The organism is Streptomyces sp. NPDC053426, from assembly GCF_055585405.1.
The window spans coordinates 200,736-308,867 of the sequence record NZ_JBVJKE010000012.1; the positions used below are offsets into that span (position 1 = coordinate 200,736).

The 108,132-nt window shown below is 69.6% G+C and carries 91 protein-coding genes and 8 pseudogenes (1 of these 99 cut by a window edge); 52 read left to right on the top strand and 47 right to left on the bottom strand.

Features of this window, described 5'->3' with window-relative positions; all coding sequences use genetic code 11:
- On the top strand, positions 1-2,763 hold the 3' portion of the coding sequence (locus ACZ62B_RS24750) for a DEAD/DEAH box helicase (RefSeq protein WP_467217177.1). 3,975 nt of this gene lie to the left of the window's left edge; the window shows 2,763 of its 6,738 coding nt (coding positions 3,976-6,738); the start codon falls outside the window, past its left edge; its stop codon occupies positions 2,761-2,763.
- On the top strand, positions 2,760-5,078 hold the full coding sequence (locus ACZ62B_RS24755) for a UvrD-helicase domain-containing protein (protein ID WP_467217178.1): 2,319 nt from the start codon (positions 2,760-2,762) through the stop codon (positions 5,076-5,078). The genes ACZ62B_RS24750 and ACZ62B_RS24755 overlap by 4 nt, the downstream gene beginning before the upstream one ends.
- A 57-nt stretch (positions 5,079-5,135) precedes the next feature.
- Here the strand turns inward: ACZ62B_RS24755 and ACZ62B_RS24760 are convergent, their stop codons facing one another.
- Positions 5,136-6,167: a hypothetical protein gene (locus ACZ62B_RS24760; protein ID WP_469692085.1), complete on the bottom strand. Its 1,032-nt coding sequence runs from the start codon at positions 6,165-6,167 to the stop codon at positions 5,136-5,138.
- 39 nt (positions 6,168-6,206) lie between these two features.
- On the opposite strand from ACZ62B_RS24760, the gene ACZ62B_RS24765 reads away from it, so the two are divergent.
- A protein-coding gene (locus ACZ62B_RS24765) for an IS5 family transposase (protein ID WP_469692087.1) occupies positions 6,207-7,015 on the top strand; the annotation gives its coding sequence in 2 pieces (ribosomal slippage) (positions 6,207-6,554 and positions 6,557-7,015; 807 coding nt in all).
- A gap of 457 nt (positions 7,016-7,472) precedes the next feature.
- On the opposite strand, the gene ACZ62B_RS24770 is transcribed toward ACZ62B_RS24765, so the two are convergent.
- Positions 7,473-8,474: a restriction endonuclease gene (locus ACZ62B_RS24770; RefSeq protein ID WP_469692089.1), complete on the bottom strand. Its 1,002-nt coding sequence runs from the start codon at positions 8,472-8,474 to the stop codon at positions 7,473-7,475.
- Positions 8,475-9,886: 1,412 nt separating this feature from the next.
- Between ACZ62B_RS24770 and cutA the strand changes: the two genes are divergently transcribed.
- Positions 9,887-10,207 (top strand): divalent-cation tolerance protein CutA, encoded by a 321-nt coding sequence (gene cutA, locus ACZ62B_RS24775; protein ID WP_467217181.1) that lies wholly within the window; start codon positions 9,887-9,889, stop codon positions 10,205-10,207.
- 74 nt (positions 10,208-10,281) lie between these two features.
- Here the strand turns inward: cutA and ACZ62B_RS24780 are convergent, their stop codons facing one another.
- On the bottom strand, positions 10,282-11,523 hold the full coding sequence (locus ACZ62B_RS24780) for a helix-turn-helix transcriptional regulator (protein ID WP_467217182.1): 1,242 nt from the start codon (positions 11,521-11,523) through the stop codon (positions 10,282-10,284).
- Between the two features lie 131 nt (positions 11,524-11,654).
- Here ACZ62B_RS24780 and ACZ62B_RS24785 point away from each other — a divergent pair, with 131 nt between their 5' ends.
- Positions 11,655-12,164 carry an ATP-binding protein gene (locus tag ACZ62B_RS24785; RefSeq protein WP_467217183.1) on the top strand — a complete coding sequence of 170 codons (510 nt, stop codon included), beginning with the start codon at positions 11,655-11,657 and terminating at the stop codon, positions 12,162-12,164.
- Between the two features lie 62 nt (positions 12,165-12,226).
- Here ACZ62B_RS24785 and ACZ62B_RS24790 read toward each other — a convergent pair whose 3' ends face one another.
- Positions 12,227-12,727 (bottom strand): SAM-dependent methyltransferase, encoded by a 501-nt coding sequence (locus ACZ62B_RS24790; RefSeq protein ID WP_469692092.1) that lies wholly within the window; start codon positions 12,725-12,727, stop codon positions 12,227-12,229.
- A gap of 72 nt (positions 12,728-12,799) precedes the next feature.
- Positions 12,800-14,188 carry a Tat pathway signal protein gene (locus ACZ62B_RS24795; RefSeq protein ID WP_467217270.1) on the bottom strand — a complete coding sequence of 463 codons (1,389 nt, stop codon included), beginning with the start codon at positions 14,186-14,188 and terminating at the stop codon, positions 12,800-12,802.
- 189 nt (positions 14,189-14,377) lie between these two features.
- Between ACZ62B_RS24795 and ACZ62B_RS24800 the strand changes: the two genes are divergently transcribed.
- From ACZ62B_RS24800 to fxlM (ACZ62B_RS24895), 20 genes and pseudogenes are all read left to right on the top strand, one after another.
- Positions 14,378-14,875: a DUF6415 family natural product biosynthesis protein gene (locus ACZ62B_RS24800; protein ID WP_467217185.1), complete on the top strand. Its 498-nt coding sequence runs from the start codon at positions 14,378-14,380 to the stop codon at positions 14,873-14,875.
- A 224-nt stretch (positions 14,876-15,099) separates the two neighbouring features.
- Positions 15,100-17,001 carry a glycoside hydrolase family 15 protein gene (locus ACZ62B_RS24805; protein ID WP_469692180.1) on the top strand — a complete coding sequence of 634 codons (1,902 nt, stop codon included), beginning with the start codon at positions 15,100-15,102 and terminating at the stop codon, positions 16,999-17,001.
- A 27-nt stretch (positions 17,002-17,028) separates the two neighbouring features.
- Positions 17,029-18,552, top strand: a complete 1,524-nt coding sequence (locus tag ACZ62B_RS24810) for an ATP-binding protein (protein ID WP_467217186.1) — start codon at positions 17,029-17,031, stop codon at positions 18,550-18,552.
- A gap of 69 nt (positions 18,553-18,621) precedes the next feature.
- On the top strand, positions 18,622-19,137 hold the full coding sequence (locus ACZ62B_RS24815) for a roadblock/LC7 domain-containing protein (protein ID WP_030862031.1): 516 nt from the start codon (positions 18,622-18,624) through the stop codon (positions 19,135-19,137).
- Positions 19,134-19,541: a DUF742 domain-containing protein gene (locus ACZ62B_RS24820; RefSeq protein WP_469692095.1), complete on the top strand. Its 408-nt coding sequence runs from the start codon at positions 19,134-19,136 to the stop codon at positions 19,539-19,541. Before ACZ62B_RS24815 ends, ACZ62B_RS24820 begins: the two co-directional genes overlap by 4 nt.
- Before the next feature lie 52 nt (positions 19,542-19,593).
- The gene (locus tag ACZ62B_RS24825; RefSeq protein WP_467217188.1) at positions 19,594-20,181 is read left to right on the top strand and encodes a GTP-binding protein; all 588 of its coding nucleotides are present in this window, start codon (positions 19,594-19,596) and stop codon (positions 20,179-20,181) included.
- Positions 20,181-20,819 carry a GAF domain-containing protein gene (locus tag ACZ62B_RS24830; RefSeq protein ID WP_469692097.1) on the top strand — a complete coding sequence of 213 codons (639 nt, stop codon included), beginning with the start codon at positions 20,181-20,183 and terminating at the stop codon, positions 20,817-20,819. Before ACZ62B_RS24825 ends, ACZ62B_RS24830 begins: the two co-directional genes overlap by 1 nt.
- Positions 20,820-20,901: 82 nt before the next feature.
- A complete protein-coding gene (locus tag ACZ62B_RS24835) occupies positions 20,902-22,146 on the top strand; it encodes an acyl-CoA dehydrogenase family protein (RefSeq protein WP_469692099.1) in 1,245 nt (414 codons plus the stop codon).
- Between the two features lie 125 nt (positions 22,147-22,271).
- A complete protein-coding gene (locus ACZ62B_RS24840; protein ID WP_468890360.1) occupies positions 22,272-22,760 on the top strand; it encodes a LuxR C-terminal-related transcriptional regulator in 489 nt (162 codons plus the stop codon).
- A gap of 173 nt (positions 22,761-22,933) precedes the next feature.
- The gene (locus tag ACZ62B_RS24845; RefSeq protein WP_469692101.1) at positions 22,934-23,407 is read left to right on the top strand and encodes a hypothetical protein; all 474 of its coding nucleotides are present in this window, start codon (positions 22,934-22,936) and stop codon (positions 23,405-23,407) included.
- Positions 23,404-23,979: a DUF6624 domain-containing protein gene (locus tag ACZ62B_RS24850; RefSeq protein ID WP_468890356.1), complete on the top strand. Its 576-nt coding sequence runs from the start codon at positions 23,404-23,406 to the stop codon at positions 23,977-23,979. The genes ACZ62B_RS24845 and ACZ62B_RS24850 overlap by 4 nt, the downstream gene beginning before the upstream one ends.
- A 74-nt stretch (positions 23,980-24,053) precedes the next feature.
- Positions 24,054-24,521: a DUF6082 family protein gene (locus tag ACZ62B_RS24855; RefSeq protein WP_468890354.1), complete on the top strand. Its 468-nt coding sequence runs from the start codon at positions 24,054-24,056 to the stop codon at positions 24,519-24,521.
- A gap of 212 nt (positions 24,522-24,733) precedes the next feature.
- The gene (locus tag ACZ62B_RS24860; RefSeq protein WP_469692103.1) at positions 24,734-24,898 is read left to right on the top strand and encodes an FxLD family lanthipeptide; all 165 of its coding nucleotides are present in this window, start codon (positions 24,734-24,736) and stop codon (positions 24,896-24,898) included.
- Between the two features lie 104 nt (positions 24,899-25,002).
- Positions 25,003-25,134 (top strand): FxLD family lanthipeptide, encoded by a 132-nt coding sequence (locus tag ACZ62B_RS24865; RefSeq protein WP_344560296.1) that lies wholly within the window; start codon positions 25,003-25,005, stop codon positions 25,132-25,134.
- Between the two features lie 37 nt (positions 25,135-25,171).
- Positions 25,172-25,351: an FxLD family lanthipeptide gene (locus ACZ62B_RS24870; RefSeq protein WP_344560295.1), complete on the top strand. Its 180-nt coding sequence runs from the start codon at positions 25,172-25,174 to the stop codon at positions 25,349-25,351.
- On the top strand, positions 25,299-28,526 hold the full coding sequence (locus ACZ62B_RS24875; protein WP_469692105.1) for a lantibiotic dehydratase: 3,228 nt from the start codon (positions 25,299-25,301) through the stop codon (positions 28,524-28,526). Before ACZ62B_RS24870 ends, ACZ62B_RS24875 begins: the two co-directional genes overlap by 53 nt.
- Entirely contained in the window at positions 28,523-29,782 is a 1,260-nt protein-coding gene (locus tag ACZ62B_RS24880; protein ID WP_469692107.1) for a lanthionine synthetase C family protein, read from the top strand. Before ACZ62B_RS24875 ends, ACZ62B_RS24880 begins: the two co-directional genes overlap by 4 nt.
- An 18-nt stretch (positions 29,783-29,800) precedes the next feature.
- Positions 29,801-31,891: a methyltransferase, FxLD system gene (fxlM, locus tag ACZ62B_RS24885; RefSeq protein WP_469692109.1), complete on the top strand. Its 2,091-nt coding sequence runs from the start codon at positions 29,801-29,803 to the stop codon at positions 31,889-31,891.
- 1 nt (position 31,892) lies between these two features.
- Positions 31,893-33,038, top strand: a complete 1,146-nt coding sequence (locus ACZ62B_RS24890) for a hypothetical protein (RefSeq protein WP_468890344.1) — start codon at positions 31,893-31,895, stop codon at positions 33,036-33,038.
- A gap of 226 nt (positions 33,039-33,264) precedes the next feature.
- Positions 33,265-34,433, top strand: a pseudogene (fxlM, locus tag ACZ62B_RS24895) (methyltransferase, FxLD system).
- Positions 34,434-35,321: 888 nt separating this feature from the next.
- Here fxlM (ACZ62B_RS24895) and ACZ62B_RS24900 read toward each other — a convergent pair.
- The 14 genes and pseudogenes from ACZ62B_RS24900 to ACZ62B_RS24965 all read right to left on the bottom strand — a co-directional run bounded on the left by ACZ62B_RS24900 (position 35,322) and on the right by ACZ62B_RS24965 (position 47,597).
- Entirely contained in the window at positions 35,322-36,272 is a 951-nt protein-coding gene (locus ACZ62B_RS24900; protein ID WP_469692111.1) for a PfkB family carbohydrate kinase, read from the bottom strand.
- Between the two features lies 1 nt (position 36,273).
- Positions 36,274-37,482, bottom strand: a complete 1,209-nt coding sequence (gene metK, locus ACZ62B_RS24905; RefSeq protein ID WP_469692112.1) for a methionine adenosyltransferase — start codon at positions 37,480-37,482, stop codon at positions 36,274-36,276.
- Positions 37,483-37,497: 15 nt separating this feature from the next.
- The gene (locus ACZ62B_RS24910; protein ID WP_469692114.1) at positions 37,498-39,081 is read right to left on the bottom strand and encodes an acyl-CoA carboxylase subunit beta; all 1,584 of its coding nucleotides are present in this window, start codon (positions 39,079-39,081) and stop codon (positions 37,498-37,500) included.
- 31 nt (positions 39,082-39,112) lie between these two features.
- On the bottom strand, positions 39,113-39,310 hold the full coding sequence (locus tag ACZ62B_RS24915) for a DUF6059 family protein (RefSeq protein WP_365790390.1): 198 nt from the start codon (positions 39,308-39,310) through the stop codon (positions 39,113-39,115).
- Positions 39,307-40,326 carry a methyltransferase gene (locus ACZ62B_RS24920; RefSeq protein WP_469692115.1) on the bottom strand — a complete coding sequence of 340 codons (1,020 nt, stop codon included), beginning with the start codon at positions 40,324-40,326 and terminating at the stop codon, positions 39,307-39,309. Before ACZ62B_RS24920 ends, ACZ62B_RS24915 begins: the two co-directional genes overlap by 4 nt.
- Before the next feature lie 98 nt (positions 40,327-40,424).
- Entirely contained in the window at positions 40,425-41,363 is a 939-nt protein-coding gene (locus ACZ62B_RS24925; protein WP_469692182.1) for a methyltransferase, read from the bottom strand.
- Positions 41,364-41,432: 69 nt separating this feature from the next.
- Positions 41,433-41,909 (bottom strand): annotated as a pseudogene (locus ACZ62B_RS24930) (SRPBCC family protein); the annotation flags it as partial.
- A 1-nt stretch (position 41,910) separates the two neighbouring features.
- A complete protein-coding gene (locus ACZ62B_RS24935) occupies positions 41,911-42,219 on the bottom strand; it encodes an acyl carrier protein (protein ID WP_469692117.1) in 309 nt (102 codons plus the stop codon).
- A gap of 13 nt (positions 42,220-42,232) precedes the next feature.
- Complete coding sequence (locus tag ACZ62B_RS24940; RefSeq protein WP_386741957.1) at positions 42,233-43,462, bottom strand: ketosynthase chain-length factor; 1,230 nt, start codon at positions 43,460-43,462, stop codon at positions 42,233-42,235.
- Positions 43,459-44,739 (bottom strand): tetracenomycin C polyketide synthase ketoacyl synthase alpha subunit TcmK, encoded by a 1,281-nt coding sequence (gene tcmK / locus ACZ62B_RS24945; RefSeq protein WP_386741955.1) that lies wholly within the window; start codon positions 44,737-44,739, stop codon positions 43,459-43,461. The genes ACZ62B_RS24940 and tcmK overlap by 4 nt, the downstream gene beginning before the upstream one ends.
- A 1-nt stretch (position 44,740) precedes the next feature.
- The gene (locus tag ACZ62B_RS24950) at positions 44,741-45,157 is read right to left on the bottom strand and encodes a cupin domain-containing protein (protein WP_386741953.1); all 417 of its coding nucleotides are present in this window, start codon (positions 45,155-45,157) and stop codon (positions 44,741-44,743) included.
- Positions 45,158-45,203: 46 nt separating this feature from the next.
- Positions 45,204-45,533 (bottom strand): TcmI family type II polyketide cyclase, encoded by a 330-nt coding sequence (locus ACZ62B_RS24955; RefSeq protein WP_469692120.1) that lies wholly within the window; start codon positions 45,531-45,533, stop codon positions 45,204-45,206.
- A gap of 2 nt (positions 45,534-45,535) precedes the next feature.
- Positions 45,536-45,874 carry an antibiotic biosynthesis monooxygenase family protein gene (locus tag ACZ62B_RS24960; protein WP_386741950.1) on the bottom strand — a complete coding sequence of 113 codons (339 nt, stop codon included), beginning with the start codon at positions 45,872-45,874 and terminating at the stop codon, positions 45,536-45,538.
- A gap of 4 nt (positions 45,875-45,878) precedes the next feature.
- The gene (locus tag ACZ62B_RS24965; RefSeq protein ID WP_469692122.1) at positions 45,879-47,597 is read right to left on the bottom strand and encodes an FAD-dependent oxidoreductase; all 1,719 of its coding nucleotides are present in this window, start codon (positions 47,595-47,597) and stop codon (positions 45,879-45,881) included.
- Positions 47,598-48,094: 497 nt separating this feature from the next.
- Here ACZ62B_RS24965 and ACZ62B_RS24970 point away from each other — a divergent pair, with 497 nt between their 5' ends.
- Positions 48,095-48,907 carry a class I SAM-dependent methyltransferase gene (locus ACZ62B_RS24970; protein WP_386741946.1) on the top strand — a complete coding sequence of 271 codons (813 nt, stop codon included), beginning with the start codon at positions 48,095-48,097 and terminating at the stop codon, positions 48,905-48,907.
- Positions 48,908-49,019: 112 nt separating this feature from the next.
- Here the strand turns inward: ACZ62B_RS24970 and tcmA are convergent, their stop codons facing one another.
- Entirely contained in the window at positions 49,020-50,624 is a 1,605-nt protein-coding gene (gene tcmA, locus ACZ62B_RS24975; RefSeq protein WP_469692124.1) for a tetracenomycin C efflux MFS transporter, read from the bottom strand.
- A 136-nt stretch (positions 50,625-50,760) separates the two neighbouring features.
- Here tcmA and ACZ62B_RS24980 point away from each other — a divergent pair, with 136 nt between their 5' ends.
- The gene (locus tag ACZ62B_RS24980) at positions 50,761-51,423 is read left to right on the top strand and encodes a TetR/AcrR family transcriptional regulator (protein ID WP_469692126.1); all 663 of its coding nucleotides are present in this window, start codon (positions 50,761-50,763) and stop codon (positions 51,421-51,423) included.
- Positions 51,424-51,446: 23 nt separating this feature from the next.
- Here the strand turns inward: ACZ62B_RS24980 and ACZ62B_RS24985 are convergent, their stop codons facing one another.
- The 5 genes from ACZ62B_RS24985 to ACZ62B_RS25005 form a co-directional block, all read right to left on the bottom strand.
- Positions 51,447-52,598, bottom strand: coding sequence for a methyltransferase (locus ACZ62B_RS24985; protein WP_469692128.1), 1,152 nt, complete (start codon positions 52,596-52,598; stop codon positions 51,447-51,449).
- A gap of 413 nt (positions 52,599-53,011) precedes the next feature.
- Positions 53,012-54,940 carry a TniQ family protein gene (locus tag ACZ62B_RS24990; RefSeq protein WP_469692130.1) on the bottom strand — a complete coding sequence of 643 codons (1,929 nt, stop codon included), beginning with the start codon at positions 54,938-54,940 and terminating at the stop codon, positions 53,012-53,014.
- Positions 54,940-56,211 (bottom strand): AAA family ATPase, encoded by a 1,272-nt coding sequence (locus tag ACZ62B_RS24995; RefSeq protein WP_469692131.1) that lies wholly within the window; start codon positions 56,209-56,211, stop codon positions 54,940-54,942. Before ACZ62B_RS24995 ends, ACZ62B_RS24990 begins: the two co-directional genes overlap by 1 nt.
- A complete protein-coding gene (locus tag ACZ62B_RS25000) occupies positions 56,208-58,250 on the bottom strand; it encodes a transposase (protein ID WP_469692133.1) in 2,043 nt (680 codons plus the stop codon). Before ACZ62B_RS25000 ends, ACZ62B_RS24995 begins: the two co-directional genes overlap by 4 nt.
- 236 nt (positions 58,251-58,486) lie before the next feature.
- A complete protein-coding gene (locus tag ACZ62B_RS25005) occupies positions 58,487-59,365 on the bottom strand; it encodes a TnsA-like heteromeric transposase endonuclease subunit (protein ID WP_469692135.1) in 879 nt (292 codons plus the stop codon).
- Positions 59,366-60,467: 1,102 nt separating this feature from the next.
- Between ACZ62B_RS25005 and ACZ62B_RS25010 the strand changes: the two genes are divergently transcribed.
- The gene (locus tag ACZ62B_RS25010; RefSeq protein WP_468890342.1) at positions 60,468-61,355 is read left to right on the top strand and encodes a universal stress protein; all 888 of its coding nucleotides are present in this window, start codon (positions 60,468-60,470) and stop codon (positions 61,353-61,355) included.
- A 163-nt stretch (positions 61,356-61,518) separates the two neighbouring features.
- The gene (locus ACZ62B_RS25015) at positions 61,519-63,882 is read left to right on the top strand and encodes a heavy metal translocating P-type ATPase (protein WP_469692136.1); all 2,364 of its coding nucleotides are present in this window, start codon (positions 61,519-61,521) and stop codon (positions 63,880-63,882) included.
- Between the two features lie 22 nt (positions 63,883-63,904).
- Here ACZ62B_RS25015 and ACZ62B_RS25020 read toward each other — a convergent pair whose 3' ends face one another.
- The 4 genes and pseudogenes from ACZ62B_RS25020 to ACZ62B_RS25035 all read right to left on the bottom strand — a co-directional run bounded on the left by ACZ62B_RS25020 (position 63,905) and on the right by ACZ62B_RS25035 (position 68,930).
- The gene (locus tag ACZ62B_RS25020; RefSeq protein WP_344560287.1) at positions 63,905-64,402 is read right to left on the bottom strand and encodes a flavodoxin domain-containing protein; all 498 of its coding nucleotides are present in this window, start codon (positions 64,400-64,402) and stop codon (positions 63,905-63,907) included.
- A 112-nt stretch (positions 64,403-64,514) separates the two neighbouring features.
- Positions 64,515-66,914 (bottom strand): glycoside hydrolase family 65 protein, encoded by a 2,400-nt coding sequence (locus ACZ62B_RS25025; RefSeq protein ID WP_469692138.1) that lies wholly within the window; start codon positions 66,912-66,914, stop codon positions 64,515-64,517.
- Between the two features lie 56 nt (positions 66,915-66,970).
- Positions 66,971-67,843 carry a universal stress protein gene (locus ACZ62B_RS25030; RefSeq protein ID WP_469692140.1) on the bottom strand — a complete coding sequence of 291 codons (873 nt, stop codon included), beginning with the start codon at positions 67,841-67,843 and terminating at the stop codon, positions 66,971-66,973.
- 266 nt (positions 67,844-68,109) lie between these two features.
- Positions 68,110-68,930 (bottom strand): annotated as a pseudogene (locus ACZ62B_RS25035) (universal stress protein).
- 345 nt (positions 68,931-69,275) lie between these two features.
- Here ACZ62B_RS25035 and ACZ62B_RS25040 point away from each other — a divergent pair.
- Positions 69,276-69,972: pseudogene (locus ACZ62B_RS25040) on the top strand (DUF4389 domain-containing protein).
- A gap of 90 nt (positions 69,973-70,062) precedes the next feature.
- Positions 70,063-70,575: a flavodoxin domain-containing protein gene (locus ACZ62B_RS25045; protein WP_469692142.1), complete on the top strand. Its 513-nt coding sequence runs from the start codon at positions 70,063-70,065 to the stop codon at positions 70,573-70,575.
- 147 nt (positions 70,576-70,722) lie between these two features.
- Here ACZ62B_RS25045 and ACZ62B_RS25050 read toward each other — a convergent pair whose 3' ends face one another.
- On the bottom strand, positions 70,723-71,379 hold the full coding sequence (locus ACZ62B_RS25050; protein ID WP_344560283.1) for an OsmC family protein: 657 nt from the start codon (positions 71,377-71,379) through the stop codon (positions 70,723-70,725).
- Between the two features lie 198 nt (positions 71,380-71,577).
- On the opposite strand from ACZ62B_RS25050, the gene ACZ62B_RS25055 reads away from it, so the two are divergent.
- The 3 genes and pseudogenes from ACZ62B_RS25055 to ACZ62B_RS25065 all read left to right on the top strand — a co-directional run bounded on the left by ACZ62B_RS25055 (position 71,578) and on the right by ACZ62B_RS25065 (position 72,945).
- Positions 71,578-71,727 carry a hypothetical protein gene (locus ACZ62B_RS25055; protein WP_468890397.1) on the top strand — a complete coding sequence of 50 codons (150 nt, stop codon included), beginning with the start codon at positions 71,578-71,580 and terminating at the stop codon, positions 71,725-71,727.
- A pseudogene (locus tag ACZ62B_RS25060) lies at positions 71,699-72,534 on the top strand (universal stress protein). The gene ACZ62B_RS25055 and the pseudogene ACZ62B_RS25060 overlap by 29 nt, the downstream one beginning before the upstream one ends.
- Positions 72,535-72,690: 156 nt before the next feature.
- Positions 72,691-72,945: a lipopolysaccharide assembly protein LapA domain-containing protein gene (locus ACZ62B_RS25065; RefSeq protein ID WP_344560282.1), complete on the top strand. Its 255-nt coding sequence runs from the start codon at positions 72,691-72,693 to the stop codon at positions 72,943-72,945.
- On the opposite strand, the gene ACZ62B_RS25070 is transcribed toward ACZ62B_RS25065, so the two are convergent.
- The 4 genes from ACZ62B_RS25070 to ACZ62B_RS25085 form a co-directional block, all read right to left on the bottom strand.
- On the bottom strand, positions 72,884-73,288 hold the full coding sequence (locus tag ACZ62B_RS25070) for an HAD-IC family P-type ATPase (RefSeq protein WP_469692144.1): 405 nt from the start codon (positions 73,286-73,288) through the stop codon (positions 72,884-72,886). The genes ACZ62B_RS25065 and ACZ62B_RS25070 overlap by 62 nt on opposite strands.
- A 51-nt stretch (positions 73,289-73,339) precedes the next feature.
- Positions 73,340-73,618, bottom strand: coding sequence for an SHOCT domain-containing protein (locus ACZ62B_RS25075; protein WP_468890328.1), 279 nt, complete (start codon positions 73,616-73,618; stop codon positions 73,340-73,342).
- A 28-nt stretch (positions 73,619-73,646) separates the two neighbouring features.
- Positions 73,647-73,949: a hypothetical protein gene (locus tag ACZ62B_RS25080; protein WP_468890326.1), complete on the bottom strand. Its 303-nt coding sequence runs from the start codon at positions 73,947-73,949 to the stop codon at positions 73,647-73,649.
- 341 nt (positions 73,950-74,290) lie between these two features.
- Entirely contained in the window at positions 74,291-75,172 is an 882-nt protein-coding gene (locus ACZ62B_RS25085) for a universal stress protein (RefSeq protein ID WP_469692146.1), read from the bottom strand.
- A 540-nt stretch (positions 75,173-75,712) separates the two neighbouring features.
- On the opposite strand from ACZ62B_RS25085, the gene ACZ62B_RS25090 reads away from it, so the two are divergent.
- Positions 75,713-76,219 carry an acyl carrier protein gene (locus tag ACZ62B_RS25090; RefSeq protein WP_469692148.1) on the top strand — a complete coding sequence of 169 codons (507 nt, stop codon included), beginning with the start codon at positions 75,713-75,715 and terminating at the stop codon, positions 76,217-76,219.
- Positions 76,220-76,273: 54 nt separating this feature from the next.
- Here ACZ62B_RS25090 and ACZ62B_RS25095 read toward each other — a convergent pair whose 3' ends face one another.
- The 3 genes from ACZ62B_RS25095 to ACZ62B_RS25105 form a co-directional block, all read right to left on the bottom strand.
- Positions 76,274-77,320, bottom strand: coding sequence for an alcohol dehydrogenase catalytic domain-containing protein (locus tag ACZ62B_RS25095; protein WP_469692150.1), 1,047 nt, complete (start codon positions 77,318-77,320; stop codon positions 76,274-76,276).
- Between the two features lie 90 nt (positions 77,321-77,410).
- Entirely contained in the window at positions 77,411-78,892 is a 1,482-nt protein-coding gene (locus ACZ62B_RS25100) for a bifunctional aminoglycoside phosphotransferase/ATP-binding protein (RefSeq protein WP_469692184.1), read from the bottom strand.
- A gap of 103 nt (positions 78,893-78,995) precedes the next feature.
- Positions 78,996-79,871 (bottom strand): universal stress protein, encoded by an 876-nt coding sequence (locus ACZ62B_RS25105; protein WP_469692151.1) that lies wholly within the window; start codon positions 79,869-79,871, stop codon positions 78,996-78,998.
- A 195-nt stretch (positions 79,872-80,066) separates the two neighbouring features.
- Between ACZ62B_RS25105 and ACZ62B_RS25110 the strand changes: the two genes are divergently transcribed.
- The 7 genes from ACZ62B_RS25110 (at position 80,067) to ACZ62B_RS25140 (ending at position 85,970) form a co-directional block, all read left to right on the top strand.
- Entirely contained in the window at positions 80,067-80,879 is an 813-nt protein-coding gene (locus ACZ62B_RS25110) for a universal stress protein (RefSeq protein WP_469692153.1), read from the top strand.
- A gap of 147 nt (positions 80,880-81,026) precedes the next feature.
- A complete protein-coding gene (locus tag ACZ62B_RS25115; RefSeq protein ID WP_469692155.1) occupies positions 81,027-81,632 on the top strand; it encodes an Rv1733c family protein in 606 nt (201 codons plus the stop codon).
- A 38-nt stretch (positions 81,633-81,670) separates the two neighbouring features.
- Positions 81,671-83,062 carry a nicotinate phosphoribosyltransferase gene (locus ACZ62B_RS25120; protein WP_344560272.1) on the top strand — a complete coding sequence of 464 codons (1,392 nt, stop codon included), beginning with the start codon at positions 81,671-81,673 and terminating at the stop codon, positions 83,060-83,062.
- A gap of 11 nt (positions 83,063-83,073) precedes the next feature.
- Positions 83,074-83,358, top strand: coding sequence for a DUF1876 domain-containing protein (locus tag ACZ62B_RS25125; RefSeq protein ID WP_382053407.1), 285 nt, complete (start codon positions 83,074-83,076; stop codon positions 83,356-83,358).
- 127 nt (positions 83,359-83,485) lie between these two features.
- Entirely contained in the window at positions 83,486-83,953 is a 468-nt protein-coding gene (locus ACZ62B_RS25130; protein WP_344560270.1) for an Hsp20/alpha crystallin family protein, read from the top strand.
- Positions 83,954-84,085: 132 nt separating this feature from the next.
- Positions 84,086-84,961, top strand: coding sequence for a pyridoxamine 5'-phosphate oxidase family protein (locus ACZ62B_RS25135; RefSeq protein ID WP_344560269.1), 876 nt, complete (start codon positions 84,086-84,088; stop codon positions 84,959-84,961).
- Between the two features lie 16 nt (positions 84,962-84,977).
- Positions 84,978-85,970 (top strand): Acg family FMN-binding oxidoreductase, encoded by a 993-nt coding sequence (locus tag ACZ62B_RS25140; protein ID WP_468890313.1) that lies wholly within the window; start codon positions 84,978-84,980, stop codon positions 85,968-85,970.
- Between the two features lie 125 nt (positions 85,971-86,095).
- Here ACZ62B_RS25140 and ACZ62B_RS25145 read toward each other — a convergent pair.
- A pseudogene (locus tag ACZ62B_RS25145) lies at positions 86,096-86,645 on the bottom strand (CBS domain-containing protein).
- 898 nt (positions 86,646-87,543) lie between these two features.
- Here ACZ62B_RS25145 and ACZ62B_RS25150 point away from each other — a divergent pair.
- The 3 genes from ACZ62B_RS25150 to ACZ62B_RS25160 all read left to right on the top strand — a co-directional run bounded on the left by ACZ62B_RS25150 (position 87,544) and on the right by ACZ62B_RS25160 (position 91,700).
- Positions 87,544-88,215 (top strand): CBS domain-containing protein, encoded by a 672-nt coding sequence (locus ACZ62B_RS25150; RefSeq protein ID WP_344560266.1) that lies wholly within the window; start codon positions 87,544-87,546, stop codon positions 88,213-88,215.
- A gap of 2 nt (positions 88,216-88,217) precedes the next feature.
- Positions 88,218-89,465, top strand: coding sequence for a SpoIIE family protein phosphatase (locus ACZ62B_RS25155; protein WP_469692185.1), 1,248 nt, complete (start codon positions 88,218-88,220; stop codon positions 89,463-89,465).
- A gap of 282 nt (positions 89,466-89,747) precedes the next feature.
- Positions 89,748-91,700 (top strand): PAS domain S-box protein, encoded by a 1,953-nt coding sequence (locus tag ACZ62B_RS25160; RefSeq protein WP_344560265.1) that lies wholly within the window; start codon positions 89,748-89,750, stop codon positions 91,698-91,700.
- On the opposite strand, the gene ACZ62B_RS25165 is transcribed toward ACZ62B_RS25160, so the two are convergent.
- The 4 genes from ACZ62B_RS25165 to ACZ62B_RS25180 form a co-directional block, all read right to left on the bottom strand.
- Positions 91,684-91,890: a hypothetical protein gene (locus tag ACZ62B_RS25165; protein ID WP_469692158.1), complete on the bottom strand. Its 207-nt coding sequence runs from the start codon at positions 91,888-91,890 to the stop codon at positions 91,684-91,686. The two genes, ACZ62B_RS25160 and ACZ62B_RS25165, sit on opposite strands and share 17 nt — an antisense overlap.
- A complete protein-coding gene (locus ACZ62B_RS25170; RefSeq protein ID WP_469692160.1) occupies positions 91,880-94,609 on the bottom strand; it encodes a cation-translocating P-type ATPase in 2,730 nt (909 codons plus the stop codon). Before ACZ62B_RS25170 ends, ACZ62B_RS25165 begins: the two co-directional genes overlap by 11 nt.
- Before the next feature lie 372 nt (positions 94,610-94,981).
- Positions 94,982-95,959 carry an Acg family FMN-binding oxidoreductase gene (locus tag ACZ62B_RS25175; protein ID WP_469692161.1) on the bottom strand — a complete coding sequence of 326 codons (978 nt, stop codon included), beginning with the start codon at positions 95,957-95,959 and terminating at the stop codon, positions 94,982-94,984.
- Positions 95,960-96,400: 441 nt separating this feature from the next.
- Entirely contained in the window at positions 96,401-97,285 is an 885-nt protein-coding gene (locus ACZ62B_RS25180) for a universal stress protein (RefSeq protein WP_469692162.1), read from the bottom strand.
- 294 nt (positions 97,286-97,579) lie between these two features.
- Here ACZ62B_RS25180 and ACZ62B_RS25185 point away from each other — a divergent pair, with 294 nt between their 5' ends.
- From ACZ62B_RS25185 to ACZ62B_RS25200, 4 genes are all read left to right on the top strand, one after another.
- Positions 97,580-98,323 (top strand): CBS domain-containing protein, encoded by a 744-nt coding sequence (locus tag ACZ62B_RS25185; RefSeq protein ID WP_469692164.1) that lies wholly within the window; start codon positions 97,580-97,582, stop codon positions 98,321-98,323.
- A 41-nt stretch (positions 98,324-98,364) separates the two neighbouring features.
- Entirely contained in the window at positions 98,365-98,850 is a 486-nt protein-coding gene (locus ACZ62B_RS25190; RefSeq protein WP_469692166.1) for a universal stress protein, read from the top strand.
- A gap of 157 nt (positions 98,851-99,007) precedes the next feature.
- The gene (locus ACZ62B_RS25195; protein WP_344560259.1) at positions 99,008-99,520 is read left to right on the top strand and encodes a Crp/Fnr family transcriptional regulator; all 513 of its coding nucleotides are present in this window, start codon (positions 99,008-99,010) and stop codon (positions 99,518-99,520) included.
- Positions 99,465-100,133: a CBS domain-containing protein gene (locus ACZ62B_RS25200; RefSeq protein WP_344560258.1), complete on the top strand. Its 669-nt coding sequence runs from the start codon at positions 99,465-99,467 to the stop codon at positions 100,131-100,133. Before ACZ62B_RS25195 ends, ACZ62B_RS25200 begins: the two co-directional genes overlap by 56 nt.
- A 32-nt stretch (positions 100,134-100,165) precedes the next feature.
- On the opposite strand, the gene ACZ62B_RS25205 is transcribed toward ACZ62B_RS25200, so the two are convergent.
- Positions 100,166-100,843: a CBS domain-containing protein gene (locus ACZ62B_RS25205; RefSeq protein ID WP_469692168.1), complete on the bottom strand. Its 678-nt coding sequence runs from the start codon at positions 100,841-100,843 to the stop codon at positions 100,166-100,168.
- 272 nt (positions 100,844-101,115) lie between these two features.
- Here ACZ62B_RS25205 and ACZ62B_RS25210 point away from each other — a divergent pair, with 272 nt between their 5' ends.
- Both ACZ62B_RS25210 and ACZ62B_RS25215 read left to right on the top strand, forming a co-directional pair.
- Positions 101,116-102,279, top strand: a complete 1,164-nt coding sequence (locus ACZ62B_RS25210) for an MFS transporter (protein WP_344560444.1) — start codon at positions 101,116-101,118, stop codon at positions 102,277-102,279.
- A gap of 748 nt (positions 102,280-103,027) precedes the next feature.
- Positions 103,028-104,767, top strand: coding sequence for a sensor histidine kinase (locus ACZ62B_RS25215; RefSeq protein WP_344560256.1), 1,740 nt, complete (start codon positions 103,028-103,030; stop codon positions 104,765-104,767).
- Between the two features lie 139 nt (positions 104,768-104,906).
- Here the strand turns inward: ACZ62B_RS25215 and ACZ62B_RS25220 are convergent, their stop codons facing one another.
- Positions 104,907-105,488 (bottom strand): phosphotransferase family protein, encoded by a 582-nt coding sequence (locus tag ACZ62B_RS25220; RefSeq protein ID WP_344560255.1) that lies wholly within the window; start codon positions 105,486-105,488, stop codon positions 104,907-104,909.
- 161 nt (positions 105,489-105,649) lie between these two features.
- Between ACZ62B_RS25220 and ACZ62B_RS25225 the strand changes: the two are divergent.
- Positions 105,650-106,033: pseudogene (locus ACZ62B_RS25225) on the top strand (oleate hydratase); the annotation flags it as partial.
- 48 nt (positions 106,034-106,081) lie between these two features.
- Here ACZ62B_RS25225 and narI read toward each other — a convergent pair.
- The 3 genes and pseudogenes from narI to narY form a co-directional block, all read right to left on the bottom strand.
- Positions 106,082-106,849 carry a respiratory nitrate reductase subunit gamma gene (gene narI / locus ACZ62B_RS25230; RefSeq protein WP_344560254.1) on the bottom strand — a complete coding sequence of 256 codons (768 nt, stop codon included), beginning with the start codon at positions 106,847-106,849 and terminating at the stop codon, positions 106,082-106,084.
- On the bottom strand, positions 106,846-107,514 hold the full coding sequence (gene narJ, locus ACZ62B_RS25235) for a nitrate reductase molybdenum cofactor assembly chaperone (RefSeq protein WP_344560253.1): 669 nt from the start codon (positions 107,512-107,514) through the stop codon (positions 106,846-106,848). Before narJ ends, narI begins: the two co-directional genes overlap by 4 nt.
- Positions 107,511-108,132: pseudogene (narY, locus tag ACZ62B_RS25240) on the bottom strand (nitrate reductase subunit beta); the annotation flags it as partial. The gene narJ and the pseudogene narY, both read right to left, overlap by 4 nt.

Below are 108,132 nucleotides of genomic sequence, written 5' to 3' on the forward strand. Positions count from 1 at the left end.
GCCCTCATCGACTCGTCGACGACATTGTCGGCGACCCTGTACGGCGAGGACGGCATCGACCCGAAGACGGGCAAGGTGGTGTACACGTCCGAGACGGTCTCCTATGAGCGGCCCCGCCGCTTCGCGATCCAGGAGCTGGCGCCGGGCAACACCTTCTACGTCAACGGCTACCGGCACGAGATCACCGGCCTGGAGCTGTCGACGGGCGGGCGCCAGGAGTGGCGGACCTGGCGGGTGTGCCCAGGGTGCGGGTACGTACGTACCGAGGACGCCACCGACGATCGCTCTCCGTGCCCCCGGTGCAGGACGAGCCAGATCGCCGACGACGGCTCCTGCTTGTTCCAGGTCGTGGAGCCGGCCACCGTGACGTCGCGGGACAAGCGTGAGGACGCACGGATCCGGGACGACAAGGACGACCGTGATCGCCGCTCTTACTCCGTTGTGGACGCGGTGGACATCCCCGTCGAGAAGATCGAGCGGGGGAAGTCCTGGCGGCACGACCGCGAGACGTTCGGCGTGGACTTCTGCCGCACGGCAATGATCCGCCGGATCAACGTCGGCCCGGTCCGCTACGACGCTCCTGCCCGAGATGACTTCGCCGGCCACCTGGTCCGGCTGAACCCCTTCCACGTGTGCACGGCCTGCGGGGCCGCGAGCGCGGACGGCCGTCCGGTCTTCGACCACGACACCGACGCCCTGGAATCGGCAGCAGCCCGCGCCCCGCAGCTCAAGCACCACCGCCCGTGGTGCCCGCTGCGCCGTGGCAAGAAGGACGGCGTCACGCAGGAGCAGGTGCTGCTGGCCCACCAGCTGCAGACCGAAGCCCTGCGGATCCTCATCCCGGCCGCGACAGCCGACGTCGACGCGCGGGTGCACTCCTTCCGGGCCGCCCTGCGACTCGGTGTCGACCTGCACTTCGGCGGCGACCCGCAGCACCTGGACACCACGGTGGCCTCCATGCCAGACATGGACAGCGGCGAGCGCCGCTGGTTCCTGGTGCTCTTCGACTCACTCCCGGGCGGCACCGGATACCTGGACCGGCTCACCGACCGCCGTGCCTTCCGGGACACCCTCGCTCGGGCGTACGAACAGCTCAAGGCATGTCCGTGCGCCGAGGAGCAGCGGCGTGCCTGCCACCGCTGTCTGCACCGCTACACCCCCGAGCAGTTCCAGGACGTCGTCTCGCGCCAGGCGGCGCTCAGCATGCTGGAGTCGCTGCTGTTCAAGGGGGACGGCGAGGACGGCTGGGACATCAGCGATGTGGAACACACCGGGCTGGTCGGGCTGGACGCTCAGGTCGAATCCGACCTGGAGGCCCGCTTCCTGACCGCGCTGCGGGACTGGGTGAAGGTCACCGACGACGCGGCTTTGGACGAGGAGGGCCACGCCAGCGGGCATCTGCGATTCACCGACGGCTCGGATGTGATGCACTGGAGGCTGACGGCCCAGAGGCAGCTCGAAGGCACGCGAACAGACTTCACCTTCACCCGCGTCGGCGGTCCGGTGCAAAGCGTGCACGTCTATCTGGAAGGTTTCCGGTTCCACGCCAGCCGGGAGCACAACCTCATCGCCAAGAACGCGGCCCAGCGCACCCGGCTCCGTGCCGACGGAAAGATCGTCTTCCAGATCACCTGGGCCGACATCGACCTGTTCGAGCGGCGGCCGGGGCGCACCAAACCGGTCTGGCCGCCGTACCGGGGTACCGCCCAGGAGCAGGCCAAGGCCGCCTACGAGCAGTACGGCGGCAACCGTGCCCACTTCGGCGAAGCCGTCTTCGCCAACCCGATCGACACGCTCATCGCCTATCTGCGGGATCCTGACGCCACCCGTTGGGCCCGTCGGGCCCGCGCCCTGGTCACTGGCCTCACCGCTGTTTCCGGCACGACCGCCGTCGCCGCGACCGGCAAGCGCAGCGAGCTCGTCGCAGCGCTGCGCGAACAGCTAGCCTCCTTCGGAGCCGGCCGACGGCACGGCAAGCCGGTGGCACCCGACGCCGGCAGCCTCGGTCCCGTTCATGTGTTCCGCACCCAGGACGAGTACGGTCTGCCGATCGTGTTCGTGCTGGACGCGGCCGACCCTGACAACCTACGGTGGACCGCCCTGACGGTCCTCGACGACAGCGATGCTGTCCTCGACACCGACGAGCACAAGTTGCGGTGGCGGTCCTGGCTGTACTGGACCAACATCACCCAGTTCCTGTCACTCGTGGGCGGGGACGGTGTCCAGCTCGCCGTCAGCAGCGCTGCGGACTTCGAGGTAGAGGTTCTCACCGTGTGCGGTGGCCTGGGTGAACTCGACTCGCTCGCCGCAGCACTCGCCCCCGCGCCCACCCTCGTGCCCGAGCCCCCAGTCCGGCCCGCCGCCTCGGAGCCGAGTACGGACTCGCCGGCGGAAGCCGCCCTCCGGAAGATCATCCGGGACGCCGTCTGGGACGACGACATCCTGGAGATCCTGCGCGAGGACCCCGACGAGGCACCTGACCTTCTCCGCCTCGCCGAGACGCTTGCCGAGCACGGAAAGCAGGCCCCCGTCTTCGGGTTCGAACTCGGAAGCAGCCGCTGGCAGGCGGACTTCGCCTGGCAGACTCCCGACCTCAAGATCGCCGTTGTGGCCGCCCACCAGAGCGACGAGGACATCGACGCCCAGCGACGCGACGCCGCCTACGCCGAGGACGGCTGGACGGTCCGGACCGCCGCCGCATGGCTCGACCACCTCGACACCCTGCTCGTACAGCTCCCCAATACGGAAGGCACCACCCGATGACCGCCCGGCTCAGCCTGTACCGCAAGGCCGAACAGGAGCTGTACAAGCTCGACCGCTCGGTCAAGGCCCAGTTCTACGATTTCTGCCACGTCTTCCGGAACAACCCCAACCAGCCGGGCCTGAAGCTGAAGAAGCTCAAGGGCGACTCGCGCATCTGGTCCGCGCGAGTCAACGACTCCTACCGCGCGCTGCTGACCCCGACCGGAGTAGACGCGGACGGCACCGAGAGCTGGCTGGTCATCGCCGTCCGCCACCGCAAGGACGTCTACGAAGAGCTCCAGGTCGCGGTCAACCGTGTCACCGGTGAGATCGAGTTCGTCGACCTCTCGGTCGTCGGCGGCAGCGCACTACGCCGCGCCGGGATCACCCTGACCCCGGCCGAACCTGACCGGACCGCGCCGTCGGCCGAGCCCGAACCACAGTCGCAGCCGCAGCCGACGATGGAAACCCCTCCCCTGCTTGCCGCGTACAGCGCCGACCAGCTGCGGGAGCTGGGTGTCGCCGACCAGTTGATCGAGCTGGCCCTCGCCATCACCGACAGCACCGAGCTGGACCAGCTCGTCGAGGGCGCCCCGCTGTTGTCCAAGGACGTCCTCTACGGTCTCGCCGCCGGTATGCCCATCGACGAGGTCCGCAAGGAGATCACCCAGCCCGTCGAGCTCGGTCACGAGCCCGATCTCGGTGACTTCGCCGCGGCCCTGAGCCGTACCAAGGTCACCGCCGTCGACGATGCCGTTCAGGCGGCCATCGACGAAGGAGACTTCCGAGCCTGGAAGGTCTTCCTCCACCCCACCCAGGAACGCATCGTCCACCGCCACTACAACGGACCTGCCCGCGTCTCCGGCGGGCCCGGCACCGGAAAAACCATCGTCGCCCTGCACCGGGTCAAGCACCTGGCCGAGCAACTGCCCCCCGGCAACAACAAGGCGATCCTGCTGACCACGTTCACCAAGAACCTCACCACGGACCTGCGCCTGCGTCTGGCATCCCTCGTCGAGCCCGAACTCCTCGCCCGTGTCGAGATCGCTCACATCGACCAGCTCGCCGCCCGCGTCCTGGGTGAGAACACCGCACCTGGCCGGGGCCGACAGCGTGTCTACGACCACGTGGCGCTGAATGAGATGCGCCAGCTCCTCGCCGAACTTGATGACCGTCGCTGGGAGGCCGAGTTCCTCCTGGAAGAGTGGGAGCAGGTCATCCTCGGCCAGTCCGTCGCCACCCGCTCCGCCTACTTCCAGGCCCGCCGTGCAGGACGGGGCCGTTCCCTGACCCGGCCCGAGCGCAACCACATCTGGAAACTCGTCGAGCAGTTCACCGCCCGCCTGGACAAGCTCGGCGTGGAGACCTGGGGCCAGGCATCCGAGCGCGCTGCCCGCTTCGAAATCGAGCGCGCCGCGAAGATCAGGACCCGGCGGGAGTACAAAGAGGAGGTCGGCGGCAAGGACCTCATCCACCGCGACAACAGCTCCGGCATGCGCTACCTGAACTACCGCTACCGGCACATCGTCGTCGACGAGGCCCAGGACCTCAGCCCCGCGCACTGGAAGATGCTCCGGGCCATGGCCGACCCTGACCTGTCCAACGACATGTTCATCGCTGGCGACACCCACCAGCGCATCTACGACCACCAGGTAGCCCTCGGCAGCCTCGGCATCAACATCCGCGGCCGTTCTTCTCGCCTCACCCTCAGCTACCGCACCACCAAGGAGATCCTCACCGAGGCCCTCCGTGTGGTCGACCCCGTGAAGTCCGGGCAGCAGGTGAACTACGACGATCTGGACGACGGCACCGACAACCTCGCCGGATACCGTTCCGTCCTCCACGGCCCCGCCCCGGCCTTCACGCCGTACGAAACTTGGGAGGACGAGCTCGCCGGCCTTGCCACCACCCTGGCCACGTGGCGTGAGGAGCTTTCCACGGACGAGAACGGCTCACCCATAGACCCGAGCGGTCATATCGCCGTCTGCGTCGCCGACCGCGACATGGTCAGCCAGACCATGTACTACCTGGTCACCAAGGCCGGCATCACCTGCGCGGAACTCACCAAGGACGGTCCCAAGGGCGACGGCGAGGTCCACGTGGGCACGATGCATCGCTTCAAGGGTCTCGAGTACCAACGCCTCGCCATCGTGGGGGCCAGTGACGGCATCATCCCCCGCACGCACGTCATCGACCGCTACCGCACCGAGGATCCGCCCCGCTACGAGCGCGAACAGCGCAAGGCCCGTTCCCTGCTCTTCGTGGCGACCACGCGAGCCCGAGACGCGCTGAACATCAGCTGGCACGGCAAGCACAGCCCCTACCTGCCGGTCTGACACTGACGTGGGCCTCCCCCGCCTCGGGGAGGCCCACACTCTCCTCCTCGCTGGGAATCAGAAGTGCGAGAGGGAACTCGCCTCGTAGCGCAGTTGATACGCCCGCACGCCACCGCCGTTCATCCGGTAGATGGTGATCGCGGAAAGGAACTGCTCCTTGACCTCCAAGGCGCGCCACCGCTCCTTCCCCTCGACGTCACTGATCCAATCCTCCACCTGCTTCGGCAGCTTGAAGGCAAGCTCGTACGCGCCTTCCTCCCCCAGCGGCGACAGCGTCCACTCCGCCGAACCGCCATTGCCACGTCGCCGAATGCGCACCGCATGGTCCGGATGGGTATCCGCGTACGTGGTGAACGCCAGGTGATCGCTGGCGGCCAGCGGCAGGATGAACGGTGCCGACGGGAAACCCAACAGCAACTCGGCACCGCTGTTCTGCTGGAGCGCGGCTGCGAAGCCGGCGATCGCCGCCTCAGCCTCGTCCCGGAATCTGCCGTCCGCCGGCGCCGGGGTCGGCTGCAGCTCCGCAGACGCGGTCCAGGTCCCCAACTCCTTGCGCAGCTCCGTACGCATCCACGTCACCGGGAACGTCCCGGACGCCCCGAGGTGGAACTGCGCCTGCTCCAAAGTCCACGCGGTGGTACCGATCGTCCCGAGCAACCACGCGAACGAGGCGCCCGACAGATCCACCAGCGAAATCTGGTGCGCCAAGGCGTACTTCTGGGCGTCCGACGTGAACCCGCTCGTCGAGAACAGGGCGTACGCGTACTGATACCGCTGCCGCGGCCTTCTACCCGCGTGCATCACGAAGTTCTCGTTCACGTCGTGCAGCACTCCGTGGGCGTTGCGCACGATCTCCAGTCCGCAGCGCTCCTGGTAGAACTTCGCCTCCAGGAACAGCCGTACCGGCATCGAGAACGCCGGTGTGAACGCGAACTCCCCCAGTGCGTCCACCTGATGCAGTGCTCCCCTGCCCCGCACCCAAAGCGTGTTCCCTTCGGTCGCCAGCTCCTCGGGGTCCTGGCTCTCGTGCACCAGCAGGCGGTAGCCGGAGGAGCGCAGAAGCCAGGCAAGCGCCTCCTCCAATAACAAGTCATTTCATTAGGCGTGATCTTGCGCCATGTTGGTGTGATGACGACTTCGCTTGTCCATCGGATGGCGCCAGACGCGCTGTGGGAGCTCTTTCAGCGGGTCGTGCCGCCAGCTCCTGTCCGTCCGCAGGGTGGGGGCCGGAGACGGCACGGGGACCGCGAGGTCTTGGCTGCGATCATCTTCGTGGCCACGTCGGGCTGCACGTGGAACCAGCTGCCGCCAGGGTTCGGGCCGTCTGGTGTGACGGCCTTCCGCCGGTTCACCGAGTGGTCACAGGCGCGGGTCTGGGCGAAGCTGCACCGGTTGGTTCTGGATGAGCTGGGCGCCCGTGGGGACCTGGACTGGTCACGGTGTGCCATCGACTCGGTCAGCGTCCGGGCCCTCAAAGGGGGCAATTGACGGGACCGAATCCGACCGACCGCGGTAAGAACGGATCGAAAATACACCTGATCGTCGATCGCAACGGCCTGCCGCTCTCGATCGGCATCTCAGCCGCCAACCTGCACGACAGCCAGGCTCTGATTTCGTTGGTGAAGGGCATTCCTCCGGTCTGCTCCCACCGTGGCCGCCGCCGGCGGCGCCCCGCGAAGCTGTATGGAGACAAGGGCTACGACTATCGACACCTGCGACGATGGCTGGCCTCACGCGGCATCCGCCACCGCCTGGCACGCAGGGGCGTCGAGTCCTCCGAGTACCTGGGTCGGCACCGATGGGTCGTTGAGCGCACTATCGGCTGGCTGTCCGGCACCCGTCGACTACACCGCCGCTACGAGCGCAAACCCGAGCATTTTCTGGCCTTCACCGGCATCGCGGCAACACTCATCTGCTTCCGGCGGCTCGCTCGCTAGGTGGCCTGAGTCAGAGCCACTGCGGCGGTATGCCGGCCAGCTGCTGCCGCAAGTCCCGCGTGCAGGGCCGAGACTTCGGCCTGTGCCATTGAGCCCCACGGTCGAGCCAGGTTCGACGCAGATGGCGTACCTGGTTCACCTTCTCGTCGCTGTATCCCGACTCCGTTCCGCAACAGTCGCAGATGACATGGAGCGAGCAGCCGACCTCATCGAAGCGCACCTTGCCCACATCCAGTCCGCAGACCCGGCACACAGTCTCAGCCATGAACCCCATGGCTGCAGGCTACCGATGCCACCAAATGCAACGACCTCTAAATACCCCCGCAGTGCGGCGCCCTTGATCATGATCAACCCCCTACTCGCCGAGCAATCTCCCGTTTGATCATCTCACTGGCTCACTTGGTCAAACGGAGGTCCCAGCGGTTCCGCACCCGCCAATCGCGCTCCACCTCGGTCGTCAGGCCGGATACCAGAGGCCGTTGCCCGTAGCCCGCATGTCCTCCAGCCATTGCCATAGAGCAGATCGATTCACCTCAGCGACCCGATAGCTTCTGGTGTGAACGACCTCCCGGGCACCTGGCGACCAATCCGCCGTCGCAACGAGGAGGCCCTGCTGAGCCCCTTCCCAGTCGACGTCCGCAGCCAGGGCCTTGACGACAACCTTATCGATCTCGCGCCGCACACGCTTGCACTGAATGAGCAGCGTAGGAGGCGAGACGTCAGCGACGAGAGATTTCTCCCAGACCCGAATGTCCACTCCGTTGTCATTTCTCCCGGGTCCGATCTCCACCTGAAACCCGGCCCGGTGGAAATACTCGGCAACAAGTCCCTCGAATTTTCTCCAGTGAATCGACCCGATGGCGTCATAATTTGAGGCTAAGTAATTGACGAAACGCTGATCGAAGAACCGGCCATACGAAGCCATCACCGACTCCGACGAGAAGAGTTCAGACAGGGCCAGGACGTCATCCCATCTGCGCTGCACACCCAACACAATGGGACTTCGCGCCGCCCGAAACTGCATCTCATCGACCACAACCGCGACAGCATCCGCGACTCCCTGGCCGTGGAGGCGGAGAGCCTCGGCAACGCACTCCCGCCCGTCAGAATCCTGTATCCCGTACTCAAGCTGCGGGATGTGCACACCAGCCAAGTACCGGCCTTCACGTGCCTGGACGACAAGGTCGGAACCTGCGCCCGGCATTGCGCACTCCTTGGACACCACCCCGGGTCTCACTACACGCTCCATCATGAAGGCGATGGCTCGCGCGGCCAGTTCTTCATCTCCGACCTTTGCGCAGATCCGCGGGATCACCCCACCTCGGGCAGCAATCGCCCCGCGCAACCCGAGACGCTCCAGCGCATACCGCCCGAATACATCATTCACTTGCTTGTAGTCAGAGATCGGGAAGTCCAGCATCGCCTCGTGGACAATGCGACCCAGCTCAACCTCTGTCACGGATAGCCCTATCCGGATGCCAACGAGCTCCGCAAGCCATTCGAGTAGCGACCGGTCGGCAGACCAGTCCTGGGCCGCACACTTGGAACACATTGCCCCACCCCTCCAACACCCGCGCGACAGCGCCGCCACATGCTAGTCCTACGGCGCTGCAATTCACCACCACTGAAGGTGATCCCGTCAGTGATCTTAGAAGATGAAAGCGCAACGAAATTGTGCACCGTAACGAGCTCGTGCATGTTGGCGGTGGCGCGTCGAGACCCTGATCGTTGATCATGGTGTCGGGTCACAATTTCAGTCGCGTCTCGATCGTATTCGGAGGGTCTGACATTGACAGCCGGAACATGGTTCCGGTGGTCATGACTGCGGCCTGCTTCGCACGGATGAGCTGTCTCGCAAGTGATTCATCAGACTGCCGAAGCACACAGCTCACGCCGTCACCTTGATCCGAACCATGCGGCGTCTACCTGTGGCCGCGGGGATCTGCTCCGCGCCTCCTCCTTCCACAACGTTCACCCATCCCTGCTGCCGCCGGTACCACAGCGCCCGCAGGCCCTGGGCATGGATCGACATCCGTCACAGACCACGCACAACCAGTGATAAGCTCCCTACTGCGCTTGGAGGTTGAGAGCTTCAGCGCCAGAGCCCCGGTCGGTCGTGCCGACATGCGACCCTCGCGGAGCCTGAAACGTATGCCGATCTACCTCAGCAACCGCCCCTGCAGGCCGCTTACGACAGTGCGCTCCTGAGGCAAGGGAACCCGAGGAAGATTGCCGAGTTTTGCTGAGTCGGCCAGCAGTGCTCAACCCATCGCCCGTACATGCGAAAAAGGGCGATGCGCAGCCATCCCTAAAAGGGGCGGCTCGGTTGAGCCTGCCCTCCCGCTCTCCCGGCCGCCCTTCCTGAAGTCGGAAGGAAAGTCCGTTGAGCGGCTCGCACGACATGGCCATCTGGATAGTTGTGGCCACTTTGTTCTCTGCACTTGTCGGCATCATCGCGGGGCTGTTTGCTGCGCAGCTCGGGGCAAGCCCCCTCGCCTGTTGGGGTGGAGGAGGCGCTGCTTTCATCTCAATTGCGACGATCTCCTTGACCGTCATCGGACTGTTTGCCGCGTAGCTCCAGCCCTGGCGAACGAACGACAGCGCTCAGCCGGGCAGTTGGGCGCTGTCCACCGAGTAACCATCTCCTTCCGGAGCCACTGGCTCACGGGCATCATGCAGCCGCACAACCTCGTCGATGAGAGGACCTGCCATCACGGTGCCGAAGCGACGCGCCACCTGAGTGAGCCACTGCCGTCTGACTGATCGAGGTCGGTGGTTGGTTCCCACCCGCCGTCACCAGTAGCAACCGGCTTTCGGTCTGCCGTGGACGGCTGGGTAGGGTCGCGGTACCCGAGCTGGAGAGGTAGTTGCATGGCCAACGACATTGTGATCGCGCAGACGACCAGCGATAACGAGGACCAGGCGAAGACGCTGGCCCGTGGCGCGGTGGAGAGCAAGCTGGCAGCAGGCGTTCACATTGATGCGCCGATGACAGCCTTCTACTGGTGGAAGGGGAAGGTCGAGACGGCACAGGAGTGGCGGATCTCGTATATGACTACGACGGACCGTCTCCCGGCACTGGAGGCGTGGCTGCACGAGAAGCACCCGTACGACGTCCCCCAGTGGATCACGCTGCCCGTGACCGGCGGGTCGGAGGCGTACCTGTCCTGGGTTGTCGAAGAGACGGCATAGGTTCTGCGGAGCGCCGGGCCGGCCGTACGACGGCGTACGCGTCCTGGGCTTACCCGCCTACCGCGTGTGGGGACTCAGGATGCGAATTGCCATAGAAAGCGGCCGAGTTCCTGCTCACTGTCTGGGAGCGACGCTGCGATAGTCGATGCGCGCTCCCTGCCCATCGTGTTGGGCTTGGCCTGTGCCGCTGCGGCGAACTGGCGTGACACGTAGACCCCTTGATCGATGTCACCTCCACGCAGCAGGGCCGAAGCCAGATCACCGAGGACCACGACGCCTCCGTCCGGGAGTTCGTCTCCGAGGCGATCGACTGCGGTGTCTGCTGTAGCGGTGAGTTCGGGACGCCCCAACTGCCCGTATACAGATAGGGCCAGCGAGTCCATGCGGTACGGGGTCATGAACCGGACCCACGCCTGCTCGCTGGTGTGATCCGCGAAGTCGTAGGCGAAGCGCGCTCGCTCCAACGCCCGGAGCGCCCCCATCTCGTCGCCGGCCGCCGCAGCTTCCTCCGCGTGCCTGCCGAGGACCCAGGCGGCAGCAGTAGCGTTGCCGTGGCCTCGTACATCGCTGGCAGCTTGGGAAAGGAACTCCAACTTTGCCTTCGGCGTCGAGGCGCTGTAGCTGCTGTAGGTCAGGGCCAGGGCTCGGAGCGGAGGGTGCCCGGCGATTGTCGCGCACTGCGACGTGACCTTGTAGTAGGCGTCGGCTTTGTCGTGCTCGCACAGGTCCCAGGCCACCCAACCGGCAAGGGCGGCGGTTTCTCCGGCGGCGATAGTGAGAGCCCGCTCGTGTTCGCCGGCACGGGGCAGAGCCGCGGTGATCGCGTCAAGATGCGACTCGACCGTGCTTTGTAGCCTCCGGGCGCTGAGGTTGAGTTCCTGGACATGCAGTTCAGCAGCCCGGTCAATGAGCGCGCCTGCGGAGGGCGAATCGATCTTGGACCCCTTACTGAGAGCGATTGCGAGGCGCCCCCAGGGCTCGGCAGCCGCGCTCACGCTGGCAGCGGCGCCACCCAGCAGCGTGCGACGCTTCACGGCGTCCTGGTCCTCCTCTGCATTGGCATGCCCCTTTCTCTTCCGAGCGCGGGCAGCCTTGGCCTCCCGTTGTAGTTCCTCGAAGGGGACACCGGAGGCCACCGCGATGTGGGCGATTGTGTGATTAGTAGGGATGTTCTCGAAGTTCTCATAGCGGCTGATCTCTCGGCGGGTCATGGTGTCCCGGCCGGAGACGGCGTTGATCGCCTCTGCCTGCTCCTCCTGCGTCCGGCCCGCATCCTGCCGAAGCCGCAGGAGCAGGTCGGCGAACGGATCTGGCATGAGTGTGACCTCTGTTGGTGGGCGGAATCCAATCATGGCCTCAATTCCCCCTCCAACTTTCCCCCTTGACGGAATTTTCCCCCTCTGGAATCCCCTGGTCGACAGCGTCGCCATGCGGTGCGATAGCCCCCATGACCAGGCTCCAAGAGGAGACCCCGCCCGACGGGGGCATCCGTAGCTTTGCCGACGTGGCAGACGTGTCATGCGCGAGGTCGGTTCACGAAGACCGGCACAGCACATCCGCGAGGGCAGGCATACCGGCGGCATCCCATGGCTGTCAGGCAGCCTTTCTCCCTGATCTCGCGAAAGTTGGGGAGATGCGGCAGACAGCGGGGGCGTTCCTACGGCAGTGCCGTGTTTCGGAGCCGGTGGCGGGGGTCGTCGTACTGGCCGTCTCGGAGTTGGTCACCAACGCTGTGGTTCACGGTGAGGGAGAAGTCGTGCTCCGGATCACGGTGGCCGTCGACGTGGTGCGCGTCTCGGTCACCGATCACAATCTGGCCCCAGCTGTACTCAAGGAAGCCGGACCCGACGGTGAATCTGGTCGCGGGATCCGGCTTATCGATGCGATCTCAGACGCGTGGGAGAGCAGCGGCAAGGAGACGTGGTGTGAGTTCCGGTACGCGAGGGCTGCGGGTTGAACCAGACTTCCAACGGGTTCCCGGCCATTCGGTTGACGAGTCGGGTAGCTCAGTCACTTTCCCTACAGGGGACGCTCCGAGGGCCGTTCACTTGCCTTCGCCCAGTAGTTCGGTTCAAGCATCTCGCCAGGCCACGCAGGCTGACGGATCGGGCCCTGAGGCCCCATCTGTTCGAAGTACGGTGCCAGGTCGATCACGGGCGTCCCGTCGACGGCGTCGAGATCAGTGACCAGGAGGTCCCTACCTTCGACCTTAAGCAACCGCGGGTAACTGACCGCGAGTTGGTTGGGGCGCCGGTGGTTGCGGTGGACGAACGTACCGGTCGCCGGCCAGTTCTGGTTTCCCCTTGGACTTCGTGCGTGAAGCTGGACGTCTTCGGGCCGGGCCAGATGGAAGCGCCAGGTTACGGTCAGGTGGGAGAAATCCTCGATTCCTTGCAGGGTTTCAAGGGGGTACGCCTCGTCGAGCCGGATGATCGATTCGACCCCGCCTTGATAGTCGTCCTGTACACGGTTGTGGCCGCCGACGACCGTTGCGATCGACTTGACCTCGTAGGTCGGCATCAGCGCTCGTTCCTCTCCCTGGGCGTAGCGTGTGCGGCGGCCTCCGGTCGGCGCCGCGAAACGGGTCTGTGGTCAGCCTATGGCTCGCAACATGCCTCGCGCGCGATGGTCCAGTTCGGCGACGTGGCGACCACCGCGTTGCCGGACGGGCGAGAGGTCGCTCTGCATGCGGACGATGACATCGCGGGCTCGCCCGGACTGAATACCGGCCATGGCGTCGAGTGCTTCGTTCCAGGTTGCGCATGCCTCGTCGAGGCGTCCCTGCTGGACTTGGACGGCGCCGAGGTAGCCGAGCGTCACGCTGTGGGTGCGGGCGAACTGCTGGCGTCGGCGCGTGGCCACGCTGCGCTTGAAGTGGACCTCCGCATCCCGAGGCTGGCCCATGTCGCGCAGAGCGCAGGCCGTCTCGTGGGCGAGGGAGGCTTCCTGGAAGAAGCCGACGCGGGCGGGCGCTTCGTTGGTGTCGGCCCGGGCGAGGTCTTGCTCTGCGCGGCTGATGGCCGCGAGGGTGCCGGCTCGGTCGCCGTCGGCCGCGAGTGCGCGGGCGTGGACGATCGCCAGCAGCGCCTTCTCGCGGTGGCTGGCCTGGCCGTAGCGGTCGCGGGACATCGAGGCGTCCGCCAGGGCGAGCGCCCTGCGCGGGTGCCCGAGGTCGACGGCCTGGTGGGCGAGGGCGCGCAGGATATGGCCGCCGAGCGGTCCGTCTCCGGCTTCCGCCGCGATCTGGGCGGCGATGGTGAGGTAGCGCTGGGCGGTGCGGTGTTCACTGGCGTCGAAGGCCATCCATCCGGCGAGGTACGTCATCTCCGCCACGGAGGAGTACGTGTCGCGGCGGAGCTGATCTGTACGGAATCGGCCGCCGAGCAGCGGTACCGCCTCGTCGAGCAGGTGGCTGGCCAGGGCCTTGCGGCCGGATGCGCCGCCTCGCTGCTGGTCGCGCGCGGAGTAGTAGACCGTGAGGTCGCGGACGTCGTCAACGTCGGCTTGGGTCACCGGGCGCGAGGAGGCCGGTCGGCGGCTCGCCGCTGCGGCGGGGGCGGCTGCCCACCACGAGGTGGTGGGCAGGGCGAGACCGGCTGCGGAGTAGGCGGCGGTAACCAGCAGCTTACGTCGGTGCATGTCGAGATCGTCGCTTCCCAGCTCGGCCAGTGCGGTCAGAGGGTCGACGCTCCAGTCGGATCCGGTGTCGGTCGTGCCTGTCGGCTCTTCTTCCAGCCCGAGGTCGGCCAGGGAGAGGCGGCGGCCGAGTCTGCGGGACAGCGTCTCGCGCAGGATATGCGGCGCTCCGCCACTCGGCTTCGTGCCGAGCACCCACATGGAGATGTGCGAGCGGGAGATCGCCTCGAGCTCACGCACTCCGCACTCCGCGGCCACCCTGGCGACGGCAGCGGCTGCTTGCGGCTGGGACCAGCCTGCTTCACGCATGAGTGCGGCGAGGGCGGCGTTTCGTTCACGGGCCATGGACTGCCCCTCGGTTCCGAAATGATCTTTGGCGCCTTTGGCGGCCTTCCCGTCCGCGTAGGCATACCCCTCGGGCGGGATTCGCGGTTCGCTCAACGTAGCTGCCAGATCACTCACTTCGCACGCCAGCCGTCGGCTCCGACCGATGATCTCGGCTCACTTTGGCTTGATCCGAACAGGAGTTGTGTCATGCGCCTTTCGCTGGACCCTCGCCGAGACGGCAACCAGCCCGCGAGCGTACGCGGGCGGCGAGCACCCGTCACTGAGGCGCCGGCGCCGGAGCACGATCACGTGGTGGCCGCGTCGGAGACGGTGACGCTGGTGCTGGGCGAAGATTCGCCACTACCCGAGAGCGCTGCCGACGTGGAGGACCTCGTTCGTCTTCTGCGTGGCCACATTGCCCAGTTGGGCGTACGGACCGCTCCGGATGTTCCCGCCTTGCTGCGCGCGCAGCAGCTTTGCTCCGACAGCATCCCCGAGGGCTATGTGTCGAGCCGGGTGCACCTGGTCAGGCTCGCCGAGGCTACCCAGGAACTGACGGTTTACGTGGAACGCGGCGGTCCCGGGCCGATCAGTGGGGAAGGCGGGCGGCGTTGGCCGGGGCCGACAGTCAACGTGCTGCGCGGCGCCGTCTTCGCCTTCACCCTGGCTTGCCTGGTCTTCGCCGCTTCGGTGCTGCGGACATGACGGTGACCGGTGCCGTCGTCATCGCTCTGATTCTCAGGCCGACGGCCTGGCTGATGCTTCGCGGCGAGCGGGCGGCCCTGCACGAGCCGCCAGGCACCTGCCGCCGCCCGGCAACGCTCCTCCTCTCCCCTGCGAACACCGACCTGCCTTCCGCCCACCGTTCCTGGCCGCTGCGACGGCCCCAATACGACCCCGGACCTGCGGGGCTCACGGAGATCCACACGATGAATCGGCTTCCGCGCATCGAGCAGTACGGCCTGATCGGCGACACGCAGACCAGCGCCCACGTCTGCGATGACGGTTCGATCGACTGGCTGTGCCTACCCCGCTTCGACTCGCCAGCTGTCTTCGCCGGGCTCCTGGGTACGCAGGAGCACGGCTCCTGGCAGATCGCACCGGCCTCGTCCGCAGGCCGGAGCGGCTCAGAGAAGGTCGCTGAGCGCCAGTACCGCGGTGACTCGCTCATCCTCGAATCGGTGTGGCGCACCCCGGCGGGTTCGGTCCGCGTCCTGGACTTCATGCCGCCGCGCGACGGCACCCCGCAGGTGATCCGGATCGTCGAGGGCCTGAGCGGCGAGGTGGAGATGGTCTCGGCCATGCGTCCTCGGCCGGGGTACGGCAGCGTCAGCCCGTGGATCCATGAGGTCGGTGGGCGCATGGTCGCGGAGGCCGGCGCGGACGCTCTGTGGCTCGACACCTGCGTTCCGCAGGTGGAGAAGGACGGCGTGGTCGTCGGCGCCTTCGACATCGGGGCCGGGCAGAGCGTGACGTTCGTGCTCAGCTGGTGCCCGTCCCACGCCGCCGCACCCAACGTTCTTGATCCGGAGGCCGCGCTCGCCGAGACGCTCGCCTTCTGGCAGGACTGGACACAGGAGTGCACCTACGACGGGCCCTATCGCGAGGCCGTGGTCCGGTCCTTGATCACGTTGAAGGCGATGACGTACGGGGCGAGCGGCGGGATCGTCGCGGCGCCGACCACCTCGCTGCCCGAGGAGATCGGCGGCAACCGGAACTGGGACTACCGCTACACGTGGCTGCGCGACGCCGCCACGACCCTGGCCGCGCTGCTGGGGACCGGATACCGGCGAGAGGCGCAGGCATGGCGGCGCTGGCTGTTGCGGGCCGTGGCCGGCGACCCGGAGAACCTGCAGATTATGTACGGGATCACCGGGGAGCGTGATCTGCGGGAGCGGGAGCTTCCCTGGCTTCCCGGGTACGAGGGCTCGGCCCCGGTCCGGGTCGGAAACGGCGCGGCGGATCAGCTGCAGCTGGACGTGTACGGCGAGGTGATCGACACCCTGTATCTCGCGCATCAGAGCGGCGTCGCCCACTGCGCCGACACCGCAGTCCTGCACCAGCGGCTCGTCGAGCACCTGGCGCAGCGCTGGCAGGAGCCCGACGAGGGAATCTGGGAGATCCGCGGGGCCCGCCAGCACTTCGTCCATTCCAAGGTGATGGCCTGGGCGGCCGTCGACCGCACCATCCGCCTGGCCGAAGCCGGCGCGCTCGACATGGACCTGGCCCCCCTGGTCGAACTGCGGGCGACGATCCACCGGGAGGTCTGTGACAAAGGCTTCGACCCGGTGCGCAACACCTTCACCCAGTCCTACGGCTCGAAGGGACTGGACGCCGCCACGCTGCTCATCCCCCGCACCGGCTTCCTGCCGCCCGACGACCCACGCGTCATCGGCACCGTGGACGCCGTACGTCGTGAACTCTCCACGGACGACGGGCTCGTGCATCGGTATCGGACCCGCGGCAAGCGCACTGGGGTGGACGGTTTGAAGGGCAATGAGGGCACCTTCGTCCTGTGCTCCTTCTGGCTCGTCGATGGCCTGGCCCTGACCGGCCGCCTCGATGAAGCCCGTGCCTTGTTCGAGCGCCTCCTGGCGTTGCGCAGCGACCTCGGGCTCCTGGCGGAAGAGTACGACCCCGTCCGGCAGCGCCAGCTCGGGAACTTCCCGCAGGCGTTCAGCCACATGGGCCTGATCCAGAGCGCCTTGCTCCTTCAGCAGGTGGCGAAGCAGTCGTCCCCCCGCCACGGCGCGGTCGCGGTTCCGGCGCCCCGCTCGACCTCCCGCAGCACGCGCCAGAGCGCCGCAGACCTGACGCCGCAGCACGCATAGCCACCCCACCCCCTGACGAGGATTCCGATGTCTGACAGCACCTTCCCGGCACGGCCTGCCGCTACCGGCCACCGCAGACGGCGGCCCCCGGTCGACGCGAACACGCTGCGCCTCGCCCGCCGCGCGGTAGCACTGCCCCTGATGCTCCTTGCCGTGGTGCTGGTCGCCGCCCTCGCTGTCCGATCGGTGTCCGCAGTAGGCCCCGGCTGGGTTCTGGCCGGCCTCGTCTGCGGACTGGCGGGCGTCGTCACGGTGGCGGCACGCTCAGCGCGCACCGTCGCCAAAGCCGCGCAGTCGGCCGTGGAGGATTCCGAGGCGACAGCACTGAAAGCGGTCGCAGAGGCAGCGGCAGCCGTCGAAAAGTCGGTGCAGTGGTCGGCGGACGAGCTGTGCCGTGGAAAACGCCCACCGTTGCCGAACCCGCAGACGCCACAGTCGCCCACTGCGAACGCCGGGATCGACAACGCGTTGAGTGCTCTCCAGGCGCAGGCCATCGCGTCGCTGATCCGCGTGCATGACGAGTCGCAGTCCGTGGTCCTCCTAGAGGTGCTGCGCCGCCTGGCCATGCGGGAGCATGCCTTGGTCAGCAAGGCACTCCAGGCACTGAGCCGGTTGGAGATGCTGACCGACGACCCGGAGCTGCTGGCCGCGATCTTCGAGATTGATCACCTCGTGACGCGGATGCGCCGCCAGGTGGAGAGCACGGCGGTGCTGGGCGGGCAGTCCCTGCGCAGCGTGCGCCGGCCCGTTCCTGTCACGACGGCCCTGCGCGGTGCCGTCTCCGAGGTCGTGCAGTATCCGCGGGTGGTTGTCGCGGCCGGTTCCGTGGGCGCCGAGCTGGGTCTGCCCGGCCATGTGGGTCCGGACCTGACGCACCTGCTGGCCGAGCTGATCGAGAACGCCTGCGAGTGCTCCGATCCGGCGACGAAGGTGATGGTGCGTGCGCAGCGGGTGGCGAACGGGCTGGCCATCGAGGTCGAGGACCGGGCCATCCCCATGCATCCGCAGACGCGGGCGCAGATGAACCATCTGCTCAAGGCCCCGGACGAGGTCGACGTCAGCAGCCAAGTCCGGGCCGGGCAGCTCGGCTTGCTGGTCGCCGCGTTGATCGCCCGGTCACATGGGCTGTCCGTCCTCCTGCAGGAGAACGTGACGGGGGGCACCACTGCCTTGGTCGTCATACCGGCACGGCTCCTGGTGGCGATTGCCCCGGTCGACGATGCGGGCGCGTTGCCGCTCGAGGAAGTCCGGCCCTCCGGGCGGCAGCCACAGCGGGTTGCCGCGACTCCTGCCGCCCCGAGGGCGGCGGGTCAGGTCGCACGCCCCGGCATCGCAGAGGGGCCGGAAGCCGCAGCGGCTGGCGACTCGGCCGACGCGCCCGCTCTTCCTACGCGCACACGCCGGACGGGATCTTTCCGTCCACCACACGAGCGGGAGCAAGCCCCCGTGGCCGCGGCGACGCCAGGGCTGGCAGCCGCCTTCCGCAACGGCCTTCAGGCCGGCGGGACCGCCGGTTCCCCTACCGCCTCGACAGAGCACCCCAAACCCTGACCCTCGTCCTTCCGCGTTCCCGGTGGCCCGGTACATCCGCTGGTCCTTCCCCCTTCTGGAGCTATCCCTATGAGCACCCACCCCGCGATGAGCAACGTGACCGGCGGCACGCCCGCATCCGCGACGACCACAAGCGGACAGCGGGACAGCATGGTCTGGCTGCTGCGTCAGTTCGCCTCCGAGACGCCGGGCGTCACGCACGCCGTCCTGATCTCGCGCGACGGATTGCGGCTGCTGGACAGCGACGTCGACAAGGACTGGGCGGACGAACTGTCGGCCGCCTTCAGCGGGGTGGCCTCCCTCGCGGCGAACATCACCGGCCCCAGCAGGAAGAAGAGGCCGGCCCGGCAGGTCATCATCGAGCGAGACGACTGCCTGTTCTTCGTCCAGAGCGCCGGACGCAGCGCGGCCTTCGACAACCACCCCGGCAACGAACGCGGTGAGGTGGACACGATTCTCGCCGTCATCGCCGCCAGGGACGCCGACGCGGGCACCGTCGGGTTCGAGATGGGGCGCCTGGTCCAGAAGTTCGCCCCGTACATGCTGATCCCAGTCCGTGTCGGCACGGGCGGAGAGGTCCGGTGACCACGTACGGTCGCGCGGCCGAGGAGTCGGCGTTCGTGCGGACCTACACCCTGACGCGCGGGCGGACCAAGCCGCGGCATCTGCTCGGTCTGGAAACCGTGCTGGAGGCAGGGCCGGGAAGGCCCGGCCCGACGCAGGCCGAGGAGTGCGAGGAAATTCTCGCCCTGTGCCGGGAGCGCCGACGGTCGGTGGTCGAGCTGGCGGGCCGACTCGGCCGGCCCGCCACCGCCGTCAAGGTGCTCGTCTCCGACCTCCTGGACGCCGACGCCCTGGTCGTCCCCCTGACCCAGTCCTATGCCGATACCGGTGCGGGCTCCGGTCCGTCTACCCAACTACTGGCAGCCCTTTCCGCGGGCTTGAAGAGGAAGTGGCCTGATGCCGTCGCCTATCCCCAGGCCGGATGACCCGGCCGCGGTGCTGCGTAGTTCGCCGCTCCCGCGGGCCGGTGCTCCGACTGTGCTGAAGATCGTGATCGCCGGGGGCTTCGGCGCGGGCAAGACCACCGCCGTGGGCGCCGTCAGTGAGATCACGCCGCTGAGCACGGAGGAGTACCTGACCGAGGCGAGCGCGGACGTGGACAGCCTGGCGGGGATCGAGGCGAAGCAGACCACCACGGTCGCCTTCGACTTCGGCCGCCTGAGCCTGCCCGACGCGTCGACGCCCCTAGAGCTGTTCCTGTTCGGCACGCCAGGCCAGGACCGGTTTGTCGACCTCTGGTACGACCTCTCCCGCGGCGCCGTCGGCGCGGTTGTCCTAATCGACACCCGCCGTCTGGGGAGCAGCTTCACCCCCGTCAGCTTCTTCGAGGATATCGGCCTGCCCTTCGTCGTCGCCGTCAACCAGTTCGACGGCGCCCACCGCTACCACCCCGAGCAGGTCCGCACCGCCCTTGAACTGCCCGCCGCCGTACCCGTGGTCACCTGCGACGCCCGCGACCCGAACCACGTCGCCAGCGTCCTGCTGAGCCTCGTCGACCACGCCGTGAACAATGCCGCCACGTGCCGCGCTGGTCACGCCCCTTCCACCACCCTCCAGGACGCCTGATGTCACAGCACCCCACCGACCCCTACCGCACACCGCAGGCCACCTCGCCCGCACGATCCTTGCCGCAACGCGACATGCGGGACGCCACCCGCGCACCGTTCACCCCGCCAAGCGCCGCCCTCACCAACCAGCCGCTCCAACAAGCGGAGCTGGCACAGCGCTACGAGCTGCTCGCACGGCTGGGCGTTCCCACCGTGGCCAACGAGGACTTCGACGACCTGGCCCGCGACATGGCTGAGCGGGCCGGGTTCCTGTACGGGTTCGTCAACCTGTTCCTGGAGGAGCAGACCTTCGTCGGACTGCACCAGCCGCCCGCGGACAGCGGGTACGTCATCGTCGGCCGCACCATGAGCCGCGACCACGGCTGGTGCCCCGAGGTCATGGCCCGCAAGAAGGCTCTTCCGCTGCACGACGTACACGCGTCCCCGCGCTTCAGCGGCAACACGGTGGTCGACGCCGTCGGAATCCGCTCCTACTTCGGCGCACCGCTCATCCACGACAGCGGCACCGTGCTGGGCACGGTGTGCGTCATCGACCCCGAGAAGCGGCCCCTGGCCGAGGCCCGCCGTCTGCGGGACATCGTCATCAACGCCGGCTCCCAGGTGATGGACCACATCACCCGCGCGCCCGTCCGCTAGGCCGTTCCACACCCCCACCCGGGAGCCGTAGGCGATCCCCAGCCGCTCCACGTTGCGACCTTCATCCAGGGAGAGGGAGACCATGTCCACCACACCGCCACCGGCGCTGCGTCCCTACCTCACCGCCCGCCACGACCTGCTGTGGCACGAGGCGGACGCCTTCGCGGCCGAGCACGTCGCGCCGCGCGCCGCGCGGATGGAGGCCGCTCCCGGCAGGGTGGAGCGCAAGGTCGCCGACTCGATGGCCGCACGGGGCTGGTTCGCCGTCACCGTCCCGGCCGCCTTCGGCGGACTGGGCGCCGGACACGTGGCCAAGACGATCCTGATCCACCGCATCGCGCGGGTCTCGGCGGCTGCCGCGGCCATCCTGCAGGCCACCCTCATCCCCGTGGGCGCCCTGCTGCACTTCGCCACCTACGAGCAGAAGGGCCGCTGGCTGCCCCGGGTCGCGGATGGCTCGCTGCTGCTGTCGATCGCCGTGACCGAACCACTCGCCGGCGGACACATCGGCGGCATCGAAACCACCGCCGAACGCACCGGCAACCAGTGGGTGATCACGGGCAGCAAGGTCCATATCGGCAATAGCCACCTCGCCGGAGCCCACCTCGTCATCGCCCGCACCGCCAAGACGGGCGTGAACACCTCCCAGGCGCTGACCGCGTTCATGGTCGAAGCCGACCGCCCCGGGCTCTCCGTCTCCGACCACTGTGCCGGCCTCGGCCTGCACGGCTTCTCCGCCGGCCGCCTCGGCCTCGATCACGTCCGCGTCCCCGACGACAACGTGGTTGGCGAGATCGGCCAGGGACTGTCCGTGGCCCAGAGCAGCAGCATCCTGTACGGCCGACCCAACCTGGCCGCCGTCAGCCTCGGCATCCACGAAGCAGTCGTAGACACCACCACTGCTCGCCTCAAGGCCCGTCCCCGCTACCGGGGCGCCTTGTCCGATCTGCCCGTCCTGCGGGATCGCGTCGGCGGCATGGAGGCTCGCCTGCGCGCCGGCCGGATACTCGCCTACCAGTCCGTGCACCTCCTCGACCAGGGCCTGTCCTGCGACGCCGACCTGATCAACTCGAAATACCTCGGACACCAGTGGGCCATGCAGTCCACTCAGGACGCCATGGAACTGCACGGAGCCCAGGCCCTCGATGGCGACTATGTCCTCCAGCGACTGTGGCGCGACATCCAGCACACCTACCCGCCCGCCGGAACCGGAGAAGTCCAGCGCATACGCCTGGCCGACGCCGCCTTCGACGAGGACCACATCCAGTGGTCCGAACGCCTCGCCGCCGAAGCCGCCTGGGCCCGCCCCGACCCGACGGCCGCATGAGCCCCCGTGCGCGGCACCCCGTGAAACCCCACCGCCACGCACGGGCCCGTGCCGCCGGCCCCGTCCCCCGCGGGGACCGGCGGCACCCTCCCAGTGACCATCCACCCAGCCGAGGAAGAGACACCGTGACCCCGCCCGTGACGACGGCCCACGCACCGATCACACCCCTGACGCCGACCCTTCAGCGCGTCGCCCAGCACCTCGCGAACGGCCTCACGGCCCAAGAGATCGCCACGCAGACCGGATTGTCGCCCGTAACCGTCCGCCAGTACCTCCGCGACATCCGCGAGAGCCTCCACTGCCGGCCCCGCTGCAAGCCCCCGGTGATCGTGCACCGCCTGTTCGCCGTCCAGCAGGTGACCTCGCCCACGGCGGACAGGCCGGCGCCACAGCTCAGCCCGGAGCAACTGCTGCTGCTCCGAGCCGTCGCCGAGCACAGCGATGCCCGCGACATCGCCGTCGCCGCCAAGCTCGCCCCGGCCGACCAGCGCGCCGCACTCGACCAGCTCCTCACCGACACGAACACACGGGACACCACCCACCTGGTGATTCTGGCCCACGGCTGGAAGCTGCTGGGAACCCATCCGGCGGCGCGGAGCGGAGCGAGCCAGTGAGCAGGCCCCTCACTCCCCTGGCCCGCGAAGAGCGTCCAGCTCCGGCGTCGGACGCGTCAGAGCCCCTGGGCGCCGTATACGCGGTGCACACATTACGTACGGACGCCGAGCGTGAGGAAGCCGCTGCTCTCGTTCAGGACCGACAGCGCTGGCTCATCCTGCGCGGTCTCCCCGTGCCCGCTCAAACCGACGTGCCAGCCCTGTTCCGCGACCCGCAGACGAAGTCGGCCGGTCTGATCGAGGACGGAAAGCTGCTGGCCTGCATGGTCCCCGAGCGCGACCCCGGCCTCAGCTGGGGCGAGGGCCCCTGCCTCTTCCTTGGCCGCGTCCACACCCTGCCCGACCAGTCCGACGACATCACCCGGCTGATGACCCTGTGGGCCTCCGACTTCGCCGCCCGGCTCGACGTCCCGCTCGTGCGGGCCGAAATCCTGGCCCGCCACGCCCTCCAAGCCGAGCCCATCGCCGCCCTGCTGCGTCGGCTCACCGACATGGGCTGGAATATACGAGGTTCCGGCCCAGGACGAGACGGTGACCGAGTCGCCCGCCTCGAACTCACCGCCGAGCACCGCCCTGGACTCAGCGCACTGATCAACTGCCAGGCCCACGCTCCTCATCTGGCCGCGGACGATCGGAGCAACGCGTGACAGCCGACGAGCCGCAGCGGCCCGACCTCGCCCGCGAGCTGATCGCCCGCGCCACGGAATCGGCCGCGCACCGGGCCAAGCGCGTGCGCGACCAGCTCGACGCCGTCCAGCTCGGGCAGGGCCGGCACACCGACCACGCCAACACCAACGTGCTGCGTCGTATCTTGGCCGAGCACGACTGGCCCGGCCACCGCCTCGTAGGCCCCCACGCGGCCCGCGCTGCCTGGAGCATCGCTCTGCACAGCGACGACGACCCCGCCTTCCAGCGCGCCGCCACCACCCTGCTGGGACGTGCAGTACAGGCCGGCGACGCCCTGGTCCAGCACTGGGCGCACCTGCACGACCGTGCCCTCATCACCAGCAGGCGCACTCAGGAGTACGGCACCCAGCTCCTGCTGTTCGCCGACGGCATCGAGCTGTGCCCGCTGCGCGCGCCGGAGTCTGTCGACAAGCGGAGGGCCACGGTCGGTCTACCGCCGATCGCTGTCGCGCTCAAGACGGTGCGCCGCCGGTACATGCCCGACGGCTCTGCCGAGGAAGTCCCAAACGTCGTTCTCGCGGAGGTCGCGTGAACAAGCGGAACCCCGTACCCACCACCGGTCGGCCTTCATGCCGCACATTCGCTATGCGAAAGGTCTGTTGACAGATGAAGCTCACTACCGCCGTCCTCGCTGCCGGTGCTGCCCTGTCCCTCACGACCGCCGTGGTCGGAGCCGCCCGGCTCAGGCAGGACGCGCGGCACCAGGCCGAGCGGCACGAGGCGCTCCTCGCGGGCAACCAGCTCGACTGGCTGAACCGGGTGTCCACCAACGGCGACCTCGCCGAGCTGTGGAAGCCCGAGGACATGAAGGCCGGGGAGTACATGCAGCTCATGTCGGCCAACCGACTCATCTGCGCCCTCAGCCTCCGACACTGCCTCGGCCGTGTCCGCGACGGACAGCTGCCGTTCTACGCCGCGATGGTCATGAGCAGCGACGTCTGCCGGCGCTACTGGCAGCGCTTCGGCGACCTCCGTGCCCAGGAGGCCGAGGGTGACGAGCGGGCCAAGCACTTCACCCGGGTGCTCGACCAGGCCGCAAAGAACCACCCGCAGGCACAACCCGCAGCAGCCTGAAGGCATATCCCGGTCCCGTCACCTTTCGGACACCGTGTCCGTCCCCGACTCCTCTACCGGACAGCAGCTTCCGTGTCTGGAGAGGTGGCCGCGGAGGGCCCGACCGGCGCAGGCACACAGCTGCCGCACACCGGGCAGAACCGGCCGCACAGCAACACCCCGAATCGAAGAGTTCCACCACACCGATCAGGAGGATTCCCGTGACTCCCAGGGTGACTGACCAGCGCGCGAGGACCACCTCGGCCTCTGCCGCGCAGGACCCGTTCAACCTCGACATCAGCGTCATCGAATCGGGCGGCACGGTCGGGGCGAGTACCGCCTCCGACGGCGGCTGCGGCTCGACCTGCGGCAACGCCTGCATTTCCAGCGGCTCCTGACGCACCAGACCACCGGCACGACGCCCATGTCCTGCCGGCGCCGCCAACGCGGCACGTCCCCCGCGGCTCAACCGGAGCCGCGCACGACACGGAGGAATCAACACATGCAGAACGACGAATTCGACCTCGACATCAGCGTCCTGGAGTCCGGCGACGGCTCCGCCACGCTGATCAGCCTCACCGACGACGGCTGCGGCAGCACCTGCTCCAGCCCGTGCGCCACCAACGTGGCCTGAGCATCCCCCACCGCACGATGAGTAGGGAGAAACCTGCATGAGCGCGAACACGATCAAGAGCCAGGCGCAGCCCCCGGCCGCCACGGCGGGCGGTGACGCGTTCGACCTGGACATCAGCGTCCTGGAGTCCGGCGACGGCTCCGCCACGGTGATCAACCTCACCGATGACGGCTGCAAGCCGAGCTGCCAGGGGTCCTGCGCCACCAACGTGGCCTGACCCCGGCGCACCGATCTGCCAGCCCGCGCGGCCTTGCGCCGCGCGGGCTGGCACCCCAACACGCCACAACCAGGGAGGGTGCATGGATTCCAGGAAGGACGGCCCGCTGTACCGGTGCGCGGACGTTGCGCTGGTGCGCGCCGCCCGTCACTCGAGGCTGCCGCTTCCCGCGTGGCCGGACCTCACCGACGACACCCCGGACCGTCAGGTTTGGTGGCAGACGTGGCTGCGCGACGTCTGGGCGCTGCCCGAGGCCGCCGAGTCCATCGAGCAGGCCAGCCCTCTACTCGCGCAGCAGGTTGAGACCCTGTGCTCGGCAATCAGCCCTGAGACCCGTCAGCTCCGCCGCGCAGTGGTGTCGGTCATGCGGTACCTGCTGCGTATGAAGGGCCGAGCGACCCCGAACGGTCTGTTCGCCGGCATCGCGCCCGCCTGGTTCGGGAAACGGCCGGGATGGTCCTGGGGTGAGTGGCACCGTGCTGTCATACGTGCCGATGGAGACTGGCTCGCGGACCTGATCGCCCGCCTGGAAGTGAACCCTGAACTCCTGCGGCACCTGCATGTGATGGCCAACAACACCATCTTCGTACGGGGTGATCGGCTGATCGTGCCCTACCCGCCCCGCTCACGCCGCACCGACGGCAACCCGGCGGCCGAAGTGTCACTCCGGTACACCAACGCCGTACGTATCGCCGTCGACACCGCCGCCTCGCCCGTCCCCGTCCATACGCTCGTGGAACTGATGAGGACCGAGTACCCCGACGTTCCCGCTGACCGGATGGAAGGGCTCGTCAGCAGCCTGGTCGAGCGCGGTGTGCTCATCAGCAGCCTGCACGTGCCCTCTGCCACCCTCGATGCCCTGGACCACCTGGTCGAGCAGGCCGAAGCCGCCGGTGCGCCGTCAGCTGCGGACCTCGTGGCCGACCTGCGGGCGGTCCGCGACGCCATCGCCCAGCACAACCAGGTCTTGGCTCCGGCGGACGGCCGGCGCCTGCGTACTGCCTTGCGCCAGAAGATGACCGCCTTGAGCACCGTCAAGGCCCAGCCGCTCACGCTGGACCTGCGTCTGAACTGCTCCCTCACTCTGCCCCCACAGGTTGCCCGCGAGGCCGAGAAGGCCGCCACGGTGCTGGCCCGGCTGACTGCGTATCCCTTCGGCACTCCGGCGTGGAAGGACTTCCACAGCCGGTTCTTCGAGCGGTACGGCATCAACTCGCTCGTCCCGGTCCGGGACCTGGTGGACCCGGACGTCGGCCTCGGCTTCCCAGCCGGATACCGCGACGCAGAACCTGAACAGCGCAAGGCCCTGACCACCCGCCAACAGCGGTTGCTTTCCCTCGCCCAGGCGGCCGTCCTCGACGACCGCGACGAAATCAGCCTGGACGAGGACCTGATCCGCACCCTGACAGTCGGAGACCGATACGCCCCGCAGGTACCGGCCCACACGGAGCTGCGCTTCCAAATCCGCGCCACATCACAAGAGGCCCTAGAAAAGGGAGACTTCGCCCTCCACGGCATCGCCCCCTCCCGCGGGATCGGCACCACGATCGGCCGGAGCCTGGGCTTGCTCACACCAGAAGATCAGGCCCGCGCCGCCGCCATGCTGGAGAAGCTACCGGTCAACGCGCCCGGCTCGGTGCCCACGCAGGTTTCCTTCGCTCCACTCCACCAGGGCGACACCAACGTCACCCGCGTCGCCGAACTCCTGCCGGCCGTCATTAGCCTGGCGGAGCACCGTCCGGTGGACGAGCGCACCGTCACGCTCGACGACCTCGCCGTGGGCTGCGACCGCCGCAGGCTCTACCTCGTCTCCCTCTCCCGCGCGTGCCTGCTGGACCCCATGACCCTGCACGCACTGGACCTACGCGGCCACACGCCGCCGCTCGCACGCTTCCTCACCGAGATCAGCCGCTCCCAGACCGCCGTCCTGAGCATCTTCCCCTGGGCGTCCGCCACCGCCCTGCCGTACCTGCCGCGCGTCCGCTACGGGCGCGCGATCCTCTCGCCGGCGAGGTGGCGACTGAACCGGTCGGACCTGCCCGACCGTCGCGCCTCCTGGAAGGAGTGGCACAAGGCGGCCGACGAGTGGCGCACGCGCCGCCGAGTCCCGGACGAAGTCGCGCTGGCCGAAGGGGACCAGCTCCTGCCGCTGGACCTCTCCGAACGTGCGCACCTCGCGCTGCTGCGCGCCCACCTGGTCACCCACGAATCGGCGATCTTGACGGAAGCGGAATCCGACGCAGGCTGGTTCGACGGACGGGCCCACGAGGTCATCGCCCCGATGACGGCCGTGCGCCCGCCCCAGTGGCCGGCTGTCCCGCCCGTGACCGCCGACCAACTCGTCACGCGCGAGCACGGTCATCTTCCGGGCGCCGCCTTCTGGCTGCTGGTCAAGCTGTACGGGCACGTCGAACGGCAGCCCGAGATCCTTGCCGACCGCCTTCCCGTGCTGCTCGATCAGTGGGACGATCAGCCGGCCTGGTGGTACATGCGCTACCGCGACCCCCTCTGGCACCTGCGCCTGCGCATCGCGGTCCCCAGCGAGCAGGACTTCGCGGTCACCGCGCGGCGCGTGAGTTCGTGGGCGAACGGCTTGCGCCGTGCCGGGCTCCTCACCGACATGCAGTTCGCGACCTCTTACCCGGAGACCGGTCGGTGGGGCGCCGGGCCGCTGATGAGCCTGGCCGAGGACGTCTTCGCCGCCGACTCCCGAGCCCTGGCCGTCCAGTTCGCCCAGAGCACCCGCCCGCACCGACAGGTCCTCGCTGCCGCGAACTTCGTGTCCCTCGCTGCCGCCTTCACCGGCAGCACCGCGGCCGGCATGGACTGGCTGATCACCCACGGCCGGATCATCGACCCGCGTCCCATGAACCGGACCGTGCGTGGTCAGGCGGTACGCCTGGCCGATCCGACCGACGGCTGGGCGGCCCTGCGTGCCGTCCCCGGCGGCGAGGCCATCGCCAGCGCCTGGAGCGGGCGCGACGAGGCCCTGGCTTGCTACCGGCAGAAGCTGGACGCGTCCGGTGGTGGCATCGACCCGGACCTTGTTCTCGACTCGCTGCTGCACGCCCACCACATCCGCGCCGTCGGCATCGACAAGGACGACGAGCGGATGTGCGTACGGCTGGCCCACGCCGCCGCAATGGCCTGGACTCACCGAGGAGATCACCGATGAACCTGCGTGACAGCGCACTGGCCACCGCCGACGTCCTCGCCGAGCGACTCGCCTCACCGCAGGACGTACGGGGGCTGCACCACCGCCAGGGTTGGTGGCCGCAGTCGCTCGCGCACGGCGCGGCCGGTGTCGCGCTGCTGCACATCGAGCGGGCCCGCACCGACCAGGGCCCGTGGCAGCGCGCCCACGACTGGCTCGCCTGCGCCGCAGCCGAACCCGCCGTCGGCGGCCCGGACAGCCACCTCTATTACGGGGCGCCCGCGCTCGCCTTCGCCCTGCACGCCGCCGCCGACCGCCCCGGACGTTACGCCCGCGCCCTGGACACCCTCGACCGGTACGTCACGAAGGCCATCCGGGACCGGCTCGCCCAAGCCCACGCACGCATGGACCGCGGCGAGATGCCCGCGCTGGCCGAGTTCGACGTGATCCGGGGCCTGAGCGGGATGGGCGGGCTCCTGCTGCACCGCGACGTCCACACCGATGTCCTCCGCGAGATCCTGACGTACCTGGTCCGCCTGACCGAGCCGGTCAAGCACGACGGGGAACTCCTGCCCGGCTGGTGGAGCCACCTTGCCCCCTCCGGCACGTCCTCCCCGGACTATCCGGAAGGGCACGCCAACAACGGCGTCGCCCACGGCATCGGCGGCCCCCTCGCCGTGCTCTCCCTGGCGGCTCGCCGCGGCATCGTCGTGGACGGCCACCTCGACGCGATCACCCGCATCCTGACCTGGCTCGACCACTGGCAGCAGGACGGCCCCGCCGGACCGTGGTGGCCGTACTGGATCACCCGCGAGCAGCTACGCTCCGGCACGACCGGCCCCGGCCCCTCCCGGCCGTCCTGGTGCTACGGCACCGCCGGATTCGCCCGCGCACAGCAGCTCGCCGCCCTCGTCCTCGATGACCATGCGCGCCAACAGACTGCCGAATTCGCTCTCCTGCGCGCCATGACCGACCCCGGCCAACTCGGCGCGACCGTGGACGTGTCCCTGTGCCACGGCTTCGCGGGCCTGGCGCACATCACGCGCCTCGCTGCCGACGACGCCCTCACTCCCGGCCTCACCGCATGCCTGCCCCGGCTCCTGGCACCGATCACCGACACCCCGCACGGCACCCTGGCGGACTCCCTGATCAGCCCTCCCGACGGCGGCGACATCGGGCTCCTCGAAGGTGCCGCCGGCACCGCGCTCGCCCTGAACGCTTTCCACACCGGAACGCCGTCCGCGTCCGGGTGGGAGACCTGCTTTCTGACCAACTAGACGAAGAGAAGAGGGAACATGGCTGCGGACGAATGGCCGCAACGCCTCATCCGGTTCACCGACTGGAGCCGCGCGGAGGCGACCGCCGTGGAGCATCTGCTCCCAGTGCTGATCGCCCAGGAGTCGGAACTGGCCCAGTGGTCGTTCCTGCGGAAGTACCCCTGGTGGCGGTTGCGCTATCGCCCCGCGGGTCCGGGCTCCGCGGAGGTCTTGGACGCTGCCCTGCACGAGCTGGTCGGTGCTGGCGTCCTCACCTCCTGGACGCGGGGCATCTACGAACCGGAAGAGACGGCCTTCGGTGGACCGGCCGCCATGAAGATCGCGCACACCCTGTTCCATTACGACAGCCGTCACCTGCTGGACGAGGCGGCCCGCCAGCAGACAGTGAGCGGCTCCCGGCTCGGCCGCCGCGAGCTGGCGGTCCTCCTGCTCAGCGTGGCGATGCGAGCGGCGGGCCTCGACTGGTACGAGCAGGGCGACGTCTGGGCAAAGATCGCGGCCGAACGCCCCGGCGACGAGGTCCGTAGTCCGCAACGGCACCGGGCCGCTGTCCACCGGTTGATGACCGTCGACGTCAGCACCACCAGCCGCAGCGTCACCCAGGGCCGACTCGCGCCGCTGGCCGAATGGATAGCCACCTTCGAGTGGTTCGGCCAGCAGCTCGCCGACCTCAACCGCCAGGGCCGCCTGGAGCGAGGGCTGCGGGCCGTGATCGCCCACCACGGCATCTTCCACTTCAACCGCCTGGGCCTCCCCGCCCAGGACCAGCACACCTTGTCAACACTCGCGAAAGAGGTAGTCATGGGAACGAGCGACAACGCCGCGTCCACCCAAGCTGAGGGGGTGCCGGGCGCTACGGTCAACGGGGTGAACAGTGACACCATCGAAGCCCCTTCCGCCGACCGTCTGCGCGCCCAGTTGATCGACCATCTGGTCGAGACCGGGTGCGTGCGCACGCCCCGGGTGGAGGAGGCCATGCGGACCGTACCCCGCCACCTCTTCGTCCCGAACGCCCCCCTGGAGAAGGCGTACGGCAACGCACCCGTGGACACGAAGTTCGATGGATCCGGACGCTCCATCAGCTGCGCCTCCCAGCCCGACATCGTCGCCATGATGCTGGAACAGCTCGACGTCGAGCCCGGCCAGAAGATCCTGGAGCTGGGGGCCGGCACCGGCTTCAACGCCGGACTCCTCGGCTACCTCGTCGGCGAGACGGGGCACGTCACCACGATCGACGTGGACGAGGACATCGTGGACGGAGCGCGCGGCGGCCTGGCCGCCGCCGACATCCACAACGTGGAAGTGATCCTCGGAGACGGGGCCGTCGGCCATGCCCCCAACGCGCCGTACGATCGCATCGAAGCCACCGTCGGCGCCCACGGCGTCCCGCACGCCTGGCTTGAACAGCTTGCCCCCGGCGGGCGGCTCCTCACCCCGCTGCGCCTGCGCGGCAGCGTCTCCCGCTCGATCGCCTTCGAGAACCAGGACGGAGCCTGGCGCAGCGTCGGCAGCCAGATGAACACGTTCATGCCGCTGCGCCGGGGCATCGCCGACGATCCGCGCGTCTTCGTTCCCCTGGACCCCGACAACATCGTCACCCTCGTCACCAACGGAGACCAGAAGGTCGACGCGGACGCCCTGAGCGACATCTTCCGCCAGCCGCGCGCCGAGGTGTGGACGGACGTCACCTTCCGAGGGCCGGAGTCGGCGGAGTACCTGGAGCTGTGGCTCGCCTGCGCCATGCCCAACGGCCTGAGCCGGATGCCCGCCAAGAACGAGGCCATCGAGAATGGGCTGGTCACCGCGCCCTACCCGTCCTCGACCGCGGTCTTCGAGGACGGCACCCTCACCTACCTCACCCGGCGCCCGTACGCGAAGAAGGCCCCCGACGGCGCCCCCCTGTACGAGTTCGGTGTCATCGGCCACGGCACCGACGCCGAAGCCCTCGCTGGAGACGTCGCGGACCAGATCCGCACCTGGGACCAGGACTTCCGAGCGCTCGACGTCGGGTTCGAGATCCAGCCGCTCGACGCGGCCCCGCTCGCGCCGAAGCCCGGCCGCTTCGCCTTCGACAACCCGCTGAACCGCATCGTCATCGAATGGCAGTGACATGGACGTCAGCCAGATAGCGAAGCGGTTCCCGCTCGTTGCCCGTCCACGTCCAGCGTGCCCGCCCCTCGCTGAACGGGTCCGCGAGATCACCGACCTCGCAGCCGCCGCCGAGCGCGACGGCAACGTGACCTCAGCGACCGTCGCCCTGAACAAGGCGGCGCTGATCGCGAGCGACTGCGGCATGCCGGACCTGGCGCGCACTCTGTGCTGGCGTCACGCCGAGGCCGTCCTGCGTGCCCAACCCCTGGGCGCGCAGGAAGCCCGGTACGCCCTGGAACCCCTGGTCAACCTGGCCCGGTTGCGCATCCGCGACGGCGACGGGCACGGCGCGTACCACCTGCTCGACTCCCTGAACCGAGCAGTCAGAGCGAAGACGGAAGCGGTCATCGACGGCCGCGCCACGTCGTTGCAGCACCTCACGACATCGGCAGCCGACCATGAACAAGTGTGCCAGTGGCTGTGGACCGTCCTTCTCGGCGACGGAACCCGTGCCCTGGTCGCAGCAGGTGAATGGGACCGCGCACGGGCGCACAGCAGGCAGCACAGGGGTGTAGGTCAGCGCCTCTTCGACGGGCGTCAAGTGGAAGTGCTCGTCCGCTGCCTCAGCGAGCAGCCCAGCGATGCGCTGTCGTTCCTGCACACGAGCACCCTGGTGGAGCCATGGGAGCACTCCGTCGCGGCAGCGCTCACCGTCCTTTGCCATAGGGCAGCCGACGAGCACCCGGTCGAGCCGATCAACACGATGATGCAGCACTATTTGGCCCTCGACTCGGCCCCCGAACTTGCCGTCTTCCGCTCCCGTGTAGGACTAGTCCTGCTTGACCTCTCCCCAAAGAACCAACAGGCCGAAGCATTGCGCCGCCTCACCTGCGAAGCGGTGACGCAGGCAGACGGGTACGTCGCACGAGACGTCCTGGCCCACCCTGTGTGCCGCAAAGGGCTGAGCCAGGACGAGCGCAGAACACTCTCCGCCGCCGTTGCCTCTGCCGGCCTCGGACAGGGCACCATCCCCGGACCCCTGGCGCAGGCCCTGCGGGACGCTTCAGCAGTCGCAGCGGATATCTGGGAACGCCACGTCGGCCGCCGAGACAACGCCAAATCGTCGCCATCACCGAGAAACGAAGCATCGAATTCGCCGGGGTAACGCTGACCGGCCGTCCCCAGCTCGCCTTCGCACATTTAGGGCTCGCACGGCTGCAGCGTCGGCTCTTGCCACCGCCGACCACTCAGCAGGATCACTCCCGGACGCCATCGCTCCTCGCGCAACCGCGGGGGCGAGCCGCAGCTTGACCGTGACCTCGCGCCTTGCGCACCAGAAGTGCCCGACGTGCCTGCCCACAGCCCAACGCTGCGGACCCTGGCCTCCTCGAATGGAGACCACCCTGACAGCCAGAACCACCCCCACCAACCCGAACGAGGCTCTGGCCCAGCGGCTCGTCGACAGCGGCCGCCTCCGTAGCCTGGCGGCCATCGATGCCTTCCGGACCACGGACCGGCACGCCTTCCTGCCCGGTGTCGATCTGGAGAGCGCGTACAAGGAGGACACGGTCCCGATCAAGCATGACGAGCACGGGGAGATGATCTCCTGCATCTCTGCGCCGCCCATCGTCGCCACCCAGCTCGAACAGCTCGGCACCCAGCCCGGCCACAAGGTCCTGGAAGCCGGGGCCGCCACCGGCTACAACGCCGCCCTCCTCGGCAAGCTCGTCTCCCCCGGCGGGCAGGTGTGGACCTTCGACGTCAACCAGGACCTCGTCGCCGGCGCCTCGCCGAGGCCGGTGTCGACAACGCCACTGCGGTGATGGCCGACGGCACGGCCGGGATACCCGAACACGCTCCATACGACCGGATCATCTTCACCGTCGGCGCCGGCGATGTCCCCGTGAAGATCCTCGACCAGCTCATTCCCGACGGACGGCTGGTCCTGCCGATACGGATCTGCGGCAGCATCTCCCGGAGCTTCGCCTTCAAGCGTGACGGGCAGACGTGGAAGGCCGTCTCCTGCGAGATGGCCACCTTCATCCCGCTACGCAAGGGCGTCTGCGACGACGTGCAGACCCTGGTGCCGATGGCCGGCGACGGCTACGTGCGCCTGGAGACGTTCAGCGAGCAGGACGTCGACCGCGACGCCCTGCGCACGGTCCTCGACGAGCAGCAGACCAAGATCTACACCGGGGTGAAGTTCCGGCAGGGCTCGGCGTGGGAGTGGCTGTACCTGTATCTGGCCTGCGTGCTGCCCAACGACCCCTCCCGGCTGCTGGACCAGCGCCCCGGGTCCACCCCGCACTTCGGGTGGGGTTCCATGGCCGCCCTCGACGACGGATCGCTCGCGTACCTGACCATCCACGAGGGCGAGCACAACAAGGGCCGGTACTGGGAGGTCGGCGTGATCGGCCACGGCAAGGGCGGCGCCTGCCTCGCCGAGCGCGTCGTGGACGAGAACCGCGCCTGGGACGCCAGCGGCGGCAACGACGCGCGCTTCGTCATCGACAAGCCTTACAGCCGTCTCGTCATCGACTGGCCCGTAGGGGTGAGCTGAGTTGATGGCCTCACGACAGTGCGACTGACGTCCCTAGTTGACACATAACAGCGACAACTGTCACCAAGATCGCCGACGCCGTTCAAGGCCGATCCAGGTCGGCGAGGAACGCGGCGAGTTGGTTGGCGGTGGTACGGTCGATGGCGCGGTAGGTCCAGGTCAACCGAGCGCGTCGTAGGAGGCGCGGTGTGGGACCGGGAAACGGGGCCTGTCCGATCGGGGGCGAGGACCACTAGGTCCTGCGCAAGGAGAAGTGGCAGAGGCGGCTCACCGACGCCGACCGGCGGGCTCTGGACCATGTGAACCCCTACGGCTTCGAGCTACGAGTCCCCGAAAACGCCCTCCGCCCTTGACGAAGACATAGAGGAGCGCCCGCATCGGGGAACCGCGCACGCAGGGACCCAACGCGCCTCTTCGGGCCGGCACTCTCCTGAGTCATGGTCGTCGACCTGGTTCTGGCCGAGCCATCAGCACCTCCGCTTCAGAAGCGCCGAGCGTGCGGCGGACCGGGTAGTGCCCCCACTCGGACCGAGGACCAGATGGGTGGAGCAAGCAAGACGTCCGGGCGAAGTGGGAGAAGGAAGCCGCGGCGTAGGCGCCGCGTGCACGCGCTGGGATTCGGACCAGCACTCCGTCCCTGTCGTTGCCATCAAGGGCAGTCGGCTTGGCGGCCAAGGGAGGGGACTCAGCCTGTGGAGCCTGGCACGCTGGATCGGAGCACTCCCGCGTCCGCGGGCTATTCCGCAGGGACGCAGCACGAGGCCAGCCCTTCTTCGGCCGACCACGACGCGGGGTGCTCCGACCGGCTCCATCACATCGGCGCGGTCCGCTTGTCCACCAGGTGTGATGTACCCGTAACGACTGCAGCCGCAACTGGTGAGGGCGTATCTAAGCGCTGTGTTCGAGGCCCATGGCCTCAGCCAGCACCGTAGGGATCTCTCGCGGAATCTCGTAACTCTGCGCACCCACCTTCGAGACGGCGAGGGCCGCCAATGCCTCTCCCGTCTCTGCGCAGCGCACCGGGTCAATGTTCCTGGCAAGGGCGGCAAGGTAGCCGGCGCGAAATGCGTCCGCGAAGCCTGACGAGTCGGCGACTGTGGTGAGCGGGATGGCGGGGACCTCGGCCGAGGGCTTGTCGGCTCGGTCGATGCGGCAGCCCTCGTCACCGAGGGTCGTCACCCAGGTGCCGACCTTGCAGAGCACCTGAGCAGGGGTCCAGCCAGCTTTTGCGATGAGCAGTTCGCGTTCGGGTTCGCTGGTGAAGAGGTGGTCGGCGTCTTCAACGAGTTCGCGGACGCCAGCGCCGTCGAGCCGGTCCAGTCGGTGGGACGGGGCGGCGAGGAAGCGGATGCCCAGAGAGCGGCAGGCACGGCTGTGGCGCAGCATCGCCGCCGGCTCGTCGGCCCCGATGAGGACCAGGTCGATGCCGCCGTGACGGCGGACGACGTCGACGAGGTCAATGGCGGCGGCCTCGGTCTCCGCGCCGGGGTAGAAGGACATCAACTGGTTGCCGTGCGCGTCGACGGTGCGGAGGATGCGTGCGGTGGGGCGGGAGGTGGACTCCTGGAGGCCCGAGACATCTACTCCCAGTTTCGAGAGCTGTTCGCCGTGGGGCCGGAAATCGGTGCCTACAGCGCCCACCAGCAGCGGGCGGTGCTTCAGGCGGGCCAGGCCGTAGGCGATGTTGGTGGCGGGGCCGCCGTTGCGTATCTCCAGGGTGTCGGCCAGGAAGGACAGGGAGACGTGGTCCAGGTGGTCGGCGAGGAGTTGGTCGGTCATCCGGCCGGGGAAGGTCATCAGGTGGTCGGTTGCAACGGAACCGGTCACGGCGATGCGCATGTCATATCCCGGTTGCGACGCGGAGTGCGTCGACGCGGTCGGTGTGCTCCCAGGTGAAGTCGGGCAGCTCACGGCCGAAGTGGCCGTACGCCGCGGTCTGGGCGTAGATCGGGCGAAGCAGGTCGAGGTCGCGGATGATCGCGGCCGGACGGAGGTCGAAGACCTCGTCGATCGCCTTCTCGATCTTCTCGGGCTCGACCTTGGCGGTGCCGAAGGTCTCCACGAACAGGCCGACCGGCTCGGCCTTGCCGATGGCGTAGGCGACCTGGACCTCGCAGCGGGCGGCGAGGCCGGCGGCCACGACGTTCTTCGCGACCCAGCGCATCGCATACGCCGCGGAGCGGTCGACCTTCGACGGGTCCTTGCCGGAGAAGGCGCCGCCGCCGTGGCGGGCCATGCCGCCGTAGGTGTCGATGATGATCTTGCGGCCGGTCAGACCGGCGTCACCCATCGGACCGCCGATCTCGAAGCGGCCCGTCGGGTTGACCAGGAGACGGTAGTTCTCCGTGTCGATCTTGATGCCGTCCTCGAGGAGCGCCTTCAGCTCCGGCTCGACGACGAACTCCTTGATGTCCGGGGCCAGCAGCGACTCCAGGTCGATGTCGCTCGCGTGCTGCGAGGAGACGACGACGGTGTCCAGCCGGACAGCCTTGTCGCCGTCGTACTCGATGGTGACCTGGGTCTTGCCGTCCGGGCGCAGGTACGGGATGGTGCCGTTCTTGCGGACCTCGGACAGGCGCTTGGACAGGCGGTGCGCCAGGAAGACCGGCAGCGGCATCAGCGTGGGCGTCTCGTCGGAGGCGTAGCCGAACATCAGGCCCTGGTCACCGGCGCCCTGCCGGTCCAGCTCGTCCTCGTCGCCCTCGACCCGGTTCTCGTGCGCCGTGTCGACGCCCTGCGCGATGTCCGGGGACTGGGCGCCGATCGAGACCGAGACACCGCAGGAGGCGCCGTCGAAGCCCTTCTTCGAGGAGTCGTAGCCGATCTCCAGGATCTTGCCGCGGACCAGCGTGGCGATGTCCGCGTACGCCTTGGTCGTGACCTCACCGGCCACGTGCACCAGACCGGTGGTGATCAGCGTTTCGACGGCGACCCGAGAAGTCGGGTCCTCACGCAGAAGCGCATCGAGAATCGTGTCGCTGATCTGGTCAGCGATCTTGTCGGGGTGACCCTCGGTCACGGACTCCGAGGTGAACAGACGACGGGACACGGATTCTTGTTCTCCTTACTGCGGTGGGTTCCCGTGCTTACGCAGGGGCAGGTCGGCATGTTTGGTGCGGAGCATGGACAGCGACTGGATCAGGACCCGGCGAGTCTCCGCCGGGTCGATCACGTCGTCCACCAGGCCACGTTCGGCGGCGAAGTACGGGTGCATCAACTCGGACTGGTACTCCTTGACCATCCGTGCCCGCATGGCGTCCGGGTCGTCCGCGGCGGCGATCTGGCGACGGAAGACGACGTTCGCCGCACCTTCCGCGCCCATGACGGCGATCTCGTTCGTGGGCCAGGCATAGGTGAGGTCGGCGCCGATGGACTGCGAGTCCATCACTATGTACGCGCCGCCGTACGCCTTGCGGAGGACGACCGAAACTCGCGGCACGGTGGCGTTGCAGTACGCGTACAGCAGCTTGGCGCCGTGCCGGATGATGCCGCCGTGTTCCTGGTTCACCCCGGGCAGGAAGCCGGGCACGTCCAGCAGGGTGACCAGGGGGATGTTGAAGGCGTCGCAAGTCTGGACGAACCCGGCTGCCTTCTCGGCCGCTTGGATGTCCAGGGCTCCGGCCAGGGCCGCCGGCTGGTTGGCGACGATGCCCGTCACCTGACCGCCCAGTCTGGTCAGCGCACAGACGATGTTGGGGGCCCAGCGCGCGTGGACCTCCAGGTATTCGCCGTCGTCGACGAGTTGCGCGAGGACGGCCCGCATGTCGTACGACCGGCTGCCGTCCGAGGGGACGAGGTCTATAAGACCGTCGCAGCGCCGGTCGACGGGGTCGGTGCAGTGCGCCTCCGACGGGTGCTCCCGATTGTTCTGCGGCAGAAGCGACAGCAGGTAGCGCACCTCCTCCAGGCAGGTCTCCTCATCGTCATATGCGAAGTGGCACACGCCCGAGGTCTCCGCGTGCACGTCCGCGCCGCCGAGTGCCTCGTGCGTGACCTTCTCACCGGTCACCGCCTGGACGACGTCGGGACCGGTGACGAACATCTGGGACACGCCGCGAGTCATGAACACGAAGTCGGTCAGCGCGGGGCTGTAGGCCGCGCCGCCCGCGCAGGGGCCGAGTACGACGCTGATCTGCGGGATCACGCCGGACGCGCTGGTGTTGCGGCGGAAGATGCCGCCGTATCCGGCCAGTGCAGCAACACCTTCCTGGATGCGGGCGCCCGCCCCGTCGTTCAGTGACACCAGCGGCGCCCCGGCCGCGACCGCCTTGTCCATGATTTTGTGGATCTTCGCCGCGTGCGCTTCGCCCAGCGCACCGCCGAAGATCCGGAAGTCGTGTGCGTAGACGAAAATGGTACGTCCGTGCACGGTGCCCCATCCGGTGATCACTCCATCGGTGTGGGGACGCTTGGCCTCCAGGCCGAATCCGGAGGCGCGGTGTCTGCGCAGCGGCTCCAGCTCGGTGAAAGATCCGTCGTCCAGGAGAAGGTCGACGCGTTCGCGGGCGGTCAGCTTGCCCTTGGTGTGCTGGGTCTCGGTCGCCTTCCGGCCGGGCCCCTGCCGTACCTCCTCCCGAAGTGCGTGAAGTTCGGCGGTCCGGTCCCGCAGGGTGGCTTCGGGGACGTGCTGGGGCACCGGGGCTGTCATGGGTGGACTCCTCGTCGGGCTCTTCGTCGGGTCAGCGGGTCCAGCCCAGCTCGCGCGACAGGATCAGCTCCTGAGGGGTGAGCGCCGTGGGGACGAGCCGTTCCGGATGTCCGGCCGGCGGGACGGGCACGGCCCGCTCCTGCCGGTGAGGGCCGGCGGGCAGGTGCCCGGTCCAGAACGCGCCGAGGCTGAGCAGACCCAGCCAGACGGTCCTGCCGAACCACCTCACTGGGGTTTACGGCCGATGGCGAGGGTGTCGGGTCCGCTCACCGCCGTGGTGCGAATGTCGGTGAATCCGGCGTCGGAGAGCCACTGGACGCACTCGCTGGGGGTGTACTCGCGTCCTTCGTCGGAGGTCAGCAGCATGTTGAGGCTGCCGAGGAGGCTCAGTGCGGCACTGCGCCGGTCGTCGTCGATCATCCGGTCGTAGACGAGGACGACACCGCCCGGGGTGAGCGCCTGGTGGATGCGGGCGATCAGTGCCTCGCGCTGCCGGAGACCGAAGTAGTGGAGGATGTGCCCGACGACGTAGACATCCGCTCGCGGCAGGGCGTCGGTGAAGAAGTCGCCCCCGGCGAAGCGCACGTGGTCCGTCGTCTCCAGGGACTTCATGTGCTCCTGGAAGAAGGGTTCCATCTCGGGCAGGTCGAAACAGGTGGCCTGGAGGTGCGGGTGTGCTCGGTGCAGGTGCGCGGCGAGGTTGCCGCGCGCGCCACCGAGGTCGACGAAGGAGGAGTACTCCGTCCAGTCGAGCGCGCCGGCCAGGCTGTGCCCGACGCCGCCGTTGACGGCGTCCATGGCGCCGAGGAAGCCGCGGGCCGCCTCGGGGTCCGCGTAGCCGCCGAAGAAGCCGCCCTGGCTCGGGACCTGCTTCTCGCCCGTGCGCAGGGCGTCAGTCAGCTGTGCCCAGACGGGGAACAGCTTGGTGTCCGCGAGCCGGGTGTAGCCGCCGACGTATCCGGGCTTGCGCCGGTCCAGGTATCGGTCGGCGGCCGGGCTGTTGCGATACGTCTCCTCGCCCTCCCGCTCCAGGAGTCCAAGCGCCACCAGGGCGTCGAGGAAGTCTCGCGCGCCGCGGGGATGGATGCCCGCCTGGTCGCACAGCTTTCCGAGGGGCAGCGGTTTTTCGGCGAGCAGGGTGAACAGGTCCAGTTCGACCGCGCTGATGAGGGCACGCGATCCGTAGAAGGCCATGGTCAGCTGGAGGATGTCGCCCGGTCCGCGGACTTCCGTGTGCGGTGTCATGGTGTGCTTGCTCTCCTTGAACGTGGGGCTGGCGGTTCCGGCGGGCGGGGTCTGGTGCGTGCCAGACCCCGCGGTTTTCGAATGTCCGGTAGGGAGCCCTAGACGGGGCGGCACTCCAGCGTCGTCCAGGTGTGGGAGGGCGTGTTGACGATGTCGAAGTTCGCCTCGCCCAGCAGCTGCCGCCACTCGGCCAGCACCCGTTCGCGGCCTCCGAAGAGCACCAGCATGTCGATGTCCAGCATCTTGGCGTGGTCCCACTCGTTCTCGGGGGCCATGACCTGGTCGAAGATCAGCAGGCGTGCGTCGTCATCACCGATGGCTTCCCGGACCCGGCGCAGGACAGTCACGGCTCGCTCGTCGGACCAGTTGTGCAGCACGCCCTTGAAGAGGTAGGCGTCGTAGCCGGTGGGGACGGGGTCCGTGAAGAAGTCGCCGGGCAGTACGGTGACGCGGTCGGTGACTCCGGCCTCCTCCAGGACGGGCCCGGCCGACGCGGCCACCCGTGGCAGGTCCATGAGGAGGCCGGTGGCGTGCGGGTGGCGCCTGAGGATCTGGGCGAGGAACCAGCCGTCGCCGCCGCCGAGGTCGGCGATGCGCGAGAAGCGCTCCATGCCCTGGTCGGCGAGTCCGTCGAGGACGAGCCGGCGGCTCCAGTGGGCCATGAACCGCTCGAAGAACTCGCCGGCTTCCGGATTGGCTTCCAGGTGCTCGAAGAACGAGCTTCCGAACACGCGCTGGAAGGCCGGTTCGCCGGTACGCACACTGTGCATGATCTCGTCGTACGGCCGCCTGGTCAGCTCCATGTTGTTGTACTTCACCAGGGGCAGCACACCGTCCGGGTTGCCGGTGCGCAGTCCGTCCGACAGGGGCGTCGGGGAGAAGGTCTTGACGGGCCCCTCGGCGAAGACGCCGGCTGAGGCGGCGCTGCGCAGGATGCGGTAGAGGGAGAGTTCGTGGGTGTCCGTCTCCTTGGCCAGTTCCGCGACATGGCGGGGGCCGTCGGCGAGGAGATCGGCGATCTTCAGCTCGGTCAGCACGTGGACGATCCGGGCAAGGCGTCCGGAAGCTGCCAGCAGGAGCAGTTGCTGGGCGTGGAGTTCGGTGGGGAGGACGGACGCCGCGGTCTCCTGTCCCGCGCGGTGCCTGTCTTCGATGATTTTTTTGATGCGCTCCATGTTCGCCCGGGTCGTCGTGTTGAGGTGAGCGGTCATGTGTGCGTTGTCGAACGGGGCCTCGGGCTTCATGTCGAACTCCTGCACCCACCGCATCTCGGTGCCTCCAGCGACGGCCCGGTAGGTCCAGTGCAGGTTCATGTAGGCGAAGGGCCCGGTCTCGACGCGGTGCGCTCGGACCGTGCGGGATTCCTTGTCGGGCGCACGGTGGGAGACCCACTCCCAGACCTTTCCGCCCGCGTCGGGGCGGGTCTTGAGTCGGAAGTCGAAGCCGTTGTCGTCCTGACGGAGGATCTCCGCCTCGGCGTACTCGGAGAACAGTTCCGGCCATGACTCGATGTCGTTGGTGATGTCCCAGACGAGCTCGAACGGCGCGTTGATGAGGATGGAGTTGTCCGTGCGCGCTGCCATGTCAGGCGACCTCCACGGTCGTCTCGGTGTTGACCAGCTGCAGGGTGTGCCGGGGGGTCTTCAGTTCCTCCTCCGGTATCGACACTCCGAGGTCCTGTTCCAGTTTCGCGGAGATCTCCAGGAGGGCGAGGGAGTCGTATCCGAGGTCCTGGTAGGTGATGTCGAGGATGTCACCGTCCAGGTCTCGTTCGTCGGGGTCTCCTGCGCATTCCCTGATGATCTCGACGAGTCGGGGCAGGCCGATCTGGGGCACGATGAACCTCCGGATGAGTGGTGTGATGCGGTGGTGTGCGCTCAGCGCGGGTGACATGGAGACAGCTTGGTCAGATGCGCCGCTGGACGACCATTGCGGAGTTGAACCCGCCCATACCTCGCGCGACGACCAGGGCGGTGCGCACCTGCAGCTCACGGGGCTGGTGGAGCACCAGGTCGATGTCGAGCCCGGGCGCGGGCACACTGGTGCTGATGGTCGGCGGGATGACGGAGTCCCTGATGGACAGCAGCGCGGTCGCCAGGTCCAGGGCCGCTCCTCCCGCGTAGAGTCGGCCGGTCATCGTCTTGGGTGCGGTGACCGGTACGGCGCCGGGCCCGAAGACGTTGGTGAGGGCTTCCGCCTCCGCCCGGTCGAGGGCCGGCACTCCTGCGGCGTCGGCGTAGACCACGTCGACGTCCTCCGGTGCGACCCGGGCCTCGTCGAGAGCCAGGCGGATGGCCCGGGCCAGCCCGGTGGGCCTGCCTGTGCCGGGGCGGGAGTCGAAGGTGGAAGCGTGCCCGGCGATCGTCCCGTAGACCATGGCGGTGTCTCGCTCGTGTGCGGAGTCCGCCCGCTCGACGACCAGCATGGCTCCGCCCTCGCCGGGCACGTATCCGGCGGCCCGCGCGTCGAATGGCAGATAGGCGTGGTGAGGGTCGGTGGTCTCGCTCAGGAAGCCGCTCGGGATCTGGGCGACCAGGCCCCAGGGGCAGAGGGAGGCTTCGAATCCTCCGGTCAGGGCGGTGTTCAACGTTCCCTTGTGCAGCAGGCGCGCCGCGTGGGCGGCGGCGTCGAGGCCGCCGGCCTGCTCGGTGACGAACACGGAGCTGTGCCCGCGCATGCCGTGGCGGATGGAGATCTGGCCGGTGTTCACCGCGTAGAACCAGGCGAACGACTGGTAGGCGCTGACGCGTTGTGGACCTGTCCCCCAGAGCTTCTGCATCTCGCGCTGGCCGAACTCGAACCCTCCCGCGCCGCCGGCCGTCAGGACGCCGAGGCCGTACTCGTCCTCCTTCTCCGGCTCCAGTCCGGCGTCCGCCAGTGCCCACTCGGCGGCCACCAGGGCGTGTTGGGTCATGCGGTCGGTCTGCGGCAGGAGACGCCCGGGGAGATGGGCGGTGGCGTCGAACGCCAGTACCTCGCCTCCCACTCGGACGGGGTAGCCGTGGGGATCGAATCGCTGGATGACATCGATGCCGCTCTTGCCGGCGAGTGTGGCCGCCCAGTACTCCTCGGTGCCGATGCCGTTGGGTGCCACGATGCCCATGCCGGTGACCACGACGGGGGTCGGCGCGCTCATGAGCTGGTCTCCTTCGGACGGGCGAGCACTGCGGCGCTCTGGAAGCCGCCGAATCCGCTGCCGACGCTGAGCACGGTGTCGACCCGCTGTTCCCTCGCGACGTTCGGCACGTAGTCGAGGTCGCATTCGGGGTCGGGTTCCTCGTAGTTGGCGGTGGGCGGGACCACGCCGTGTTCGATCGCCAGCGCGGAGGCGGCCAGTTCGAGGGATCCGATGGCTCCGAGGGAGTGTCCGATCATGGACTTGATGGAGCTCACGGGCACGTCGTACGCCCGCCGACCGAGGCTGCGTTTGAAGGCGGCCGTCTCGTGCCGGTCATTCTGCCGGGTGCCGGAGCCGTGCGCGTTGATGTAGTGCAGGTCCTCGCCGGTGCGGCGGGCCTGGTTCAGGGCCGCGGTGATGGCTTCCGCCATCTCCCGGCCGTCCGGCTTCAGGCCGGTCATGTGGAAGGCGTTCGACCGCGTGGCGAAGCCGCGGACCTCCGCGTAGGCGTGCGCTCCTCGCCGGCGGGCGGCGCCCAGTTCCTCCAGGACGAAGACCGCCGAGCCCTCCCCGAGCACGAATCCGTCGCGGTTGCGGTCGAAGGGGCGGGAGGCGTGCGCAGGGTCGTCGTTGTTGGCCGATGTCGCCTTGATGGCGTCGAAGCAGGCGACGGTGATGGGCGAGATCGGTGCGTCGGTGGCACCGCAGACGACCACGTCGGCGCGTCCGTCCCGGATGAGCTCCGTGCCGTATCCGACGGCGTCCAGGCCGGAGGTGCACCCGGTCGACACCACCGTCACCGGTCCCTCGGCTCCCACGTCCCAGGCGACCTCTCGGCAGATGGAGGTGGGTATGAAGTAGTCGAAGAGCTGCTCGACGGCGAGCGTGTGGTCGACCAGCCAGTGCGAGCCGCCGTCGCTGACCCGCTCGTACTCGCGGTCGAGGCTGGTGGTGGAGCCGACGGCGGTGCCGATGCTCACCCCGATCCGTTCCGGGTTCACCTCGGCCGGGTCCAGCCCACTGTCCTTCAGTGCGTCACGGGCGCAGACGACGGCGAGCTGCGTGGCCCGGTCGTACGTCGACGCCTGCCGGGGCGACAGCCCCTCGCCGATGGGGTCGAAGTCGATCTCTCCGGCTATCCGGGACCGGAAGGGCGCGGCGTCGAATGTGGAGATGGTCCTGGTGGCGGTGCGTCCGGCGGTCAGCAGGTCCCAGAAGGCCGCGGTTCCGACGCCTCCTGGGGCTCGCACACCGATGCCGGTGATCACCACCCGCTTCTCAGCGTGCTGGTTCATGTCAGCCTCCCACCTTCGGCGGCGCGGAGGCCGGGTGCGGCACGGGCTCGGTGTCGACATGGCCGAGTTCGGGCCTCGGGGCGAGCGGTGAGATCTGGAAGACCACTCGTGCAGATACGTTTCCTCGGTTCTCGATGCGGTGTCGCTGGCCGCGGGTGACGAACAGGGCCTCGTCCTGCTCCAGGCGCACCTCCTCGCCGTTCACCTGGACGACGAGGTTCCCTTCGATCAGGTACAGGTACTTGTCCGAGAACGGGTGATAGTGCTCGGTGATGGACTCCTGGGGTGCCAGCTCGATGTGGCCGAGGAATCCGGAGGTCGTACCCACCGACGACGGCGTCAGCAGGGCGCGGGTGCTCCCCCCTTGCCGGTGACTGGGCGCCACACTGGACATGGCGATCTTGGCGGCGGCTGCCACGGTGTGTTCTCCTTCGTGCTGAGCGATGGTCGCGGATGGCCGGCGGTCAGGAGTCGGGGGCGGTCCAGCTGTAGAACACTTCCGCCTTGGAGTCCTTCAACTCCTTCCAGTCCTGCGCGTACGGGTGGAGGTACTGCCCTACGCGCTCGTTGACCTCCTGGAACAGCGGGTGGCTGCGCGCCTGGTAGAGCCGCTCCATGATGTCGTCGTCGGCTTCGATGAGGTGCATGTACAGATCGTGGAAGCGGAACAGGACCCGTCGCCTGACCCCGATCTCCACCGGCAGTTCCGTCTTGTCGTGCTCGGCAAACGCGGCTGCCACGTGCGATGCGTCCGCCGGGTCCATACGCAGGACCATGAGTGCCCGGTAGGCCATGTTCACGCTCCGTCCGGTGACGCGGCGTCGAAGGAGTGGGTGAGCTCGCAGAAGATCGGCTTCGGCCGGGAGACGGACCGGCAGTAGTCGAAGTGGCTCTGCAGCCGCGGATCGGCGTGCATGGCGCGGAAGTCGGCCTCCGACCGCCACTGGGCGTAGTTGACGACCTGTTCGCCGTCGCGGCTGAGGTGGAAGTTCGCGGAGACGAAACCCGGCATGTGCCGGATCAGGTCCTCGGTCACCTGGACCAGATGGTCGCGCAGTTCCTGCTGCTTCTCTGGGGCGACGGTGAAGACGTTGACGAGGGTGAACAGGTCCGGCGAGAGGGAGATGGTCGCCATGCGGTCAGCCCTCCAGCGCCGTGACGCCGGGCGTGTCGGGGGTTCGCGCCAGGATCCGCTCCACTGCGGACCGCAGCTTCCCGGCGGCGTCCTCCGGCAGGTTTTCGGTCCGCCACGCCACGAAGCCGTCCGGCCGGATCAACAGCGCACCGTTCCGTGTGAGATTCGTGGTGTTGAGGAAGGCCCCGTCGGGATCTGCCAGTTGCCCGTCGCTACCCACAGTGTGGCAGTGCACGGGTACGCCCAGGTCCTGCGTGACCTTGTCGGCCGCGGCCTGCCACTCGCCGCCGCCGGGTCCGGCGAGCAGGACGAACGCGTCCGTGCTGAGGTCGACCGTCGAGATGCGCTCCCCGCCGCGGTTCAGCCAGAGATGGGGCACGCGGTGCCCCGGCCGGCCGGTGAGGTCGTGCTCGGCGGGGATGGGTTCCGGGTAGGCGGCACCGAGAATTGCGTCGGAGGTGTAGCGGTAGCCGGTGGCGACCAGCGTCGACTCGCGCAGCTCGCGGCGCAGTTCCTCGGAGTCGTTGAGCCTCCAGGTGTGGCGGATCCATGCCTGATCGGCGACGGCGGCACCGATCGGCAGGCGCTCCTGCTCATAGGTGTCGAGCAGGGCGTCGCTGGCCGTTCCCTTCAGGACGGCCGCCAGCTTCCATGCCAGGTTGTGGGCGTCCTGGATACCACCGTTCGCTCCGAAGGCACCGGCGGGCGGGTGCACATGAGCGGCGTCCCCGGCCAGGAAGACCCGGCCGCTGCGGTAGGAGCGCGCGCTGTTGTGGGACATCTCCCAGGGCCTGGCCATCTGGACCTCGATCGGAAGGTCCGGGAGCCCGGTTGCGGTCCGGATGATCTGCGCGCAGCGCTCGTCGGTGAACTGCTCGGCCGAGGTCTCCCGGGGGTCGTAGAAGAAGCCGAAGATCCAGCGTTCCTCGTCGAACAGCTGGAGTACGGCCGGCACGTCCGGGAGCTGGAGGACTCCGGGTTCGTCGGGGTTCGGCAGGTAGCAGATGACGAAGCGCCGACCCTTGACCGTGTCCTTCAGGTCTGCCTTGAACAGGACGCTCATGGCGTTGCCGATCGTGCCGTGTCCGGTGCGCGAGATCCCCAGCTTCTCCCGTACGGGGCTGCGCACCCCGTCCGCCGCGATGAGGTATCGGGCGCGGACCGTGCTCTCCTCGCCGGTGGCCTGGTCGACGATCGTGGCCGTGACTCCGCTCTCGTCCGCCGTGAACGCGTCCATACGCGTGTTGAAGTCGATACGGGCCCCACGGCGGACGGCCTCGTCGCGAAGGATCGGCTCCAGCCTGTCTTGCCCGCACCAGTAGGGACGGGTGGGGCTGAGGTGGCCGACGTCGAGCGAAGGCTCCTCGACGGTCACCGCGTTCTCCAGGTCGTGCAGGCCGTTGGCCCGGATGACGACCCAGGGGATCTGGTTCGCCGGCTGACCGAGTTCGCGCCAGCGGGCTCCCTCGATGAGTTTCGGCCCGCGCTCGATCACGGTCTGTTCCAGGCCCACACCACGCAACAGCTCCATCGTGCGGGAGCTGATTCCCGACGCCCGGGTCAGAACCGTGGTTCCCCGGTGCTTCTCCACCAGGCGGCATGAGATCCCGTGCTGACTGAGAAAGAGGGCTGCGGATAGTCCGGTAAGACCTCCGCCGGCTATCAGTACCGGGATTTCTTCAGTGGACAAGGTGCAGCCTTTCAGTCGATCGGATACACGCACACGAGTCGCCCCTGCGTGGGAATCGGTTTCCCCCTCGGGCCGACCAGTGCAGCGCTTCTTGGCTCATCCACATGAACATCTTCCGATCCATCCAGTCAACATCGAACAATCACTCACGATGGGCCGAATAGCTGCAACTGACAACGAGTTAGGCGCCCTGGGAAAAATGAAACGGCATTGATACCCACTAGATTTGTCCGCCAAACGTCAACCTCTCCCCAACGGCTGATAAATTCGAACATGTAATGTGAAACCTTCACCCCTTGGTCCCCCTTTTACCTTGCCAACGAAAGGGTTCAAGCCATCAAAGGCGCTGCACCCCGTAGGCGCATTGATCAGATCGCGCCAAGCGCCGCGCCAATCGCTGTTGCGTTTTGGCGACGAATACCTTGAAGTGTCCCGACTTCTCCCTCCGCAATGTGTCCAGAATCTGCTCCTGTCTGCGCACTCAGGGCGCTCTTGACGCCACGCTGTGTGCACTTGGAGGCTGCTGTTCCATGGGTGAAACGATCCGGCTGGCCGGCGTACACGAGACGCTCCTAGCCACACTTCAGGCCCGCGCTCTGGACAATCAACAACCGGATCCCGTACTGGGAGACGCCACGGCGGAGGAGCTGCTGCGCCGCATCGACTACGACTTCAGCCGCATCAGGACAGCCACCAAGGACGTGCGGATCGTGACGTTCCGTGCCAGCAAGCTCGATGAGTGGGCCAGGGGGTTCCTGACGACCCATCCGAACGCGGTGGTGCTGCATCTCGCGTGCGGCCTGGACAGCCGGCCATTCCGGATGGACCTACCCAACGGTGTCGAGTGGATTGACGTTGATGTATCGGACGTCATCGAGTTGAGAAGCCGGCTCTATCCGGACCGCGACGGTTACCGGATGATCGGAGCATCGGTTACCACGGAGGAGTGGTTGAATTCTGTACCTGGAGACCGGCCGACGCTTGTGGTCGCCGAAGGGCTGACGCCGTATCTCCAGGAAGCCGACGGGGAGGAAATGCTTCGACGGCTCACTCGGCATCTTCCGCAGGGTGCGGTCATGTTTGACGCCGTACTCCCGTGGACTCTCCGATTCGCCAAGTACTCGCAACTCCTGCGGGCCACGGGCGCCACATTTGGCTGGGGTGTCGGAGATCCCCGGTCTCTGGAAAGCAGGATCCCGGGCTTGCGATTCCAGGAGCAGTGGTCGCTGCTCGATTCGCCGCATCTCGCCAGCGCCCGTCCCGTCGAAAGGTTGGTGGGCGCCAGCATGCGCAGCATTCCACAACTCCGCTACGCGCACCGGCTGCTGCGCTACGCCTTCTGATTCAGGGGTTGTTCACCGTTTGGACACCAATGAAACAGCAGTGCCGGCGGGGCCCGTTCGGTCGGACCCCGCCGGCATCACCAACGGGTATTCATGAGGCGTTTCAGGGCTGTCATCCTGTTGAGGCCGGGGCCAGTGCTTTGTCTGGCGCCTTCTCGAGCTTCGCCTTCTTGGTGAGCATGGCGAAGGCGGCTCCCACGAGCGCGACGACGCCAGCCACGGTGAAGGCCAGACCCATTCCCGAGATGAATGAGGAGTGGACGACATCGGAGAGAGTCTCGGCATGCTGGCCGGGCACGGCGTCGGCCGGCGGGGCGACTCCGACCTTGGCCGCGTCTTCCATCGTCGCGGCCTCTTCCGGGCTGAGTCGTGGCAGGTTCGCCTCCGCCCACTTGTCGGGGAAGACGTTGCCGACCCGGGAGGCCATGAGGACGCCGAGTACGGCGGTGCCGAGACTTCCGCCGACCTGCATCGCGGACTGCTGCAGACCGCCGGCCACACCGGCCAGTTCGGCCGGGGCGTTGCTGACGATGACGTCCGTCGTCCCCACCATCACCGGAGCGAGACCAAGGCCCAGCAGCACGAACCAGAGCGAGGTGATCCCCATACCGCTGTCTGCTTCCAGTGTCGACATCCCCCACAAGGAGGCCGCCGTCAGGAGCATGCCCACCACCAGCGGCCCGCGTGGTCCGAACCGACTGATCACGGCACCGGACACTGGAGCACCGACAATCATCATGCCGGTGAGCGGCAGCAGGTGCACACCGCTCTCGACCGGGCTCATGCCATGGACGTTCTGCAGGTAGAACGTAACGAAAAAGAGTCCACCAATGAACGAGAACGCCATCAGCACCATGAGTACGGTTCCCGCAGTCAGCGGCACGGAACGGAACATGGCGAGCGGCATCAGTGGCTCGATGGCCCTGCGCTCACGCAGCGTGAAACCGGCGAAGGCGAGGACGGCGGCGGCCAGGAAGCCCAGCGTCCGCAGATCGCCCCATCCCCAGGCTGGAGCCTTGATCAGGCCCCAGACCAGGCAGAACATGGCTCCGGACAGGAGCACGATGCCGGAGACGTCGAAGGACTTCGGGGCGCGCTCGGCGCGCGCGTCCGTCAGGATGATGAGGCCGACGACGAGCGCGGCGAGGCCGACCGGCACGTTGATGAAGAAGACCGCCTCCCAGCTGACATGCTGGACGAGGAGTCCGCCGACGATCGGCCCGGCAGCAGTCGAGGCGCCGACTACGCCACTCCAGATGCCAATCGCCATGTTGAGCTTGTCGGGCGGGAACGTGACCCGCAGCAGGCCGAGCGCGGACGGCTGCATCAGAGCGCCGAACAGGCCCTGGAGAACGCGGAAGACGACGATCGCCGCGACGCTGTCGGAAAGACCGATGGCCGCCGAAGTGACGGCGAAGCCCGCCACTCCGACCAGGAAGGTCTGGCGGTGTCCGAACCTGTCGCCCAGTTTGCCGGCCGTGATCAGTGAGACCGCGAGTGCCAGCAGATAGCCGTTGGTGATCCATTGCACGTCGGCCAACGAGGCGTGGAGGTCCTGCTGGATGGCGGGGTTGGCGATGGCGACGATGGTGCTGTCCAGAGCCACCATCATCACGCCGACCGCGACCGCAAGAAGCGTCGGCCAGGGACGTCCACGCAGACCGGAAGCAGGAGTTTCCCTGACGCCTGGCGGCTCGTCGTGCGTTGCCGTGCTCATTCAGCGTCCCCCCAACGATTTCCGGCAGGACGGACACGGGTGTGACGAGGAGAACATGACCCGAAGGTAACAGCAGTGAGTGACATTTGACAATGCCAGACAGTTGTCATCGGGTGGCGCGAGGTAGGGTAGCGGGGTGGATACCGCCGAAACCAAGACCTCCAACAGCACCGGCCTGCGGCAACGAAAGCTCCGCCGTACGCGTAATCAGCTGATCCGCGAAGCTCTAGAGCTCTTCCTGGCGCAGGGTTACGAGCACACGACCGTGGAACAGATCACCGAGGCGGTCGAGGTGCATCCGCGTACGTTCTTCCGCCACTTCGCCAGCAAAGAAGAGGTGGCTCTCACACCCATCAGCGCCATCGACGAGGCGTTTCTCGCCGCCCTGGAGGCCCGGCCGGCGGACGAGAATCCGTTGCAGGCCATGAGCGGTGCCTTCCGGGCCGTCCTGGAGCGCGTACGCGACGGTGAACTGGATGGCGGGGACGGTGCGTTGCACATGGCAATGATGCGGCTGGTCGAGCGCACTCCCGAGCTCCTCGCGGAGCATCTGCGCCGCAGCGAGGAGATGGAGGACAAGCTCGCCCGGGTCGTCGCCGCGCGTGAAGGTGTCGATCTAAGCGACGACTTCCGTCCGCGGTTCATCGTGGCAGTGTTCAAGGCATTCGGCCGCGTCGTCACCCGGGACTGGTACCTGCGAGCGGACAGGGATCTGGAAGCCCTGTCTGTGGCGTTCGAGTCCGCTCTGGACTCGCTGCGACCGGAGTTGTTCGGTGACTGGGGTCGCACGGGAGCCTGACGCCCCAGGCTCCCGCTATCACGCTACCGGCGTGTTCCATCGGCGGCGCCTGGACTCACCGCCAGCCTCCACAGCGTGGTCACTTCCGCCTTCCGTGAGGAGTGCAGCGGATCGGCGGGGTCGTGGGCACGGGGGTGCAGCGGCCGGGCGTCAAGGCGCCCCATCACCGTCAGGCCGGCCTGATCGAACAGTTCGGTCAGCTCTGTGCGGGACCGCAGCCCCAGGCGCTCAGCAAGGTCGGAGATGATGAGCCATCCCTCACCGCCGGGTTCCAGATGGGCGGACAGGCCGTCGAGGAAGCCGCGGAGCATCCGGCTTCCCGGGTCGTACACCGCGTGTTCGAGCGGCGTCCGGGCCCGGCCCGGAAGCCACGGAGGGTTGCAGACGATCAGGGATGCCCGGCCGCCGGGGAAAAGATCGGCCTGCTGGATGTCCACGGTGGATGACAGGCCCAGCCGGTCGATGTTCTCTCGCGCGCAGACGAGCGCACGTGTGTCCAGGTCCGTGGCCACCACCCGCCGAACGCCGCGCCGGGCCAAGACTGCGGCGAGAACCCCCGAGCCGGTGCCGATGTCGAATGCCGTGCCCTGTGGCGGCAGCGGTGCCTCGGCCACTAGATCGACGTACTCGCCACGCACCGGGGAGAACACACCGTAGTGCGGCGTGATCGACTCGCCGAGCGCCGGCACGTGGACTCCCTTCTTGCGCCATTCGCCGGCCCCAAGGACACCCTGAAGCTCGCGCAGTGACATGACATAAGGTTCGCGGCACTGCCCGTACGCCTGCTCGCAAGCCAGTCGCACGTCCGGGGCTCGGCGCAGGGGGATCACATGCCCCGCTTCGACCGGCAAGAGCAGCATGCCCAGGATTCGTGCACGTCTCGACTGCGCCTGACGGTACAAATGGAAGCTCTGCTCCGGTGACGCCCCCGGCTTCGGCGGTTTACGGTCGACGCGGCGCGCCATCGCCCCCAGCAGTTGACGGGCGTTGTGGAAGTCACCGCGCCATAACAGCGAGGTTCCCTCGCACGCCAGGCGGAACGCGGTGTCGGCGTTCATCCGGTCATCGGCCACCAGCACCTGTTTTGGTGGCGGCGCGCCGCTCTCCGACCGCCACAGGGCGCACCGCTCCGCTCCCGAACTATCCAACCAGCAAACGGTCTGTTCCTTGTTCACCTCTTCATCATCCCCCGCGCCACTGCTGGCCTTCGACCGGGCCATGGCACCCACCAGCCGACGTCGCGGTGGCGGACGTCCCCCAGGGTCTCCCAGCGAACCGTCTTCCGCCGGTTCGGCCCTTCCTGGTGCCGGTACGCGCTATCGGGGTAAACACCACCGCAGTGGTTCTGGCCGTCCCTTCTCCAGCTCTCGCCCCAGTTAGACGAACTATTGTTCGCTCACGGGTATCGACTTCGGCCACTCCAAGGCGGCCGAACTGCCGCCAGGCATGGCGCCGATCCACTGACCGCACCGTGCTACCGGACGAAGGCGCCGCGGACGGTCGTAGCGGCAGCGCGTCACGGCTCAGCCCGACGTCACCTCGGCCGAGCTCGATCGTCAGCGACCCCCGCGCGGGGTTGGCATCCGTCTCATCTCACCTCGCCTACTGTGCTCCGGTCATCTGAAGCTGTCGAAGGGGCCTGCCCAAAGGTACCGGGGGCCGCGGAGTCGCATTGCACGGCGAGGCGAGCGGCATACAGGACGAGTCGGCGGCGAAGTTCAAGGCGTCCGGCCTTCTGGTTGGCTGGGGTGAGGAACTGGGCAACCTGGTCGACCAGCAGCTTCCTGTCCTGGCTGGAAAGCGCAAGAAGAGGGCAGTTGAGATGCTCGGACTGGGTGACCTCAACCCAGACGAGAACCGTGGCAAAGTCAGGCTCTTGCCGCGCCAGACGGCCGAGCTTGGGTATCCCGCTGCACAGCTTGGGCCAATCGCGCGGCGGCATCCGCCAGGTTGCCATGGCGCGACGCCGTCGTGCGTAGTTGACCCGGTCGGGGCTGCTGTCGAGCTCGGCAGCGATCCCTTCGACGCCGGCTTCGAACTCTTCCCACAGGCTGCTGGGCATCGCCCTGGCGAGTACGGCGAGCGTCCCGTCAGCCGAGCCCCGCGGCATACCCAGCGACTCGGCGCACTCGGCCCACGTGCCGCCCGCGGTCATCTCCATCAGCTTCAAAGACGCCGCTCGCCGCACGTGACGCACAGTTCCGATGTTGACCTGCAGCATGTGGTCGATGAGGTGAGCGAGATGGTCGTCGAACCAGGCTTGCGGCAGCAACTGCGGGACCTCCCCGGGGCTGAAGGCACAGTCCCGTGAGGGAACGCGCAGGCGACCCGGGCCGCGGCTGCTGCCGCCGGCGTGGAAGACCTGACGCCGCCGGACCAGGGAGCGGGCCAGGGACGCGGAAACCTGCGTGCCTCGCAGGATCTGGTAGGCACGCTTCGAATGTCGCTCGTAGGCCGCCTGTACCAGTGGCTGGACACGTTCTCGCAGCAACGACGGCTCGCAATCGCCGAGAAGCGTGTCAGCAGCAAGGAGCAGGGCCCCGCACGTGGCCGGGTCACTCGGGGCCGGCCGCAGGTCCGCCATCCGCAGGTACGTGCTGGTGGTGGCCAAGGGGCCATCCAGGATCGCGGTGATCGGTGCGGCGTGGGCGTCGATGAGAGCGGCTGTCGCGTGTGTGGGCAAAAGATCGGCGCCAGCAGGCCAGCTGAGCTTGATCAACTGGGCGGCGAGGATGAGATCGGGGAAGGGATCACCCGGCTCTCCCGCGGCAGGTTCGGCAGGGTCTGGTGCGAGCCGACGGTCCAGGCGTTCCTGCAAGCCGATCAGGCGCGCTCGCTCCGCCGCGGACAGGTGGCTACCGCTGACCTGAGGAGCCGCGTCCAGCCGGGCCCCGCAGACGTCCCTGCGTTTCCCAGCAGCGCGTTGCTCCGACGTCGGGTTGCGGCACTGCAGAGGGTGGAGGTCATCGCGCTGTGGTTCCCGGACCAGGCTGCCACGATTTTGCGACGCCCCGCCCAGCACATTTCCGCATCTCAGGCAGACCACTTCCAACAGGCGGTGATGCAGGGGGCAGGCGAAGACCACCGGCAGGTGCCAGCTCAGCTTCCAGGGCCCGCCGAAGGCGGACTGGACGGGGCTGCGGTCACCGCTCAGGCACTCGGGGCAGTACCGGCTGCTGGCGTTGAAGGCCCAGTACTCCCGCTGAGCGACCATGTTGATCTTGGAGTGGACCTCGGCGTTCGCCAGCGGCGGGTAGGTGCTCGCGTAGCGGCGGAGGGTGAGGTCATTGGCTTCCGCTCGGGACAGCCGAGTGGCGGCGGCGAACGTGGTAGCGATGTCGTCGGGCAGGCCGATCAGGTGGTAGGCCGGTGGCCGGCGCTCGTACGCGGCCAGCCCGCACAAATGGGCGATCCGGCCGGGGGATCGGCCCAGGCGTCGAGCAAGCCGCAGGAGAAGGCTGGGGAGCGACTCCTCCGGCAATGGCGCGAGACTGCGCGCGAGCGGTGGCGGTGTCATCACGCGCCTCCCGCGATTCCGGCCGTCGGGCCGGCGTCGTCGAAGACGCTGTTGCGGCCCAGCCGCTTCCTCTTCTTCGAGTCGGGCACCTCCGGGATGCGAGGCTGCTCGCCCGATTCGGCGTCCAGGTCGGGCAGGTCGGTGGGGCTGACCGTGCACCGCTGGAGCAGGTCGATCGTCAGCTGCTCCGCCTTGGTCTCGATGGCGTGGCGGCAGCCGGTCTGGATGAGCTTCTCCAGCAAGCCGACCACGCCGTTCGTGCGGCGGAACAGGTACTCCGGCATGTCGCCCGCGGTGAGCATGCCGTCGGTGTCGTTCAACAGCCGAAGACAGCCCTCCAGCCCTCTCAGGTGGGCTGTCCAAGCAGCGATCTGTTCTGGCGTGTCGTATCCGAACGGGTCGAGATCGATCAGCTCGAAGCGCCGTTCATGCTGGGTGGCGGCATGGCCGTTGGGACTCCGGCCCCGATCCCTGACCGGCGGGAAGACCCACTGCTTGGTGACGGGGTCGCGCCGACCATCCCGCAGCAGCCCGGAGGTGGGGATGCCGACGCCGACCAGGATCAAGGTCACCGGCATGCTCATCATCTCGCGGATCAGGTCCAGCACGTCCTGGTCCGCCTCGCGGTGGAGCTTGAGCCGCGTGATGTCGTCGATGACCAGCGCCTTGGTGGCATGGTCGATGATCGCGGCGTTCACCGTGCGGACCAGATCCTCAAGCCGCATCCCCTTGTAGTCCTCGCCGTAGAAGTCCAGGATGCGCTGGCAGGTGGAGATCGGGGTGGCCTTGACCGGGCAGCGTACGTACGCCACCGGGGCGTGGAGGTCGCGTGTGCCGGGCATTGCGTCCGGGTTGATCTGCTGATGCAGCGCCAGCCACTCGTCCTCGAAGGCGGCCACTGCCTCGCAGACGGTCTCCGTCTTTCCTTGGGCGCCGCCGCCGTTGACCATCACCCCGGTACGGGTGCCCGCCTTGTGGCTGAAGGCTCCGTCTTCGATCCGGGTGCGCACCAGCCACGCCACGTCCTCGCTCATCGGAGTGGCCTGGACCGGCAGGCTGCTGTGGGTCGCCAGGCGGTGAAGGTTGTAGATCCGGCGCTGACGCGGGGTCATGCGGGCGTACTCGCCGGCGGACATCACGGGTGCCGGGATAAAGGTGCCGCGGGACGTCCGCCACCGCTGCCAGCTGACGTACCGGGTGCGGTCCAGCGGCGGCCCCGGCAGGAATGAGGCCGCACCCGCCCACGGCGGCGTACTTCCGGTTGCGCTCACAGTCCCCCCTCAATGTCCTCGCGCTCGTCTTCGTCCGACAAAGCCAGAAGGCTGCGTTCACGCAGCCGCTGCCCGAGCGCCGGAGGCGGGGCGGGGCGCTCAGGCACCGCCTTCTCCCTCCGGCGGCGACGCTCGTCGTCCACCGCCGCCTGCCCCTGCTGGGCCCGCTCCCGCCATCGCAGCGGCACGACGTTGTCCCCTTCCTCGGGTTTCACCGACCTGTCGGCGACGGTTTCGGTGGCGCCCGGCGGGCGGTCGGCCGCCGCAGCCGCCACCTGGGCCATCTCGCGTGCATGCTCGATGCGCTGGCTCTTGGTAAGCCGGGTCGGCCACTGCTCGACGGGGACGTTGCCGCCGATCAGCTCCAGCAGCAGCGGCAGCAGTTCCGCGTCCGACTTCGGGGCAAGACCGCGAATCCGGACTTCGCGCATCACCTCGCGCACCCGTGCGTCGCTGAACGCGGGGACCTCACCCTCGCTGGGCAGGCCCGTCCAGCGCAGGGTGTGCCAGTCGTGGGTGCGCGGGTCCTGGAAGAACACGAAGCGCGGGTCGCGGGAATCCCGGTGGAAGACGTACCTGTTCTTGGCTACGCCGCCGCGGCGCGAGGGTGTGAAGCGGTACTCGTCCAGCGCGTCGCCGTTGTACCAGAGGTTCTTGATCTTCACGCCGCGCTTGCCGTGGATCATCACGCGGTGGGCCGGCAGCAGCTGGTAGTACAGCTCAGGGCGAGGGATCTGCAGGGCGAAGCCGCCCTGGGCCATCGACGCCGCGAAGAGGCTGTTCGGGCTGTGGTCACCACCGGGGTCCCAGCTCGGCGCGTACGACCCGAATCGCCTGTTCTGCCACACACGGACGATCCAGGTGGCGATCACGTGCTCCATCTCGGCGACGGTCAGCACCGCATCGCCCTCCGGGTCCACGCCACGGTCGGCGGCGTCCACCCCCTGGTAGCCGGGAAGGATCCGGAACAGCAGGGACTGGATGGCCCCGAAGGCCCGCTCCACGGCCTGCTTGTCGGTCGGGCGGAGAACCCGGGCCGGGCGTATGTTCGCCCCGATCACCCGCTGGACCTCGATCAGGTGATGGTTCTTGTAGACCGATCCGTGGTCGGTGGTGACGGTCTCGGGAGCAAAGAACGGCAGGCCCGCAGTCTTGTGCCCGGCAAAATCGGCCACCAGCGTCGCTGGGACGCCCGGGTAGGCCCACTCCATTGCCTCGCCCCAGTCCGGCCGCATCGGCAGCGGCATCATCACGTCGCGCAGGACCATGGCCACGTCGACCGACGTGTCCGAGACCAGGGTGAGCCGGAACGCCACGATCGAATGCGTGTACACGTCCAGGGCCAACGTCAGATGAACAGACACGGGTTCACCGAAGACGTCCTCGCGGACCTTGACCGGCAGAATCGTGGTGTCGAGCGCCACCACCTGGCCCGGACGGTGCACCACGACGTGCTTGCCGGTGGCCACTTCCTGGGCGCGGGCGGCCGAGCGCGCGTACCGCTGCCGTGCCCCCGTGGAGCCGAACCACTCCTGCCAGACCACCCGCAGCGTCTGGTAGCTGGGCACGGGCTCGTCCGGCCCGAACGTCTCCCGGACGTACTGATGGATCAGGCGCTCGCGGTCCTTCGCGCTGAGCTTGGAGCGGTGCAGCGTCTCCGCGCGGACCGCGAACAGCGCCTCCCGCACGTTCGGTGAGATCCGGCGCCCGGTCGCCTCGCGAAGCCATCGGTCGTCGGCGACGCCCACCGGTCCGAACCGGCGGCGGTCCATGTCCCAGCGGATCAGCGTCCGGTAGCCAACCTGTTTCAGGCCGAGTGCGGCGGCCTCCTCGGGGTTCTCCGCAGCGGCCCGGCGCAGTTCCTCCGCCTTGGCCTGCCTGCGCTGCGTCAACGTCGTGGTGTCCGGGTCGTACTGCTGGCGTGGTTCTCCCGGCGCGGCGAGCAGCGGGTCACCGCTGCGGTAGCCGGTTTCCACCTCGTTCAGGTGTGCCAATCGCAGCAGGGTCAACTGCTGCTTTTCGGGCGGCAGGTCGGTCATCGCCTTCGGCTGCCGCCCTCGGCTCGCGGCTGGCAGGTCCTTACGGGTTCGGGTGGACGGCCGGCAACCGGGGTGGTGCATCAGTTGCCGTACCGAGGTGTGCCACGCAGGGCCCTCGGACGGCACGAGGACCACCTTGCCGACCTGCGGCTCGAACCTCTCCACCGTCCACTCGGCGCCGTCGACGATCAGCTCGTTCCCAGGGGACAGGTTCCAGGCGGTCGCGGTCGGCGTTGTCACGATTCGCCTCCGCGTCGACGGTCGCCCGCTGCGAAGCGGACCAGGCTCGAGTCGGTCAGCGGCGCGGACAGGTCGACGCCCAGCCGGCGGTGCCACAGCAGATGCAGAGCGTGTGCCCGGGCGATCACCGGATAGCTGCACTGCTCAACCAGCTCACCGAACAGGAGAGGGCCCGAGGCCGCTGCCTGCAACATCTCTTCTTGTAGGCCAAGTTGATCTGTCAGCTCCCGTCGGCCTGCCGAGAGACTGTCGACGATGCTCACGATGTGCTTCCGCCAGCCGGTCACCACGCTGTAGTTCCAGCCAGCCACCAGTGCTGCCTCGGCCGACGCGGCGAACTTCACCTCGTCCTCCGGCTTGATGCGTTCCGCCGGTCGGACATCGACCAGCCACGGCCCCGACGCGGTCAGCAGCAGGAAGTCCGGGGTGTGCTTGACCACCCCGTCCGTGGTCAAGAAGTCCAGGCGAAACGGTTGTGCCAGCGCCTCCACGAGGTCAGCCGCAAAGTCGGCCATCAGGAGCAGCAGCTCTTCCTCGAAGCTCTCGAAGCCGTGGTGCCGGTCAGTGCTGACCAGGTACTCCAGGCCCGGCCGATGCCACTGGCCCGTCCGCCAGGTGAAGCGGCGTACCGGCTGGCTCCGGAACACCTCGACCTCAACGAGGTTCCGCACCGAGCAGGTGACCGGCGTCCGGTCCATGCGCCAGGTGGCAGTCCAGCGGTCGCTCCAACCCGCGCCGAGATTCAGGGCCTCGCGGTAGGTCTCCTGTCCCGTGTGCAGGCGCGCGAGGTCACCCAGCCCGCAGGCGTCGGACCATAAGCCGGTCCGCTCAACTCTCCCAGTGGAACTGGGCCCGCCAGATAAAGTCGAGACCACGTCTCCTCGCCCTCCGTCGCGAACTGATCACGTGGGGACGAACATACGTCCAAGATCCACACCGGGATCTCGTTTCCGAAGAATCCAAGGCACCCGCAATGGCCCGGTCGGAGCATCGCTCTTGTACGCAGATGACAACAAGACTCTGCAATCGGGATGCCGTCGCACCGAGCCGGACTGACACAAGGCCAGGTCAGCGGGCGCTCCGAGTGGCAACTTCCGCAGGCGGTCGCAGACAGCCTGTCACCTGCTCCTCCTGGTCCGCCGTATTGAGACGCTCTGCGTTCTCGTCTCAGGATCGCCGGCACCGGGCCCACTTCCTGATCCGATTCAGCCACGGTGCTACGGCCTCACCCCTGACGCTGGCGGTATCGGCGCTTCGGCCATTTCCCCTTCAGGACCTCTCCAGGTCCCGCCCGGGATCGTGGGCTCGCGGGGTCATCTGCCTACCGCCAGTTCCACGACCTGCGCACCCGGGTCGGTGCGGAAGGGATGACCTCGTAGTGCCACGGCCTCGTTCCGGTCCCACCAGCACAGTCCGTTGGCCGTTGGCTGATTCACCGCGTCACTGAGCCGCAAGAGGGCCGCGGACAACTGCCCCACTGCCACAGGACCTTGTTCCTAGGGGGCGTCCGTCCGTCTCTGTAAAGGATTTGCCTACGCTCTGCTGCGCGGCTACGCCGCGACAAGGAGGTGATCGCGGCACTTCGTACGCTGATCACCGATGTGCTCGTCGGCACGGCCGAGGACATGCCGGAGGAGCGCTGTCCGCTTCCCGAGGACCCGGGGGCCACGGTCGCGATCGGCTACGGCGGCCAAGGAGTGCTGCACTCTCTGGTACGGGTCACAGATCCGATACGGTCGGCGTCGAATGGACCATGCGATCACCACCACGGAGGCCGTGTAGCCTCTCCGTCCCAAGGTCTGCAACACCGGTGTCACGTTCCAGCGGCCATCCACCTCCTTTCGGGCACCGGATCGCGCACCCCGGGCCATCCGTGTACCCACATGGCCCTGTGGGCGGGCCGTAAGTCCCATGGCACCAGGACATCACTGGGGTAAGTCTGGAGGGAGTGAGAACGCTCCGGACGCGGGAGGCGCAGTGGGTGGTTTGGTGATCGTCGGCGTGGACGGGTCGGCGTCGAGTCTCGCTGCGGTGGAGGTGGCCGCGCGGGAGGCCCGGCTGCGGACGGCCGCATTGCGGGTGGTGCACGCCTTCCTCTGGCCCGCCATGCATGTTCCCCTGGGCCCGTCGCCCCTGGGGCCGCCGGAGGGCGGGATGCAGAATATGGTCGATCGTCTGGTGGCGGAGGCGGTGGAGCGTGCCAGGGCCGTGGCGCCGGAGGTGGAGGTGTCGCACGCGGTGGTGACGGGAGAGCCGTTGACGGTGCTGGAAGCGCAGTCGCGTGCCGCCGAGCTGGTGGTCGTCGGGTCCCGTGGGATGGGCGGGTTCGTCGGGCTCATGGTGGGTTCGACGGCGGTGCATCTCGCAGCGCACGCGCGCTGCCCCGTGCTCGTCGTGCGCGAGGAGGCCCGCCTCGACGGTCCGGTCGTGGTAGGTGTTGATGGTTCCTCCGCCGGGGACGAGGCGGTGGAATTCGCTTTCCAGGAGGCCGAGCTGCATGGGACTACCCTGGTCGCGTTGCACGCCTGGACCACGTGGAACGCGCCGCTGCCCGCCCCTCAGGATCCATCCGAACCGTACGCGAATCCGTCCGAAGCTCTCGGTCAGGAGGAGGAGCGTCTGCTGTCGGAGGCACTGGCCGGGCACCAGGAGCGGCATCCGGATGTGGTCGTGGAGCACAAGACGGTGCATGGCCTCACCCGCGAGACCCTGATCGAGGCGAGCCGGACCGCCAGGCTGATGGTGGTCGGGGCCCGCGGACGCGGCGGTTTCACCGGGCTGCTGCTGGGATCGGTCAGCCAGGCGCTGCTGCATCACGCGCACTGTCCGGTCGCCGTGGTGCGGGGGGCGGCCGTCCATCACTGAAGGCGGCCGCCCCGACCAGGTGGCGGACTCCTCCTCGTCGCTCTCCCCGCAGTCCGTCCACCCGCCTCGGCAAGGGCGAGGGAATGCCCGAGTAACCGGTCCGGCCGGGCGGGTGGTTGTCCCCGGCTGTCCCGTCGCGAACCGCTGACTGGTGAGGAATGCCATGGTCCACACCAACCCCGCCGACGACAACCGCCGGGCCGGCTCGCAGAAGCCGGTGCCGGACACTGCCGCGGCGCCGGTGGGGCCGTCCTGGCTCGAACCCGTCCTCCTGGCGGTCACGACCTCGTCGCTCACGGCAGGCGGCGTCCTCCGGCTGCTGGGCCACAGCGATGCCGCCGACCTGTGCTGGGCGCTGGGCACGGCCTTCGCCGTCGTGCCCGCGATCGGCTGGGTGGTGGCCGCGCTGCGGCGCGGTCACGCCGGCGTGGACCTCATCGCGGTCCTGGCCCTCGGCGGCACCCTGGCCGTCGGCGAGTATCTCGCCGGGGCCCTGATCGGTCTGATGCTGGCCACCGGGCGTGCGCTGGAGGCCGCCGCGCAGCGACGCGCCTCCCACGACCTGCGTGCGCTGCTCGCGCACACGCCCCGCACCGCCCGTCGGCGCACCGGCACCGAGGTCCGCCCGGTTCCCGTCTCCGAGATCGCCGTGGGGGACCTTCTTGTCGTCGGCGCGGGCGAGGTCGTCCCCGTAGACGGGCAGGTGGCGGGCCCGGCGGCCGTTCTGGACGAGTCGGTGCTCACCGGCGAGTCGGCGCCGGTGGAACGGGAGCCCGGACAGACGGTGCGCAGCGGAGTCGTGAACGCGGGCGGGGCCTTCGATCTGCGGGCCACGGCGACCGAGCAGGACAGCACCTACGCCGGGATCGTGCGCCTCGCCCGGCAGGCGGGCGCGGAAGCAGCCCCCGTCGTCCGCCTGGCCGACCGCTACGCGGCCTGGTTCCTGCCCCTCTCGGTGGCGGTCGCGGGGCTGGCCTGGCTGCTGAGCGGCTCCGCGGTGCGGGCCGTGGCGGTGCTGGTGGTCGCCACCCCCTGCCCGCTGCTGCTCGCCGCCCCGGTGGCGATCGTCTCCGGTCTGTCCCGGGCGTCCCGGCTGGGTGTGGTGGTCCGGGACGGCGGCGCGCTGGAGCGCCTGGGGCGGGCCCGCACGCTGCTGCTCGACAAGACAGGCACCCTCACCGGCGGCCGCCCGTGCGTGGTCGACGTGACCGCGGCCCCCGGCCGGCAACCCGCCGAGGTGCTGCGGCTGGCGGCCACGGTGGACCAGTACTCGCCGCACGTCCTGGCCCACGCCATCGTCGACGCGGCCCGTGAGCGCGGTCTTGAGCCGTCGATGGCGACGGAGGTGTCGGAGGAGGCCGGCCGGGGCGCGTACGGCATGGTCGAGGGCCGCAGGACGACCGTGGGCCGTCTGGAGCCCGCAGTGGTGGTCCCGGACTGGGCGCGGGCCGCGGAGAACCGGGCGCTGCTGGACGGTGCCGCCGTCGCCTGGGTCACCGTCGACGGTGTTCCCACGGGAGCCGTCATGCTGCGTGATCCCCTGCGCCACGACGCGCCACGCGCCCTGAGACGGCTGCGTACGGCCGGCATCGGCCGGATCGTGATGCTCACCGGCGACCGGCCCGAACCCGCCCGCGAGATCGCCGCCGTCCTGGGACTCGACGGCGTACGGGCCGAACTGACCCCGGCCGACAAGGTGGCCGCGGTCCGCGCGGAACGCGGGCGCGCCGTCACCGTCATGGTCGGCGACGGCGTGAACGACGCGCCCGCGCTCGCCGCCGCGGACGTCGGCGTGGCGATGGGGGCGCGGGGTTCCACCGCGTCCTCCGAGGCCGCCGACGTCATCCTCACCACGGACCGGGTGGACCGGCTGGCCGACGCCACGTCGATCGCCGTACGGGCGCGCCGTATCGCCGTGCAGAGCGCTCTCGGGGGCATGCTCCTGTCGCTGGCGGCCATGGGCGCGGCCGCCGTGGGGCTGCTGCCCCCGGCCGTCGGCGCGCTGCTGCAGGAGGGCATCGATGTGGCGGTCATCCTCAACGCGCTGCGCGCCCTGCGCGTGGATCGAGGTGCCCGGCCTGTCCTCGAACCCGCCGCCGAGGCCCTGATCCACCGCTTCGCAGCCGAGCACGAGGACCTGCAGGACGTACTGCAGGCCGTGCGTGACGCCGCGGCCCGGCTCTCGGATCCCGGCGGGGACGGGCAGGCCCTGGAGTCGGTGCGCAAGGTGAACCGGCTGCTCACCGAGCGGCTGCTGCCGCACGAGTACGCGGAGGAGCACCAGCTCTATCCGGCTCTCGAACCGGCACTCGGCGGACCCGAGGCGACGGCGACCATGAGCCGCGCCCACGCCGAGATCGAACGGCTCGCCGGACGGGTGGCCGCCCACCTGGCGCTCGCCGAGCCGCAGGGCGCGCTGGAACCCGGGCAGCTCGAGGACCTGCGTGCCTGCCTCTACGGCCTGCACACCGTGCTGCGGCTGCACTTCACGCAGGAGGAGGAGAACTACTTCTCCCTCGCTCCCTGACCGCCGCTCCCCGATCGCGCCGTCAGCCGCTCGTCAGCTCGCGGCCGATCCCCGCGGCCCACGCCTCGATCCGGCCGAAGTCTCGGAAGTCCCCGCCCTTCCCGTTGCGCAGGATCATCCGGGCGACCCAGCCCTTCGCGCCCTCCCGCAGGCGGCCGCCGAAGGTGACGTGGTCCCGGGCGTCGAGCCGGACCAGGGCCTTCTGCACCCAGGGCACGGGCGGGATGTCCCGCTCCGACGCGGAGGCGTCGAGCGGTCCACTGCTGAAGAGCCACAGCGGACGGGCGGCGAGCTCCTTGCTGTGGCGGCGGACGAAGCGGCGGGCGTCCTTGTGCCAGCGGCCGGCGTACAGTCCGCCGCCGACCACGACCGCGTCGTACGATGCGGCACTCGCGACGGACCCGGCTGCCCGCGCTTCGGCCGTGAGCCCTTCCTCACGCAGGACTCCGGCGATGGCCTCGGCGATCTCCGCGGTCGATCCGTTCGTCGTCCCGTAGGCGACCAGCACGTTCTTCGCCATGACGGTCCACCTCCTTTCACGGCCCGCACGACGCAGCGCCCGTTCGACTGTCATAGCGGCGCTGGCCGGGCCGGCTGAGGACCCGCGGCGACGTTCTCATCATGGCGTGCGGTCAGTTCGTCGGCAGCTGGAGCGTGCAGGTCTCTCCGGGAGCGACGGTGACGGCCCGGTCGGCCAGGACCACGCGGAGCGGCGACTCCTCCGAATCCGGCACCGCGAGTTCCAGCTGCCCGCTGTGGAGCCGCAGGCCGATCCCCCGGTGACCGCGGTGGCTCAGGACGAACCCGTACTCCGACAGGGCCGGCAGCGGTACTGGATCCAGCGACAGGGCGTCCCCGCGGGGTGCCAGCCCCGTCAGGCCCCGCTGGACCAGATCGAGTGTGCCGGCCATGGCCCCCAGATGGATGCCCTCCCCCGTCGTGCCGCCCTGGACATCGGCGATGTCCGCCTCCAGTGCCTCATGGAAGTACTGCCATGCCCCGGTCCGCCTCACCCGTGCGAGGACCCAGCCGTGCACCAGTTCACTGAGGGTGGAGCCGTGGCTGGTGCGGTGCAGGTAGTAGTCGACGGTTCTGCTCCAGGTCTCCTCGTCCAGGTGATGTCCGAGGCGACGGAACAGGCTCTGCAGCTCCGTCGGCGGGAAGAGGTAGCCGAGCATGAGGACATCCGCCTGCTTGGACGCCTTGTAGCGGTTGACCGTGTCGCCCTCGGCCTCCAGGATCCGGTCCAGCCGCCGGATGCTGTCGTAGCGCGCCCGGTAGGCGTCCCAGTCCAGTTCGGCCAGGTCGTCGTACGCCTCGAACTGGCTGATGACACCCTGATGGAACGGCACGTACAGCCGCCGGGAGACCTCCTCCCACTTCGGGAGTTCGTCTCCGTCCAGACGGATGCGCTCGAACAGTTCCTGCCGGCACCGGACGGGAAGGCGGCGCAGCAGGTCCAGGGCGCGGGCGATGACCCATGCGGCGGTGACGTTGGTGTACGTGTTGTCGTCCAGTCCCGGCCGGTCGGCGCCGGGGTAGCCGTCGTGGTACTCGTCGGGGCCGACGACCCCCCGGATGCGGTAGCGGCCCGTCGCGGGATCGAGAACCGAGCTGTCCGTCCAGAACCGGGCGATCTGCACCAGCATCTCCGCGCCCTTGGTGTACAGGAACTCGGTGTCGCCGGTGGCCTCGCAGTACTGCCACACGTTGTAGGCGACCGCCGAGCCGACATGGTGCTGGAGCCGGGAATTGTCCGGCAGCCAGCGGCCCGAGCGGGGGTTGAGATGCAGCTCCTGGGTCTCCTCACGGCCGTCGCTGCCGCTCTGCCACGGGTACATCGCCCCGGCCCGCCCGATGGCGGCGGCGGACCGGCAGGCCCGGTCCAGGCGTCGGTGACGGTAGGTCAGCAGAGCCCGCGACACCTCGGGGAAGTGCAGGTTCAGGTAGGGGAGGACGAAGAGCTCGTCCCAGAACACATGCCCCCGGTACGCCTCGCCGTGGAGCCCCCGGGCCGGCACACCCACGTCGAGGTCCGCCGTGTGCGGGGACAGTGTCTGCAGCACGTGGAAGAGGTGCAGCCGCAGGATACGGCCCGCCCGGCCCGGAATGCGGATGTCCGCGCGCCGCCACATCCGCCGCCAGGCGGCGGTGTGCGCATCCAGCAGGGTGGCGAAGTCCGGGGCCGCGGTCACCCGGTCGACCGCCGCGCCGAGCGGGTCGCCGATCGCGGCGTCGCGGGAGGTGTGCAGCGCCACGGTCTTCTCCACCTCGACGGGCCGGTCCGGAGCGATCGGGATCACCATGCGGTGGACCGCACGACGCCGGTTCGGGCGCAGTTGTGAGAAGGAGGGCGGCGGCCCCACGACGACGGTCCGGGCGGCCATGGCGATCCCGATGCCGGACGTGCTGGTCCGGCAGCACAGCCATGCCGTCCCGGGCTCCCGCGCACCGGTGCGTACGCGTGCCAGGTGGTGGCGGTCGAGGGCCCGGTAGCGGTGGACGTTGGTGTTCATCACCTCGCCGTCCAGGGCGGACTCGACCTCGACGTCCCCCGACCAGTTCTCGGCGGTGAGCACCGTCCGCAGCGCCGCCAGATGCGGGTCCTCCATGTGCGCCGGGCGGATCTGTTCGACCCGGAGCACTCTCGCGGTCCCGTCCCGGTAACGCGACGTACGGGTGAGCAGGGCCCGGCGCAGGTCCAGGACCTGCCGGTGGTCGAGCAGGGTGGTGGAGTCCGGGGTGAGCCACGGGCCCCAGGTCCCGGCCTGCGACCGTACGCGGAATCGCAGCGGCAGCCAGTTCGGAAGGTTGACCATGTCCTCGTTGACGACCCGGCGCCCGGCCACGGTCGACTCGAGGCGGTTGTAGCATCCGGCCCTGTAGGTTCCCGGGCAGTGCACCAGGCCGGCCCTGCACTCGGGGAACGCGCCGCGGGTGGCGAAGCAGCCGTTGCCGAGCGTGCAGAGCGATTCCCGCAGCCGCTCGGCGGCGGGGTCGTACCCTTCGTACTCCCACGTCCACTCCGGCATCGGCCGCCCCTGTCCTTCTCCCCGCCGAACCGTGCGGGTGCGTGACACGCCCGGGTTCAGACCCGTTGCGGAACAACGGCGACCGGGCACTGGGCATGGTGCAGCAAGGTGTGTGCGACCCTGCCGAGCTGGAGGCCGGGGTGGCCGTGCCGCCGCAGGGCTCCGACGACGACCAGGTCGGCATCGGCCGACGCCTCCAGGAGGACCTGACGGGGAGGGCCTTCGACCGGTGTGCGGGTCACGTCGACGTCCGGGTGTTCCTGCACCTCCTGGAGCAACGCCTCGTCGAGGTTGGCCGACGCGCGTTCCTCGTGCACGGACGTGCCGTCGCCCGCGGTCCGGGAGGCCGCGTGCCCGGGGGCCGGGCGGCGCCAGGCACGCACGGCGTGCAGGGGCGAGCCACGCACCCCGGCCTCGCGGAAGGCGAACCGCACGGTCCCCAGGCAGTAGGGCAGGTCACCGACCCCGACCACCACCCGTCCGAAGGCTCCCTGACGGTTCCGCTCCCCGCCACGGACCACGACGACCGGGCATGTCGCGCGGGCGGCCACCCCGAGCCCGACCGACCCCAGCGTCAACCCGGCAAGTTCGCCCCGCCCCCGGGAACCCACGACCAGCGACCACGCCTCGTGCCCGGCCGACAGCAGTGCCGACACCGGGTCCTCGGGGAGTACGTCGCTCGACACCTTGACCTCCGGACGACGCAGCCGGGCACGCTCCGCCGCGGAGGCGGCGATGTGCTGGGCGAGGACGTCACCGGCGGGGCGCTCCCGTGCGAAGGACGGAACTCTGCCTTCGTACCGTTCCCACAGTGAGGCATGGACCAGCCGCAGAGGCAGCCCGTGCCGCGCCGCCTCCTCCACCGCCCAGTCCAGCGCCGCGAGGCCGGGATCCGAGCCGTCGACCCCCACCACCAGCGGAAGTTCCATGGCCGCCACCCGCCTTCCTCTCCTGCCGCTCACGAGACTCTCTGCACATAACCGTCGCACCGCCCACAGCCCGCCGCGACCTCCGCACGGCTCCCGTGGGCCCGCCCGGGCGCACACACCACCGCCACCCGTCTTGGCCTTCGAGGGGCGGGCATGCGGTGGCCGGACCTGTCCGCGGGCGGCCACCAGCGGGTGCTGGTTCTTCCACCATCCGTGCGTCGGGCCCGGGAAGCGGCTCCGGAGCGGTCCATGGTCTCGACACGCGGTCATATCGGGGGGACGACTGCGATCGGACAGGGCGCGTGGTGCAGCATCGCGTGATGGGTCAGACCCAGTCGCAGACCCATGTGTCCCTTTCGTCTGCGCGCGCCGACGACCAGGAGGTCCGCTTCCGACGCCGCCTCCAGCAGTACCTGCCGCACCGGTCCCTCGACCACCCGTCGGCTGACGGATGCCTCGTGGTACGGCTCGGCAGGGCCGCGCAGGGCATCGTCGAGTACCTGTGCCGGCGGACGCCGGCGAGTTTCCAGGTCGCACCACGCCGGGGTCCGGGGCGCCGCAGGAGCACCGGCCGACGTGCTCCAGGCATGTACCGCCACCAGCCGGCAACGCCGGGCCCTGGCTTCGCGGAGCGCGAACCGGAACGCTGTGCCGCTCCCCTCCCCTCCTCGACACCGACGACGATGCTCCCGAACCGGGCGTCCCGGTGTTCCGCCGTGCCGCGCACCACGACCACCGGGCAGTCCGCCCGTGCCGCCACCGCCAGACCGACCGATCCCAGAAACATCCCGGACAGACCCCCGCCCCCTCTTGAACCCACCACCAGTGCGAAGGCGTTGCGCCCCCGGTCGACCAGGGCGAAGGCGGCGTCCTCGTGTTCCACTTCGCTGGACAGCGGCACGGTGGGAGTGGTTTCCCTGGCACGTCCCGCGGCAGCGCCGATGACCTCGGCCGCCTCCTGGTCCCGTCCCGCCGCATACAGCAAATGGAGCGGCACCGTGTGCCGGGTCGCCTCTTGCGCCGCCCAGTCCACCGCTTCCAGGCTCGCCTCGGATCCGTCGATCCCGACCACCAGGGGAATGGTCACCTCCTGCTCCTCCTCTCGTGTCGGGTTCCTGGCCCCCTCCCCGCATGCCGTCACTTCCAGCTTCGTACGGGGCAATGGCCGCCGCCGCCATGCCATGGGAGACGCGGCAGGGCGAGCATGCGGTGGCCGACGTCCTCGCGGAACGATCTGCCCAGTACGATGCACCGCTCATCCCATGCCGCCGTGGGCGGCCGCACCGATACCGGGATCAGGGCATCGGTGGAGTCGTTCCCCGGTCACCGGTCGCCCGGCGCCCGTGCCCCACCCGGTTCACCGGCAGAAATGAGGACGAGCGCCCGCGTCACCGCTCGTGATCGTCACCGGAATCCGAAGGGACCGGTCACCATGAGCACGTATATCGAGCCCCCGGCCGTGCCGCCAGGTGGGGCGGCACAGCCGTGTCACCCCGCGCGGCTGACGGCGGTCCTCGACGCACCGCTGTCCCGCTGGCTGCGGCTGGTCAAATGGCTGCTCGCCCTCCCCCCGCTACGTGGTCCTCGTGTTCCTCCGGGTGGCGTTCGCGGGGGTGAGCGTGGTGGCCTTCTTCGCCATCCTCTTCACCGGACGCTGTCCGCGGCCCCTGTTCGACTTCAGCACCGGTGTGCCGCGGTGGAACTGGCGCGTGGCGTACTACGCCTACGGCGCCCTGGGCACCGATCGCTATCCGCCGTTCACCCTCGCCCATGTCCCCGGCCATCCGGCGCACTTCGAGCTGACGTGTCCGGAGGAGCTCTCCTGCGGCCTCGTTCTGGTGAAGTGGTGGCTCCTCGCCGTCCCGCACTATCTGGTCCTGGGCCTCTTCCTCGGCGGTGCGCGCCTGGCCTGGTTCTCGGGCGGCCTCATCGGGCTGCTCGCGCTGTTCGCGGGCGTGGCGCCGGCCGCGTCCGGACGTTATCCGCGCGACGTCTTCGACCTGGTGACGGGGCTCAACCGCTGGGTGCTGCGGGTGGCCGCCTACGCGGCTCTGCTCACCGACGTGTACCCGCCCTTCCGGCTCGACCAGGGCGGCCGGGAACCGCAGGAACCACCGGTGCCGTCATGACAGCCGCCCGCCGGTGCGGCCGGCGGGCCGGCGGGCGTCCCCGTAGCAAGCCGTCCCGCGGCGGCGGACACGCCCCAAGGAGGTGCCCTCATGGACGTCCTCGTCGGTTACGCGACCGCCCACGGCTCCACCCGGACGATCGCCGAGCGGATGGCCGCCGTATTGAGCCGTGCGGGGCTGACGGCCGAGGTCAGGCCCATGGAGGAAGTCGAGGACGCCGACGCGTACCGCGCGTTCGTCCTCGGCAGCGCCGTGCACGGACAGAGCCGGCTCCCTCCGGCCAGGAAGTTCGTACGGGACAACCTGGATGTGCTCGGCCCTCGGCCCGTGTGGATCTTCAGCGTGGGGATGCCCGCCGCGCTGCGCGGGCCGTGGCGCCGTCTGGCCCCCAAGGAACTGCCGGCCGTCGAGGACGGCCTACCGCCAAATCTGCGGTACCGCGGTCACCACCTGTTCTCCGGAGTCGTCGGGCGCGACCAACTCCCCCGAGCCGGAGGCGTGTTCTTCCGCCTGGTGGGTGGACGCTTCGGCGACTTCCGGGACGGGGAGGCCGTCGACGGCTGGGCGGCCGGTACAGCCAGAGAACTCCGCCCCGGTTCCTGACGTAAGTCCGTACCCCGCTGATGGCAGGTGTGCGCACACACCGACCCGCCGGGCGTGCCGCCATCGGGATCGTCCTGGTGTCCGTCTTCCTTCTCCTCTTGCACCAGGGCCGTGACGGTCAGTGCCCGTCCCGTACAGAGGCCGGCGTCAGGCCTGGGATTTCCTTGAACCCCCGGCCACCGCCTCGTCAGGAGAACACCGGACTTCCAGCTCGACCTCCGGTGCCCGCGCCAGCGTGTTGGTGACCGTGCAGTGGGAGACCACCGCGCGCAGCGCGGCCAGCCGCCGGGGCGGCAGGGAGGGTGCCTGCACCGTCAGGGAGAGGCCCGCGACCCGGGCGGGCCGGTCGTCCGCCATACGGTACTCCGCTCGGACCGACAGTCCGTCGCGTGCCACACCGTGGCGGTCGAGGAAGCGCCCCGCGTAGTGCGCCGCGCAGGAGGCGACCGCTGCCACGAAGAGCTCCACCGGTGTGGGGGCGGTGTCCTTTCCCCCGTCGGACAGCGGCTGGTCGACCGTCAGGACGTGGCCGCGGACCCGTATCCCGAAGGCGTCCCCCGCGATCGGCGTCACCTCGGCCGCTCCTGGCCGGCCCGCGGGTTCCGGATCCACGGCAGCCGCCTGGTACAGCAGCAACCCGGCCAGGCGCCGCGCTTCCTCAGGCGTCAGTGACGCCCACATCTCGCCCTCGTCGTACGGTGCGCAGGAGGTGTCCACGACGACGCGCCCCATGGAAGCCGGGAGTCCCGGCGGTTCGAAACGGGTGACACCGATCGTGCGACCGCAGCGCGTTTCCACTTTCATCTCGGCTCCTTGTGGGGCTCGTTCCACCGCGAAGACCGGACACTTCCCAGTACACCGCCGAGCTGCCGTGAATGCCCGAGTCCATCAGCCCCCATCTCTCCGCAAAGGTCCCTTTCCCTCGTACTTGGGCGGGGACCGTTCGCCCTCGTTTGAGATTCCCTTTACGGCCCACCCTGGCTGAAGCACTCGCGGACACGGGTGAGCGGAACCAATCCGCTGGAGGTGTTCACCATGCCCGTCGACGGACGCAAGCCGATCGTGGTCGGTGTCGATCCCGCCCCGGACAGACTGGCGGCTCTCGCCTGGGCCGCCGTCGAGCCTGGACGCGGTGGAGACCGCTGCCCGTGAGGCCGTGCTCCGGGGCGTGGGGCTGCGGCTGGTGCACGCCTTCGGACGGCCGTCGCCGCATGTTCCGCACCCCGGCCCGCCGTGGAGTCCGGCCGAGGCAGGGGTGCGTGAACTGGTCGACTGCACCCTGGCGGAGGCCGAGCGGCGGGCCCTCTACTCGGTTCCGGGAGTCGAGATCGCCCGGGACGTCGTCCTGGGCGATCCGTCGACGGTACTCGTGATCGCCTCGCGCACGGCCGTGCCGGCGGTGGTCGGCAGCCACGGCCGGGGCGCCGTCGCCGGTCTGCTGCTCGGCTCGACCGCCGGGCATCTCGCGGCCCACGGCCGCTGCCCGGTGCTGGTCGTGCGAGGACGGCGGGCCCGGACGGCCTGGTGCTGCTGGCGGTCGACGACGCGCCCTCGTCGGCACCGGCCGTCCGCTTCGCCTTCGCCGAGGCGCGGCTTCGCGGCGCGGCTCTCACCTCGGCGCACGTGTGCCGTCCCGGAAGCGCGGACGTCTACGACGGACCGGCGGACCCGCCTTTCGTGACGTACGACAGAGGCCACCTGCGTGACCATGCGGAGCACGTGCTCGAGGAGGCGCCGGCCGGGGACGAACAGAACCACCCGGATGTCACGGTCCATCACCGCCCCGTCGTCGGCCGGGTACGCCACACTCTCGTTGAGGCGAGTACGGACGCGGGGCTTCTCGTGGTCGGTGCGCGGGGCAGGGGCGGGTTCATGGGTCTGCCCTTGGGGTCGGTGAGTCAGGCCGTCCTGCGCCATGCGCGGTGTCCCGTCGCGGTTGTCCGGGACGTCCGGGAGTAACTTCCCGCCGCCGGCGTGCGGTTTCGGTGGATGACCGGCGTGCGGCCCTCCGCGGTCGGCACTTGCCGGACCGGGACCCGAGAGTCCTTGAGGGGGTGTTCCCGGACGCGGATTCCTGAGTCGCCGATGCGGACAGGCGGCCCGACAATGGGCTGTATGGCCCGGAACACCGCGCACGCGAACGGTCCGGCGACCGTGACGGTCAAGGGGCGGGACGTCAGACTGCGCACCATCGGCTTCGTGCTGCTCGCCGGCCTGGCCATCTGGTTCATCGCCGCCAACACGGAGTCGGTCACCATCAGACTGTGGGTCCCGACCGTCACGCTCCCGCTGTGGGGCGTCCTCACGGTCACGCTCCTCGTGGGCATGGTCCTCGGCCTGCTCGTCGCCCACCGGCGCGCCCGCCGGTAGCGACCCGGCGAGCGACAGGGGTGACGCCTATCGCCACGCCGATGTGGGCGGCCCGCAGCGCGGCCGCGTCATTGACGCCGTCCCCGGTCATCGCGACGACGTGACCCCGGCTCGACAGAGCCCGCACGATCGCGACCTTGTGCTCGGGCGCAACACGCGCGAAGACACCGATGCCGTCGATCCGCGCCACCAAGTCCCGCTCGGACATCCGGTCCAGCCCGGCACCGGTGACGACCTCACCCCGGATACCCAGTTCCCGCACGATCGCCTCCGCGGTACCCGCATGATCACCGGTGAGGGGTGGGGCTCGTGCACCGACGGCCCGTGCGTCCGCTACGGGCACGAGTCGGTACCCCTCCTTCTCCAGGAGCAGGAGCCGGCCGGTCCGACGGGATCAGGGAGAGTGCCCGCCCGCGTGCGGGGCATCTCCGCGGAGCACGGCCGTCCGGCGCCGGTACTCGTCCTCGTCGATCTCCCCGCGGGCGAACCGCTCGGCGAGGACCTGCTCGGCGGCGGGGCGGTCGGCGGGCGGGGGCGGAGTGCCGGATGCACGGCCGAGGGCCCGGACGATCAGCACCCCGGCGATGATCAGCAGCGCCCAGAACAGGACCGTGCCGAGTGACATGGCGAACCAGCCCCAGCCGTTCATGCCGTGCCCGTTCCAGTACGTCATGACGGACCACTTCCTTCCTGCCGTCCCGTCAGTCGTGCGACACGACCACCACCGGACGACTGGCGCGATGGGTCAGGGCGTGGACGACCGGGCCGGCCGCGGCACGCCTCCTGCGGCGCCCCGCCACCAGCAGGCCCATCCCACGCCAGGCGCGGACCGGGACATGGGCTGTGAGGCCCTCGCGCAGTTCCTCCCTGACGAACACGGGCGGGTATTTCTGGTGCCAGGGCTCCACGAACGCCGGGAACTCCCGCTCCGCCGCCTGCCGAATCCGTACCCGCTCCTCGGCATCGACGACGCCTCGGCTGAGCGGTACGTGCCAGACATGCACCGCGCGCAGTCCGACCGCACCAAGACCCTGGCTGCCGATGACGAGCAGTTCGGCGCGTTCCGCCTCGGCCGGCAGGACCGGGCGCCGCCTTCACCTGTCCGGCGGCGCTGTACAGCCGCGGATACCGTTCGTTGATCCGGTCGAGCACGCGGCGCGGCACCTGGCGTGCGTGGTGCTGAGGCGGGATCGGCTCGGGCGAGCCCTCCCATGCCCGCACCAGCCGCAGCGGCAGTCCTCGGAGCAGGGCCTCCCTGACCATCCAGTGGGTTGCCGTCATGCTTTCGCGCGAGCCGTCGAGGCCGGCCACGACGAATTTCGGCACGGGGATCACCCCCAGTGGTTCAGTAGTGGGGTACGACGGCCACGGGGCAGGCCGCCTGCTGGATCACGGCATGGGTCACCGGGCCGGTACGCGCGATCCTCGGGCGGTCGGTGAGCCGGTGTCCGACGACCAGCAGTTCCGCGTCGGACGCCGCTTTGGTCAAGGCTCCGGAGGGCTTGCCCTCCACCACCGTCTGGAGAACATCGACGTCGGAGTACTTGTCGCCCCACACCTGGAGTACGGCGGCAAGGAACCGCAGCCACTCCTCGGCCCGCTCCGGATCGCTCACCAGACCGATCTCGCCGGGGCCCAGGGTGAACGGGTCGGGAGCACGCCAGGCGTGCAGAACCCTCAGCCGCGCGTGACGCACTCGGGCCGCCTCGAAGGCGAACTCGATCACCTCGTCACACGGTTCCGTGACATCGACACCGAGGACCACGTCCCGTCGGCCGCTGCCGTCCACTTCCTGCGTCTCACCAGCCGTGCCGTCGGCCCGTACGAGGACGACGGGTCTGGTGGCCCTCGCCACGACCTCGAGCGCGACCGACCCCACGAGCAGCCCGGTGATACGGCCCAGCCCACGCGAGCCCAGGACCAGCAGCTCGGCGTCGGCCGACGCCTTTATCAGGGCGGCGGACGCCGGCCCCTCGACCTGCTCGTCGTACACCCGTACGTCGGGGCACGCCGTGCGAACGCGTTCCTCCGCCTGTCGCAGGACACACCGGGCCCGGTGCCGCTCAGCCGCGTGGGCGATCTCTGCCTCCCCCTGACGCGGGTGCCAGTTCCGCACATGCAGCAGCCGCAGCGGCCGTCCCCGGCGGACAGCCTCACGAGCCGCCCACTCGGCGGCGGCGAGGCTCTCGGGGGAACCGTCGACCCCGACGGCAACAGGTGAAAGCATGACGCACACCTCCAGAAGACCTTCCCCTCCTTCGTCAGTGTCACGCGGGGGGCGGTGCCCGGAACAGGGCCCACCGGGTCCACCGGGAGAGCCATCAGGCCCATGTCCCCCATCGGCTGACGGGACAGCCATTCGGGTCGTGCGGTACGACTGCCACCGGGCACTGTGCGTGGTGCGGCAGGGCATGGCTCGTCCGGCCGGGTCGGAGGCTGAAGCAGCCCCGGTGTTGTCGGGCGCCGATGATCACGGGGATCGCCGGCGGCCGACCGGAGCGTGAGCCCTTTGGGAGAGTTCGGGTCTTGTCCGTGCACCGACGGCTCTCCTCCGAAGGGTCTGTCGGCACCGTGGTCGGGGCCGTTCGGCCCTACGGCCGGCGGGCGGGCGGAGGTGTCGTGGAATTGAGCCGAGGGCCAGGAGACACGGAGAAGCGGAGTGAGACCGCGCACCGTGCAATGAGGATCCGCAAGAAGCGGGCGGCCCTCGGTTCCCTCTGTGCCCGACTGCGGCTGCTGCCGGCTCACGGACGTACTCCCGGCCGACGTGCGGCCGGCGCCGTGCTCCGCGAACCTGGAAACCAAGGGCAGCGCCGCGAGGAGCACCCATGGACCGGGAAACGATCCACAAGGACACCGAACCCGTCGTTCCGCCCGTCTCACCGACTACGAAGAGGCCCGGTCGGTATTCACCTGGGACCGGGCGCGCGGCGCGCCGGCCGGGCTGCCCGAGGGCGGGCTGAACATCGCGCACGAGGCGGTGGACCGGCACGCGGCCTCCGAGCGTGCGGACAAGGTCGCGCTGCGGTGCATCGCAAGGGACAACGCCGTCACCGACGTCACGTACGCCGAGTTGGCCCGGCGTACATCCCGCTTCGCGAACGTGGGCCCCGACGACACGTTCCGGGACGCGCTCGAAATGGACTCGCTGGACTTCCTCTCCTGCATCGAGATCCTCGGCGAACGTACCGGCGTGCGTATCGACGACGCGGACGCACCACGGCTCACCACGCTGTCCGGTAGTGCCGACTTCCTCGTCGCCCATGTGCCGTGAGAGGTGTCGCCGCCGCCCCGGCGCGGGGCCGGGTGACCGGCACCGGGCGACCGGCTACGGGGACGGTTCCGGCAGCTCGCGGTGGAGCACGACTTTGAGGGCGCCGGTGTCCGGTCCGTGCGCGAAGACCTCGTAGGCGTCCTCCATGCGCTCAAGGGGGAACCGGTGGGTGACGAGCGGGAAGACCGTGAGGCGTCCGTAGGACAGCAGGTCGAGCAGCCAGGGCGTGGAGGAGGTGTCGACCTGGCCGGTGCTGATCGTGACGTTCTTGCGCCACAGGGCCTCGAGATGGAGGGTGGCGGGTTTGCCGTGCATGCCGATGTTGGCGATGTGCCCTCCGGCTCGCACCACGCGGGTCGCCAGGACGAAGCTGTCCGGATCGCCCGCGGCCTCGATGACGACGTCGGCGCCCGGCCCTTCGGACAGCTCGGCGACCATCCGCCCGGGGAGTTCGGCGGCATGGGCGCCCATACGGGTGGCGGATGCCAGCCGGGACGGCGACAGGTCCACCGCGACGACCCGACGAGGCGAGTACAGGCGGGCCAGGACCACCGCGGCCAGGCCCACAGGACCCGCGCCCACCACGACGACGGTGTCACCCGGGCCCACATGTCCGTTGCGCACCCCGACCTCGTAGGCGGTCGGGAGGAGTTCGGCGAGCAGGACCGCCTCGTCGAGCGGAAGGTACAGGGGCCGGCGGTGTGTGGAGGAGTCGGCGAAGGGAACACGGACGAACTCGGCCTGCGTCCCGTCGATCTCCTGGCCCATGATCCATCCGCCGCCGCCCCGGCACTGCCCGTACAGGGCGTCGTGGCAGGACGGACAGTGCCCGCAGGACGACACCGACGACACGATCACCTGGTGTCCGGCACGTCGGGTGCGCACTCCCCGGCCGACCTCCACCACCTCGCCGACGGCCTCGTGGCCGAGGACCGTCCCCGGCTTCACCTCGGGAAGGTCGCCCCGCCGGATGTGCAGATCGCTCCCGCAGACGGTGGTCGCGTCGACGCGTACGATCGCGTCGGTGCCCTCCTCGATCACGGGATCGGGAACCGTGTCCCACGATGTCCGCCCGGGGCCGTGGTAGACGAGTCCGCGCATGGCCGCTCCCTCGCTCGCCGTCTCCTCTCCACCGTCACCCCCCGGGGGGCTCCTGGGCAACACGGCGGTGCCCGCGCCGCTTCCCGCCCGTCAGTCCGGCCGCATGTAGGGGCGGCGGAAGACCGGCGCCCGGCCCGTGCCCCACGGGTGCACGGCTGCCAGCGCCTGGACGACCGCTGCCTCCAGAGGGCCACCGGTGTCGACCGCGACGGCATCGGGCCACGGCGGCTCCTCGGCCGCCATGGCAGCGGCCACGGTGACGTCGGCATCGGATACCGATGCTCCCGCGGTACGGGAGTCGAGACGCGCCTTCGACACCTCGCCGGGAACCCGGCAGTGCAGGGCCACCAGATCCGCACCGGTGCGTTCGGCCGTGCGCAGGGCCGCTTCGCGCCGCCCTGAATCGGACCAGGTGGCGTCCAGGACGACGGATTCCCCCGAGGACAACAGGGCGGCCGCGCGGTCGAGCAGTTCGGCGTACGTCCTGGCGGTCCACTCCGGGGTGTACAGACCCTCGCCGTAGCCGGCCGCCGCGGACTGCTCCGCCGGGATGCCGGCCAGTTCCTTGCGCAGTCGGTCGCTGCTGAGCAGGGTCACCCCGAGGCGGTCGGCCAGGGCTCCGGCGAGCGTGGACTTCCCGCTCCCCGGCAGCCCGCCCACCAGGGTCAGACCGACGGCGGAGGCGCGCAGGTGCCGCAGCGTCGCCGTGACGAGCCGTCGGGCCGCCGCCCCGGCACCGGGCGCACCCTGGCGTGACTGGATCAGGGAGACCTTGGCGCGGACGAACGCCCGGTAGGCCACGTAGTGGTGCCACAGCGAGGGGGGCGCGGGGTCGCCGGAGTACTCGCTGTACCGGGCGAGGAAGTACGCGGCCGATTCCGGGGCGCCGAGCTGCTCCAGATCCATGGCGAGGAAGGCGGCGTCGTCGAGGCCGTCGACGTGGCGAAGGCGGTCGTCGAACTCCAGGCAGTCCAGGATGCGGGGGTCGTCGTCGAGACAGAACACGTCCTCGGCCAGCAGGTCGCCGTGGCCGTCGACGATACGTCCCTCCCGGATCCGGGTGTCGAACAGCTGCTCACGGCCGGCGAGGTACCGGCGCACCAGCCGCTCGACCTCGTCGACGCCGTCGGGCAGGGGGATCTCGTCGGCCAGGGCGCGAACCTGCGCGAAGCTCGCTTCCCACCTCGACGACAGCGCGTCGCGGCTTCCCTGCGCGTCCACGTCCGGGCTGCGGGGCGCGTCCGCGTGGCGTGCGGCGAGCTGACGGGCCACGGACCGCAGGACGTCATCGACGGCGGCTCCCTCGCGTACCAGTCTGGACAGGCGGCGGTCCGCCGGCATGCGGCGCATCACGACGAGCGGTTCGGCCTCGTCCGTGTGCGGCAGACGGATCTCTCCCAGGCCCAGGTAGACGTCCGCGGCGAAGCGGCGGTTGAGGTCGACCTCCTGTTCGCAGGCGGCCCTGCGGGCCGCCACCGTGGTGTAGTCCAGGAACTTCAGATCGACAGGCTTCTTGATCTTGTAGGCGTGGTCGCCGAAGAGGAGCACGATCGCGGTGTGCGTCTCGTGCAGCTCCGCGCGCGGGAACGTGACGCCGTCGGGGCCGGAGCCCCGACGGAGCACGGACGCGTCGGTCCGGTGCGCGGCTGCCGTCGTTTGCCTCCGGCCGTCCGGCTCAGTCATGGGGTACGACCGCGACGGGGCAGCGTGCGTGGTGGATGGCGGCCTGGGCGACGGGCCCCAGCCGAGGTGCCGGAACACGGTGGTGCCTGTGCCGGCCCACGACGAGCAGCCCGGCGCTCCCGGCGGACCGCAGGACCGCCCGGGCGGGGCTCTCCAAACCGATACCGTCGGTCACCTCCACCCGCGGGTACTTCTCGCGCCAGGGGTGAGGGGCCCGGTCCAGTTGCTTCCGCACGCCCTGCGTGATGCCGTCGGCGACCTCGTGGTCCACCCCCCGGGGAACGTGGGCGTGGACGGGCAGGCTCTGTCCGTGGACGGCCCGCAGTGGCACGTTCCGTGCCACTGCCGTGGCGAAGGAGAACGCGAGCAGGTCGTCGCAGGGGCCGTGCGGCTTCAGCGCGACCACGACATCGCCCCGCCCCTCGGGCACGGCCGACGGGGCTTCCGTACGGGTCCCGGCACGGACCGGGACGACCGGCCGCTCGGCATGTGCCGCGACCGGCATGCTGATGTCGCCGAGGAAGTAGCTCTCGGCGAGTTCCAGCCCGCGCGAGCCGAGCACGGTCGTGGAGGACTCCAACGCCGCGTGCAGCAATGCCTCCTGGGCCTCGTCCGCCACCAGGTTGCCGACGACGGCGAGACCTGGATGGAGCCTCTGCAGTTCCGACTGCGCGTTGTGCACCAGCCGCTTCGCCCAGTGGTTCTGGTCGATCTCGGAGAGGACCTTGGCCGGTTCCGGCGCCGGCATGGGCCACGCGTGCGGCAGGCGCAGCGTGAACTTGCGGCGCTCGGCCTCGTCCGCGGCCCATCGGGCGGCGGAAAGGCTCTCGGGTGAGCCGTCGAGGCCGACGGTGATCACTGGCTCCATGGCACCTGCCTCCGTCTCGTAAGAAGGTGGAATGGTGGTGACCGGGCAGGCCTCTCGGAAGCGCGGTACACCACACGGTGCCTGCCACCACTCATTCGAGAGTTACCGCAAACCCTTCGGCAGCGCACGCGGACCCGACGTCGGCCGGGACTCGAAGGGTGAGGTCGGGCAAGGGGATCAGAGACGGCTGCAACGATGCCCCTGGTGGGGGTCGACGGGTCGGAGCCGAGCCTGGACGCGGTGGACTGGGCCGCCCGCGAGGCGGCCCTGCACATGATGCCGCTTCACCTGGTGCACGCGGCGGCGCCGGGTCAGGACGCGTCCGGTGCGATCGCCGCGGCCTCGGAGCGGGCCAGGGATGTCGCCGCCGGCCTGCGGCTGTCGAGCGATGTGCCGCGCGACGACGCGGTTTCGGCCCTGACCGGTGAGGGGCACAGGGCCTTCGCACTGGTGGTCGGGGCCAGGGGGCGCGGAGAACTCACCGGACTGCTTCTGGGTTCGGCCGGGCTTGCTGTGGCGGCGCGGGCGGACTGCCCGGTCGTCGTCGTGCGTGGCTCGCAGGAGCACCGGACCGGCCGGTTCGGGAGGATCGTGGTGGGGGTGGAGGACGGTGCGGAAAGCGACACGGCCGTGGAATACGCCTTCCGTGAGGCCCATGTGCGGCCATGCGAACTCATGGCTGTCCACGCCTGGAGCGCACCGCTCGGCGCTCTCCCTGAACCTCCGCCCGGGTCGTGGTACGCGCTAGAAGCCCACCGTCGCCCGCCCACGCAGGTGCTCGACGACGTCTTGCGCGGTCCCGCGAAGCGGTACGCGGACGCCACGGTGTCGCGGCGGGTGGTCGAGGGGCCCGCGCGGCGGGCGTTGCCGGAGGCAGCGGCGGAAGCGGATCTGCTGGTCGTCGGCGCCGGTGAACGGCACGGCCGTCCCGGTCTGCAGCTCGGCGTGATCAACCACGTGTTGCTTCATCACGCACCGTGTCCGGTCATGGTCGTACCGCAGAAGTGAACAGCACGCGGCTGGGGGCCTCGCCAAAGGGCCGACACCGAAGTCTGAAGGACCGCCCACCGGGGACCTTCGGCCCAGTGACCGGAGCCCGCCGCTGTTCGACGGTGGTAGGGGAAGCGACCAGCGCGATGTGCTGGAGGCCCGACGATGAATACCCGAAGTTCACCGTACGCGTCCGGTCCGCTGCCACCCCGCGGGGACGAGACGTCCAAGGGGCACAACCCCCTGGTCCGTACGTCGGACCGGGTCGAGTTCTGGCTGCATCGCGTGCTGATGGCCGTCCTGGTCGTCGGATTGCCGGTGGCAGGACTCGTCGTCGGCAGGACGACGTACGAGTCGTCGATACGGACGGTGCGGACCCAGTCGGCGGAGCGGCAGCAGGTCAGTGCCCGGGTGATGTCGGTCACCGAGAACGTCGGCCAGGCGGTGAAGGAACAGGCACAGGTCCGCTGGACGGACAGCAGCGGCGCGGTGCGGACGGCCACCGCCCTCCTGAAACCGGGCATGACCGAGGGCGCCACGGTGCGCATCTGGGTGGACCGCGACGGGACCGTCACCGGTCCACCGCTGACGAAGCGTCAGGCCCTGGCGAACGGCTGGTTCGCCGGAGGCATCACGGTCATCAGTGGGACGGCCGGAGTCTTCCTGACCCGAGCAGGCGTTCGCCTGGTGCTGGACCGCAGGAGGTACGCGCAGTGGGACACCGAGTGGGATCTGGTGGAGCCCGGGTGGGCCGGCCGGTTCCGCCGGTGACGCCCGGCGGGCGGAACGGAAGGGAGGAGGTGGCGCCGATGTCCGAGGCGACGACCACCGATCTGTACGAAGTGACGATGGCCATGTCCTATCTGCGGGAGGGGATGACCGGTCCGGCGACGTTCAGCCTTTTCGTCCGCGATCTGCCGGCGGAGCGGGGCTTCCTGGTCGCGGCGGGGCTGGAGTCGGCCCTGGACCACCTGTCCGGCCTGCGTGTCGGTCCGGAGGACGTCGGTGCCTTCGCCGCCGCTCTCCACCGGCCACCACGGGATCTGGAGTCCCTGCTCGGACTGCGGTTCACCGGCAGCGTGCGGGCGGTTCCGGAGGGACGGATCGTCCTCGCGGGCGAGCCCCTGCTGGAGGTGACCGCTCCGCTTCCGCAGGCGCAGCTGGCCGAGACGTATGTGCTCAACCAGGTGAGTCATCAGACGATGATCGCCTCGAAGGCCGCACGCTGTGTGCTCGCGGCGGCCGGACACCCGGTCGTGGACTTCTCCCTGCGGCGGACCCACGGCCCGCAGGCCGGGTTCCAGGCCGCCCGGCTCGGCGCGATGACCGGTTTCGCGGGGACCAGCAACGTGGCCGCTGCCACGTCCATGGACCTGCCCGCCGTCGGCACGATGGCCCATTCGTACGTGGAGGCGTTCGAGGACGAGGAGGAGGCGTTCCGCGCGTTCGCCCGGACCCACCCCGGCCCCGTGACCTTCCTGGTGGACACCTACGACACCGAGGAGGGCGTCCGCGTCGCGGCACGTGTGCTGCGGGACCTGGACCGCGGACCGGGTTGCGCCGTACGCCTGGACAGCGGCGATCTGGGAGCCCTGGCGGTGCGGACCCGGCACCTGCTCGACGAAGCGGGCCTGACCGACGTGCGGATCACCGTCAGCGGCGGGCTCGACGAGTACGCCGTGGACGACCTGGTCCGCTCCAGAGCACCGGTCGACGTCTACGCGGTCGGTACACGCGTCGGAGTGTCGGCCGACGCGCCGTATCTGGACTCCGCGTACAAAATGGTGGAGTACGAAGGGCGACCGGTCATGAAACTCTCGTCGGCGAAGGTGACGGCGCCCGGGCGGAAGCAGGTGTTTCGTCGGCCCGGTGGTGCCGACACGATCGGTCTCGCCGACGAGCGGCCACCGCGTAACAGCGAACCGCTGCTGGAAACGGTCATGCGGAACGGGCGGCGCACCGGCGGCAGGCCGACACTCGGCGAGTGCCGGGAGAGGTTCTCCGCCGACCTGGCCGCACTGCCGTCGGCCGCCCGGCGGGTCCGTGCCCCTGTCCCACCTCGTGCGACGACCTCCGAGCGGCTCGGTGCGCTCACCGAACGGGTCCGGCGCCGTATCACGGAACAGGTGGGGGCGTCAGCCGCGCGGCAGGCCGTGTCCGGACGCCCCGGTGCGGGGTCCTACGGATCCGTTTCGAGCTGAGGAGGACAGCGATGTCGCACACCCTGGAATGGAAGGCCCGCGTCTACCTCTTCGAGGAGGAGAGGACCACAAAGGCCCGAGCGGTGATCGACACCGGGACCACGGTGCTCACCGGCCACGGCACCGCACGCCGGAACCCTGCCGACGCGGATGTACCGGAGATCGGCGACGAACTGGCCGCGGGCAGGGCCGTACAGGATCTGGGCCGGCAACTGCTGGACATCGCCGAACGCGACGTCCGGGGCACGGCCACCCGACGGCCGGACCCCCGTCCGGCCGTCGGGTGGCCGATGTGACCACGTTCCGCGCCTCGGCGAGGAAACCTTTCAGATCCGGGGCCCGCCCGGGCGCCCGGTCCGGTCAGCGGCGGAGGCTCTCCGCAACCGGAAGTTCTGTGGATCAAAGACCAAGGAGGATGGACCGATGACACTTCCCGTACACCGTGGCAGGGGTTCGGTCTCCGGATGGGCCCCGTTCCGGGAGCTCGAGGAGCTGCGCACCCGGATGGACCAGCTCATGCACTCCACTTTCCCCTTCCCCGGCAGCGGTTTTCCTCAGGCCGAGGTGGGGACGTGGGCACCGTTGGTCGATGTCGAGGACACCGAGGACGCCTACCTGATGGAGCTCGAGGTTCCCGGCGTCGACAGGGAACAGATCACGGTGGAGGTCGGCGACGGCGAGCTCGACGTCCACGGCGAGATCAAGGAGAAGGAGCGCACGGGCGTGCTCCGCAGGCAGGCCCGGCACGTCGGGCAGTTCGACTACCGCACGAGTCTGCCTCCGAACGTCGACACCGAGAGCATCACCGCGGAGTTGGCCAACGGAGTCCTCACCGTGCGCGTCCCCAAGGCCGAGAAGGCCAAGCCGCACCGCATCGAGATCACCGGCTGAGGGGAGGCGGGACCGGCCGACGCGCCGTACGGCGGTCCCGGGTCGGTGTCCGCCTCTTCCGCCACCCGGCGTCTTTCGAGGGTCATGTCAGGGGGGAGTCGCACATCGGTATGTGAGGAAAGGGCGGCGATCATGCGAGCTCACCTGGGCGATCAACTCGTCATCGAGAGTCCGGCGACCGGCGGCACCAGGCGCGACGGCGAGATCGTCGGGCTGCACCACGAGGACGGCACACCCCCCTACGACGTGCGCTGGTCGGACACGCTCGACGTGACGCTCGTCTTTCCCGGCCCCGACGCCCACGTCAAGCACCTCGGACATGAACCCGAAACCGATGCCGACGCGCCCTCGCCCGGCAATCCGCCCGGCCCCGGCGACATCGGCCGGCGGGTCGCCACCGAACGCGAACGGCAGGGCCTGACCCGGGAGGAGACGGCCCGCCGCGCCCGGATGGCACCGGACTACCTCGCCTACCTCGAAGAACACCCCGGCGATCCCAGCCTGGCCACCCTCATCAGGCTGGCCTCAGCGCTGAACACGAGCGTCCAGGCACTGCGCGGTGGTGGTGCCGACCTGCCGCCCGGCCGGGGCATGGCGCTGCTGCACCCTCAACTCCAAGACCTCGAACCGGAGGAGTGCCGGACCCTGCTCTCCACACACGGTGTCGGACGCATCGCGCTCGCGACACCCGAGGGCCCCGCGGTCGTGCCGGTCAACTACGAGGTCGTCGACGACGCGATCGCCTTCCGGACGGCTCCCGGTTCCGTGCCCGCGGCCGCCGTGGGAGCGGAGGTCGCCTTCGAGGTCGACCATCTGGACGAGGCCATGAGCCAGGGGTGGAGCGTTCTCGCCGTCGGCCCCGCGCAGGCGGTCACCGAACCCGACGACGTACGACGCCTGGCCGAACACGCCCACACCACTCCGTGGGCCGGAGGCGAACGCGAGATGTGGGTGTGGATCCGGCCCGCACAGCTCACGGGACGCCGCATCACCCCGGCCGGACAGTGAAACAGGAGGCCCTCCTGTGAACCAGCGAGCGCTGTCCGACGAACACGTGACGAACCTCGTGCGCGACGCGGCCGTCGCCCCGTCCATGCACAACGCCCAACCGTGGCGGTTCCGCTACCTCCGCGGCAGCCACACCTTCCAGTTGCGCGCGGATCTCGGCCGCGTTCTGCCGCATGCCGACCCGCAGCAGCGCGCCCTTCACCTCGGCTGCGGCGCCGCCCTGCTGAATCTGCGCGTCGCGCTGGTCCACGAGGGATGGCGCCCGGAGACCCGGCTACGGCCCGACCCTGCCGACCCCGGCCTGCTCGCCACCGTACGGCCGATCGCCCTCGGCACCGCCGACAGCGGGCTCGCGGCGTTGTATCCAGCGATCCACCGACGGCACAGCAGCCGCTACCCCTTCGACGACACGCAGATCCCCCAGCGGATTCGCGCGGCCCTGTCCAACGCAGCCGACCGCGAGAAGGCAACGCTCACCTTCCCGTCCCCCTGGCATCTGCAGGAAGTGCTCGAACTGCTGGAGGAAGCCGAAGCACGCAACCTCACGGACCCCGGCAGCAGCCAAGACCTGGCGGAATGGACCCGCATCGACGACTCGTCCGTGAACACCGAACGCGACGGAGTGCCGGGCTACGCCTTCGGTCCGCGGAAACTGGGTGGCAAGGCTCCCATACGGGACTTCGCCGGGAACAGGCCGGTGGCCGGCCGCGCCGCCGCCGAGTTCGAACGAACGCCTCAGCTGGCCGTCCTCAGCACCGCGCACGATCTCCCGGAGGACTGGCTGCGCGCCGGCCAGGCCATGGAACGTGTCCTGCTGCTCGCGACCCTCGAAGGCCTGTCGACCTCGTTCGCCAGCCAGGCCCTGGAGTGGAGCGACCTGCGCTGGCCACTCCGCGACCCCGTGTCCGGGACCGGACACGCACAGATCGTGCTGCGCCTCGGATACGGCCCCGAAGGTCCGGGCACCCCGCGGCGCCCCGTGCCGGACATCCTCGACATCGAGCCGTGACCGGCAAGTCCCGGCTACCGGAAGGCCGCGCGGATCTCCTGCTCGGTGGCGGTGTGGGAGACGACGAGTAGTTCGTCAGTGGCGATCCGCGTGGGCGATGCGCCGATGCGCTGGCGCGCCAGGGATCATCCGTGCGGGTAGTCGATGTGCTCGGAGACCGAGACGACGCCGTCCGCACTCCGGCACAGTCTCTCGAGGACGAGGATCAACATCTTGATCTCGTCCCGGATGGCGTCGTCGCGGCGCAGGAAGATCCGGAGGAGATCGCTCCGGCTGACAATGCCCTGGAGCCGGTCGGTCTCATCGACCACGGGCAATCGCTTGACGTTCTGCACCGCCATGAGACGGGCTGCCTCGACCACGGTCCACTCGGGGCGTGCGCAGACGGCAGGTGCCGACATCAGTTCCTCGGCACGGGTCCCCTCGGCCTTGGCCCGCTCCCAGGCCTCAAGGTGCGGAATCGGCGTCCGCCCGGACGGGTCGGGCTGAGAAGACGACTTGCGCAACAAGTCTGCCTCGGACACCACACCCATGGGCCGGTCCAACTCATCCACCACCGGTACGGCGGTGACGCCGTTGTCTCTCAGCAGCTCGACGATCTCCTTGAAGGGCATGTCACGCCGCGCCCGATACCACGCTCCGGCTCATGAGTTCTGCGACCGTGCGGTGCTGCATGATGTCGCCATCTCTTCCGGTTGACGGTCCGGATAACCAACGGTGGTCACCTCAACAGTGGCATCTCGTGCTACAGCCTCATTGTGAGGAAGCAGTGACACCCGTGCGACTCCTAATCGGCCATCGCGGCGGCTCGGCTGCCGACGGCTTCTCACGTCTTCCCTGGTCGGAAAATCCGCTCCCGTGACGGCGCCGTTGCCCTGTGCGGGCCGCTGCGACGCACAGGGCATGGGCCCGGGATCAGTGCGACACTGGCCACGTGGGAAACCGACCGTGCCTGTCGGGTGGTTACGGTGAGTTACTCGGAACACCGGGCCACCGCACGAGATCCGGCAACACATGCCACCGCCCGGCCGCCGGACCTCAGCTTCGCACCGGAAGTTCCGCGTGCGCGCAACACGATGACCGTCCCGGCTGTCTCGGTCGTCGGCGACACGGCCTCGCCGGACGCCGCCCGCACCCTTTCCTTTGAGCGCCTGAACTCGATGCCCGCCGTGAACGGCGAGACCTGTGCAGTCCCTGCGGGTCCTCCACAGATCACGGGTGACTCGCGGGTCCGGTCAGCCGCATCCGCCTGCTCAGAACACCCATCCGCCACGACACCGACCGCCGGGGTCCGCAAGAGGAAAACGAGTCCCGGATCCTCCTCCCTGGGCTCTCCCTCTGCTCGCCCACCCCCTCGGTGTGATGGCGGAGAACGGGCCCTCACCGTGAGTGGGACGCTTGAGGCGGCACTCGTGCCCGAACGCCGGGCTCCATGCGGGGAAGGGAAGACGTGGTCGACGTCGTGGACCGTCGTGGCCCAGGTCGACCAGGGTTTCGGCCGACGGCGCCGGAGTGCCGACAACGGGCCGGGGCGCCGCACGGTCCGGCACTCGCCGGGAGCAGGAGGTGAACAGTGTCAGAGACCCCGCACATCGTGAGCGATGTGATGACCCGGACGGTCGTGGCCGTCGGACGCGACGCACCCTTCAAGGAGATCGTCCGGACCATGGAGCATTGGCAGGTCAGTGCCATGCCGGTGCTCGATGGCGAGGGGCGCGTCATCGGCGTCGTCTCCGAGGCCGATCTGCTCCCCAAGGAGGAGTTCCGCGACAGTGATCCGGCCCCGGTCGAGCAGCGCCGACGACTGTCCGACATCGTCAAGGCCGGTGCGGTGACGGCCGGGGAGCTCATGAGTACGCCCGCCGTGACGGTCCACTCCGATACCACCCTGGCGCAGGCCGCGAGGATCATGGCTGTCCGCCACGTCAAACGACTGCCTGTGGTCGACGATCTGGGCATGCTCCAGGGGATCGTCAGCCGCGCCGACCTCCTCAAGGTCTTTCTGCGGCCGGACGAGGACATCGAGGAGGAAGTGCGCCGTACGGTGGTGTCCTACCTCTTCCCGGCCCTCAGCCACGCCATCCACGTGAACGTGCACGAGGGAGTCGTCACCCTCCGCGGAGACGTCCACGACACCTCACTCGTCTCGGTTGCCGTCCGGCTCATCCGCGCCGTGGAGGGTGTCGTGGGCGTCGAGCCCCATCTCACCGGCAATCACGCGCGGGAGAAGGAGGAGGGGCTGTGACCGTGCCAGTGCCGGGCATCGACTACGTCGCGTTGTTCGCCGGCACGCCGAGCCCCTGCCTGGTGCTGAATCCCGACCTGATGATCGTCGAGGTCAACCAGGCCTATCTGGAGGCGACTCAGCGGACCAGACAGGATTTGACCGGGCAGCGTGTCTTCGATGCCTTCCCGGACAACCCCGCCGATCCCGATGCCGACGGGGTACGCAATCTCAGCACGTCCCTGCACCGAGTACTCACTTCCCGGAAACCGGACACCATGGCACTGCAGAGGTACGACATTCCGGTCATGAGCCGGCCCGGGTCTTTCGAGGAACGCTGGTGGTCCCCTATCAACACCCCGATCCTCGGCACGGACGGGAACGTGAAATGGGTCATCCACCGGGTGGAGGATGTGACCGCATTCGTCCAGTCCCGCGCCGGCGGGAACGGCGGCCTTTTCTTGTCAGGGCTCACCGAGCGGGAGGTACTGGAGGCCGAGCTGTACGCCAGGGCGCGCGAACTGCAACTGCTCAACGAGGAGCTCCGCCAGGCCCACACCCGCGAACGCCAGGTGGCCGTGGCCCTTCAGGAGGCCATGCTCCAGGCCCCTGACCTGGCCCGGCACGACAACATCGCGGTGCGGTACCTGCCCGCGACGGGATCACTGAACGTGTGCGGGGACTGGTACGACGCGGTCGACCTGCCCGATGGCCGCTTCGCAGTCGCGGTGGGCGACGTCGTCGGTCACGGTCTGGAGGCCGCAGCCGTCATGGGAATGCTCCGCAGTGCCCTGAGCGCAGCGATTCGCGCGCTGGAACGCCCCGCTCAGGCTCTGGAGGTGCTGGGTCTGTATTCCCGCTCCGTCGAGGGCGCGCTGAACACAACCGTCGCGAAGGCCCTGGTGGACCCCACCAGCCGTCTCATCATCTACAGCAGTGCCGGCCACCCGCCCCCGGTTCTCCTGCGGACGGACGGCACCTGTGAGCTGCTGGACCAAGCCACCGACCCGCCCTTGGCCGTCCGGATGCAGCATGTCCCCCGGCCGCAGGCAAGCGCCACCTACCGTCCGGGCGACACCCTCGTTCTCTACACCGACGGTCTCATCGAACGCCGGGGCGAGGACATCGACACCGGTATCGCTCGGCTGACCGGCACTCTCGGCCGGTACAGCGTCCTGGCCCCGGAGCAGCTGGCCGACACCCTCCTCACCCAGCTCGGACTGTCCGGCGGTGGCCGCGACGACATCGCCCTCGTTGTCGTACGACTGTGATGGCGTGCGGGCAGGCGGTGGGCCGACCCGGCGCGGCCCTCGGGAAGGGTACTCAACCGCTCGCACACCCGTCCGGCAGGGCGGCGTCGGCCCCGACAGCGCTCGCGGCACCTGCGGATTTCGCGCAGCCGCCTCCACCTTCGCCGCCGACAACGCCACCAACCGCTCATCCCAGGAACGGGTGCACCCCTTTAACGACAGTTGGGGACAAACGGATGCATGCTGTGGCGGGGTGCGCTGGAATGGCCGGAAACCACTGGCAGCGGGGCGGCTGGGACGGACATGAACCACGACACCGGCGCAGCGGACACACACTCCGTTGCGGCCCTCGAATCAGGCACACGTACGGCCCCCGGGCGGGTCGGCGAACCGGGAGCCGCCGAGGAGCAATTTCGTGGGCTGTTGGAGGCGGCACCGGACGCCATGGTCATCGTCGACCACACCGGAGCCATCAAACTCGTCAACGCCCAGACCGAGGCACTGTTCGGCTACCGGCGCGAGGAACTCCTCGGCCAGTCCGTCGAACTGCTCGTCCCTCACCGCCTGCGCGGCCACCACACACAGCACCGCAACGCGTACGCCGCGAACCGCCAAGTACGTCCGATGGGGGCCGGTCTCGACCTCCACGGACTGCGCCAGGACGGCACTGAGTTCCCGGTCGAGATCAGCCTCAGCCCTCTGGAGACCGCCGACGGTCTGCTGATCTCGGCCGCCGTCCGTGACGTGAGCGACCGCAAGGCCGCCGAAGAACGCATCAGCGAGCTGGCCGCCCTGGTGGAGTCCTCCCAGGACGCCATCCTCGCCAAGACACTCGACGGGTACATCACCTACTGGAACGCCGCCGCCCAGCGGCTGTACGGATACACCGCCGCCGAAGTCATGGGCCGGCACATCTCCCTCCTCGCCCCGAGCGATCACCACGAAGAGATCGCCACGCTCCTGGGCCGTCTGCGGCTCGGCGAGAAGGTGGAGCACTTCGAGACGCTGCGCGTCACCAAGGCCGGCGTGCTGCTGGACGTCGACGTCACCATGTGGCCGAGGCGAGCACCGGACGGCACGGTCATCGGCGCATGCGCCATCGTCCGCGACATCAGCGACCGCAAACGGGCCGAGGCGGAGCTGACCGCCCTGTACGAGCAGCAGCGCCATGTCGCCCTCACCTTGCAGCGCAGCCTGATGGGAACCCCGCCCGACGTACCCGGCCTGGTCACCGCCAGCCGCTACCGGCCCGCCACCCAGGGAGCCGGCGTGGGGGGCGACTGGTTCGACCTGATACCGCTCGGGGCCGGCCGGGTCGGCGTACTGATCGGCGACGTGATGGGCCGCGGCCTGGAGGCCGCCGCCGTCATGGGCCAATTGCGCTCGGCGGCCCACGCTTTGGCCAAGACGGGTATGCAGCCCCGGCGGCTGATGCAGGCCCTGGACACCTGCGTGGCCGACCTGGACGTGCCCGACCAGCTCGTCACCTGCTGCTACCTCGTCGTCGCCGCCGACGAGGCGAAGGTGACCATGTGCTCCGCCGGCCACCTCCCGGTCCTGGTCGCCGTGCCCGGTGACGGAGCCCAGCCGCTGTCGGCGCCCGTGAACGCGCCGCTCGGCGTGGGCAACGTCCTGTACGAACAGTCGTCGGCGGCGGTGCCGCCGGGCGCCACCCTGGTGCTCTACACCGACGGCCTGATCGAAACCCCCGGCTGCGACATCGAGGACAGCCTCGCCGCACTCGCGGCCACCTGCGGCGTGCTGTTCACCGCCGCACCGCCCGGCCTGGACATCGTGGCCGACCGTATCCTCTCCGCCCTGCGCCCGGACGCCGAGGGACACGACGACGACGTCACTCTTCTGCTGGCCCAACTACCCGCCGCACCGCTGGCCTCCGTCACGACCACCCTGTCCACCCGCCCCGAGTCCGTGCCCGAGGGCCGCACATTCCTCAGCAAGGCCCTGGCTGCCTGGGACTGCCACGCAAAGGCCGACGACGCACGACTTCTCCTGTCCGAGCTCCTGACCAACGCCGTTCAGCACGCCCAGGCCCCGGTCACACTGCACGTGTGCCGCACGCCCACCGAACTCACCGTCGAGGTGAGTGACAGCAGTCCGCACCTTCCGGAACCCCGACGGGCCGAGGAGGACGAGGAGTCCGGCCGCGGACTCAACCTCGTCCGCATCCTGGCCGACAGCTGGGGCGTGCGCCCCACCGACGACGGAAAGACGACCTGGTTCACACTGCGGCTGTGAACGTCCAAGCCGCCGGCGGCCAGGGCGGGCGGTACGGGGAGTCAGAGGAGCCGGCGCTGCGGCTGACGCACGGCAGTCGCGCCCATGCCTTGCCGAGTCCCCAGGTGGCGCCGCCACCCGTCGCGGCGAGGGCGATCAGCACGACCGTGTGGACCAGGTGGCAGCCGCCCTCGGCCTGCTCATCGCCCACCGGCGCGCCCGCCGGCGGCGACCCGCCAGAGCAGCTCGGCGAGCAACACGGTGGAAGCCGTGCCCAGGCACGCAGCCCACTGTGCCACGTCCAACGGCGCGGTCCCGAAGACGTTCTGTGCCCACGGCAGATGGACGGCGGCCACCTGGATCGCCAGGACACCCGCCAGGCACAGCCACAGCGTGCGGTTGCGCAGCTGGTAGCGGCTCAGCAACGGCCCGTCGTCCGCGCGGGCGTTCAGGGCGTTGAAGAGCTGGAAGAGCACGAACGTGGTGAATGCCATGGTCGCGGCGGTCCGCGCGTCGGCGTGGGAACGGGCGACGGCCAGAAGAGCCACGGTGCCGAGGGCCATGACCGCGCCGGCCCGGCCGATGGCGAGCAGCCGCCTCGCGTCGAGGATGCGTTCGCCGGGATCGCGCGGCGGGTGGCGCATGACGTCGTCGCGGGCCGGGTCCACGGCCAGGGCCATGGCAGGCGGTCCGTCCATGATGATGTTGACCCAGAGCAGTTGTGCGGCGGTGAGCGGTGCGGGCAGCCCGGCGAGGGCCGAGCCGAGCAGGGTGAGGATGGCGCCGATGTTGGTGGCGAGCTGGAAGCGGACGAACTTGACGATGTTCCCGTAGATCGCCCGTCCTTCGCGGACGGCGCGGACGATGGTGGAGAAGTCGTCGTCGGTCAGGACCATGTCGGCGGCTTCCTTGGCCACGTCCGTACCGGTGACGCCCATCGCCACGCCGATGTGGGCGGCCCGCAGCGCGGCCGCGTCATTGACGCCGTCCCCGGTCATCGCGACGACGTGACCCCGGCTCGACAGAGCCCGCACGATCGCGACCTTGTGCTCGGGCGCAACACGCGCGAAGACACCGATGCCGTCGATCCGCGCCACCAAGTCCCGCTCGGACATCCGGTCCAGCCCGGCACCGGTGACGACCTCACCCCGGATACCCAGTTCCCGCGCGATCGCCTCCGCAGTACCCGCATGATCACCGGTGATCATCTTCACGTCGACGCCCGCCGTGCGGCACAGGTCCATCGCCTCGCGTGCCTGCGGGCGGGGTGGGTCCGCAAGCCCGGCGACCGACAGGAGGGTCAGTTCGGACAGCGGGTCCGGGGCGCCGGGGTCCGGAGCCTCGTCCACCAGGGCCTCGGCCGCGCCCAGGACCCGCAGGCCCGCCTCGCTGAGGCGCGCGGTCGCGGCGAGAACCTCTTCCCGGCGCCGCTCGTCCAGGCGCCGCTCCCCGTCCTCGGTCAGCACGGAGGAGCACAGGTCCAGCAGTACGTCCACCGCGCCTTTGACGAGGACCCGGGTGCGACCGCCCGGTTCCGCGTGGAAGGTGGCCATGTACTTGGTGGCCGCGTCGAAAGGCAGCTCGCCGGTGCGGGGCAGCTCCGCGCGCAGCCGGTCCACGTCCAGTCCGCCCTTGGCGGCCAGGACCACGAGCGCGGCCTCGGTGGGGTCGCCGACGAAGCCGGTTTCGGTGAGACGCGCGTCGTTGCACACCGCGAACGGCAGCAGCTCCCGCCTCAGGTCGTGGGCGTCTTCCCCGCCTCCGGCCACGCGGATGGTGCCGTCCGTCGCGTAGCCCTCACCGGTGACGTCGTGGAGCCGTCCGCCGGTCCACAGTGCCCGCGCGGTCATCTCGTTCAGGGTCAGGGTGCCGGTCTTGTCGCTGCACACGACCGTGGCGGAGCCCAGCGACTCGACGGCCGCCAGGCGTTTGACGATGGCGCCGCGCCGGGCCATGCGGTGAACGCCGAGCGCGAGCGTCAGGGCGAGCACGGCGGGCAGTCCCTCGGGAATCGCGGCGACCGCCAGGGCCACCGCCCGCAACGCGATGTCGGACAGCTCCTCGCCGCGCAGCAGTCCGGTGAGGGCGTACGCGACGACCGCGATGCCGCTGAGCAGCGCGAGCCTGCGGCCCAGACTGTCCAGCTGGATCTGCAGCGGGCTCGGTGGCTCGGCTCCGGTGCGCAGCGCGTGCGCGATCGCGCCGAGTTCCGTGTCCATGCCGGTGGCCGTCACGATGATCTCGGCACGGCCCCTGGTCAGGGCGGTGTTCATGAAGAGCATGCTGGTCCGCTCGGCCAGCGGCACCCGTTCGGAGCCGGCGGCGCCGACCGTGGCCGTGCTCTTGACGACGGGCTGGGACTCACCGGTCAGGGCCGCCTCCGCCACCTCCACCGACTCCGCCACGTTCAGCCGTCCGTCGGCCGGTACGCGATCACCGGCCTCCAGCAGCACGACGTCCCCCGGCACCAGCAGGTCCGCCCCGACCACCTGCTCCACACCGTCGCGGCGGACCCGCGCGGTCGGTACGAGCATCCGCCGCAGCGCCTCCAGGCTGCGTTCGGCACGCCGCTCCTGGACATAGCCGAGGACCGCGTTGATCTGCAGGACGACGGTGATCACCACCGCGTCCTTGACATCACCGAGGGCTGCCGCCACCACGGCGGCCAGCAGCAGAATGCCGATGAGCCAGTTGCGGAACTGGTCCAGGAACTTCAGCCACTCCGGCCGCCGGGCCGGTTCCGCCATACGGTTCGGCCCGTGCACCGCGGTCCGCCCGGCGGCCTCGGCCGCGGACAGCCCGGTGCCCAGGTCCACACCCAGAAGAGCGGCAACACGTTCCGGGGGCAACCCGCAGGCGTCCACTCCCGTCACGGGCGGCTGCGCGCCGGGCTCCGTCCGCGCCGCTCCGGTCGTCACCGGCTTCGTCATGGTCACGCCTCTCCCTTACGGACGACGGTGACAGGGCACTGGGCCTCTCGCACCACGGTACGGCCGGCCCCCGGCGGCACATCTCGGCTCGGCGCGCCCACCTGCATCCGGACGGGACCGCCCATGCCGATCTCCACTGCCTCCGGATCCGACTGCGAACTCCCTGCTCCCACCGGACTCCAGGAACGCGCATCCGACTCGATGAGGAGTGGCCCGGCGGTCCTGTCCCTCTTCCTGTGACTGCCTCTCACGGCTGTCTGTTCCGCGGACCGGACTCGCGTACCCCTCAGCCGCGGCCCGGGCGCCGGACGGCAGCGCGCGGCGCACCATCCGGCCCTGCCACCCGCGTGGTACGCGGGCGCGGTGTTCAGCTCAGGACCTCCGCCAGGGGGCGCCTGGGCAAGGGCCGCACACGGGGGGGCGTAGCCGAGGCGGAGGATCATCTGCGGAAACTCGCCTGCGCTGAGGGTCTGCCGGATGCTGGTACGCAGGTGTGGGAGTTCCAGGGGGCTGGGTGTGGAACGCCGCCATGACGTCGTCGACGGCGGCGTACAGCAGGATCCGTTCCAGCGCTTGCCCCGCCCGCAGCCAGGCCGGACGGTCGTCCCGGTCGGTGCCGAGGATCGCGACCAGCCCGGTCCGTGTGTGCCGGCGCCGGGGCGGCGTGGGGAGCACGGGGACGAGTCCCGCATAGTCCCGCCCGGCGAAGGGGAGGCAGTCCGGGTGCAGGACGCTCACGTCGGTCGGAACACCGTCGGTGCGCGGTCGGGCGAGCCGCCAGGTCCAGGCCGCCTGCTCTGCGACATGGCTCGGCTGCTTCCTGTGGGCGTACTCCCCCGCCCGGACCAGCTCCGCCAGACGCCTGCGGCCCGCGGCGTCGCCGATGATGTGGAGATCGGCGCCCTCGGCGTGCGCCTGCTCGCGCAAGGCGTCGGCCAGTCCTTCCGGAAGCGGATCGGTCAGGAACGGGCCGCGCACGGTGTGCCGTAGCCGAAGGGCACCGTACAGCCGCTGGTCGTCGAGGGTCGGCGGCACGTACGCACCCCACTCGACCAGGGCGAGACAGGCGGGGTCCCGCGGGTCGGGGAAGGTGTGGACGACCGGTTTGAAGCCGAGGTGCCGCATGGCGAGGCGGACGTTGAACAGGGCCGCTCCACAGCTGATGAGCATCTCCCGGCCCTGCGGATCGGTGAGCGGCAGGCGGCGGCCGGTGTCCGCATGCACCTCGATGCCCCTGTCCCCGTCCGCGACGAAGAACCAGGGCTGGGAGTTGTGGACGGAGGGCGCGGTGACGGCTGCCCGCGCCAGATAGACGGAGGAATGGCCGGGCGGTGCGCTGACGACGGACATGGAGGTACGTCCTTTCTCGAGCATGCGGTCCTCGAGGATTCGGTCCTTGCCCCGTAAGCCGTGCGGCACGATCACCACCAGGCGGCTGACGTGATGGTTCAGGGCATGGGCGACCGGTCAGGTGTGCGAGCCGATCGCGGCACACCGTCCGCGGCAGCCCACCACCAGCGGTCCCACCCCGCCCTCCGCACGGGGGAGAAGGATGCGCAGGGCGGCCCTCATGCGGGTTCTCCCTGATGAACGCGGCCGGGAACTTCCTGTGCCAGGGCTCCGGAAGGGCCCGGAACTCCTGTTCCGCTGTCTGTCGGCTCCAGGCCCGCTCCTCGGCGTCCGCGGCGCCCCGCGTGAGCGGCGCAGCGGCGCGCAACGCAGATTCCAGCACGTCGTCGCACGGTTCGCCGACGTCGTGGGGAGGGGCCGCCGAATCCTTCCTGGGAGCCATCAGACCTCATGCCGGCACGGCACGATCGCCACTGGGCAGGTGGCGTGGTGCAGCAGCGTGTGGCTCGTCCGGCCGAGTTGGAGGCCGACGTGGCTCCGGCGGCGGTGTGCTCCGACGATGACGAGGTCGGCGGCTGCCGACCGGAGCACGAGAACCTTGGGAGCAGGCCCTTCGACGGTCGCGCGGCGTACCCGGACGCCCGGGTGGGTGGCGAGGGCTCCGGTGAGCAGGTCGTCGAGCAGTGCAAAGGCCTCGTCCTCGTGGTGGCACGAGAGCTTCCCCGCTGGTGCAGGGTGGTCGACGGCCTCGTACGCCGGGCAGCGCCAGGCACGTACGACGTCCAGGACGCAGTCGCGGGCCCCGGCCTCACGGACGGCGAACCGCACCGCCTCGCCGCTGCTGCCGGGGTTCCCCGCGCCGAGCAGGATCCGCTCATGGGTGCCGGCCCGGCCTGCCGTGCCGCCCCGGACGACGACCACCGGGCAGGGTGCCCGTGCGGCCACTGCGAGGCCCACCGAGCCGAGAAGCAGCCCCTTCAGCTCGCCGCGGCCGCGCGAACCGGTCACCAGGAGCGAGGCGTGGACGGCCTCGCGCAGCAGGGTGTGGACCGCGTCGTCCGGGAGCACCGCCGTGGTCACGTCGGCCCGCGGGTTGCGTCGGTGGGCACGCTGCGCGGCGGCGGCGACGGTGTGCGACGCCATCACCCGGGCGGAGGGGCGCAGCAGGGCTGCCGACGGGTGGGCGTCCTCGTAGCGTTCCCAGAGGAAGGCGTGCACCAGCCGCAGCGGCAGTCGGTGCCGGGCCGCTTCGTCCACGGCCCAGTCGACCGCCAGGAGGCTGGGCTCCGAACCGTCGACGCCCACGACCACGGGCAGTTCGTTCATGGTGTCCGCCGCCCTTCGCCACGGCTGCCGCTCCACTGCCATCACCGTCCCATGCGCGCGGGAGTGGGAGGAGGGGCCGTCGGGCCACTCCGGGGGACGTTCGGCCCACGCCGAATACCGGCCGGTCCTGCGGACGTTGCGCGGGCGCCGTGGCGGGGCCGGTCGGCCCTGCCGGGTGCCCGCTCAGCCCCTGGGCCACGTCCGCTGTGCGCCGGACCCTGAAGTCGAAGCCCCCTGTGGGGAGTTCGCGTCGGCCGCGCCGGCGTGGTCCGGACCGTTCAAGGAGGAACAGGGATGAAGGCCACCAGGATCGGCGCCGTCATGACCACTGACGTGGTCACCGCCGAGTACGGCATGCCGTTCAAGGAAGTGGTGCGCAGGCTCGAGAGCCGCCGCATCAGCGGCCTTCCGGTGATCGACGAGGACCGGAAGATCATCGGTGTGATCTCCGAGACGGACCTGATGCTGCACCAGGCCCGCACACCCGAACCCGGCAGCACGGCCTCCGGAACCTGGACCGACCTGCTGCGCAAGCTGAGCCGCCGCGCCCGCCGGGAGACGGCCAAGAGCCGGGCACGGACGGCTGGCGGCATGATGTCGGTACCCGCCGTGACGGTGCGGGCCGACGCCACCGTCACCGAGGCCGCGCGGCTGATGACCGGGCACGGCATCGAGCGGCTGCCGGTGGTGGACGAGGAGGACCGGCTGGTCGGCATCGTCACCCGGCGCGACCTGCTCCAGGTCTTTCTGCGGACCGACGACGCCATCAAGCACGAGGTGCAGCGGGAGGTCCTCGGCAACACACTGTGGTTGGCACCGCAGGCCATCATGGTCGGCGTCGAGGAGGGCGTGGTCACGCTCACCGGCCGGCTGGAGCGGCGCAGCGACATCACCATCGCCGTCAACACGACACGCCGTGTCGATGGTGTCGTCGCCGTCGTCGACCAGCTGTCGTACCGGATCGACGACACGCACATGCGACCGGTCGAGCAGGCCGCCCTGCACGGTGTGGCCGACGACTGGATGCGCCGGCTCTGAGCCGAACGGCCGTGCGTCACGAGGCCGGGTAGGAGGATGCCATGACGGGACACGCCAACAGCCGAAGCATTGTCGTGGGCGTGGACGGGTCCGACGCGTCCGCGGCGGCGCTGCGCTGGGCCGCCGCGCAGGCCCATGCCCTGAGTGCGGAGGTCGTCGCCGTGCACGCCTGGGAGGCGACGGCACCCCACATCGCGCCGTATGCCCCGGCTGCGGAACGCCGGACACCCGCCGAGGAACGAGAGGCCGCCGCACGCCGACTCGCGGAGACACTCCGCCTGGCCTTCGGGCAGTGGGGCGACAGAGCCGTACGCGCAGAGCTCGTCGAGGGGCATGCGGTGCGCGTGCTCCTCGACCGGGCGCGGGGCGCGCTGATGCTGGCGGTGGGGCGCTCGATGCACGTTCAGGGCGGCCCGCCGCAGGTCGGTCCGGTGGGCCGTGAGTGCCTGCGTCACGCGTCCGTTCCGGTGGTCGCGGTTCCCGCCTCCGAGCCCGACGGCCCCGGCTCCCCCGCACGATCGGCGTGAGGGAGCGCGACGGTGGGACCGAAGGGCCCTCGGGCGGGACCGAGCGGCCCGTGGTGTCCCGCGCCCGCCCGGCACACTCTGAGAAGGAGGAGCCCGTGGCGCCGTACGGTCCGGTCCACCGGCCGGTCTCGGCGGTGGGCGCGGAAGGAGACGAGCGATGACTTCCACCACTGCCCTGGCCGCCGGCCTCCCCGTCGCACACCGCGAGCGACTGATGCGGTACGCCCGCGAGGTCTCCTTCGACGTGGGGACCCGCCTGTTCGAGGAGAGGCACCGCGCCGACCGGTTCTGGATCGTCCGGACCGGTACAGTCGCCCTCGACCTGCACGTCCCCGGCCGTCGCGCCGCCGTGATCGAGACCCTGGGCCACGGCGAACCGGTCGGCTGGTCCTGGCACTTCCCGCCCTACGTGTGGCACCTGGGCGCCGAGACCACGAGCCCGGTGAGGGCCTGGGAGTTCGACGCCGAGGCGGCGCGGGCGCTGTGTGCCGAGGACGCCGAGTCCGGCCGCGCGGTCGCCGAGTGGATCGGCCGCGTGGTCGCCCGCCGGCTGCACGAGACCCGTGTCCGGCTACTGGACCTGTACGCCCCCTACCGCAAAATGGGAGCACACGATGACCGGGACGACCGAGGACAGGCCCGTCAACGCCAGTCCGCACACCGTGAGTGACGTGATGACGCACACCGTCGTGGCCATCGGCCGCGACGCCCCGTTCAAGGAGATCGTCGGGCTCATCCAGCAGTGGAAGGTGAGCGCCCTGCCCGTGCTGGAGGGCGAGGGCCGTGTCGTGGGCCTCGTCTCCGAAGCGGATCTGCTGCCCAAGGAGGAGTTCCGCGACAGCGACCCCGACCGGTTCACCCAGTTGCGCCGCCTGACCGACCTGGCCAAGGCGGGAGCACTGACCGCCGGTGAGCTGATGAGCTCTCCGGTCGTCACCGTCCACGCCGGCGCCACCGTCGCCCAGGCCGCCCGCGTCATGGCTCAGCACAGGGTGAAACGGCTCCCCGTCGTCAACGACGAGGGACTGCTCGAGGGCATCGTCAGCCGGATCGACCTGCTGAAGGTCTTCCTGCGGACGGACGAGGAACTCGCCGACGAGGTCCGCCGGGAGGTCGTCGCCCGTCTGTTCCCCGCCGCACCCGAACCCGTACGAGTGGAGGTCTCGGACGGGGTGGTGACCCTCGGCGGCCGCGTCCGGGACACCTCGTTGGTGCCCGCCGCGGCTCGCGCAGTGCGTGCGGTCGAGGGGGTCGTGGACGTGGAATTCCGTCTCAGGTCGTGAGCTCTGCTCCCACCCCGGTGCCCTGCGCGCATTCACCACGTACGCAGTGACTCCTCGTCCTCTTCCAGGAAGTCCGGGTCGAGTGCGGGGCGGCGCGGTCCCGCCACCGTCCAGTGCACGTCCACAACACCTTCCATGGACCGGGCCGGACGCACCGCGAGCGGTACAGGAGTGGTGTCCGGGACATGACCGGTGAGGGCGACCACTCCGTCGCGTGCCTGCACCCGCACCGACTCCGGGGAGACCGGGAACCTGCCGCCGATCACCTCGCGCCGTATCTCCTCGGCGATGTCCTCGTCATCGCGAAGGAACACTTTCAGCAGGCCGGAGCGGCTGACGATGCCTTTGAGCGCACCCGCGTCGTCGACCACGGGCAGTCGTTCGACCTTGTGGCGGGCCATGTCGCGCGCCACCCGGGCGAGCGTGTCACCGACGTGGACGGTCAGTGCCGGGGTGGTCATCAGTTCCGCCGCGGTCACGGCGGCGGCCTTGTCCCGGTCGGAGTGGTGCCGGAGCGCGTCCGACAGCGAACTGCTCAGGTCGTCGTCGCGGAACTCCTCCTTGCGCAACAGGTCGGCCTCGGAGACGACACCGATCACCCTGCCCTCCCCGTCGAGCACGGGCAGGGCCCTGACCCGCCACTGCTTCATGGTCCTCACGATGTCCTTGAACGCCGCCCCACCACCCAGGGCCACAACGGTGCGGGTCATGACCGAGCCCAGGTGCGGACCATGCCGGCCGGATCCGCGGCGGGCACCGATCACGATGGCCCGCCCGTCTCACGTGACGTATCACGCCCACCGACGAACGACGCATCGCGGACCGCAGGTCCCTGCCATACGGCGGTCGGTCTTCTGGCGGCGGCGCGGGGCCTGGGTGAGGCTGGGTGACGCACAGGCTGTCGAGTGAGGGAGGTTGCGCTTTGAGCCGCACGTCGTCACGGTGTCCGCCTGGGGCCGCGGCGTCCTCCCGGCCGACGCGGATGCTGGTCCTCGCCACGACCGGGTTCATGCTGTGCTTCTGGGCATGGGCCCTGCTCTCGCCGCTCGGTTCGACGCTGCACGACGATCTGGGCCTGACGTCGTTCCAGGAGTCCTTGGTGGTGGCGGTGCCGGTGATCGTCGGCTCACTCGGCCGGATCCCCGTCGGCGCCCTCACGGACCGTGTGGGTGCTCGCCGGATGTTTCCTCTCGTCTCCGTCCTCACCGTCCTGCCCGTGCTGTATCTCGGTCATCTGGCCGATTCTCTGGCCGAGGTGCTCGTGGGCGGTTTCTTCCTCGGGCTGGGCGGTACGGCGTTCGCCATCGGGGTGCCGTTCGTCAACGCCTGGTATCCGCCCGAGCGGCGCGGTCTGGCGTTGGGGATCTTCGGGCTGGGCACCGGCGGCACCGCTCTGTCGTCCTTCACGACGGTGCAGCTCACCGACGCCGCCTTCTACGCCTTCCCGTTCGACCTGGTCGCCGCCCTCCTGGTGGTCTATTCCGTAATGGCGCATTTTCTGCTGCGGGACAGGGCGGACCGTGCCGTGCCCGGCGGCTCGCTGCTCGCCCGCACCGCGGCGACGCTGAGGATGGCGGCCACACTGCAACTGTCCTTCCTCTACGCCGTGGCCTTCGGCGGGTTCGTCGCCTTCAGTGTCTATCTGCCCACCTACCTCACCGCCGCCTACGACCTCGGGCGGTCCGACGCCGCCGTGCGCACCGCGGGGTTCGTCGTCCTCGCCGTCGCCATGCGCCCGGTCGGCGGCTGGGCATCCGACCGCCTGCACCCGGTACCGGTCCTCATCACGTCCTACGCGGCCCTGACCGCTCTCGCGTTCCTCGCCTCCTTCGAGCTGCCGCTGATCCCGGTCGGAACGCTTGCCTTCCTGGGCATGGCGGCCGCCCTGGGCGCGGGCTCCGGCGCGGTGTTCGCCCTGGTCGCCCGGCTGGTGCCGCCCGAGCAAGTCGGTTCTGTCACTGGTGTCGTGGGTGCCGCCGGCGGACTGGGCGGCTTCTTTCCTCCCTTGGTCATGGGCGCCATCCACGGCGCCACGGAGGACTACACGGGCGGCTTCCTGCTGCTGGCCGCGACAGCCGGAGCGGCGACGGCGTTCACCGCCACCGTGGTGCGACGCCGAGGCGGGTCCACGTCTCGGCCGGTGTAGAGGGTGTAGAGGGGGAGGTCGCCGGGGACGGCTCCGGGTCCGATCGGCCCTGTCGGCGGTCACGCCCAGGGCCGGACGGTGGTGATCACTACGACAGGTGCTGCCGCGGCTGCTGGGCATCACCCTGATGATCGCGGCCCTGACCGTGATCATCCATGTCTCCGCGGCCGTCGGTGCCTTCCTGATCGGGCCGGCGTCGACGGGTTCCGCCGCCGGCACGGGCCCGGCCCATGCCGGCTCTCCTGCGCGACCTGTTCGCCACGGTGTTCTTCCTCGCCTTCGGTGTGTCTGTCGGCCCGGCGGACGTCCTGTCGATGCTGCCCGCCGTCCACGCGGGCGCGGCGCCACGCCGGCCGGCTGCGGGTCGGTACCACGCTCATCGCCTGCGGCAACTTCTTCGTTGCCGACGTCAGGAACCCTGCCTCGGTGTCCTGGTGGCTGCCTGTGTCCTGGTGGTCGTCGTTGCAGGGCCGGTTCTCACCCGTTGCACCGGCACGAGCCTCGCGGGCCGCCGCACCGGCTTGTCAGCCGCCGGAACATCGAAGTAGCGGGCAGAGGCGGGCGCCTTCAGGCCCACCACCGTCGCCCGCGCCACTCTGCTCAGGGGTACCTCGATCACGGTCAGGGCGGGGCATGGGATCTGCGCTGCCGTGACAATGCCCTCGTTTAACACAAGTGTTCGCACAGGGATAGGGCCATTGAGGCATGCTGGGGAGGTGCCAGTGGCACTTTTCCGGAGGGAGCGGAGATGGCGGAGAGACCTGCCGAGGTTGGCAGGGACGTTCCTGCGGCACCTCAGTTGCGGCTGGACGAGCTGCTGGAGGGACTCGAGGCGCAGGTGGCGCAGGTACGAGCGACCCGGGACCGGGTGCATGCGCTACTGGACGCGGTCCTGACGATCGGCTCCGACCTCGATCTGGACGTGGTGCTGCGACGCATCACCGAATCCGCGGTGGCCGTGGTGGACGCCGAGTACGGCGCGCTGGGCGTGGTGGGCGAGGAAGGCCGCATCAAACAGTTCATCACCGTCGGCATCGACGAGGAGACCATCGAGCGGATCGGCCACTATCCCGAGGGCCACGGCATCCTGGGCCTGCTGATCAGGGAGCCCGAGCCGCTGCTCCTCGCCGACCTCGGCGCACATCCCGATTCCGTGGGCTTCCCCGAGGGGCACCCTCCCATGACGACGTTCCTCGGGGCTCCGGTGCGGGTGCGCGACCGTGTCTTCGGCAACCTGTACCTGACGGACAAACGCGGCGGGGCGCAGTTCGACGACGAGGACGAGGCCGTGCTGCGGACGCTGGCGGCGGCAGCCGGCGTGGCCATCGACAACGCTCGGCTGTACGAGGACTCCCTGCGCCGAGAGCAGTGGCTGGCGGCGAGCAGCGACCTGACGCGAAGTCTGCTGTCGGGCACCGACCCCGGTCAGGTGCTGTATCAGGTCGCCGCGACCGTACGCGCGCTGGCCGAGGCAGCTCTGGTGACGGTGGCCGTGCCGCTCGACGGCGGCGACGAGCTGGTGATCGAGGCGGCCGACGGTGAGGGCGCCGACCGGGTGCGCGGGCTACTGCTGCCGCCCACCACGCTGGCGGCGAAGGTCTACCACTCGGGCGAGCGGATCACCAGCGCCGCGCTGTCCCAGGAGCCGCAGGCGGGCAGCGGTTCCGCGGCCCGCGTCGAACTGGGGCCCGGGTTCCTGCTCCCACTGGGTGGTGGCGAGCGCGTCCACGGCGTCCTGCAGGTCGCCAATCCGCCGGGTGGCGAGGACTTCCCCGACGCCACCATGACGATGATCGGCGGCTTCGCCGACCAGGCCGCACTCGCCCTGGAGATCGCCGAGCACCGGCGCGAGGCCGAGCATCTGCTGGTGCTGACCGACCGTGACCGCATCGCCCGCGATCTGCACGACCTGGCCATCCAGCGGCTGTTCGCCTCCGGTCTGACACTGAACTCCGTACTGGGCCGGCTGGCCGACCGGCCCCAGCTGGCCGAGCGCGTCCAGCGCGTGGTCGACGACCTCGACGACACTGTCAAGACCGTGCGGACGACGATCTACGCGCTACGGGAGCGCGACCGCTCCGACGGGCGGGGGCTGCGTGCCAGGCTGCTGTCCGAGACCGACCAGGCCACCGAGATACTCGGCTTCAGCCCCGCCCTGCGCATGACCGGCCTGCTGGACACCGGCGTACCCCCCGGCCACGCCGAGCACCTGCTGGCGGTGTTGCGCGAGACACTGTCGAACACCGCCCGGCATGCGAAGGCCACCGCAGTGGAGGTCACCGCCGAGACGGACGGCATCCGGCTACGACTGCGTGTGGCCGACAACGGACGCGGCGTCGACCCGTCCGTCACCCGTCGCAGCGGCCTGGACAACCTTCTCCGGCGCGCCACCGACCTGGGCGGCAGTCTCACCATCACAACGAACGACCCGACCGGCACGGTCGTGGAATGGACGGTCCCGCTTCCCGCAGACGCGGCAGACACGTGATCCGCCGACTTGTTCGTACGAAGACACGGGAAATGCCGGATCCCAAGGACCTCGGGCCGTCCTCCGAACGCCGCTTCCGCAGCGGCGACTTCGACAACTGCAGTACCGAAGACACCGTGCAGCGTCTCTTGAGCGGGCACTACATGATCCCTTGCCAGTGCCAGGGGCGCGGTTCTGTGCGGCCCCGCAGGCAGTCGACGCGGTATCGAGCCTCCGCCTGCCGCTCTGGGCGCATGGCCGTGTGCTGGGCCGCATACAAGGACATGCGCAGCTCGCGAGCACCGGCGAGGAGTTCATAGCCCTCCCGCTTCGTGACGTCCGTTCCGTACGCTCCGCAGAACTGGGTGTATTGGGCTTCGGTGACCACCCCGATCGTCGTCGTCCTCACCGCCGTCGTAAAAACAAGATCCCACTCGGGCGGCCCGATGGAAGCCCGCTCGAAGTCAAGCAGTACCGGCCCCTCTGGCGTGTGGGCGACGTTGCCGACCCATGCGTCACCGTGTACCACGCACTCCGGCAGACCGGCGAACACGCGCTCCCATTGCTCTCGGAGTCCCGCATGTCGATGACGCAGCCAGTCGCGATCGTCCTCTGACAGCGACGTGACTGCCTCGATTCGCTCGGCGACCCGCACGAACGGGTCGAGCCGTAGATCCGGGAGCGGCAACCGGTGGAATTGCTTCAGCAGCGTACGGACGATCACCTCGCCGGGGATGAGCACGGCCCGGTCGGTGACGGTCCACCAACCGGGGCCCTCATCGTCCTTGCCCGCCCACCGCGACCGCCCCTCCCGCGGGGCCCTCCGGACGAGACGGGTGACCAACGGCCCACTGGCGGCTCCCAAAGCCATACAAAACCCTGAAGTGCGCGGTTCCCGATCTGCAGCCGATGACGAGGTGCTCCGGCCGGGAGATCCCCGAAGAGGTCCTGTACCACCTGTCGTTCGACGAGGCGGTGACGGCACGGGTCCTGGAGAACTCCATCGTCGTGCCCTCTGTGATGCCCTACATCACCAGCCAGTTCCTGCGACGCCGCCGCAACGACCGCCCCAAGGTCGTCCCCGAGGGTTCGGTCGACCTCGTCTTCATCGGACAGTTCACCGAAGTACACGACGAGGTCGTCTTCACCGTCGAGTACTCGGTACGCACCGCCTGGACAGCCGTGACCACACTCCTGGGGCTCGACAAGCAGCCTCCGCCGGTCCATAAGGGCCACCACGACTCCCACATACTGGCCGCCGCTTTTGAGACCACGCACCGCCGGTAGCCCGGTACATGAGTAGTCGATGGGTCACTCGACCGCAACGCGCGGTTGTCAGCCCGTGCGTTCCCAGCCCCGGTGGGGTGCGCGGGCGCCCAGCTGGACGTCGCGGCTGCGGTAGACGATGTAGGGGCGGGTGAGGTAGCCCAGCGGGGCCGTGAGCATGTGGACGAGCCGGGTGAAGGGCCAGGCGGCGAAGAGCAGCAGGGCGCTGACGGCGTGGAGCTGGAAGAGGACCGGGGTGCCGGTCATCAGGTCCGGGTCGGGCTGGAAGTAGAAGATCGAGCGGAACCAGGGCGAGATGGTCTCGCGGTAGTTGTAGCCGCCGCCGACGATGTTCGCCACCACGGTCGCGGCCAGGCCGAGACCGATGGTCACGGTCAGGGAGAGGTACATCGCCTTGTCGTTGACGGTGGTGGCCGAGAAGACCGGGCCGACGGTGCGCCGCCGGTAGACCAGGATGGCCAGGCCCCCGAGGGTGCAGATGCCCGCGGCGGTGCCCAGCGCGACGGCGACGACGTGGTAGGTGTGCTCGCTGATTCCGGCGGCGTGCGTCCAGCTCTCCGGGATGAGGAGTCCGCCGATGTGTCCGAGCAGCACGAGGAGGATGCCGAAGTGGAACAGCGGGCTGCCGATGCGCAGCAGCCGCCGTTCGTAGAGCTGGGAGGAACGGGTGGTCCAGCCGAACTTGTCGTAGCGGTAGCGCCAGACGTGGCCGAGGACGAACACCGCGAGGCTGAGATAGGGCAGCACGATCCAGAGCAGGATGCCGCCGGTGCCGGACTCCACCGCCAGGGGGAGGTGGGACTGGGTCGCGCTCATCGGGGGCCTCCGGCGGACGGGGCGGGCGTGTACTGGGGCGGCGCGTAGGGGTCGAGGCCGACCTGTTCCTCGGGCGGGCCCTCGGCGGCGAGCCGGGCGACCGCCTCGCGTTCGTCGCCGGCGAGCGCAGGCAGGGTGGCGGAGACGGAGCTCAGCAGGTCCGCCCAGGGGGCCTGGTCGTCGCGCAGGGCGAGGTGCAGCAGTTCCAGGCCGGCCCGGTGATCGGTGAGCAGGCGCATGCCGGCCGCCGGGTCCGCGGCGGCGAACTCCAGGACGACGGCGAGGTGGTCGGGCAGTTCGTCCTCGCCGAGCCGCCAGCCGGCCCTGGCGTAGGCCTGCTTCAGGCGCACCAGGGCGAGGCCCCGCTTGCGGGTGTCGCCGTGCGCGTAGTAGGTGAGATACGGGCAGCAGCGCTTGCGGAGGTCGAAGGTGGCCACGTAGGCGGCGGCCATGGCCTGGGTTCCGGCGTCCTCGGCATGCTCGACGAAACGGAGCAGGGGTTCGCCCACCCCGGCGGGCAGCGCGGGGGCCGTCCGCCGGGCCAGGGACAGATGTCCGGCCAGGTCCTCGTCGGGGTAGCCGAGGAGCAGCGACTGGATCTGCCAGGCGTAGGTGTGCCAGGGCTGGACCCGGTTCGCGGGCCTGAGCTTGAGTCTGTTCCTCATGGCTTCGGTTCGACCTCTCCACCGCTGTCCGGGCTGCTGCCTGGAGTGTCACCGTTGCCGGGCGGGAAGAGGCCCGGCGGACTGCCCTTGCCGTCCCAGTTGAGGAGGTTGACGCGGGTCTCCTTGCCGGTGGGGGCCGCGGGTGTGTCGGAGGTCTGCCGGTCGCGCAGGGCGCGGTAGTTCTCCACCGCGATCGGGGCGGCGCCGCCGGAGGTCTCGCCGAAGGGGCCGGAGCCTCCCATGCCGGGGCCGCCCTCGTAGTCGAGGCTGCACTCGGTGGCCAGCTCCTCCAGGCTGTGGGCCTGTTCGGCGTGCGCGGGCGGGATGACGTACCGCTCGTCGTACTTGGCGAGGGCGAGCAGCCGGTACATGTCGTACATCTGCTCCTCGCCCATGCCGACGTCCTCGGGGATGGAGGCGTCCGGCTCACGGCCGAGGTTGATGTCGCGCATGTAGGCGCGCATGGCGGCCAGGCGGCGCAGCACCGCGTCCACGGGGGCCGGGTCGCCGGCGGTGAAGAGCCGGGCGAGGTAGTCGACGGGGATGCGCAGGGCGTCGACGGCGGCGAACAGGTTGCGGTGGTCCTCGGCGTCGTGGCCGGTGTCCCGTACGGCGTCG

Coding starts and splice junctions, on each gene's coding strand:
- ACZ62B_RS25170 (WP_469692160.1), bottom strand. CDS start 94,609: ATGACGAAGCCGGTGACGACCGGAGCGGCGCGGACGGAGCCCGGCGCG.
- ACZ62B_RS24910 (WP_469692114.1), bottom strand. CDS start 39,081: ATGACAGCCCCGGTGCCCCAGCACGTCCCCGAAGCCACCCTGCGGGAC.
- ACZ62B_RS24855 (WP_468890354.1), top strand. CDS start 24,054: ATGAAGCTCACTACCGCCGTCCTCGCTGCCGGTGCTGCCCTGTCCCTC.
- ACZ62B_RS25175 (WP_469692161.1), bottom strand. CDS start 95,959: ATGTCCGTCGTCAGCGCACCGCCCGGCCATTCCTCCGTCTATCTGGCG.
- ACZ62B_RS24780 (WP_467217182.1), bottom strand. CDS start 11,523: ATGCCAGATCCGTTCGCCGACCTGCTCCTGCGGCTTCGGCAGGATGCG.
- ACZ62B_RS24880 (WP_469692107.1), top strand. CDS start 28,523: ATGAACCTGCGTGACAGCGCACTGGCCACCGCCGACGTCCTCGCCGAG.
- ACZ62B_RS25065 (WP_344560282.1), top strand. CDS start 72,691: ATGGCCCGGAACACCGCGCACGCGAACGGTCCGGCGACCGTGACGGTC.
- ACZ62B_RS25025 (WP_469692138.1), bottom strand. CDS start 66,914: ATGCCGGAGTGGACGTGGGAGTACGAAGGGTACGACCCCGCCGCCGAG.
- ACZ62B_RS24865 (WP_344560296.1), top strand. CDS start 25,003: ATGCAGAACGACGAATTCGACCTCGACATCAGCGTCCTGGAGTCCGGC.
- ACZ62B_RS25045 (WP_469692142.1), top strand. CDS start 70,063: ATGGACGTCCTCGTCGGTTACGCGACCGCCCACGGCTCCACCCGGACG.
- ACZ62B_RS24800 (WP_467217185.1), top strand. CDS start 14,378: ATGCGCCTTTCGCTGGACCCTCGCCGAGACGGCAACCAGCCCGCGAGC.
- ACZ62B_RS25200 (WP_344560258.1), top strand. CDS start 99,465: ATGACCGGGACGACCGAGGACAGGCCCGTCAACGCCAGTCCGCACACC.
- ACZ62B_RS25115 (WP_469692155.1), top strand. CDS start 81,027: ATGAATACCCGAAGTTCACCGTACGCGTCCGGTCCGCTGCCACCCCGC.
- ACZ62B_RS25195 (WP_344560259.1), top strand. CDS start 99,008: ATGACTTCCACCACTGCCCTGGCCGCCGGCCTCCCCGTCGCACACCGC.
- tcmK (WP_386741955.1), bottom strand. CDS start 44,739: ATGAACCAGCACGCTGAGAAGCGGGTGGTGATCACCGGCATCGGTGTG.
- ACZ62B_RS25210 (WP_344560444.1), top strand. CDS start 101,116: ATGCTGGTCCTCGCCACGACCGGGTTCATGCTGTGCTTCTGGGCATGG.
- ACZ62B_RS25135 (WP_344560269.1), top strand. CDS start 84,086: ATGCGAGCTCACCTGGGCGATCAACTCGTCATCGAGAGTCCGGCGACC.
- ACZ62B_RS24940 (WP_386741957.1), bottom strand. CDS start 43,462: ATGAGCGCGCCGACCCCCGTCGTGGTCACCGGCATGGGCATCGTGGCA.
- ACZ62B_RS24815 (WP_030862031.1), top strand. CDS start 18,622: ATGAGCACCCACCCCGCGATGAGCAACGTGACCGGCGGCACGCCCGCA.
- ACZ62B_RS24900 (WP_469692111.1), bottom strand. CDS start 36,272: ATGCGCATCGCCGTGACCGGTTCCGTTGCAACCGACCACCTGATGACC.
- ACZ62B_RS24955 (WP_469692120.1), bottom strand. CDS start 45,533: ATGGCCTACCGGGCACTCATGGTCCTGCGTATGGACCCGGCGGACGCA.
- ACZ62B_RS24835 (WP_469692099.1), top strand. CDS start 20,902: ATGTCCACCACACCGCCACCGGCGCTGCGTCCCTACCTCACCGCCCGC.
- cutA (WP_467217181.1), top strand. CDS start 9,887: ATGGCCAACGACATTGTGATCGCGCAGACGACCAGCGATAACGAGGAC.
- ACZ62B_RS24935 (WP_469692117.1), bottom strand. CDS start 42,219: ATGTCACCCGCGCTGAGCGCACACCACCGCATCACACCACTCATCCGG.
- ACZ62B_RS25110 (WP_469692153.1), top strand. CDS start 80,067: ATGCCCCTGGTGGGGGTCGACGGGTCGGAGCCGAGCCTGGACGCGGTG.
- ACZ62B_RS24870 (WP_344560295.1), top strand. CDS start 25,172: ATGAGCGCGAACACGATCAAGAGCCAGGCGCAGCCCCCGGCCGCCACG.
- ACZ62B_RS24785 (WP_467217183.1), top strand. CDS start 11,655: ATGACCAGGCTCCAAGAGGAGACCCCGCCCGACGGGGGCATCCGTAGC.
- ACZ62B_RS25075 (WP_468890328.1), bottom strand. CDS start 73,618: ATGACGTACTGGAACGGGCACGGCATGAACGGCTGGGGCTGGTTCGCC.
- ACZ62B_RS25050 (WP_344560283.1), bottom strand. CDS start 71,379: ATGAAAGTGGAAACGCGCTGCGGTCGCACGATCGGTGTCACCCGTTTC.
- ACZ62B_RS24970 (WP_386741946.1), top strand. CDS start 48,095: ATGGGTGAAACGATCCGGCTGGCCGGCGTACACGAGACGCTCCTAGCC.
- ACZ62B_RS24990 (WP_469692130.1), bottom strand. CDS start 54,940: ATGACACCGCCACCGCTCGCGCGCAGTCTCGCGCCATTGCCGGAGGAG.
- tcmA (WP_469692124.1), bottom strand. CDS start 50,624: ATGAGCACGGCAACGCACGACGAGCCGCCAGGCGTCAGGGAAACTCCT.
- ACZ62B_RS25205 (WP_469692168.1), bottom strand. CDS start 100,843: ATGACCCGCACCGTTGTGGCCCTGGGTGGTGGGGCGGCGTTCAAGGAC.
- ACZ62B_RS25125 (WP_382053407.1), top strand. CDS start 83,074: ATGTCGCACACCCTGGAATGGAAGGCCCGCGTCTACCTCTTCGAGGAG.
- ACZ62B_RS25000 (WP_469692133.1), bottom strand. CDS start 58,250: ATGACCGACCTGCCGCCCGAAAAGCAGCAGTTGACCCTGCTGCGATTG.
- ACZ62B_RS25185 (WP_469692164.1), top strand. CDS start 97,580: ATGAAGGCCACCAGGATCGGCGCCGTCATGACCACTGACGTGGTCACC.
- narJ (WP_344560253.1), bottom strand. CDS start 107,514: ATGAGGAACAGACTCAAGCTCAGGCCCGCGAACCGGGTCCAGCCCTGG.
- ACZ62B_RS24810 (WP_467217186.1), top strand. CDS start 17,029: ATGTCTGACAGCACCTTCCCGGCACGGCCTGCCGCTACCGGCCACCGC.
- ACZ62B_RS25180 (WP_469692162.1), bottom strand. CDS start 97,285: ATGAACGAACTGCCCGTGGTCGTGGGCGTCGACGGTTCGGAGCCCAGC.
- ACZ62B_RS24805 (WP_469692180.1), top strand. CDS start 15,100: ATGAATCGGCTTCCGCGCATCGAGCAGTACGGCCTGATCGGCGACACG.
- ACZ62B_RS24890 (WP_468890344.1), top strand. CDS start 31,893: ATGGACGTCAGCCAGATAGCGAAGCGGTTCCCGCTCGTTGCCCGTCCA.
- ACZ62B_RS24875 (WP_469692105.1), top strand. CDS start 25,299: ATGACGGCTGCAAGCCGAGCTGCCAGGGGTCCTGCGCCACCAACGTGG.
- fxlM (WP_469692109.1), top strand. CDS start 29,801: ATGGCTGCGGACGAATGGCCGCAACGCCTCATCCGGTTCACCGACTGG.
- ACZ62B_RS25105 (WP_469692151.1), bottom strand. CDS start 79,871: ATGGAGCCAGTGATCACCGTCGGCCTCGACGGCTCACCCGAGAGCCTT.
- narI (WP_344560254.1), bottom strand. CDS start 106,849: ATGAGCGCGACCCAGTCCCACCTCCCCCTGGCGGTGGAGTCCGGCACC.
- ACZ62B_RS25190 (WP_469692166.1), top strand. CDS start 98,365: ATGACGGGACACGCCAACAGCCGAAGCATTGTCGTGGGCGTGGACGGG.
- ACZ62B_RS24755 (WP_467217178.1), top strand. CDS start 2,760: ATGACCGCCCGGCTCAGCCTGTACCGCAAGGCCGAACAGGAGCTGTAC.
- ACZ62B_RS24795 (WP_467217270.1), bottom strand. CDS start 14,188: ATGGCCCGTGAACGAAACGCCGCCCTCGCCGCACTCATGCGTGAAGCA.
- ACZ62B_RS25120 (WP_344560272.1), top strand. CDS start 81,671: ATGTCCGAGGCGACGACCACCGATCTGTACGAAGTGACGATGGCCATG.
- ACZ62B_RS25215 (WP_344560256.1), top strand. CDS start 103,028: ATGGCGGAGAGACCTGCCGAGGTTGGCAGGGACGTTCCTGCGGCACCT.
- ACZ62B_RS25020 (WP_344560287.1), bottom strand. CDS start 64,402: ATGGCGAAGAACGTGCTGGTCGCCTACGGGACGACGAACGGATCGACC.
- ACZ62B_RS24920 (WP_469692115.1), bottom strand. CDS start 40,326: ATGACACCGCACACGGAAGTCCGCGGACCGGGCGACATCCTCCAGCTG.
- ACZ62B_RS25015 (WP_469692136.1), top strand. CDS start 61,519: ATGGTCCACACCAACCCCGCCGACGACAACCGCCGGGCCGGCTCGCAG.
- ACZ62B_RS24790 (WP_469692092.1), bottom strand. CDS start 12,727: ATGCCGACCTACGAGGTCAAGTCGATCGCAACGGTCGTCGGCGGCCAC.
- ACZ62B_RS25085 (WP_469692146.1), bottom strand. CDS start 75,172: ATGCTTTCACCTGTTGCCGTCGGGGTCGACGGTTCCCCCGAGAGCCTC.
- ACZ62B_RS24960 (WP_386741950.1), bottom strand. CDS start 45,874: ATGGCGACCATCTCCCTCTCGCCGGACCTGTTCACCCTCGTCAACGTC.
- ACZ62B_RS24830 (WP_469692097.1), top strand. CDS start 20,181: ATGTCACAGCACCCCACCGACCCCTACCGCACACCGCAGGCCACCTCG.
- ACZ62B_RS25160 (WP_344560265.1), top strand. CDS start 89,748: ATGAACCACGACACCGGCGCAGCGGACACACACTCCGTTGCGGCCCTC.
- ACZ62B_RS25095 (WP_469692150.1), bottom strand. CDS start 77,320: ATGCGCGGACTCGTCTACCACGGCCCCGGGCGGACATCGTGGGACACG.
- ACZ62B_RS25130 (WP_344560270.1), top strand. CDS start 83,486: ATGACACTTCCCGTACACCGTGGCAGGGGTTCGGTCTCCGGATGGGCC.
- ACZ62B_RS25030 (WP_469692140.1), bottom strand. CDS start 67,843: ATGGAACTTCCGCTGGTGGTGGGGGTCGACGGCTCGGATCCCGGCCTC.